Raw genomic sequence first — 115,343 nt, 5'->3', positions numbered from 1 at the left:
GGAGCTTCGTGGAGAGCTATTCCGAATTAGGCGGAATCTCCACCAACAACCCGAGCTATTGTACGATGTTTCCCGTACCTCGAAGCTGGTGGCAGATCTCTTGCGGCGTCAAGCCATTTTAGAGTGCATTTCCATGGAACCCCGGGGCATCACAGTTCTCCCCATCTGGCGATTGACGCCCTCCAGATGGCAGCCCGTTTTGTGACGGAGGTCAATGCCATGATGGCGAACCGGGTGGATCCGTCAGAAGCGGCCGTGCTGGCATTCGGTACACTTCATGCAGGCAGCGCCATCCATGTCATCGCTGTGCACAGCGAGCTTGCGGGAACCCGGATCGAGGGATCGTTCATGCGATTCACCAGCTCCGATTCGATTTGGATGAGGCTGTCCTGGTGCATGGGACTCGAATATGGGTGCGCCTAGCCCTACATGACGTTTACAAATAAGGAGGAAAACCATGACGAAAATCGCTTTTATAGCAGGAAGCCCGACGCAAGTGTCCCGTTTGTTCGGATTAACGCAATATGTAGAGGATCGCCTAATCATTGCCGGCTACGAGATCGAATTCATCTCGGCAGCGGATCTACCGGCTGAGGATTTGCTGCGGGCCGATTTCAACAGTCCGGCCATCAAGCAGGCCATAGCGGCGGTTGAAGGAGCCGCTGCCGTGATCATTGCCAGCCCGGTGTATAAAGCTTCGTATTCAGGGGCGTTGAAAACGATTTTGGATCTTCTTCCCCAAAAAGGTCTGCAAGGCAAAGTCGTGCTCCCGCTATTCATCGGCGGTACCATCGCGCATTTGCTCGCGGTAGATTATGCGCTGAAGCCGGTAATATCCGCACTCGGAGGAACCAATATTCTCAGCGGGGTGTTTGCCGTAGATCAGTGGATCACCCGCCTCGAACTGGGCGGTTACGACATCACGGAGCAGCTGAGAGAACGCCTGGATGACGCGCTGAACGAGCTGCAGGCAGAGCTGGCCCGATATTCGGCTGTGCCGGCAGAGCGGCAGGGGCAGGCGGTCTGAACGCATTGGCCCCCAAGTAAGCGTAATCTTGAAAAGCAGGCAGCCACGATCCGAATCCGTGGATCGTGGTTTTTGCGCTGCCATGACTACCGAGGGTTAAGGGCTCTAATAGAGAATCAAGAAGCGAGGATAGAACTTCCCTGCATGGTCCTGTAGATGGGACAGTTGGATGATAGAGTACACACGGGGCATCGATGATGTGTTTCTGATGGCAAGCGGGCTGGTGACGTTGGTCATCCCTTTAGCTCTTCTCCTTCGGCGAAGACGGCGCGTGGAGGCTGCCGGCAGCTCAGCCATGCCAGAGCCGACGGCTTAGCATGTAACCGAGTTTTGTTTAGAAATTGTATAGTTCGGTCCTATACTCTAGTTCTATAGACTTATACAGCTGGAGTGATAGGATGACAGACGAGTATTTTGACGAAATGCGAAAATACGGCCACGAGGATGAGATGCGCTACCGAATGTTGATGCGAGGGGTAAAGAAATTGCTGGAACAACGGAAGCGTGAAAAGTCCAAGCTGTTCAAAGTACTCCCGCATCGCCAAAGGAAAAAAGACCTACGTGTAGGTAAATGGTCATGATGCATCGATAACAAATCGTTAGTGGATCTGCATGTAAGAAATGGAAAACGAAACCTATGTTTATAGCGTTTATTACAAATACAAAGGCTGCCCTCGTGGTTCTGGGGTGGTCTTCTTTGTGTCCTCTTCATGTCTCTCTGATGTCTCTGTGATATCTCTCTTCATGTCTCACTGCATGAGTCTTTTGTCTCTTCGCGTCCGCCATGGTTGTAGAATGATGAACGAGTTAAAGCCGATACGCTTATTCGATGTCTTCGCCAACCCAGCTACCCCATAACTTGGTTTGCGAAAACCCGTTTTAGATAATAGCTCCATATTGCGCGATAAGCCCATATAAAAATAGGCCGGCTCCTACCGCTTGAATGCGAAAGGGAGTCGGCTTGATTGCAATTGATGCTATACAGGTGCCAGCTCAGGAGCTGGAGTCGGTGTTGTTGGTTGTTTGGGTTCTGCTGGGTCCGGCTTGACGGCTAAAGGCCGGCGTATGCCCTTCCCGCGCGGGACGCACATCGGGGTTCCGTACAGCGGGTCCGGAATAATCTCGCACGGCAGCTGGAACACGGTCTGCATTAGCTCGGAATCGATGATATCTCCCGGTTTGCCCTTTGCCTTGATGCTTCCGTCGCGAATAGCAACGATATGATCGGCATAACGGCAGGCCAGATTGATATCATGCAGCACCATGACGATAGTCCGTTGTTCTTGAACATTTAATTCATACAGCAGATCCAGCACTTCGATCTGATGCGTCAAATCCAGATAGGTGGTCGGTTCATCGAGCAGAATGATCGGCGTTTCTTGTGCCAGCGTCATCGCGATCCAGGCCCGCTGGCGCTGGCCTCCGGATAGCGAGTCAACCGTACGGTCAGCCAGTTCGGTCAAGCCTGTGGATGCCAGCGCCGCCGTGACGGCTTCCTCATCCTCACGTGACCATTGACGAAGCCAGCTCTGGTACGGATAGCGCCCTTGCTTTACCAGCTGCATCACCGTTAATCCTTCCGGGGCGGTAGGCCCTTGAGGCAAAATGGCGAGCTTACGCGCCACGTCCTTGGTGGACAAGCCTGCGATGTCGGCCCCGTTCAGTACAACCGAGCCGCGCTGCGGTTTCAGCAGTCTGGCCATGGAGCGCAACAAAGTGGACTTGCCGCAGCCGTTGCTGCCGATAAACACGGTGATTTTACCTATAGGCACGGTTAAATCCAGATTTTCGAATATAAAGTCTCCCCCATAGGACAGACCCAATCCCTTTGCTTCCAGCGTATTTTTCATGACGCCAGCTCCTTTCGGTTCTAGAATCGATTGCGGTTACGATACAGCAAGTAGAGGAAGAACGGCGCGCCGATCGCGGCGGTGAAGACGCCTGCCGGAACGTCTCGCGGCAGAAATGCCGTCCGAGCTACCAAGTCCGCGACAAGGAGCAGAATCGCACCAATCAGTGCGCTGACCGGCAGGACGCTCCCGAAGGAGGGACCCACTAGCCTGCGGGCCATATGCGGTGCCATCAGACCGATGAAGGCGATGGCGCCGCCGATCGAGATGGCTGCTCCGGCTAGGGCGACGCTGAGTCCGATCAGGATCAGCCGCTGTTTCTGAACCTGGGCCCCCGTGCTGCTGGCAACGTCGTCGCCCAAGGCTTGGATGTTCACATTGCGGGCCTGCAGCCAAGTAAGCGGTAGAAGTACGGCTACCCAAGGCAGCAGGGTCAAAACGTCCTTATCCCAGGACATGCCGTAAATGCTGCCTGCCATGAAGGTAAGAGAGCGGTCGGCTAACTGCAATGGTCCGGATATGATCAGCATATAGGAGATCGATTTGATTGCAGCCGATATCCCGATACCGATTAAGACGAGCCGTAGCGGCGATACGCCATTTTTCCAAGCAAGCACGTACAGCAGTCCGGTAATGAAAAAAGCACCAAGGATGGCGAATAGCGGCATCCAATGGATCGATACGGTGCCTGTGAATATGAAGATGAAGAGAACCGCTCCAAGCGATGCTCCCTCCGTTATGCCGATGACATCGGGGGAGGCCAGGGGGTTGCGGATGACGCCCTGCAGAATAGCCCCTGCCACCGCGAGAGCGGCGCCGATCAGCACGGCGATAATAATTCGGGGCAGCCTTAGCTGCATGACGATGACCTGCTCCATAGGCGGAGCATCGCCGAACAATGCCTTCATGACATGAAGCGGCGAAACAAACTGGCTTCCCGTTCCTGTGCTAATCATCATGGCGGCGATGCAAAGTACGAATAGGATCAGGCATACCCATAGTGTTTTTCTCTCCAGCATAAACGATACTTTAGCGTTCCTGGAGCGGAATATGCGGTGTTTACTCATTGTGCTCGTCTTCCTTTCCTGGCTATGTACACGAAGAACGGCACGCCGATGATTGCGGTCATCACGCCGACGGGGACTTCCTTCGGCATGGCTATATATCGGGAGCCGAGATCGGCCGTCACCAGCAGAAGTGCGCCCAGCACCGCGCTGTAAGGCAGAATCCAGCGATAATCATTTCCTATTAAATGCCGAACGATATGCGGGATGATGATCCCGACGAATGCGATGGGTCCCGCAGCGGCAACGGAACCTCCAGCCAGTAAGATAACGGCTGCTGCCGCTAACAGCTTAATGAGGGCTGTTTTTTGCCCAAGGCTCTGGGCGATGTCGTCACCCATGGAGAGGGCGTTCAGATGACGGCCTAGCAGGAGCGCAGCCAACATGCCAACGGTCATGTATGGCCACACGGCTGCAAGTTGATTCAAATCGCGTCCGGCAACGGAGCCGACCAGCCATACCAGCACTTGATCGAACATTTTGCCGTCGGAGAGCATCAATCCCTGCGTCAGGGAATGGAAGAAGGCGGCAATCGAGGCACCTGCGAGGGTGATTTTTACCGGCGTCATGCCGTCCCTGCCGATGCTGCCTAGGAAAAACACGATACCGCCGCTTACCGCGGCTCCGATCAGCGCCACCCAGGTAAGGGATTGGAGTCCGCTTATGCCCAGCCAACCCGCCGACATAATAATGAAGAAGGCCGCACCTGAGTTTACGCCCAGCGTGCTGGGTGATGCAATCGGATTGCGCGTGATGACCTGCATGAGCGCACCAGCAACAGCCAGGGATGCTCCTACGGCAAGCGCAATGAGCGCCCGCGGCAGTCTTGCCGTAAGAATGATCAGATGCTCGTTGCTCCCGTTGAAGTGAGTGAACGATTCCCATACCTGATGAAGAGGTATGTTTGTTACTCCGAATGCGATGCTGCCCATGACGGCAGCAGCCAGCGCCAATAGCGATATGAATAGTCCGAATACGCGCATATATGCTCACTTTCTTAAGTCCATGAATAATTAAGTTCATATGAATTTTAGGTGAAGGGACCCCATCTGTCAATGAGCTTGATAATCATTCTCATAAATATCTTGATATTTTTTAGGAAACCCTTTATAGTTTTGAATCAGTGATTGATAATGATTTTCAGGTAGAGGGATATGACACAAGGGGGATTTAGATAGGAATGGGAAAAGGAATGGCAAATAAACCAACGAGAGGCCTCAAGTTTAGCTTGCTGGCTCTCATTATGATCGTGATTCTTGCCGGGTGCGGAGCAAGCCCAGCGAAAGAAAATGCAAACAATGCCGGCGGCGACACGACGAATACAACAGATGGCAACAATGGTAGCGCAGCAAGCGAATCCTATGAAGTTACACATGCGATGGGAACGGAAACGATCAAGGGAACCCCTCAAAAAGTGGTGGTTCTCACGAACGAAGGAACCGAGGCGCTTCTCGCATTGGGCGTAAAGCCTGTAGGTGCCGTTAGATCTTGGACAGGCGACCCATGGTATCCGCATATTAAAGACCAGATGGAAGGCGTTACCGTTGTCGGGGAAGAGAGCCAGCCGAACATCGAACTGATCGCCGGCCTGCAGCCGGACCTGATTATCGGCAACAAGATGCGTCAGGAGAAAGTATACGAGCAATTGAAGGCGATCGCGCCGACCGTTTTTGCGGAGGATCTTCGCGGCGAGTGGCAGAACAATTTTGAACTGTATGCCAAGGCACTGAACAAGGTATCCGAAGGCGAGGAGCTTTTGGCAGCATACGACAAGCGGATTCAGGATTTCAAAGAGAAGGCTGGAAGCAAGCTCGACGAAACCGTCTCCGTAGTCCGTTTCATGGCAGGCAAGACACGCGTGTACCATACGAATACGTTCTCGGGCGTCATTTTCGATAAAATCGGCATTGCCCGCAACGATATGACCAAGAACGCCAAGGACGATTTCGTTGACGAGATCACGAAGGAACGTTTGCCTGAGGCAGATGCCGACAGACTGTTCTACTTCACTTATGAAACCGGGGATGGCGGTGCCAACCAAACCGAGCAGGAATGGATCAACGATCCACTATGGAAAAACCTGAATGTTGTTAAGAACGGCCAGGCCCACAAAGTGGATGATGCAATCTGGAATACAGCAGGCGGCATCCTGGCAGCGAATCTGATGATTGACCAGCTTCAGGAGTATTACGGCATTCAGTAATGAATGAAGCACGCTAGTATTATCGTATAGCGGATGGTGCTAGGAAAAAGCAAAAAAGGAGGCATCCCAAAAGATCTTAGATCTTAAGGGATGCCTCCTTTTTTGTAGCATCGCCGTGTGGCCAGTCCCGCCGCATCGGCAGCATCGCGCGTAGGCAGTACCACTACGTCGACAGTCGCAGCATAGCTAACATCGCCGCATTGCAGCGTGGCCAGTATCGCTGCTATGCAGCGCATGCAACGCCGCGTCGCCAGTACAGCTAAACCAACTCTGCTGCTTCGTGCCGCTACCCCTGATCTGTTAACGGACACCAGTTCCCTTATTTTCTTGATTCGGTCCCAATTCTTAAATCTAACGGACACCGGATCTCTTATTACCTCAATAAGGTGCCTATTTGCCATCATATTCTATGAATAGCGTATCTGGTGTCCGTTAGAACTCGAAAATAACCCCCATTCGGCAAAATAACGTATCCTCAGTCCGCTTGCCCTCGAGCAGTCGCACCAAGAACAGCAGTCGCACCAAGAACAGCAGTCGCGCCAAGACCAGTTAGTCGCACCAAGACCAGTTAGTCGCACCAAGATCAGCAGTCGCACCAAGACGAAAGGTAGCACCAAGACGAGCAGCAGCATTAAGACGAACAATAACAACAAAACCAACAGTCGCACCACCTAGACCACCAGTTAGCGGACTCCAGTTCCCTTATTTTGCTGATTGCCACCGATTCTTAGATCTTAACGGACACAGGATCCCTTATTACCGTAATTAATGGCCTATTTGCCATCATATTCTATGAATAGCGTATCTGGTGTCCGTTAGCTCTCGAAAATCACACCTTTTCAACTAAATAACGTATCCTCAGTCCGCTTTCCCTTGAGCAGTCGCACCAAGATCAGTAGTCGCGCCAAGATCAGCAGTCGCACCAAGACCAGTTAGTCGCACCAAGATCAGCAGTCGCACCAAGATTAGTAGTTGCGTCAAGATCAAGCAGTAACACCAATACCTACAGTCGCACCAAGCCCAGTAGTCGCGCCAAGATCAGCAGAAGCATTAATTCCAGCAGTAACACCAATACCAACAGTCGGACCTAGACCACCAGTTAGCGGACTCCAGTTCCCTTATTTTACTGATTACCCCCGATTCTTAGATCTAAACGGACACAGGATCCTTTATTACCGTAATTAACGGCCTATTTGCCATCATATTCTATGAATAGCGTATCTGGTGTCCGTTAGCACTCGAAAATAACACTCATTTGGCTAAATAACGTATCCTCAGTCCGTTAGCCCTTCAGCAGCCCCCGTCATCCCCGTACTTCGAGACCACCCGGTAGTGGAATGGTCTCAGGCGTAGCCGTCCACGAACAGTTAACATTTGACAGCATCCATAAACCTATGTACAGTATTAGACAAAAGAATAGGAAGTCCACTAGGGGAGCCGTTGGCGGCTGAGACAAGAGCGTATCTTGGACCCTTTGAACCTGATCTAGTTCGTACTAGCGTAGGAAAGTGGAGCCTTCGTATATGAGGTCTCGGTGCGCTTTTTTGGCGCACCCGGGCTTGTTGACGAAGCCGCTCCAGTTTTCGGGGGCGGCTTTTTTAGCGTTGTCTGAAAAGTCGTGTCTTACGGACTTCCTGCTCTTCAATATGTTGGAGGTGGGGACAAAAATGAGTTTCACGCAAGAGCTCCGTCAGCAGGCGGGAGGCATTTTTCAAGCAATCTTCGATCATCCCTTTGTAAAAGGCATTGCCGAGGGGAACTTGGCGCGAGAACAGCTGATTCACTATGTGAAGCAGGATTTTGAGTATTTGAATGCCTACATGCGGATTTACGGTATCGCCATATCCAAATCGACCAGCAGGGAAGAGATCGCGACCTTTAACGAACAGATTTCATTTATTCTGCACAGCGAGGTGCATCCGCATCAGAATTTGTGCGCAGCCGCCGGGGTGACCTACGAAGAGCTTCAAGGGTATCCGCTTGCTCCGTCCGCTCATCATTATATCCGTCATATGCTGACAGTGGCGCACGAGGGCACTCTGGGCGAGATTATGGCCGTACTGCTTCCTTGCCCGTGGACGTACCTGGAGGTTGGCCGCAAGCTGCTGGATGAAGTGAAGCCGGATGAATCCCATCCGTTCTATGACTGGATTTATTTCTATGGCAACCGTGGGGAAGACGCGACAGCCAAGTTCTGCAACCGTGTCGATGAATGGGCAGAGCGCGCGACGGCAGCCGAGCGGGAACGGATGAAGGAGTATTTTATGCTGAGCTGCCAACTGGAGTATATGTTCTGGGATATGGCTTATAAGCAGGAGGAATGGCCGGTGCCGCTGCAGGCTGCGGTGCTGTAAGGAGTCATAACAAGCACATAAATTCCAATATAGATAAGAGAGGCGATTCATATGCATGCATGGGAAAAAGAGGTTTCGGCGCTTTTAACGAAGGTACAGCAGACGAGCCCCCTCGTTCACAATATGACAAACGTGGTGGTTACGAATTTTACGGCTAACGGCTTGTACGCGCTGGGCGCGTCGCCGGTCATGGCTTACGCGCCGGAGGAAGTGGCGGATATGGCCGCCATCGCGGGCGCGCTCGTATTGAACATCGGCACGCTGAACCGCGAGTTGGTGGATGCGATGATAGTAGCAGGACAATCAGCAAACGTGCATGGCGTGCCGGTCCTGCTGGACCCGGTCGGTGCGGGGGCGACCCGTTTTCGAACGGAGTCGGCGCTGCGGATCCTAAGTGAGGTGAAGGTATCGCTCGTGCGCGGGAATGCGGCTGAAGTCGCTCACCTTGTCGGGGAGGAGCGCGAGATCAAGGGCGTAGACGCTGGCAACAGCACGGGCAGTGATCATGCTGAGCTGGCCGTGCGGGCTGCACGCGCATTAGGCACGATCGTGGCCATTACCGGTGAAGAGGACGTGATTACCGATGGAACTGGAGTGCGTATCATTACCGGCGGGAATGCTCTGCTCACGAAGGTGACCGGTGCAGGCTGCTTGCTGACTTCCGTGCTGGGTGCTTTTGCTGCGGTGGAACCGAACCTGCTGCTTGCAGGTACGGCGGGTCTGGCCTTCTATGGGGCTGCGGCGGCGAGTGCTGCGGAGCGTACGGCAGACTTGGGGCCGGGGAGCTTCCAGCTCGCTTTCCTGGATGAGCTGGCGAAGCTACGTCCAGGCTCCCTGGAGGGATATGCCGCTATCCGTGAGGCGGAAGCGACCGCTGCCGGAGGCACACGATGAGCAAGTCTCGTGTGCCTCGGGCATTGACGATTGCCGGGTCCGACAGCGGCGGCGGCGCCGGCATCCAGGCCGATCTGAAAACCTTTCAGGAGCTCGGCGTATACGGCATGTCGGCGATTACCGCGATCACCGTGCAGAATACCTTGGGAGTTCGCGGCGTATATCCGCTGCCTCCCGAAGCAGCTGCGGAGCAGATGGAAGCGGTAGGCTCGGACCTCGGAGTAGATGCCTTGAAGACAGGCATGCTGTTTAACGCGGAGATCATTCGCCTGGCTGCTGACCGGATTCGGGCATTCGGCTGGGAGAAGGTCGTTGTCGATCCCGTGATGATTGCCAAGGGCGGAGCGGAGCTGCTGCGAAGCGAAGCGGTGCAGGCTTTAAGAGAACACTTGCTGCCGCTGGCGTTGATTGTCACCCCCAATATACCGGAAGCCGAAGTATTGGCGGGGATGCGTATCCTCACGATGGACGATCGGAAGGAAGCGGCGAGACGTATTCATGATCTGGGGCCCAAGATCGTTGTGATCAAAGGTGGTCATGACGAGGGAATGCCCGCCAGCGGTGAAGTTGCAGATCACGAAAGAGACAGGGGATCAGGTATGGCGGCGGGTACGCAGCAGGAAGAATTGTCTCAGTCCGAAAGTACGTATGGCCAAACAAGAACCGCCAGCTATAACAGGGAGTTTTATGAGGGACGCTCCCCCATGATCAAGAATGACGACAGATTCGGTAATCCCGACAGTCCTCCGGTCATCGACCTCGTATACGATGGTATGGCCTTCACCGAATTATATGACAAACGAATTCATACCGTTCATACGCATGGGACCGGCTGTACTTTCTCTGCCGCCATCACTGCAGGCCTGGCCAAAGGCTTGAGTGCATTCAATGCGATTCAGAGCGGGCGCTTATTCATCCAGGCCGCCATTGAGGACGGCTTGAACCTGGGACAGGGACACGGCCCTACGAATCATTGGGCGTATCGTCGCCGTCAGGAGGTGCTGCGATGACGGGCAGAGTAGCACCCGAGATGATGAGACGGCATCTGCGGATGTACCTCGTGCTCGGCAGCGTGAACTGTATCGTCGAGCCAAGCTTGGTCGTGCAGGAAGCACTGGCTGGAGGCGCAACCATGGTCCAGTACCGTGAGAAGGGACATGGTGCGCTAGTTGGCGAGCAGGCGATCCAGCTGGCTCGCCGGATCCAGGATCAGTGCCGCCAAGCGGGCGTACCCTTCATCGTCAATGACGATGTGGAGCTGGCGCTGAAGCTGAACGCCGATGGTGTTCACATCGGTCAGGACGACGAATCTACGGCTTCCGTCCGCGAGCGGATCGGCAACCGGATTCTGGGCGTCTCGGCCCATACTGTGGAGGAAGCACGGCGCGCCATCCTCCATGGTGCTGATTACCTTGGCATCGGACCGATCTATCCGACCCGCTCGAAGAATGACGCCAAGGCTGCGCAAGGCCCAGCGATTCTGCGTGAACTGCGCGGAGCTGGAATCCATCTGCCGATCGTAGGGATCGGCGGGATCACCGTGGAGCGCGTGGAGGAAGTCATGGGAGCGGGTGCGGATGGTGTCGCCGTGATATCCGCCGTGACGGGAGCGGAGTCGGCGCGGGAGGTAGTGGAGGCTTTTATAGGAAAGATACGCCGTGCAACCGAACGAATTTCTTGAGATGTAAGAGGATTATAATGCGGATCATGAACAAGGGTGCCGACTTCTTAGGCACCCTTGTTTTGTTTGCTTCAGTTTTAAAATCTTGGTAGATGCACAGTTTTCCCACAACATGCCATTCATTTGAACCATTCGAATCTATATATTTTGTGTAACATCCCAGATCAGATTGCCATAGAGACCCAGATATGATATACGTAGGACAATGTACCTGCTCCACGTTTAGAGAGCTCTCCAAATAAGTTGAATAGGAGATCGGAATGAATAATAGGCAAAAAGAGATTGTTCGCAATTTGTTAATGGAACCGAACCGGTTGTGGCTCGTTCAGGATCTGGCGGATCAGACCGAGTGCTCGGAGAAGACGATCCGGAATGATCTGAAGGTAATTGATGAATATATAGTTAAGCACTCCAGTGGTAATCTGGTGAAAAGACCGGGACTCGGCGTTTATCTGGAGATCGGGGAAGCAGATCAGACTGATTTATTCCAACGTTTGTATTCCAACGAGAGTTCCACCGAGCATGTATCCGATGAGGAAAGGGTGCTGCATCTGGCTTACCGGCTCTTGATGAACGCGAAGCCCGTAACCATTCAGAACCTGGCTTCTTTGTTTTATGTGAACAAGACGATTATTCGTCGAGATATGGAGAAGATTGAGGGCTGGCTGCACAGCTTTGATCTGAACTTAGTGACTAAGCAGCGTGTGGGATTAATGATTGAAGGCTCGGAGAAGAACAAACGGATGGCGCTGGCGCGGTTGAACCAGTTGATCAACCGTCCGGAGTTGACGGGACAGATGATGCGTAACCAGTACGAACCGCACGAGATTGCAACCGTATACAATGAGTTGAAGGCGCTGCAAAAGCAACATCAGCTCCACTTCACCGATGAAACCTTTGAAAGCCTGATGCTGCATATTCTGCTCATGGTCAAACGGACCAAGCTGGGACAGCCGATTTCGCTCTCCGGGCAGGACATTGCCTTTTTGGAGAACAAAGCGGAATTTGCATGGGCGTTAGGCTTTTTGAAACAGCTGCAAAAGCTGTTTGCTGTCCCTTTTTCCAAGGAAGAAACCGCTTATCTAACCCTGCATCTGCTTGGCGGGAAGTTCCGATATACGCAGGAGGATGGAGGAGTTGGGCGGAGCGATCTAGCAGACAGCCACCCCCTCTTGCCCCAATTGGTTGAGCAACTGATTCGACGGATGTCGGAGCTGAATATGATCCCTTTCTCCAAGGACCAGGTATTATTGAACGGCTTGAAAGTGCATTTGTACACGACCATGAACCGTCTTCATTATGGTCTGGCTGTGTCCAATCCGATGCTGGCCGAGATCAAAAAGATGTACCCGTACATGTTCGATCGGGTCATTATGGCACTGGAAGAGGTAGGGGGAGCGCTCCGTCTATATTTTCCCGAAGAGGAAGCCGCATATTTGACGCTGCATTTTCAGGCGTCTGTAGAACGGCTTCACCAGAACGAGAGCCACGCCCAGAAGGTGATTATTGTGTGTCACATGGGCGTTGGGATGTCCCAATTGCTTCTCGCGAAGGTGGAACGTAGATTCCCGTCCGTGCATGTGGAGACAACGATGTCGAGAGCAGAAGTACAGGATTATCTGGCTGCTCATGAGGTGGATCTTATCATTACGACCGTTGATCTGCCCGAGGTGAAATCACCTCATATCCTCGTTTCCCCGCTGCTCGAGGCCAGTGACGAGCGGAAGCTGGAGCAAGCGATCCGTCGGCTTGATGAGCCAGACAGGAGGACGGCTGAGGAATCGGTTTTTTTGAAATATACGACACCTTTTCTCGTCTTTCCTCAGCAGGAGGTAGAGCGTCCAGAACAGTTAATCGCCAAGTTTGCGCAAATGCTGGAGGACAAAGGGTATGTCGAGGCAGGGTATACGGAAAGCGTGCTGGATCGTGAGCACATGTCGGCTACGACGATAGGGGGTGGCATTGCCATCCCTCATGGCAGCTCGGAGTGGGTTAAACAGTCCTGCATCGTGATTGTTACTTTGAAGCAGCCGATTACCTGGGGAACCGAGAAAGTAGAGCTTGTGTTCTTGCTTGCAATCCAGCATGATGAGCGGAAAGAGATGCGGCAGCTATTCAGGGAATTGTCACGGATCAGTGAGCAGCCGGCATTGGTCAGTGCGTTGTCTAAGGAGACGGAAGCGATGCGATTGCTTAATGCGTTAAAAGGGTAACATGAATAGTAGAGTCTGTGATGATGAAGCAGGGCGTATACGTCCTGCTTTTTACATTTTTTTGGGGTCCCCGCAAAGTATTAGAATAAGCATCGTAGCCTAGGCTCCGCTTTGTGGGGATATTTTATTGCGAAATAAACCTGTTTTTCCGGAAGTTCCGGTAAAAAGTTCATCCGATAACAGCGTTTTCAGCGTGTACACTATAAATGTAAGCGGGAACATGATAGCAAAGGAGAATGACGAATATGAAAATATTAGCGATTACTTCATGTCCTAACGGAATTGCACATACGTATATGGCCGCTGAGAATCTGCAGAAGGCAGGCGCGAAGCTGGGCGTTGAGTTGAAGATTGAGACCCAAGGCTCCATTGGCGTGGAGAATCAATTCACGGAGCAGGATATTCGTGAAGCCGATGGCATTATTATCGCAGCGGATAAGACGGTGGTGAAGGACCGGTTTGTCGGTAAAAAACTGCTTCTCGTTGGGGTGCAGGATGGTATCCGTCGTCCCGAAGAGCTGATCCAACGGATGATGAAAGGGGATGTGCCCGTCTATCAGGCACAATCCAAGTCAGTCGAAGATACAGGAGAGAACAAACCTAAACAAAATCCGATCTACCGTCACTTGATGAACGGTGTATCCTATATGGTACCGTTTATCGTGATTGGTGGGCTGCTTATCGCAGTCGCACTGACGATGGGCGGTGTGAAAACGCCGGGTGGGCTGGTTATACCGGAAGATTCGATCTGGAAAACGATTGAGAGTATCGGCGGGGCTGCGTTTACCTTTATGGTTCCGATCCTTGCGGGATTTATCGCAATGAGTATTGCAGACAGACCGGGTCTTGCACCAGGTATGGTTGGCGGGTTCATTGCTGCGAACGGCAGCTTTTATGGAAGTGAAGCGGGAGCGGGATTCATCGGCGGGATTATTGCCGGTTTCCTGGCGGGTTATGTTGCACTTGCTATTAAAAAGATCAAGGTTCCCCGGTCGTTGCAGCCGATTATGCCTATTATCGTTATTCCTGTACTGGCTTCTCTAGTTGTAGGGTTAATCTTCGTCTTTGTAGTTGGTGCTCCAGTTGCGAATTTGTTTGAAGCGTTAACGGTCTGGCTCGCGGGCATGCAGGGCACAAGTTCGATTTTGCTCGCGCTTATTCTGGGCGCGATGATATCTTTTGACATGGGTGGTCCCGTGAATAAGGTTGCGTTCCTGTTCGGCTCGGCCATGATCGGTGAGGGAAATTATGTGATCATGGGACAAATTGCCGTTGCCATCTGTGTTCCTCCGATTGCGATGGGACTGGCAGCCATGATGAACAAAAAGAAGTTTACATCTGCGGAACGCGAAGCTGGAAAAGCAACATTTACGATGGGACTGTTCGGGATTACTGAAGGAGCGATTCCATTCGCGGCGCAAGATCCTCTACGCGTCATTCCAAGTATCATGGTCGGCTCGATGACGGGTTCGATGATTGCAATGTTTGGTAATGTCGGTGACAGAGTAGCCCATGGCGGACCGATTGTAGCCGTACTTGGTGCCGTTGATAATGTCTTGATGTTCTTCCTTGCTGTCATAGGCGGCGCAGCCGTATCCATTATCATGGTGAGTCTGCTCAAGAAAGATGTTGCAGGTGTGACTCCGGCAGTTGTTGGAGAAGGAGCGAAAGAAACACCGGCCGGTGCACGTAAAGAGTTGGCAGCAGACACAGCTGCACCCGTGGCTGCGGACTCAGCGGAAGTGACTTCAACCGTGACCAATAACGATACAGCAACCGAAGCACCTGCTATCCGCGTCGAGAAATTGACAGATATTGTAACAATGGATCTTATTAATCTGAATCTGACCGGAACGACACAGGATGCTGTTATTGACGAAATGATTGGTGTACTGGAGCAGAATGGGGCGGTAAGAGCTGATGGAGATTTTAAACAGGCCATATTAGCCAGGGAACAAGAAAGCTCCACAGGCATCGGCATGAATATTGCGATTCCTCACGGTAAATCGGATGCTGTCCTGAAACCAAGCGTGGTCTTTGGTATCCAGCAGGATGGTGTCGACTGGAAGAGTCTGGATGGCAGTGAAGCCAAATTGATTTTTATGATTGCCGTGCCGCGAAATAGTAAACAGAATGCGCATTTGAAAGTGCTGCAAATGTTGTCCCGCAAGCTGATGGATGATGATTTCAGAGAAGCGCTCTTGGCGGTGACAACGAAGGAAGAGGCCTATCAATTGCTCGATCAGGTGCAATAATTCAAGCCGCCGAGTGACTTCACCTAGCCATTGGTTGGGTGGGCAACAGTAGCCAAGGAGCTTGGCATATAGCAGAAGGATAATGGCTGATCTGTTGGAGTTCATCCGGCCATTATCTCATCATAATAGGGTTCTATGGAACCATTCCACTGAAGCCAGCCCTGCACAGAAATGAGCGGGGCTGGCTTCAATTTTGTGCATGCTTGAACCGGAGCAGGCATTTCGCCTTTCCATTATTTCTATGGTCCATATCTGTCATCTGATCTGTTACTGGTATGTTTCGTTGTCATATTTTGCATAATGACAATGATATCCAGAATATGATAAAGTTTGTTCATTCCATGTCCAATGGATTATGTCCGTTTGGAGTGGACAAAAAACGAAAATAAGATCTGTGGGTGATAACAGCATGAACATGAAAAAACTCGGTTTGCTGCCGAAAATCCTTATAGCCATTTTGCTCGGCATTGCAATCGGATCGTTCTCACCGGAATGGCTGGTTGCCGGATTAGCTACCTTTAGCGGGTTGTTTGGAAACTTTCTTGGTTTTGCCATACCTTTAATTATCATCGGATTCATTGCTCCCGGGATCGGGGAGCTCGGAAGAGGGGCCGGTCGCCTGCTGGGCGTGACCACGGGCCTTGCTTATCTCTCCACTGTTATCGCGGGGCTGTTGGCGTTCTTGGCAGCGACGCTATTGTATCCGTATATGTTGGAGGTTGGTGGTCTGGTTAATTCCTACGCCAATCCGGAAGAGGCGCTGTTGGAGCCTTTTTTTAAAGTTGACATGCCGCCTGTATTCGGGGTAATGACTGCTCTACTGCTTGCCTTTACACTTGGGCTGGGAGCGGCTGTAATTAAGGGACAAACCTTGCAGAAGGTTATGGTTGATTTCCGGGAGATTGTGGAGAAGCTGATCGCCTCGATCATCATTCCGCTGCTGCCGTATCATATCCTCTGCGTGTTTGCCAACTTAACCTATGGCGGGCAAGTGACCACGATCCTGTCGGTCTTTGCCAAAGTATTCATTATGATCATTGTCCTGCATGTGCTGTTCCTGATCATACAATACTTGGTTGCGGGTCAAGTCGCGCACAAGAATCCGTTTGCCATGCTGAAGAACATGCTGCCGGCTTATTTTACGGCGATAGGTACGCAGTCTTCTGCCGCTGCCATTCCGGTTACGCTGCGTCAAACCAAGCTGAACGGGGTCAGCGGGAAGGTCGCTGATTTTGTCATCCCTCTGTGCGCAACCATACATCTATCCGGCAGCACGATTACGCTGGTAAGCTGCTCGATGGCCGTGATGCTGCTGACGGGGATGCCGACTTCCCTCGGCATGATGTTCCCATTCATCCTGATGCTGGGCATTACGATGGTTGCCGCTCCCGGAGTTCCGGGTGGCGCCGTCATGGCAGCTTTGGGATTGCTGGAGTCCATGCTGGGCTTTGATACGACGCTGACGTCGCTCATGATCGCCCTCTATATTGCGCAAGACAGCTTCGGAACGGCTTGTAATGTAACCGGAGATGGAGCTATCGCCGTGATCACGGACCGTGTGAGCAAAACTGAGCCTGCGTAAATCATGTAGCGCGAATTACTACTTTGCATGGCGAATGGTCAGAAATCCAGCAGCCTATATGAGTTCAGGTAGAAGCCTGCCCATTTCCCGAAAAGATGGGCAGGTTTATTATTGATTTTTTATGTACGATCGTACTAAAATAAAATCATGAATACTAAAAATAAAACAATTGATCAAAAGGGAATGTCGTTTATTGAGAAAGCCCGCCGTGCGCAGATCGTGGCATGTGCGATCGAAACCATTGCCGAGGTCGGTTATGCCCAAGCTTCGATAGGTCAAATCGCCAAGCGTGCCAACGTTAGCAAAGGGGTGATTTCCTATCATTTTGCGGGCAAGGATGAGCTCCTGGAGCAGGTGGTAACGGAGTATTATATTGCCTATGAGTCCTTTGTGCAGCCAATTCTGCGTGGCGAAGCATCTCCGAAAAACAGGCTCAAGAAGTATATTGAAGCGAATGTGGAGTTTATCGCGGATCATCGGAAGATGGTTTTTGCTGTTGTGGAAATCGTGACGGGCATGAGGACGAAGGATGGGAAGCCTCGGTTTTCGGCGGACACGGATGAAGGTGTGTTTCAACCGATTGAGGCGATTCTGCATGCAGGGGCGAAGGAAGGAAGCTTTCGAGAATTCACCCCGTTATCCTCCCGAGTCATGGCACTCGCTATCCGGCATGCCATCGATGGATTCAGCCTGGAATTGATGAGAAACCCCGATCTTCACGTAAAGGCTTATGTGCAGGAACTGATTACGATCTTTGATCACGCCACGCGCAAATGAGAACGCTCCCAAGGAGGGGAAAGCATGCTGATTTATTATGAGGTGGAATGCTTTTGCTGCAAGAAGATATTTCGGTTGTACGAAGGAAGCGTGGGATATAAAAATTTCAAGGAAAACCGGAAAGGGAACTATTCCTGCGAGTCATGCAATCACAGCATACGGCTGGAGGCGATTTTTAATCTGCTCCGAAAATAAGAAGGAAGAAAAACAGAAGGATACAAGAATAAGCTCGTGATCTGTATTGATGGGAAAAGTTACGCGAACGCCTACAGATTGACGTACATTGCGCAAGACTACCGAGTGTCGGCTGAACCGGCGCTCTTTTTTGCATGCTTTTGCAGATCTATGCATCGCTAGGGAATTTTCGACTGAGCCGTTACTCCACATAAAGAGGACCTTGGAACCTTTTCCAGTTATTTGAAATGAAGTAGAATGACTATCTAACAAATGACGAAGAGGTTGACCTATGTCCAAGATACTTGTACCTCCTGAGGTGCTGCTGGCAGTGTCGGATCAATTCGACAGGGCCTCTGACCAGCTGGAGGCGAACAAAAACACGCTGAACCAACAGATCCAGATGCTGGCGTCGTGTTGGGATGGTACGACATGTTCGAGATTTTATTATGAGTTCAAGCAGGCCTATCGCGACATGAAATTGACGATTGAGCACATGCAGGTGACCAGTCAGGAATTGAAGAGAATCGCATATAAATTCATGCAGGTGGACAATGAACAGGGCCATTTAGACCCCAGGTGTGCGGCTCCACAGATCTTAAACTCTGCAGGGATGAGCAATGTCCACTATGGTAAGGCCATTGAGGTAAAGTCGTTTGGTGACCAACTTAAAGATCTGGGTGATGAAGCCAAAGACTTTGCGAAAGGTGCGAAATCGGGGGCCACCGAGATGTGGGGAGCTGTTGAAGATAAGGCAAACGCCTTGATCGAAGACCCGATCGGAACCGGTAAACAGATGGCTTACGATGTTACAATAGGGACTGCTGAGGAGGTCGTGAATACGACCATATGGGGTGCCAAAATGGCATTTGATGTTGGCGATACCCGCGAGAAATTCGGTGAAAGGATACAGGCCGAGCAAGAGCGAATGAATGAGATGGGGAAGTCGGCCTATCTGGGGCAGCAGGGAGCCATGGCTTTAGGCGCTTTTGCTCTTAACCGGGTCGGGGTGAAAAAGATGCCTAATCTCAAGCATGATTCGGGGGGCGATGGGGGTAAGGGGCCGACAATTGGGGACCCGAAAGCTAAGACAATAAAAGAAGTTGAAATTGTTGACCATACTGGAAAACCAATTGGTGAATTAGATGAAATAGACTTGGATAATGGTATTTTCTATGAGGATAAAGCAGCGAAGGGATTGGATATTATTAATCCAAAAACGGGATTACCTGCTCAAACACCTCAGCAATTTACGGATAAACAAATATTGGGTAAAACAAGAAAAAGAATTGAAAATATTGCAGAAGCTACAGCCACCAGAGCTACTAAAAATGGGGATCCAAACATACCAACACTGGATCAAATAAAAGGTATTCGTAATTTCATCTTTAGACTCGATGGTGATACTCCTGAATTAAGACAAGCTGCAGAGAACAGCTTAAGACAATTAGAAAAAGAGTTTCCAGATTACACGTTTAATGTATTGTTTGGAGGGGAAAAGTGATGTCGATTAGTGTTATGATTCTAGATGCAAAGGATGAGTTCGAAAAGAAGTTTTTTATTCCTATAGCTACTGAGTCTTTTTTTCAAGAATGTTGGGAGCCAGCAATCGAGGAATTAGGACTTAAATGGACTAAGGTATTTCCTGTTGGAATAGATTTAGTTGAAGAAGATTTTCCACTTATTATAGATGAATTATCAAAAATAAAAGATTGGGCGAAGGATAATCTGCCTGAGAACAAGCAATTGAAGATATTTGAGAGAATTGAATTAATTGAGTCTGAAGTTCCCCGTGCATTTACTCATCGGGATGGAATCGTTGTTTTTATTGGGTAGTACGATACACAAACACATTCAAATTCGAATGTGTTTTTATTTTCTGAAAAATGGTTGCAGCTTTGGTTTATTTACATTTTTTTGTGCATTATTTACTGTAGGAGAATATTACCTTAATATTTCCGGTTTACTATAAAATAGAAACTTATATCGTTTTGCGGATCATATTCTGAAAATGATGATAACTAGGAGGAATAATTGTGAAGAAGCTACTAACAAGTATTATGGCAACATCTATTATTTTCAATATAGGTGCTTTTTCAGGATCAGCTCAAGCAAAACTGGATGAACAACTATTTTCCAAAAATCCCGGTCTTACTTTTGATGTCATTAGTGACATTCAAGGGGATTACAATGACTTTCAGCATGTACTTAACGATATGAAACAGGTAAACCCTGCTTCAAAAGCATTAATCGTGAATGGTGATATTACAGACCGAGGGTGGGATTTTGAATATCAAGCCGTACAACAGGTGTTAGATAATAATCCTCATCCAGAACATGTTTGGTACAGCATAGGAAATCATGAGTTTTATAAACCGAAATGGGCAGCCCCGAACAAATTAGCGCAAAACACCTGGCCAAATAATACGCCGGAATCTGAAATGTTCCAAAATTTTTATAACTTTACTGGCGAAGAGAAAGTCTATCATAAAAAAGAGTTAGACGGATATCCGTTCCTTTTCTTAGGAACCGAAAAATATATGCACTACCATGATAAATCTTTGTGGGATGAGGTTTATCTTAGTGATGAGCAGCTTGATTGGTTAAAACAGAATCTTGAAGAATATTCAAAGAACGATCCGAATAAACCCATCTTTCTCTTTAGTCATCATGTGCTGAAGGATAGTATTTCAGGCTCCAATCAATCCCCCTATACAGGTGATTACTTAGACCAAGGGAAATTAGAAGCCATCTTAAAGGATTATCCGCAAGTCATTCTTTTTACAAGCCACAGTCACTGGGATCTTAATCTTCCGGATTGGGCAGGTAAAAAGGTAGTAGAAGGTGGAGATAAGCGTGGTTTTACTGTTGTGAACACAGCCGGTATTCAAATGGGGTGGGCATCAGCAGGTCCAAATGGTGGCGAAGTGCAAACAGGCATTGATTTTAAACAGGGACTTCAGGTTGAAGTGAACGGAAATGATGTAAAAATAAAAGCATATGATTACAAAACAGATAAAGTCATTAAGGAGCTGGGTGTGCATAATGGTACCGTTGCTCAATTGCCACCTAATGTTGAAGCTGATGATGAAAAAAATGAGCTCATTGGTGCTACCCAATACATGGAATACTCTATGAATGGAAATGGGAATAGTCGCTGGGTTGACTATGATCCGAAGAACCCTCCGAAATTTGGAGGAAACCAAAATGTATTCGTTCGCCATAAAGGTGAAATGAACCTGGAAGATGGGTTATCTAAAAAGGTGACTTTTAAAAAATAATTTTTGAATAGAACAGAGCGTTGATACTATCAGCGCTCTGTTTTTTTGCGTACACCAATTAGTTTTAACTCAGGACCTCAAGCCGGGTCGATGTTCTAGAAAATCTGATTCAATATATTAGCGCTTGTTTTGATTAATTATCAATTCGGTAAAGCAATAAAAACTCCCGTATAATCAGGAGTTAGTTATCGTATTGAAATGCTGCCTTAAAAGAATCGAATAAGGAAGAGAGATATCTTTTGCGATGTACATTCTTTATTTCCGATACAACTCTTTAAGGATGTTTAATCCTTTTAATTGGTTTTCTTCATCTTGCTGTAATAGCAGCGAGTTAATTTCTAATATGATCTCATTATCTTTTTTACCTAATGATATAAAGTCAAAGAAGTCGAGATTAAGCGCTGTTGTAATTTTTTCGAGGGTTTGCACGGTGAAATTGCCTTCTCCTCTTTCCAGCCTGCCTATATAGCTAAACGAGGACCCGATTTTTTCGGCAAGCTCCTCTTGAGTTAGCTCCTGACTTTTTCTGATCTCTCGAATGATAATGCCCAATCTCTCTGCAATCGATTTATCCATGTATGATCGACTCCTCTTATATAAGAAGTGTAGACAAAAGATAGTTAATATTGGAGTCACTAAAAGATTCATTATATATCAATTATTGTCCTTATAAGGTTTTTGTTATAAATTGTAAATATATTCTAGTATGGCGTGTGATTACAAAGGTATTCTTTTAGCAAAGTGAGTTATGTGTGCAATACAACTTTAAGCATTAATTGACAGGTGTTAGACTCATTTATACTATTACTATAGAGTCATACTAAATTATGGATGTTCGGTATGCGGATATTCTTATTGGAGGTTGTTTGAATTGATACATACAACCACGATACGATCAGAATTGGATTTTCACCTGAAAAAGACGGGATTAACTATAAATCAATTTGCAGAACTATCAAAAATTAACTCAGGGACGTTAAGCACTATTATTAAGGGGGTACGCCCCATTGCTATGCAGCAATTAGATCGTATGGTATCGGCGATGGGACTTCCCGAAGGCAGCTTTTATGAGCTGTATGCGGATGAATGTTTTGCTTATCCGCTGAATTGGCGAAGACTAAAGCCGTTTTTGTACCGCTGTGCCGAACTGGATAAGTTGGAGTTAATTCAGAAGGTTGTTCGATACATGACGGATAACCTAGCTTATGTGCCGATGCTTTTTGACACAGCCGAGGCTTTGTTTAATCAGGGTAAAATTTTAGCTGCCGCAATTATTTACGAATCAGTAGCCGAGAGTGAGAAATATCAACATTCTGAACGGTTAGCCCTGTGCCATTACCGACTGTTTACAATCTCATTAGGTCATGACCAGGAAAAAAATCTTCGGGCAGCCACCAAATTTGAAGGATTTGTCGAACGTTTAGATGAAGTGGATCAGCTTGATGCACTAAAAGATTTGGCCAATGTATACTGCTCTCTGCGCCATTGGAGTAAGGTTGATATGTTGGCTAAAGAGATGGGACGAAAGGCAAAGATTCAATATGCTTTTAAATATGGGAAGGATGGCATTCGCTATTATCATGATAAAGAGCCCCAAAAGCCCTTGTTTTTATATATCATTTATTCATATTTGATGCGTTCGGCTGTTTGTGATGAGCGTGGTGATTATGAGCAGGCATTACGATATGTGGCGTTGTATTCTGACTTGAGCTGGGTTAAAGAGGACTCGGAAGAAGCGCTTGCAATTAAAGATAATTTTAAAATCTGGGCTATAGCGAATACATATTTATATAAGGTAATGATGGGTGATTTTGAAATTATTGCCGAATATGTAGAATTTATTGAAACGAAAGAAGATGAAATCCTGCCTGCGTTAACCAAGATTGTTCAAGCTGCAAATCGTTTTCATTTCAATATAGATCATGTTTTACTAAAGTTTGAAGATCATATTTTATCATTAAATCAAAAGGACGGCGGTACATATAATTATTTAGTAAGGGCAGAACGATATGTGCGATTTCGGGCTGAACTGTCACGTTATTATTTTATAAAAGGAAGATATGATGAGGGAGCTAAAAGTGCTTTAGATGGGTTGGAATCCGCTATTGAAATCCGCAATGAAAATGCGACACTGAAATGTGTGAAATTATTTGAACAATTCAGACACGCAGTATCTGATGAAGTTCAGCAACGATACAATAATTTATGGGAACAGTTGGAGTATCGTGGTCTTTGCGGTTGGTAATTCCCATGAGGTAATATGTTGGATACAGGAGAGTAACTGAACTAAAAGCACATGAATGATTCAATGGATGATTATAAAACCCAAGTATTAACAGGGATCGCCCTCGTAATGCTTGGATTTTTTTAGCTCATTATATCAGCGGCTTCTCCAACTGTTCTTGCACCCAGATAGGATCATATTCATTGGTCCAACCTTTAAAGAATATGTAAAGTAACGACAGAGAGATTGCAATAATAAATTGTAGTCTCTTTGTTGATCTAAACCGCAATGGAGAGGCTCTCTGCGCTAACGGGCAGTTTTTTATTGGGTTAGTCGGTTTCTATTTCGGATACTTGACAAAAGGTAACTGGTTAGATATTTTAATACATAACCAGTTACCTTTTTTGGAGGTGGAAAAATGAAATTTCCAATCGAAAAAGAAATCACACCTAAAGCATATGTTTATGGATCAATTTTCACATTGTCTAACCGTTTGCAACTTTTAGGCGATAGAAGATATAAGGAGCTTTCATTAAAACAAGCTTTTGTGTTGTGGAATATTTCTCTTTATGACGATTACTCTCTTAACCTAAAAGATATTGCTCAAAATGTCGGTACTTCGAGTCAGAATGTGAAAAAAATAATAAACATTCTTGAGAAAAAAGGTTTTGTGAAAGTAGGAAAAGATGAAACTGACAGAAGGAGTTTGCGTGTTGCTTTAACAGCTAAAGGTAAAGAGTATTACTTGGAAAGAAGTAAGAAGGAAGAACAGTATATGGAGGAGTTATTTACTGATTTTGATGATGAAATGCTTATGGGATTGTATCAAGGTCTATATAAACTTATGGAAAAAACAGCTCAAGAACAAGGGGGAAAATAATATGGCAGTTTATACGAATGAAGTATCTCGCACCTTTGGTGAGTATTTACTAATACCAGGTTACTCATCTGTAGAGTGTATACCGACAAATGTTAGTTTACAAACACCATTAGTAAAATTTAAAAAAGGAAATAAACCTCCTATGTCTTTGAATATTCCTATGACATCTGCAATTATGCAGTCTGTTTCTGATGATACAATGGCAATATCTTTAGCCAAAGAAGGTGGACTTTCTTTTATTTACGGATCACAATCTATTGAAAGTCAGGCACAAATGGTTACTCGTGTTAAAAGTTATAGAGCTGGTTTTGTTGTTAGTGATTCTAACATATCTCCTGAAGGTACTTTAGACGAACTGTTAATGTTAAAGAAGAAGACAAATCATTCAACTGTAGCAGTAACAATTGATGGAAGTTCTAGAGGTAAATTAGTAGGCATTGTAACTAGCAGAGATTATCGAGTTAGTCGGATGACCTTAGACACTAAAATTAAAGATTTTATGACACCATTCGAAGACTTAATCTGTGGGAATAAAGATACCACATTAAAAGAAGCAAATAATATTATATGGGAGCACAAATTAAATTGCCTTCCAATCATTGATGGTGAACAAAGATTGATTTCTATGGTATTTCGAAAAGATTACAATACGAATAAGAAAAATGAGAATGAGTTGGTTGATGAATCAAAAAGATATATGGTTGGTGCAGGCATTAATACTAGAGATTATGCTGAACGAATTCCAGCATTGCTTCAAGCTGGAGTAGATGTTCTTTGTATTGACAGTTCCGAAGGATTTACAGAATGGCAAAAGATTGTTCTTGAATACATCCGGGAGAATTATGGTGATTCCGTAAAAGTTGGGGCAGGAAATATAGTTGATAAAGAAGGTTTCCGTTTCCTTGCCGAAGCTGGTGCCGATTTTGTAAAAGTAGGAATTGGCGGCGGTGCAATTTGTATTACACGAGAACAAAAGGGCATAGGGAGAGGTCAAGCTACCGCAATAATTGAGGTAGCGAAGGCTCGTGATGAATATTTTAATGAGACAGGAATCTATGTACCAATTTGTTCTGATGGAGGTATTGTACACGATTATCACATTACATTGGCACTAGCTATGGGAGCAGATTTTCTAATGTTAGGAAGATATTTTGCCCGATTTGATGAAAGCCCCACTAAAAAAGTGAATATAAACGGTAATTATATGAAGGAGTATTGGGGAGAAGGAAGTACAAGGGCAAAAAATTGGCAGAGATATGATTTAGGCGGTGACGAAAAACTTTCTTTTGAAGAAGGAGTTGATTCGTTTGTACCATATGCAGGACGTTTAGAAGATAATGTTGGACTTTCTTTAAGCAAAGTACGTTCAACAATGTGTAATTGTGGTTACCTGACAATTCCTGAACTACAAAAAAATGCTAAGATAACCTTAGTTTCTTCTACAAGTATTGTTGAGGGTAGTGCACACGATGTTCTACTTAAAGATAGTCGTCAGATATTGTAACAAATCATTGTTAGCGAATCCCTTCACTGGATATATTAGATTATTTATATAAATGAAATGTAGCTTTAGTATGTTAAGGAACTGTGATTACAGTTCCTTTTTCTTTGATGAGGAACAGTCCAGACTTTCAGATTTTGAGAAGGAGAGAAATTAAGTCGGTGAGTTTTATGGAGAAACTGGTTTTTAATAGGCTGCGTTTCCGGAATAGTAGCGGGCTTACTACTGTTTGAGTCTGGTTATTACCTATGGATTTGGTTTAAATGACAGACTCATTCTTTAAAATAGGGCGTAATCCCTCTTGAATATAGGTTCTCCACTAACTTGAAAAATTCTTCTGACGATAAATCCTTTTGACGCTGGAGCCAAAGGCGAAATAAAGAAAGGGAAGTTGTCAGGTAAAACTCAATGAAGTATGGCGTTAAGGAATGGTTTTGCGGAACGTTTAATTCTAATTGATCCAAAGTGATTTCTTTTTTTAAGCGTTTTAAAAAACGGGTACTTCCATAATCACCCAAAAGGGCATTGAGAACCAGGAGATGTTCTCTTTTGTCCAGACAATAGAGCGTATCTTGAACCGTATGCATCGATAGCTCTTTATTCGCCAATTCTTTTTTCATGTCATTCAATAAGTCATTTTCAACAGAGTCTAACAATTCGTAAATGTCAGTAAAGTATTGATAAAAGGTGCTGCGGTTATATCCAGACTTATTCGCAATTTCCTGAACCGAAATTTTCTCAATCGGCTTTTGGCTATATAACTCACAAAAAACTTCTACAAACTTTTGTCTTGTTTTCTCCGTTATTTGGGGTTGCTTTTTCATGTTTCCCTCCTACTATCGAATAAGAATATCATCCGACAAATACTTAAATACTGATGGTTGATCAAGGAATAATAAAGATTTACAATCACATCATACAACATGTTGTCGGATGATCAAAAGAAAATGTTAATAAGTAGGGGTGGTTTTATGTCAGCAAAACAAGATAGAATTTTAATTTTTGGTGCAGGTGTCATCGGGAGCATGTACGCAATTAAGTTTATTGAAGCAGGGTTTGACGTTACCCTGTTTGCACATTCTAATAGATTTAAATCATTAAGAGAACATGGCCTGCAATATAAAGAAAAAGGTACAGTTAGATCGATACAAGTGAATGTCATTGATACGCTCGAAAATGACGATGTATACGATTTTATTTTCGTTACCGTTCGTTATGATCGGTCCGAATCAGCGTTGTTAGCGCTAAAAGATAATCAAAGCAAAAATATAGTTACGATGACTAGTAATTCAATTGGATTTTCTTCGTGGCTGGATATCGTAGGGGATAGACTTTTACCCGCTTTTCCCGGCTTCGGCGGACAGATTAAAGATGGAGTATTGCACGCTCGATTTCTACCAAAGATTATAGCGGCAACTGCATTTGGAGAAATTAATGGTGTAGTGACAGAACGCATAGAAAACCTCGCAAAATTATTTAAAACAGCAAAGCTTCCCTACGTTATTAAAAAGGATATGCAAGCGTATCTAATCACACATTCTGTATCAGACATTGCCATGTTGAGCGTTTTGCAATCTGAGAATAAGATCATTGACAAAAAAACAGTCAGAACCAGAAAGACGGCACGCAAAATAACAGTCACTTTAAAAGCGTATCTAAGGGCAATACAAAAAGCTGGCGTTTCCATTGATCCACCCATGCTTAAAATAGTGCTTAACTTTCCAAACTTATTTTTGGATCTTTTCTTTATGGCATGGCTACGAACTAAAATGGTTAGCGATATGATGTTGCCGGATTATGCGAATAATGCTAACCATGAGATTATGCAGCTGAGTCATGATTTAATGAAATTTTTAAGTCAAAATAATATCAAATCGGGAATACCTGTCCAGTAATTGGGCTGATGCCCGCATAAACGGAGTTACAATCAGCCAACATAAACCGCCTATTTGCAATTGCCAGCGTAGGAATCATTCGATCACTCCCCTCCGCTCAGTGTTTAACTATAGTGTCCCGTTAGTTTAATGATTTCTATTCCAACGATCAACATCTTATGTTGCTACAACCAAGTCTTAACGATTTCGGTAAGCGTAATTTTAGTCGAGCCCTCGTCCGAAGGGTGAATTCCATCCGGAATAAGCCGGTCGAATTCGGCGGGGTTTTCGTCTAACAATCTCCGCCAAACCGGGTAATGGTCTATGAGCAAAAGTCCGCGCTTGCGAGCGGCATCTCTATACACTTGATAATATTGCTCAATCTGAGGACGGATTTCCAGGTGTTCCCGAACCGGTGGATTCATGGTCATTAACAGAATTTCGCAATACTTGTTGGCAGCGTGAACTCGATCGATAAGGGCATTCAGGTTTTCACCGCATTTCGTAACACTCGTCTGATAAGGCAAGTATGAGTCGTTTATGGCGAATTCCAGAAAAACGGCATCGGGAGCGAGAGCGATTACACGTTCCTCCAAATTTTTAAGTCCCCAGCCCGACCATTGTGCAGCTTTGGCGCTGTTGGTCAATTTAACTTGCCCTGGAAACTGGCGATCCAGAATTTCCTTTAATCCGCTGACCCAAGCGCCGCCTTCGGTTAGGCTGGTTCCATAAACGACGATGTGCTGATGTTTGCCGTTTTCCAAGTTGCTGATTGTTGCCGATAGGCTCATACTGCTCATCCTTCCATTTCTGATTTAGATAAAAACAGTTTTTTGCTTATTCTATTCGCCCTTGAGCTACGCAATCCTGCCCATTAGTTAAGTAGAGAAAAGGCTGCCATGCGGCAGCCCTAATGTATTTGATTTATGCGACCCTTTAGCTTTGAAATCATGTTGGCTATTCATAACAGAGGTGATTTTTTGACATAGGTTAGGCAAAGCAAATGGCTGCTTTATTCGATCACCTCAACAAAACACAACCCCAACTCAAAAAAACAAAGAGACTGCACCAGCGTACCTTCTATAATGGAGGTTATTAGACTGTCGGACCGCTGACGGGCGTAAGGAGGGATAAACATGAAGCGGGATGAATACATGGACGGGGCAGGACTGGAGCAGGAAAGGTCGAATGCTCTCATAAGCGATAAGAAGGTAACCGACTATGATCGTGACCGTCGGATAGCCTGGTGGAGGGAAGCACGCTTTGGGCTATTTGTGCATTGGGGGCCTTATTCGATGCTGGGCGGGGTGTGGAACGGTGAACGGGTGGATGCCAATTATGCGGAGCATATCCAGTTAAGGGGAAAGATTCCGGTGGCTGAGTATGCGGAGGCCGCAGCCGGGATGAACCCGGAGGCTTTTGATGCGCATGAATGGGTGGCACTGGCCAAGCGGTCTGGGGCAAAATATGTTATCGTGACGGCCAAGCATCATGATGGGTTTGCGATGTATGATTCCAAGGTCAGCGATTATTCGATTACTCGTCACGCCCATTTTCTAAGTGATCCCATCAAGGAGCTGGCAGAGGCCTGCCAAGCTGAGGGGATTCGCCTTGGGATCTATTACTCCCATGCCATGGACTGGCATCACCCGGATTCGCAGGGGAACACGCTGGATTACCCGGGGAATATTGGCGCGTGGGATCTGTTGGAGGAATGGATCGAATATGATGATAAGCGGGAGCGGTTTGAGCGTTACCTTGACGAGAAAGCTCTTCCTCAAGTAGAGGAGCTCCTGACCGATTATGGTCCAATTGGGTTGATGTGGTTTGATTGCGGTCATAAGATCAGCGACGAGCACGCCGTGTGGTTCCATGATCTGGTACGTCGGCTGCAGCCGGACTGCTTGATTAACAAGCGGCTTCGAGATGACCGATTTGCGGATTACGGCAATCCGCATGATAACCAGCTCCGGTTCCATCCGGTGCAGCAGGACTGGGAGTCGATTCATACGCTGAATGATTCCTGGGGGTTCCGATATGACGATGACCATTGGAAGAGTCCGGATGAATTAATCGAACAGCTCCTGCGCGTGGCAGCCACGAACGGCAATCTGGTGCTGAATGTCGGGCCGCTCGGAAATGGGACGATTGACGATACGTCAAGAAGTCTGCTGGAGACGGTGGGCAGCTTCTTGGAACGGAACGGCGAGGCGATATACGGTACGAGCGGCAGTCCGATCGGTACGCCGCAGTGGGGTTATTGCACATGGAAGCCGGAGGAGAATCTCTTGTACTTACTGGTGAGAGATTGGCCGCAGGATGGTTTATTGGTACTCCCTGGTCTCGCTAGTAAAGTTCAATATGCCAGGCCTATTGGAACGATAGCGAAGGAGGACAATCTGCCGATCCGACAGCTTGGGCCATGGGATTGGCAAATTGATGTGCGTTCGGTGCCTCAGGACGCCTATGCGACGGTGATCCAGCTGAAGCTGGATGGAGCGCTGGAGACGAATCTGGCTCCAAGGTTTATATCTCAAATGCCGAATACGTTCTGGGCATATGATGGTGTTATCGAGGGCGATGGCCTGCGATACGATAACGGAAAACGCGGTCATGACGGCGTTACCGGCTGGACTGCTCCCAATGCGGCTGTGCAATGGACGTTCCGTTCGGAGGAAGAAGTGCCCGTCCAGTGCCGAGTCATCGTTACCTTGTCTGCTGGAGCGGATCAGGCAGGAGGACGTTATGAGCTGGCCCTGGATGGACAGACGATGACTTGTACCGCTTACGATACGGGTGGGGACGGATGCTGGGGAGAATTCGAAATCGGTCAACTGACCATTCTCTCGGCAGGCATACATCGTCTTGAAGTACGGGGACTATCGCTGGTTTCCGATTCTTTAATGAATCTGCGCAAGGTTACGCTACTGCCAATGGAGAGAGAGTGATAATTGATGAAAATCGTATTTGATCCTGCACCGGTTGCAGGAGGCTTTCGAATGCCGGGGTATTGGATATGGTGCGGCAGCGTTATCAAGGGTGAGGACGGCCGGTACCATATGTTTGCTTCGCGCTGGCCTACATCCTTGCCCATGCATCCCGGCTGGCTTGCGGCCTCGGAGATCGTCCGAGCGGTCTCCGACCATCCGGCCGGACCGTACGTATACGAGGAGACGGTACTTGGGGCCAGATCCCCGGCCTATTGGGACGGATGCAGTGTGCACAACCCGCATATCGTGAAGGTTGAGGGCGCGTACGTCCTCTATTATATGGGTACGACGTTTCCGTTTCCGCTGCCTGAAGAAGGGGAGCCGCTGCTTCCGAATGATCCGCTCGTCGTGGTTGCCAGGGCGAACAAACGGGTCGGGGTTGCAACCGCTCCTTCCATAACCGGGCCTTGGACACGGAGGGATCATCCGGTACTGCTGACCCGCCCGAATCATTTTGACAGCTTCTTGGTGTCCAATCCGGCCCCCTGTGTTCATGAGGACGGTTCGGTGAAGCTCATCTATAAATCTCGTCCCTATGAAGGGCATTCCTATGGCAACATGCAGTTGGGCTTAGCCTGCGCTGAATCGGTATACGGCCCTTATGCCCGGAAGCCTGAACCGCTGTTTCCCCCAGCCATTCATATTGAAGATCCCTTCATTTGGCGTACGGCACGCGGATACGAGATGATTGCCAAGGACATGGACGGCTCTATCTGCGGGGAGCGCTATAGTGGAGTCCATGCGTGGTCAGCGAACGGGGAAGAGTGGAAGATGACAACCAAGCCTGGGGAACCCGTGTACTCTCGCAGAGTACGGTGGGATGATGGCACGGAGCGGTTGATGGGTAACCTCGAACGGCCGTTTTTGCTCATGGAGGACGGTCGTCCGGCCTGGATGTTTGCTGCGACTTCGGACGGGAGCCGCGGGTTTTACGATTGTACGGAGACCTGGAACATGGCGATTCCGATTCGGGAGATCACGGAGAACGACTAAGGCGAACCTGTTACCGATGCAAGGGATATGGATGTTATCCTACGAAGCCGCACGGTGCATCGGGAGTAGTAAGCGCGGGGAGTCATTGCAAAGATCGTTCTCCGCGGACACAGTAGGCCTGTGTTCATTTCTCCCATAAGCCCTTTCTGCTTACCATGGCCGGATAGACCATGCTAGCAGAAGGGCTTTTTTCTTTATTCCGCCTCCAATCCCCCATTTTAAAATGCGTGTTCAAAAAGGCCGATTTTCAGCACCGAAGCTTATGCTTCCGATGTGCGTTTTTTCAAAACGCTTCAGTTGGTTGAAGCTAGGGACGTCAGGAGCAGAGCTACACGTTTTCGCAGAAAACGCCTTCGAAAGCATCTGCTGTTTTGGGTACGTGAGCACCTAAGATGTTTCCGCAGGGAAACATGACTTCGAAAGCATCCGCTTAGTCCCGGCTGAATTCAAGATTCGATACCGAGCTGCTTTCTGATTCGCTTCGTGTTAGATTAGATATAGAATTTATGAGTTATCAGTGGAACTGATGAAATTCTATATCGCAAGAAAACCTACCTATACATCGCGGTCGCTCATCCTTGAAGTGGCCTCGATAGAGGTTTTCTTATCAAAAGCGGACTTTTTGAATAACCTCTTATACATATCGTAAAAAAACACATCGACAAACAAATGCCGCCATTGTTGGCGAGGCCCTCCGCTTATACGATGAATACGAAGGAAAACTTACAACGGGAGGTCCTTATGGCGAACATCAACCCAAGCACGCGGCTAACACCGTCAGCGCGGAGCCGGGAATGGTTATCCAGCTTTCGCAAGTACAAGGCGATATACCTCATCTCGATTCCGGGCATCCTCTATTTTCTGGTATTTAAATATGTCCCTTTATTCGGCAGCGCCATGGCTTTTCAGGAGTACAACTTATTCAAAGGCATATGGGAGAGCCCATGGGTGGGGCTGGATCAGTTCTACCGCATGTTTCAGTACGAGGAGTTTCTGCGGATCTTCTGGAACACCCTGCTGATCGGGATGTACAGCATTGTGTTCGCTTTTCCAATTCCGATTATTCTGGCCCTGCTGTTGAACGAGATTCGTCTCGTCCTGTACAAGCGGGTGCTGCAAACGGTCATCTACATGCCTCACTTTCTGTCCTGGGTCATTATCGGGGGGATTGCGGTAGGCATTCTATCTCCGACCACGGGCATCATGAATCAGATTCTGATGTGGGTGGGACTCGAACCGATTTACTTCCTTGGCGAGGAAAGCTATATTCGCAGCATTCTGATCGGCTCCGGCATTTGGAAGGAAGCGGGCTGGGGAACGATTATTTACCTGGCGGCGCTGGCCGGGATCAACCCGGACCTATATGAAGCTGCACGCGTAGACGGCGCAAACCGGTGGCGACAGACTCTGGCGATAACGATTCCGTCGATTCTGCCCACGATCATGATTCTGTTCCTGCTGAACATCGGCAATTTCCTGGATTTCGGGTTCGAGCGGGTGTTTGTGTTCCTGAATGCCTTGAACGAGAATAAGGGCGACATTCTAGATACGTACATTTACCGCGTCGGTTTGCTCGGACAGCAGTACAGCTACACCACAGCCATCGGGCTGTTTAAATCTCTCATCGGGCTGCTACTCATTGTGGGCGGAAACGCCATAAGCCGCAAAACGACCGGAAATTCCTTATACTAGGCAGGTGACCGAAAACATGATAAAAAGATCAAAAGGTGAATCCGTATTCGAAATTTTCAACTTTATCTTCCTGGCCGCTGTGTCGGCCGCCATGATATTCCCGATTCTGCACGTTGCGGCACAATCGCTCAGCAGTGATGTGGCCATTTCACGGGGAGACGTTGGCCTGTGGCCGATTGAGTTTACGCTCTCCAACTATGCAATCGTCTTGAACGATACTTCCGTATGGCGTTCCTTTCTGATCAGCGTATTCGTGACTGTCGTGGGGACCGGGATCAACCTGATTGCAACGGCCTCGCTGGCCTATCCGCTGTCGCGCAATGAATATCGGGGACGAAAAGTCATCCTCATGCTCGTGCTGGTTACTTTTATCTTCAGCGCGCCCCTGATCCCGAATTATCTGCTCATTAAATCGCTGAACATGCTGGATACCGTATGGGCCTTGATTATTCCGGGCGCGATCAGCGCGTACAACCTGTTTATTATGCGCTCCTTCTTCATGAATTTGCCGAACGAAATTATTGATTCGGCCCGGATCGATGGGTGCGGGGAGCTGCGGATCATATCGAGCATTGTGCTGCCTTTGTCCAAGCCGGTTATGGCGACGATGGGGTTGTTCTACGCCGTTGCGCATTGGAATTCATACTCGTCCGCTCTATACTATATCAATAGCCGTCAGCTATTTCCGCTCCAGGTTCGTCTAAGAGAGATCGTCATTACCGATCAGATGGGAGAGATGGACACCACGTTTGAGAATCTGGCGAACATGTCCCCGGAGGGCATCAAGATGGCCACGATTGTGATCGCTACGCTGCCGATCATCCTGGTCTACCCGTTCCTGCAGAAATATTTTATTAAGGGCATGCTCATCGGTTCGATCAAATCCTGATCGTAAAAGAACACAATCCCATAATAAGAACGCCAATACTGCATATGAGGGTTATGAGCTACGATGAAATGGATTTAACGAAAGCGCTTACCTCACGAATGAGCCACTTGTCTACTTTATTGTGAAAAAGGGGAGAGGTTGATGAAAAAAAGTTGGACGGTCTTATTGATCAGCGTCATGATGATGTCACTGCTCGCGGGATGCGGGGGGAAACCGGAAGAAGGAACTGTCAGTCCAAAGCCGGAAGAAACGAAGCAAGGTATAGACCCCAACAAGCTGGCCTTCTCGATTTCTTTCTCCACGGGCGGCAACACCTACATCGAGTCGTCACCCGATATCAATAAGGACAAATGGGTGCTGAAGCTGGAGGAGATGACCAACACGGATCTCGATATCCGCTTGATGTCCCACAAGGAATTTGATCAGAAGATGAGTCTGATGTTTGCAGGCAACGAAATTCCGGACGTTGTGGGAAATATGCGGGGAGGTCCAACAACAGGGTCTATGTCAGGCTCGGTCGAAGCCGGGGTGTTCATGCCACTGGATGATCTCCTCAAGGAGCATGCTCCGAATTTGATGAAAATGGTCACTCCGGCCGCGTGGGAGGAAGTATCCTATAACGGCAAAATCTACGGCATCCCGGCTTGGCTGGAAAATCCGTCGCGCCGCGCCACATTCATTCGCACGGATCTCATGGAGAAGGCCGGGATCAAGGAAGCGCCCAAAACCGTCGAAGAGTACCTGGATATGCTGCGTGCCTTTAAGAAACTGGGTGTAGAGCATCCATACCAGTACCGTGAGGGCTTTAAATATGCGGATACCTTCCTTGGGGCATACGATGTGCTGCCGTTCCAGTTCATGGAGTTGAATGGGGAGGTCGTACCGAAGTTCTTTGATGTCGAGAACATGACCAAGGCGCTCCAGACATATAAGACGATGTACGATGAAGGGCTGATCCCGAAGGATTTCGCTTCCCTGTCCCAGGAGGATTACGGCCGGAACATCAACTCCGGCAAATCCGGGATGTGGGCGTCCAACGGCGAGGGGCTGATCGGGTTCCGCACCAAGCTGAAGGAAGTGGATCCTTCGATGAAGGTGGATATTTACCCATCCCCGACCGGACCGGACGGCAAGGGCGGACTCGGCTTATACAGCTCGGTATCGACTACGTACTATATCAATAGCAAGGTGGGAAAAGAGAAAGCCATCGAAATCATTAAATTACTGGATTGGATGCTGACGGAGGAAGCCGATATGTTCTTCTCCTTCGGGATTGAAGGCGAGAATTACACGATGGAGAACGGGAATGTCAACTATAAGTGGCCTGTGACGAAGCAAGAGGTTGATGAGGCGGGCTTCCGGGCCAACCAGCTGTGGTTCGTGCATGAGCTGACCTACAATAAGAAGCAGACAGCCCTTACCGAGGATGGCCAGGACGTGATCAAGGCTTTCAGCGACGTGCTGAGCAATGAAGGCCGCGGCGGCATTACGTTCATGGCGAATCTGAACAGCTTCTCCAAGTTCCCGGATCTGGCTTCGACTGGAGATACGGGACCTAAATTCATCCTGGACAGCATGGTGAAAATGATCTACGGCAAGCAGCCGATCTCCGATTGGCCGAAGGTGCTGGAGGAATACCGGGCCAAGGGCGGGGATGAGATCATCAAGGAAGCGACGGAGCGCTGGAAGAACAAGGAGAATGTCGTAGACCGTACGAGATAACATCCAAGATAGGAAGTAGGGCATCTCCTGTTTGTTCCTTAAATCATGTACAATAAATCCGATATGTAAGCGTTCAACCCAAATGAGCGAAGAATGAAAAATCAAGGTATCCGCCGGTCTTACCATCACAGGTATCCGCTGCGGATACCTTATTGTTCCATTCGATGTTTGCCTCATCCCTTATTCTTCTACATACAGGAGGCTAAAATGATATGCGGTTGCTTATTGCTGACGACGAACCTGTAATCCGAAGAGGGCTGGTCAAGATGGCGGAGACCTACCGTCTGCAGTTTGATGCCATTGACACGGCCGTGAATGGTGAGCATGCGCTCTCCCTGATCAAGGAATTCGAGCCGGATGTACTGCTGACTGATATCCGCATGCCCCGAATGGGCGGACTGGAGCTGTGTCAGGAGCTCCATGAGCAGTATGGGCATATTCAAATTATCGTCATATCGGGTTATGGCGAATTCCAATATGCGCAGCAATGTCTGGCTTATGGGGTTAAACACTATCTGCTAAAGCCAGTCACCGGCGTGGTGCTGCACCAAACCTTTGACACGATTGTTAAACACCGCAATAAAGGCATTGTCTCGCTGGCTTCCTATGTCGATTGGATTGAACATATCGGGCAGGAGATCTGGATGCTGCAGACCGAACAGCTCGATCGCCTGTTGGTGAATTGGAGAGCGCATCTGCAAACCGCGGGACTCAGTGTTCCACAGCTTCAGCAGCTGCTGGATGATGCGGTGGGCATGATTTTCCGTCGTCTTGTCTCAAAAGGGTATATGGAGGTTTCGGTGATTGAATCGATCGGTCACCACACGGTGCAGGAGCAGCTGTTCAACGAATTTGAGCTGAGGGTTAAGCAGATGACCGCCGATCTGGTGACGCAGCGGTGGGGAAATTTCAAGAACCCGCTGGATGAAGTGAAATCGTATATCGACACGCATCTGTCCGAGGAGATCACCCTTGAGGAAGTGGCGGAGATGGCCGGTTATACGCCGACGTATTTTAGCGCAATGTTTAAGAAAATGACGGGCGATACCTTTGTAAGGTACCGGATTCACCGGCGAATGGAGCGGGCGAAGGAGCTGCTGGCTCTGCCGCATATGCGGATCATCGACGTGGCGGCGAACGTCGGTTACGAGGATTATCCCCATTTTACGAAAATGTTCAAGAAGGTAACGGGACATACACCGACGGAATATCGGACGATGCTGGGCTTTAACGGATGAAAAATAAACTGTACCGCAAGCTGTTTCTGTACTTTGTATCCATCATTGTGCTGACTACCTTGTTGATCGGCATCGTTACCTACGCGCGCTCATCAGCTGAGCTGGACCGCCAGTTGGACCGGCATATGTCGCAAATCGTGCAGAATGCCTTGAACCATACCGATCTGTATATTAAATCCTACGACCGTACGATGATCTCCTTATTGACCAACCGGGAATTGAAGAAATTCGTCGATTTGCCTAACCCGGCGGACCATTATGATTACTATCACATCAGCTCCACGATCAAGGATACGGTATTCCGTCCCCTCATGGAACGGGGTCCCGAACTGCTGACCATGTATCTCTTGTCTTACAACGGACATGCCACGTACAGCTTCGGCTCTGATTTTACCGCTCCGGTATTCAGTGCAGAGGAGAAGGCGAAGCAGCTGACGGATCTCCGTAATACCACAAAAGATGAAAGCGGTCTCATGATTCACACGGAGAGCATTATACCTGGACGCAGCGGCAGCGTGGTACGCATGACGAGACTGATCAAGGGACTATCCTCCACAGCGGAAAAAGGCGTGCTAGCCATGGAAGTGCGTTCCCAGGAATTATCCTCCCTTTGGAAAGGAATTGATCTGGGCGAACGCGGATACTTCTATATCGCGGATGCGAGCGGCCATGTCGTCTATCAGCCTGAGGGACTGGAGCATGACGCCTCGTCTCCGGCCGAGGATCCGAAGCTAACTGCCGCCATCATGGGCGCAGACGAGGAATCCTTCAAATATACGACGGCCGATGGAGAGCAGAGGGTGTTCATGACGCGGATGTCTCCCTATTCCGGCTGGCGTCTGGTGGCTTCGATGCCGCTGGAGGAGTGGCGCAAACCGGTAGCCAGCATTCGGTCCACGGTCTGGACGATCGGCTTGATCAGCCTCATTGCCGCTTGTCTGCTTGCTTACCGCTTCACCCGTTCCATTACCCAGCCCATCCAGACGATTATCCGCGGGATGCGCCAGACGGAGCAGGGGCGGTGGATTCCCTTGGAACTTCCTAAGCGTGAGGACGAGCTGACGGAAATGATGCAGCGGTACAATCTGATGGTGACCCGGCTGTCGGAATTAATCGAGCGGGTATACGAGACCGAGTTGCAGCAGCAGAAGACGATTATCGAACGGCAGAATGCCGAGTTCCAGGCGCTCCAGCTCCAGATCAATCCGCATTTCATGTACAACACGCTGGAGACCATCGTGTGTTATGCCGAGGTTGAAGGCTCTTCGGAGATTACTGAAATGGTGTCCTCCCTGGGCTTTATGATGCGGTACTCCTTGCTGACGTCGCTGGAGGAGATCACGGTCGCGAATGAGCTCAAGCACGTCTTGAACTACATGACGATCATGAAGCATCGGCATGATCTAGAATTTGATCTGCGGGTTGAGGTTCCCCATGAGTTGCTCCTGTACAAAATGGTGCGGTTGACGCTCCAGCCCTTAATTGAAAATGCATTCCAGCATGCCTTTCCGGACGGCATTGAAGCATCGCAGTACATTATGATCACTGCCGGATGCGATGCTGATTCCTTCTGGGTCAGCGTTACGGATAACGGCATCGGCATGACGGATGAACAGCTGTGCGAGGTTTCGGCACGGCTGTCCTACGAGTACGACCATGTGAATCATGTGCCTGAATCCTCCTTGAACCTTAGCGGTACCGGCGGCATCGGCCTGCTGAATGTGCATCGGCGGATTCAGCTGGTATTCGGCGAGAACTACGGACTCCGTGTAATCTCGGCAGGCGAGGGACAAGGAACCATGATCCGCATGGTCATGCCATGTCCGCCGCGTGTTTAGCGTAAGGCCTGCTTCCGGATTGGAGGTCAGGCCTTACGTTTTTAAAGAGATAATGAAGGTTAACCTTCAGAGACTCCCCCTTCTTTTCTCTGAAGAATGATGAACTTTACTTGTTCTCCGATTGCGGCATGAGATGGATGGAAACGCCGCCGTATACCTTGAGACGTATCTTGATGATATCCTTGGAGCAGCAAGTTTCGGTGTGAGCCTCAATGGGAGGAAGAACGCAACGATATCGATATTCGTCCGCTTCCGCCTGTTCCCGATAGATAACCGCTCGGTATGCCGTATTATCTTCAAGGAAATCCAGCGGAATCTGGACGTCTCGTCCTCCGGCGGCACAGATGGAGGCGACAAACCATTCCGTACCCGATCGTCTTGCTATCGTAACGAATCGACCCGGATAACCTTCCAGCAGCCGAGTCTCATCCCAGACGGCTGGAACGGCGGCCAGCAGCGGCTTGCCCGGATGATCGGCGAAGACCGAGATCGCATCGGCATAATGCTGGATGCCGGATTCGAAGAGGATGGCCAGGGCCAGCTGAAGCCCTTGGGTCGTTGTGGTCCGCTTGCTGAACGTGACCGGCGTAAAGTCCATGGACCCGATCACGTTCCGCGTAAACGGCAAGGTACAGAGATGAACCGCGTTAGGCCCTTCACTCTGTGCCCGGTAGTATTCCGCACCGTAAACGCCTTCTCTTGTCATCACGTGAGGCCATGTCCGGTGTTCGCCGCTTGGTTTGGTGGATCCATGAAAATTGACCATCAGCCGATGCCTGGCAGCGGATTCCATAATGGCATCATAGATCTGGAGCGTCTCTTGGTTGTCGCTGTCGAAGAAGTCGACCTTGATGCCAACAGCGCCCCAAGATGCCCACCGGCGTAATTTCTCTTCACGGAGTTTCTCCGTGTTCAGCCCTTTATAATGCGTCCACAGCCAGATGCCGACGCCGCGCGCCTTCGCGTAATGGATGAGCTGAGGCGCATCCAGCACACCCTCCCAGCCGCCGTCCACAACGCTGTATTCCCATCCCATCTCGGCGGCAAAATCCACATGCTGCCGTTGCATATCCATGTCGCCGCAGGAATCGCCTTCCGCGTACCAGGACCAGGCTGCTCGGCCCGGGGAAATCCAAGAGGTGTCTTGCAGCACGGACGGGGAGCATAAGTGAGTCGTTAGCGATGAAGACACCAGATCCCCAAGCGATCCGATGATCATGACACGCCAGGGTGTCGAGAGCGGAAGCTTGGCGACAATCGGCGTTTCCTGATCCGGGGCGAAGGAGGTGCGCAGCTTCCGGCCGTCGTGCTCATGCGCTGCGAGGTGACTTGCGCCATAACTGCCGTCTACAGCTGCTTCAGTCAGCAGCAGCCACTGATCCTCTGCCGATTGGACCAGCAGCGGGAAACCGAAATGTCCTCCCCGAAGATGATCCGGCATGGCATGGTCGTAGGTTCGTTCATAACACCGCATGAACGGCTGAGCCCAGACGTTGAGCATCCGGTCCTCCGGCAGATGGAAGCCGGAGAGCTCGTTCTCGAAACGAATATCTCCTTCTCCTTGCAGCTCATACCGGTATGCGAAGCCGTCATGAAAAGCACGGAAACGGATCCGCACTTGATGATTCTCGACCGAAGTCAGCAGCACCATCTCGCTTGCTTCGTAAGACTGCGACTTTTGCTTGCCAGTCACAAGCTCGTAACGCTCCGTGATCGTGTTGTGTTCAACCCCTTGAATGCGTATGCCTTCCTGAAATTTGTATTTGTCGGTAATCAGTCCGAGCGGCGACCTTTCAAGAACCCGATCCCGCTTGTTCATCACCGTGTAAAAGAGGGAGCCTTTATGCTCCTGTTCCAGCATGATCTGCAGATTCCCGTCAGGTGAATAAAGCTGTGCATGAAACGGCGCTGACGGAGATTGGGATAACTCGTGATCCATAAACGAAACTCCTTCCTTGTCGCTCCAAGAATGACGTATCCATTGCAGCCTCATTGTAACGGACAAAGCGAAGGCTTAGCATACGGCTCCGTTCGCTCCAGGTTGTGTTTTCTTACGTTGTGTTACTCCATAAAAAAACACGGCCATTCCGCAAGTTACGGCATGGTCCGGCGAGCCGCGGCTGTTTTATCATAGAAGCATATCAAGGGGTGTTTGAAAGGAGGGCATCATGTAATCACGGGTGGATCGTAATCACTACATATGACAAAGGAGGGGTGATGATTGATGAGACAGGTGCGCAAGCGTAACAGGCAGGTAAGAAGAGGAGGTATAATACTGCTATTGGGTATTCTGCTGTTTTCGTTCGGCAATCCGCCAATACAGGGGGAAACGGCTGCACCGGATGTGATGGAGCGTGTCAACCTGGCATGGAATAAGCAGGCGACGACCAGTTCCGAGGTCAGCGGGCGTGAAGCCGGGAAGGCCGTTGACGGCAGTCGTGATACCTACTGGCAGCCGGCGAGCACAGACCGTGAGGACATGAGTGTATTTGTACAGGTGGATCTGGGGAGTGAGCAGTCCTTCAATCAGGTTGTCCTGGATTTAAATCGGGGAGATAATCTGGGAAGTATCGAGATAGATTACTCCCGTGACGGTGAGTCTTGGAGCAGAGCTTATACGAAAAACGGGGGTATTCGAGCGGACGGTCAGGAAGTGATGACTTTTGATTTCGTAAGCGCTTCCCAAATTCGGGTAACGCTGCTGCTGAGCCGCAATCTCAATGTTCAGCTTAAGGAGTTGGAGCTTTATATGCAGGATGGAGATCAAGGGATTCCGTCCGATGTAACGGAGCTGGCCTTCGTGAAGTCGGATGGGTCACCTTATAACAACAATGAGGAACTGACCTTGGACATTGGTGGCACATCGGCCGTGGAGGCGCGCGGCAAACGGGTCAGCGGGGAATGGATTTCGCTGCCTCAAGGCCAGGTTCAATATCATGCGGTGGGAACCAGCGCCGCGGTCACTTCCGAAGGTTCGATTATCGGGACCAAGGTAGGCGCCACCCGGTTATATGCGGAAACCAGCATCAACGGTCAAGCAATACGTACGCCGGATTTCTGGATTGTAGTGAAGGATGATCAGGAGTTCCAGGATCCGAAATACATTGCCTTCAGTTCGTTCGCGCATAAGGCGTTGATCCAGAAGATTGGCGAGGCGGCGATCTTGGAGGAAGGCAAGGAGCTGCCAGTCGTAACGATCGTTCCGAATCAGGATGGAACCGTAACTGCCAGATGGTTCAAGGACGATCAATCCAGAGGCTCGCTGGGCACGAAGGCGCTGCAGGCGGGGGTAACGCAATCGATAACGCTTCCGGGTGGGATGAAAGTACCGGGCACGTACGAGGTGCGGATGACTTTCCAAACCACAGACGGGGGAACCTACTTCGACAGCTTGTTTTATACCGTCATGCCCAAGAAAGGAATACCTGAAGGTCAGAGTCAAATTGCCTTTACCGGAAAAGACGGAAGGATGGTGTATGTTCCCGATTATAAGGGGAACCGGATTATCGATTTCTCAAACGTCGGTTATATGGGTGGCGGTGTGAAATTGCCCGACGTTCAGGCGAGAATTGCCGTACAGCCGACCGGCGGGGACGATACGGCGATGCTGCAAGCGGCGATTGATGAGGTGTCCCGGCTGCCGCGTGACGCAGATGGTTTCCGGGGGGCGGTGCTGCTGAAGAAGGGCACGTATCTGGTCGGCGGTTCCCTGAACATTCAGGCCAGCGGGGTCGTGCTGCGGGGTGAAGGCAAGAGTGAGGATGGCACCATCATCCGCGGCACGGGAACAACGGCCAGAAATTTGATTGTTGTCGGTGGAACGAACGGTGCAGCTGTTGTTGACGGGACGGAGACGTACATCCAGGATCTGTACGTTCCGGCAGGCTCCCGATCCTTCCATGTCCAGAATGCCTCCGGCTATCAGGTGGGCGATTCCGTCATTGTTCGAAGAATCGGGAATGACCGCTGGATTCATGAGATCGGCATGGATCATATCTACATGCGGCCAGGGACGGAGGGAACGCAGCAGTGGTCCCCGTTCAATCTGGATTTTGACCGTGTCATTACGGCTATCGACGGCAACCGGATTACGGTGGATGCTCCATTAGCGAATGCCATTGAACGTCAATGGGGTGGAGGCAAGCTGTTCAAGGCGACGGATGAATCTCGAATCGAACAGGTCGGGATTGAGAACATGCGCGCCATCTCCGATTTTGATCCGAGCAAGACCGATACCAAGATGGATAACGATGTTCTGGATACCCCGTATTATTCTGATGAGGCACATGCGGAGCGCTTCATTATGATGAACAGCGTGAAGAATGCCTGGGTGCGCGAGGTGGACGGGTACCATTTCTCCTACGCCTTGGTGCAGGTCGGGCGGCAGGCCAAATGGGTCACCGTGCAGGACAGCGAAACGTACGACATGGTCAGCGTAATTACCGGCGGTCGTCGTTACAGCTTTTTCATCCAGGGGCAATTAAATTTGGTGCAGCGTAATTATACGGAGACTTCACGTCATGCTTATGTTATTGAGAGCCGTGTACAAGGACCGAATGTCATGTACGACAATAAGGCCACACGCGAATACAATACAAGCGAGCCGCACCATCGCTGGTCCACGGGCGGTTTGTACGACAACGTCAGTGCGCGTATCAGCGTTCGCGACCGCGGATGGTTGGGCAGCGGACATGGCTGGGCGGGGGCGAATTACGTCATGTGGAACACCGAAGGCGGGCTTGTTGCGCAGAAGCCCCCAACGGCACAAAACTATGTCATCGGCCATATCCCGACGGAAGACGGTTTGAATGTGAAACCACTCGTTCCGAATGATTATGATTCAAGACCGCGTGAGGACGGTTATTGGGAATACGCCGACCGGCATGTAGCGCTCCAGAGCTTATTCGTCCAGCAGTTGAAGGATCGTCTGGGTCAGCAAGCGGTGGATAATCTGGCCCGTACGCCTGTGGGCGGCGGTGCGATAGATATACCGGAGCAGCCTTAATTATATATAGCGAACAGGGGATTATCAGGGGAGACGCTGATCGTCCCCTTCTTCGCGAAGAAGGGGAGACATATATGAAGATGGAGAAGGTGGAGAGTGAGACAACAGGAAGAGGTGCGGAACGTTCTCATGGCGGGCATCAAACGGAGTCTGAATGTACAAGACAGCACGGCAAGATTGAGGCAGCAGGGCATGAAACTCCATGGCCGGAGCCTGATACATCTGTAAGTCGGCGCTTGCGGTTATGGTACGCTTCCCCGGCGGCCGAGTGGAATGAAGCATTGCCCATCGGGAATGGGCGCTTGGGCGGCATGGTCTTTGGCAAGACCTCGCTTGAACGGGTGCAGCTCAACGAGGATTCCCTCTGGTATGGTGGTCCGGGAAGGGGAGCCAACCCTAACGCCACTGAATATTTGAGCGAGATTAGGCAGATGCTGCGGGATGGACGTCAGGCCGAGGCCGAACATCTGGCCCGGATGGCGATGACTTCATCCCCGAAATACGAGCAGCCCTATCAGCCGCTGGGCGATTTGCTGCTCAAATTTCTGGATGCCGTGGAAGCGGTGGAGCATTACGAGCGAGAGCTGGATTTGGAGCGGTCCATGGTGACCGTATCCTATTCCTCGAGCGGCATAGGCTATCGCAGGCAGTATTATGTCAGTGCGCCGGATAGCGTGATGGTGATTCGCCTAACTGCCGATCAACCCGGGGCACTTACGTTTGCGGCAAACCTGATGCGCCGTCCTTTTGACAGCGGAACGGAGTCGTTAGGGCATGATACCTTGCTGATGAAGGGCGAATGCGGCGCGGACGGCATTTCCTTCTGCACGGCACTGCGTGCTGTCGCTGGGGGAGGAAGCGTACGAACCATCGGTGATTTTCTCTCGGTTGAAGGCGCGGATTCGGTTACGCTGCTGCTGTCAGCCCAGACGACCTTTCGGTGTGAGCAGCCGGGCCAGGTATGTCTGGAGCAGCTGGATCGTGCGGCAGGCATGTCGTTCGAACAGTTGGAAAGCCGTCATCTGGAGGAGTATCGGGAGAAGTTTGAGCGGTTCTCGCTAACTCTCGGTTCCAGCAAGAAGGATGCGAATAGAGCGGACTTAACGGAAAGAGAAGTTGACATTCCGAATGGGATGGATCGTGTTGTCGGTCCAAATCAAGTTGAAATTTCATATCGAGCAGAAAACGATTTGTCATCCCTGCCTACCGATCAGCGGCTGAATCTGCTGCAGGAAAGAGTGGAGATTGAAGGAGCCTCTGCGGAGAACAGCGATCCCGACTTGATCGCGTTATATGTGCAGTACGGGCGGTATTTGCTCATCTCCTGCTCCAGACCCGGATCTCTCGCAGCGAACCTGCAGGGCATATGGAATGAAAGCTTCACCCCGCCCTGGGAGTCGAAGTATACGATCAATGTGAATATTCAGATGAACTACTGGCCGGCAGAGCTGCTGGGCTTGGCGGAATGCCACGAGCCGCTGTTCGACCTGATTCACCGCATGCTCCCGAATGGTCGGGACACGGCTCGCGAGATGTATGGCTGCCGTGGTTTCGCGGCGCATCACAATACCAATCTCTGGGGAGAGACCCGGCCTGAAGGAATATTGATGACCTGTACCGTATGGCCGATGGGAGCTGCCTGGCTGTGCCTTCATCTATGGGAGCATTACCGGTTTGGCGGGGATGCGGTTTTCCTGCGGGAACGAGCGTATCCGGTCATGAAGGAAGCGGCGATATTCCTGCTGGATTATATGACCGTGGATGAGGAAGGGAGACGGATAACCGGACCTTCCGTGTCGCCGGAGAACCGATTTGAGCTGCCGAACGGAGCCATCGGCAGCCTCTGTATGGGACCTGCCATGGATGCGCAGATTGCGACGGCCTTGTTCCGGGCCTGTCTTGCGGCAGGCCATCTTGTCGGAGATGAGGGCTCCTTCCTTGAAGAGCTTCAAACCGCGCTGCAAGAAATTCCGGCACCGCGTATTGGAAGGCAGGGAGGGATCATGGAGTGGCTGGATGATTATGAGGAGGCCGATCCCGGACATCGGCACATCTCGCAGCTGTTCGCCCTATATCCGGGAGAGCAAATTGATCCCGTCCAGTCACCTGAGCTTGCCGAGGCAGCGAACAAGACCTTGGAGCGGCGGCTTGCGCATGGCGGCGGTCATACCGGCTGGAGCAGGGCCTGGATCATCAATTATTACGCCAGGCTGCAGCGCGGCGCGGAAGCGCACGAGCATCTCGTGAATCTGCTGGCTTCCTCAACTTACCCGAATCTGCTGGATTGCCACCCGCCTTTTCAAATCGACGGTAATTTCGGCGGGATTGCCGGCGTTGCCGAAATGCTGCTGCAGTCTCATTCGGGAGAGTTAAGGCTGCTCCCGGCCCTGCCCCCGCAGTGGAGCAGCGGTGAGGTGAAGGGGCTTCGTGCCCGGGGCGGCTGTGTGGTCGACATGTGCTGGGAGGAAGGTGAACTGACCGAGGTGAAGATTAGCGCTGATAGGGCGGGCGAATGCAGGCTATGGTCCCGTTCATCGCTTGTCCTCATAGAGGAGAAACAGCTTGGAGAGGTTACGCTGACGAGTACCACCCTATCCGGAGGAGCATATTGCTACTCGTTCTTGATACAGCAGGGTGCTAGCTGTTACTGGAGAAGGTCTGCCTAGGATACACATAGAGCGGTTGAAGAATACGTCTAAATTGAAAGTAATGGTAAATCCTCAGTGAGGGAACAAATATATTGTTATAACAACGAAAATAACCCACTCCTAAGGTTGGCGCCTAAGTGGGTTATTTTCTCATACGGATCGATTGCACCAAATACTAGTGAAAAGTGTGCCCGGACACTTTTTCGTCGTTTCGGATTACGAACTTTCATCAGGCCAAGCAGGACGGGTGGCGACTTATTTCCTAAAATGACGCATTCCCGTCCGTTCGCCTCTATTCTTACTGGGCCGTTAAAATCAGAGGTCCGTCCGCCGTGATTGCGACCGTATGCTCATATTGCGCCGACAACTTGCCGTCGGCCGTTCTTGCCGTCCACTGATCGTCGTCGATCGTGATATGGAACGTACCTTCGTTGATCATCGGTTCGATGGTAAACACCATGCCTTCCTTTAGCCGAATGCCTTTGCCGGCTACGCCGATATGCATGTAGTTAGGCTCCTCGTGCAAGCTTCGCCCGATCCCGTGCGCCAGCAGATCACGTACGACCGAATACCCATTCGCTTCCGCATGCTGTTGTATCGCCGACGTTATGTCACCGAGCCGGCCCCCCGGGATTGCCCGGGCGATCCCCAGATCCAGGCATTCCTTGGTCACCTTCATTAATTTTTGCGCTTCAGGCCGGATATTGCCCACCGCATAACAATGGCAGGAATCGCCGAACCATCCGCCATATTCCACGACGATGTCGAGCTTCAGCAAGTCGCCGTCCATAAGCACGCGGTTCGAAGGAATGCCGTGGGCCACCACATCGTTGACCGAAATGCAGGTTTCGGCGGGGAAACCGTTGTACCCTTTCGTAAACTGCTTGCCGCCCAGTTTGGTGATGTGTCTGGCAACAAAGTCATTGATCTCCTGGGTGGTGATCCCAGGCTCAATCAGCTTGGTCACCTCGCGGTAGCAGTCCGCAACGATTTGGCTCGCCGGCTTCATCTCTTCGATTTCCTTAGGTGATTTTAAAATGATCATCTCTGTTTATCCGCTCCTTATCCATTCTATAATTTTAAAAAACAGGCGATATCCCCGGCCTCCTCGTGCAGCCTTCCGCGGCGAAGCGAAAGCGAGGCGCAGCCGACCAAGGCGGCCAGCAGCATTTCCGCGCGCTGTAGCTGATACGGCGGCTCCTCCATGTTTCCGTCGGCAGCCCCGTCGGCCGCACGCCCGGTTTCCAGCAGCGCGGCAAACGGCGCGAGCACCTCCCGGCGAAAGGCGGCCGAGAGCGGGGCCGAGCGTGCTTCAGGCAGCGAGGCAAAGCCCTCACCGGCCAGCTTATGCAGCAGGTACAGGGCGTGGTCCTCCGCCCAAAGCTGCAGCAGCCGGACGCCGGCGGCAGCGACGGGGCCAAGCTCTGCGGCAGCGGCCGTTTCGCGGCTTCCGCTTCGGGAATCCGCGGCAGCCAAGTTTCCGGTGTCCGCCGCAGCGGTCAAGCCGAAATGCCCGCCTGCGGGCGCCTCCCCCGAAGCCGAAGCGCGCGGGACTTCCTGCGGGGACTCCGGCGAAGCCTTCAGCGGAACCTTCAGCGGAGCCTCTTGCGGGGCCTTCAGCCATCCCCCGGCCCGCTCCAACGCGTCCCATAGCAGATCGTAGAGCAAATCGCCCTTATTGCTGTAATAATGGTATACCGTGCCATAGCCGAGTCCCGCCTGCGCGGCCACATCGCGGATTTCCAGCAAATTCCCTTTATTCAAAAATACATCGGCAGCGGCTTTCCGGATTTGCGTCAGACGCCGCAGCCGAATCTCTTCATTTTGTTCCTTCGTGCGTGGAGTCATCTCGTCCGTTCACCTCTTTATTTTTGACCTACTCTCATGTCAATATAAACCATCGGCTTGCGAATAACAAGAGATTAGCTGGAGGATTTTCGGCCCAACTTAGAAATCGGTGCTAGACCAACGGGGTAGCCTCGAACGAGCAACCGATGACGGAGTTGAATAACTTCACCTCGTATTTTTCCCCTATACTTATTCTCTCCCATCTACTCCCCTTATGGCTCTTGTACATTATTTCATCGCTGTGCACGTGGGACAAGGGAGGGCTTGCATACATATAGATAAAAACAAAGGAGAGCGTTCAAATGGAAGATAATACACTAGGCTTAATCATCACGCGCCGCCTGCAAGAACACGGGATATCCATGCGGAAGCTGGCTTCCTTGACCCATGTGGACCCCGCGACCATCTCGCGAATCATTAATGGAAAAACGAGACCCAAAGAGCAGCTCCTGGACCAAATCGCCTTCCATTTGGAGCTCGATCCCATCACCTTGTTTGTTGCCGCAGGGTACGGCCAAGATGAGCTTAAGCAATTCTATAAGTCGATTGAGAAGATGGTCCGAGTACTCCTGTCGTCCACGACCATCAATTGGGTGGCCACGACCGAGAAAATCGAAAGCACGCTGGCAGAATACAGGGAGTACGCCAAGACACCGGAGGGCGAGCGGATTATTCAAACGGAGCTGAAGGCCAAGCTGCAGAGGATTAATGGTCAAGGCCCGTTCATTGAGAAAATCGAGCAGATGCATGAGCAGTACCTCAACCAATCCCTGTCGCCTGAAGCTTCCTCCATTATCGGCAGCGCGCTGCTATATTTTATTCTGGAGAAGGACATTATTCCGGATAACCTGTTTCCGCTTGGATTCATTGATGACGCCTTGGCGATTCAGCTGGCCCTGGATCAGGTCATCGCGATGGAATAGCACAGGATCGTGAAATCGAGGCTTCTCAATGCAACAAAAAACATCAAGTTATTGATATTGTTGCACACCCCTGCAACACCTCTCATATAGATACAGGGAATCATAACAATTATGGGAGCGTGGTCGAAACATGACAGCATGGATGATTGTTGCCCTTCTAACATTGTCCTCCAGCATCGATAACTTGGGGGCAGGGCTTGCCTACGGTATTCGGAACATCCGAATTCCGGTCATTACCAATATGGGAATTGCGTTGATCGGATTTATATTCAGCATGGCTGGAATCTATTTTGGATTGTGGTTGTCCTCGGTTCTTCCCGGAGTGCTGCCGGCTGTGTTAGGAGCTGTATTCCTGTTCTTGATCGGCCTGCGTATTGTATTGCTGGCGAAAAGCACGAATGACCCTCATGTCGCTTCAAAGATAGGCATCGGCGAAGCCGTCATGCTCGGTATTGCACTATCGGCAAATGCATTGACCAACGGCGTTGGCGCAGGACTTCTCGGGTTCCCCCCGCTAGGCATTTCACTGCTTGCAGCTGCGGGAAGTTTTATCTGCGTATGGGGAGGGGCCGTTATGGGATTGCGGCTCAAAAATATTCGTATTGGCTCTCACTCCCTCGGCCAGTTCGGAACCGTCATAAGCGGCGTGTTGCTGGTTGTCATCGGAATTTCGATCTTTTTCTAGCTAATCTACTTGGAAAGCCTGATCGCGTTCAGGCTTTCTTTGTCTTTTTTCATCCATCGGGGCTGCCCGGTTGCGCTAAAATCAATATGGGTTGCTCTGCATCAGGTATGGTTGCTCTTCGCCACGTACGGGATGCATCCACTTGTCCATCCCCCCGGAGGGGGATTTCAAGAAAGGGTTAACCCGCTATAATGAGCCTATTGGCCGTGCACAGCCGCGAAATTAATTATTTTAAATTGAATATACATTGCCGAAATATGGGAGATCATGTATTGTTCATGAATATTTCATTTGCTATGATTTTGTATTAGGTATAAAGAATCAGAGAATTGGGGTTGAAAAATCGATGAACCGTAAAATGATAGTAACCACAGCCGCTTCTTTGTTAGTCGGTGTGGTTGCAGGCACAGGCATTATGATGAATGATCAGGCTTATCAATCGGTGAAGCAGGCAGTAGGCGGAAGCGCAACAAATAACTCGATTGGTCAGATTGATTTCTCCAGTATGGATATTGAGACCGCATTGATGACTGTACAGCAGCAGCGGACTCAAATGCTGGATACGCAGCTTAACAACCAGATTCAAGACGTGCAGAAGCGGAACGAGGAAATCGCTAAGAAGAACGATACGATGGCGGGGATTAACGGCGCCTTGGCCGGAGAATCGGCAAATGGCCAGTATTCGATTTCGGATGATCTCGCCGCCAAGCTTGCAGCAGAAGGAATCGCGGATGCATCCAAGAAGGAATACACGGCAGAGGAGCTTAAACAAGCAACCGAGAAGCTTAAGGGGTCCATCGACAATCTTTCGAACTCCCAGCAGATGGACATGCTCCAATTGCAGTCGATGACAAACAAGCGCAACGAAGCCTTTGACGTGATGTCGAATTTCATTAAAAAAATGGAAGATTCACGCAGCAGCATCATCGGAAATATGCGATAATAGAGTCGTTACATAATGAATAGAGAGGAATCTGCCGTCTGGCGGATTCTTTTCGTCTATGGAGAGAATGTAAATGACGATGCTGGCAATTGATTTTTTGCTTAGTCATACGCTGTTTCGGGGTGTGCCGCTGCATGAGCTGGAAGGTGCCGTCCAATCAATGCATGAAGAGCATTTTCATGACGGCGACGACTTGATTGTTGAGGGGAGCTACGGCAATTCCTGTTATTTCATCATGAGCGGACAGGTTCAGATCGTGTCCCGGAATTTGATTGGCCATACGGTGACGCTGGATGTCTTGGGCGAGGGGGCACTGATCGGCGAGGTTTCTCTGTTCCTTGAGGAAAAAAGGACCTCGGGTGCCCAGGCCATCGGTGAAGTGACGGCGCTAAAGCTGGAGCAGAACGCGTTCAGCCGTCTGGCCGCGGCTAGTCCGATGTTCCATGAGAGCTTGTCCTTCTCCGCCCGGATTCGTACGATGCATGCGATGCTGAGCAAAGCGACGATCTGGGCCGCGATCCCGAACGCGGAGCTGCGCGGGCTTGCGGAAGTTACGGTCAGACGGAAAGTGTACAAGGGTGACGTCATTGTAGCGGAAGGCTCCCTGGCGGACCGTTTCTACATGATCGCCGAAGGCCGTTTCGAAGTGCGCAGCGGTCGGCGGAAGAAGGCGATTTATAAGCCCGGGGATTATTTTGGCGAGATGGATCTGCTGAGCGGTGATGCGCATACGGGAACGGTGACGGCCCTGGAGAACGGCGAGCTGATGGTGATGGGCCGGGATGAATTTCATTTTGTTCTGCAGCAGTATGAGCCGGTCCGGCGGCAGTTTCATGAAGTGCTGCGGATTCGCAGGCCCGATCTGCTGTCGGATGAGGTGCTGGCTAAATTGCACCACACGGCAGCGGATACCGTCGCTCCGAATGCTTCGAAAGAAGCAGCGGCTGCGGTGGAGGCCGTGAACCTGGCTCCGCCGAAAAAGGAGCGCTGGATGGATGTGCTGCTGGCGCTTGGCGGTATCTTCGTTGTATTGACTGTGCTTGCCATCTGGCTGAAGCAGCCTCTGTGGATATATGCTGCGATGATCTCCGGCGGATTGGTGGGACCGGTGTCCTTTGTCGCTTATATGAGAAGCTCCCAATTACTCGGCTTCAAGCCGATCAGGCTGGTCTTGGTATTCGTGGCCTCTGGCATCATTGCTGTGCCGATTGCCTGGATGCTGGAACGCTTATGGTCGGTTGGCAGTGGACTGGAGACCACGACGTCGGAGCATATTCAAGCAGCTCTTATGATCGGCGTCATTGAGGAAATTGCGAAGCTGCTGGTGTGTTTCCTGTTCCTCCGCGGCCGCAGACAGCGGTTCCTGATGGATGCTGTGGTATTCGGGGCAGCAGCAGGCATGGGCTTTGCTGCGATAGAGAGCATTCTGTACGGATACATGTACTTGCAGCAGCATGCAACTTCGGGGATGCTGGCTGTTCTGTGGGTCAGAGCCCTGCTGTCCCCATTCGGTCATGGAACCTGGACGGCCATTGCCGCTGCCGGTTTGTGGCATGGGCTGAGAGGGGCATCGAAGCGTTCTGCCCGCGCGAATCGTGCGTTGAAGCCAATCCTGATGATGATACCCTTACTGCTGCTCAGCATCCTGCTGCACGCGGCATGGGATTATCCTTATGCCGCCGGATTATGGAAGATGACCGGCATGGTACTGGTCGGAGGTGTCGGGATCTGGCTGCTCATCATGCTCATTCGCCAAGGCACGAAGGAGGAGCGGGAGATGCACCGTGCCGTCAACCCTGCCCAGCAGGTGGAGGACCGAATCCGGCATGCGGTCGGCCCGAACTCTGCCAGGGCGGGCGTCAAGGCATCCGGCTCCGCGCAGCCGTTGACCTGCGAGGCTTGCGGCACCGTGTCACCTGCGGGGACGAGGTACTGCGGCCGCTGCGGCCAGGCTTTGCAGCTTTAATACATAAAGGGTTAGGCAGAGGGCATGAACGCCCGATCTGCCTAACCCTTTTTTCTTAAACATTAACCATACAAGTACGACTTCACATCGGGCCCGATATAGGCTCTCCATATGATCAGATTGTAAGGATCGTCCCAGTCGATCTGCTGCGGCTCTTCAAACATGCGGTGCAGGCGGTTGTTGTTGAAGATGATGGAGCCGCATTGATCAAAAGCCACTCCGTCTACCCACAGCATTCTGTCGTCGGACAGCAGCTTGTTGAACGAACGCGTGTACGGTGAATAGTAACCGATCCCCTTGCCCTCGAGCATGGTGTAGAATATTTGGCCTTTATTGTCGGCATGCATGCCGTCGGTTGTCGTTCCTTTGCTGCCCAGGGTCTGAACGGAATTCCGGATGATCGAATCGGGAATATTGAAATTCCGCAGCAGTCCTGTATCGATAGCGTATAGATTGCGCCCCGTTACCTGGCAGTAGAATAGAGTTCCACGATCCGCGGATAGTGCTATGCCGTCGGCGCCGATCCGGATCGGCTTGTCGCGGTATACCGGCTCGGTATCAATCTCAAACCGGAATCGGGGCACGTCCTGCGTACTGTAATGACTGTCGAGGACGCGCCGAAATTTCTTCGTTCTCATATTGTAGATGATAATTCCGCCATACAATGGATGGTCCGGCCAGCCGGAGCCCGAATCGGTGATATAGGCATAACCGTTTCGGTTATCCACCACGATGTCGTTCAGGAACGACGTACGGGGCGGGGCGATATCATCCGGAATGACAATGGAATCGAGCAGGCGGTTCGCGCTCAGATCCCAGATGACCAGCTTTTGCGAGCCTTCGGGCGAAGTATCGTATGCGATTTTTCCTTGATCCAGAATCCACATCCGGTTATGTTCATCGATCTCGTAGCCAAGGACGGATTGCAGCATCCGTACATCCCCCGGCATATTCCACTCCCAGCTTGGAAAAGCATCCAGCACCGGCTTGCCGTTCACCATCACGATCGTGTTCAGCGTAGCGGGAATCCCTTCAGCCCAGCGCGGAACCGATACGTAGAAGCGTCCCTGCCGGTCCACTTTGACGCCTGCGGGCATGCAGTGCTTCCAATACTGATGCTCCTCGAATCGCTGCTTCATCGCAGCATTCGGGAAGTTCCAGTTCAGGCGGTTCCAATGGAAGAGCATCTGATACGGACTTGTATAGCTATGGGCTTGCTTATCATGAGGGACGGCAGACTGCTGCCATGGGCCCTCCATGGAATGATACGGTATTCGCATATTTGTAAGACCTCCCCATAATATGCTCGGTTCATCCATTGCGGCAGCGATCATTCATTCTTCGCGCTGATTCCTCTGAGTTAGTTATATGCCCAGAGGGATGGATTGGCACCGAAAATATTTACGAGAGAGGTCTTTTTTCAGAATACCCGTTACACTTGCAGAACCTTAATCAGATTCGTGTTACCGGATTGACCGATCGGCACGCCGGCAGATAATACGATAATGTCGCCTTTTTCGATGTAGCCTGTCTTGATGGCATTGCGGGTTGCGGATTCGAACATTTCGTCCGTCGTTGTGACTTTGTCGCCTTTTACCGGAATGACGCCGGAGAGCAAGCAGATTTTGGCCAGCACTTCCTCATGCTGTGTGACCGCGATAATCGGTGCTTGTGGCCGATATTTCGAAATCATCCGCGCCGTAAATCCGCTCTCGGTTGACGTAATGATTGCTTTGGCATTCAGCACGAGGGAGGAGCTAACCGCACCCTGACTAATAACCTCGGTAATATCGGCTACTTGCTGTCTGGATTTGAAAGCGAATTGGTCTTTATAATCGATCATCGTTTCGGCGCGGCGGGCGACTGCGGCCATCGTGCGCACGGATTCTACCGGATATTTGCCCGCAGCGGATTCGCCCGAGAGCATGACAACGTCAGCTCCCTGGATCACCGCGTTAGCCACGTCGCTCACCTCGGAGCGGGTTGGACGGGGATTGACCTGCATCGATTCCAGCATGTGTGTTGCGACGATTACCGGTTTGCCGGCCAGGTTGCATTTATCGATCATTTCTTTTTGCATCATAGGTACTTCTTCAATTGGCACTTCAACGCCAAGGTCTCCGCGGGCGACCATGATTCCGTCGGATGCTTCAATAATGTCATCCAGGTTCTGCATACCCTCTTCATTTTCGATCTTGGAGATGATCTGTACATGATCCGCGCCGCGTTCCTTCAGAATGCTGCGAATCTCACGGATGTTATCGCCATGACGCACGAAAGAAGCGGCAATGATCTCAATGTCGTTCTCGAGCCCGAAGCCGATATGCATGACGTCACGCTCGGTGACCCCAGGAAGTGTCGTTTTGATTCCGGGGAGGTTGACACCTTTACGAGGTTTAAGCACGCCACCGCTAATGATTTTACAGTGAATGTCCTTCCCGTCAACATGGAGAACGTTCAGGTCTACAAGGCCATCATCAATCAAGATACGGTCACCCGGCTTAACCACGAGATTTAATTCGGCATAATTGACCGAGATGCGGTGTGTATCGCCCAGAATTTCTTCTGTAGTCAGGATCAGCTCCTCACCTGGCTTCAGCAGGCAGGAAGCCTCCTTCAGCTTGCCGATCCGTACTTCGGGACCTTTAATGTCCATCATGATGGGTACATACGTGTTTAATTCGGATGCAGCCTGGCGAATATTCCGGATACGGGCCACGTGATCTTCCGGCTCTCCGTGTGCCATATTCAAACGGGCAACGGTCATTCCCTCCTGAATCATGTTCTTCAACAGCTCAATGGAATCGCACGCGGGTCCCATCGTACAAATGATTTTTGTTTTTAGCATGGCTGTTTGTTCCTCCTTTGTATTTGCACTCGTCAGCTATTTGCAGCAGCATTCGAGCTCATTCTAACTACCCTAATAATCACATTGTAGCCTGTCTTGTCGAATCGTGATATGAACTATAGTACAATGAATGGATTATAGTATCGCAATGGAGGTGAGTTATGATCACTCCGGTAGAAGTCATGCAAATTAGCGGTGTCGATTGGTATGAAGAAGCTGACAATGAGAAGCGAGCATGGCGCTTAAGCCTTGTGACATATGGAAAATGTGTATATTGGGTGAATGGGGATAAGCAGATTATGGAGAAAGGGGAAATGCTGCTTATTCCAGCCGGTGCTCCGTATTATGGCAAAAGCATCCCTACCGTGACACACACGCAAATCGTGATCCAATGGACAGATCAGCTATCGACGGGATTATCGGTGCTTGAACGGGAAGAAGCATTAAAACATAAACCCGGCTGTTATGAGTTGATCCGCGAACGGTTGAAGGTGATCCATCAGCAGTGGCAGGAACGCCCATCTTATTATGTCTTGATGATAGAAGCATTATTGACAGAAGTGTTGATTTATATCAGTCGTGAGCTGGACAAGGGCGTCATCACGCCGGAGAAGCACTTGCATGTGGAACGGATGAAGTCTTATATTGAGCGGCATTACCGTGAGAAAATAACGAAAGAGGAGCTGGGCGATGCCATCGGCAAAACCCCCAATTACGCAGCGGTACTCTTTAAGAGTGTCACGGGGCAGACCATCAGCCAGTACGTGCACGCCCAGCGGATCAAACGGGCCGTGTATTTGTTAACGGAATCGCAACTGACGGTACAGGAGATTGCCGTATTTCTCGGATATCAGGACCTCTCCTACTTCTATAGAATTTATAAACGAGTCACGGGCAGCGCCCCATCGGATTTATTGCATGAGCGTCCACGAACGATCTAGGAAATTTAACGCAAAAAAGAGGGCTGGGCCCTCTTTTTTGGTGATTGCTATTTTATTGAGCAGCGTCATTTTCAAATAACTGCTTCACATACTGCCTCAGTTTCGTTTTATCTACGCCGAGCACTTGTGCTCGTCCGGCCATCTCGTTTGTCAGCAGTGAGAACGGAGGAAGCTGCTGCTGGTCGATTTTATCCATATTCACATCAAAACCGAGAGCCATCAGCTTCAGCATTTCTTTGGGGCTTAGATCGGTTTCGATGTATGGCGCAATTGAATCCAGGATGCCGGGCAGCTTGATTAAAGAGCCTGTGGTCTGCATCTTCTTGGCGACTTCCGTCATGAGAATCCGTTGTCGTTCCGTACGGGCAAAATCGGACTTTGCATCGTGCCGGAACCGGACATATTGGAGGGCCATCTTGCCGTTGAGGTGCTGCAGCCCTTGCTTTAAATCGATGTCGTACATATGCTTGTCCGCTTTGCTTGTGTAATACATGTCCTTCTCCACCTCAATGTCGACTCCGCCTATGGCGTCGACCAGGGCTATGAATCCGACAAAATCGGTGTAAACATATTTATGTATGGGCAGGTCCAACAAATCGCTGATGGTTTGTCTGGTCAACTCGATTCCGCCGTAAGCAAATGCCGAATTCAGTCGTCCTTTGCCATGGCCGGGGATGTCCACATAGGTGTCACGCAAAATCGAGAATAAATGGGCTCTTTTCGTGACAGGATCGATGGAGGCAACCAGCATCGTGTCGGATCTGCCAGCATCGTCTCCCCGGGAATCTCCTCCAATCAGGAGAATATTAATGCGTTCTTTACCCTCCCACTTGGGTATCTCGATGATTTCCTCCGACGCAGCGCCCGAGGTTTCCGCCTGCTCCGCCGAATTCGAAGCGGTCGAAATTTGGTTTGAGAATTGTATAATAGCGTAGGTATAGTACGAGATAATCCCCAAGATTCCAACGGATAGTAAGAGCATGGTGTATTTTAACCATTTCTTTTTCATAGTTCCTATAACATCCTTTCTGTTTTACTAACTGCATAATTGACCATTCTAGCAAAATAATGAACAAAAATCATATTTTCCCGAAAAAAACGATTCGGAAAAGTCGATATAATCCGGTTGGATGAACGGGTTGACTCTCCTCCAAGGGGAGACCTTAGACTGGAAGTCGAAGGAGGGAACCACCGTATGTTATACACGGTAAAAGAGGTTTCGGAGCTGTCCGGGGCGACGATTAAAGCGCTGCATCATTATCATAAAATCGGTTTGCTGCTGCCTGCCGAGATCAGTGAAGCGGGTTATCGCTTGTACGGCACTGCCGAGCTGGAGCGATTGCAGCACATTCTGTTTTACAGGGAAATGGATTTTTCGTTGGACCAAATCAAGGCACTGATGGAGAAGGCCCCTGAACGGCGGAAGATGCTGTTACAACAGGAGAAGCAGCTGATGGATCGCGCCGATCGATTGGATACGATTCTGAAAACCTTAAGAACATCCTTAACCAGTACGGAGGAGGGCAAGCGAATGGAGCCTCAGGAATTATTCAAAGGTTTTGAGAGCGAAGAAGAATGGAAGGAAGTCTTAGCGGAGCAAAATGAGCACCTGAAAGAGCAGTATGATGTGGATTTGCTCGAGGGTGAACCCGTTGATGTGCCAAGCATGAACGAGCAGGCAGGGGAAGCGGCTGCTTTTATGGCAGGCATGGCAAATGCGTTGAAAACGGGGATCAAGCACGATGATGTGCGAGTACGGGATTCGATTCGGGATCATCTGCAGTTTATGAATGAGCAGGGCCACGCCTTTACGGCTGCGGATTTTGCGGGTCAAACGAAGTTTTTTCTGAGTGATGACTTTCATCTCCGGATGCTGGAGGAGCAGCAGACGGGGCTGGCCTATTATCTGCATGCGGCTGCGGACGCGTATGCGCATCTGTAAGGGCGGAGAATCCTGCGGCAATCAAAACAAATAACGATGAAAAGAAATACAATCAAAAAATAGCAAGCTTAAAAAAGCAGCGGTGGTTCCGGTTAAACGGAATCCGTCGCTGCTTTATTTTCGAGTTAACCGCTTGGTCTAATCTCGATTGCCAGATGCTTCTCAAGCTATCTTGAATCAAGTCCACCGCGCCGCCCACAGCTTCATTTCCTTGCAGATGACATGCAGGTCCTTACCTTTCGGCGTTAGGGTGTATTCCACCGTAACCGGAACGGTAGGGAATACTTCTCGTTCAAGCACGCCCTGTTCCTCCAGATGGCGAAGCGTCGTGGTCAGTGCCCGCGGACTGACATTCGGGATTTGCCGCTGCAGCTCGCCAAATCGTTTCGTGCCGCCAAAGAGCTCGCGGATGACGAGAAATGCCCATTTTCCGCCTAAGACCAGCAGCGTTTTTTCGATATTGCATTCGATATGTTCGGGAGTTTTCGGTATGTAACTGCTCGATTTATTTCCCATAACGACAGGCTCCTTCCGGTATTCTATTAACTATACTCAAGTATATCAGCTATCCTTCCTATAATATAGTGAAGAACATTTCACTTCTTCCCTAAGAATAGGGACTACTTTAAAATAGCAAATGTAGCATCCAAGTTATTCTATTGAAGGAGGAGTTACCATGAAATACAGAAGATTAGGACGCACAGGTCTCAAGGTCAGTGAGATCAGCTTGGGAAGCTGGCTTACATACGGCGGTTATGTTGAGCGCGAGAATGCAGTGAACGCCATCAAGACGGCCTATGACCTGGGCATTAACTTTTTTGATACAGCGAACGTCTATGAAAAGGGTGCGGCTGAAGTGTTGGTTGGCGAAACCCTGAAAGCGTATCCGCGCGAGTCTTACGTGCTGGCGACCAAGGCATTCTGGCCGATGGGTGACGGTCCGAACGACCGCGGCTTGTCCCGCAAGCACATTATGGAGCAGGCTCATGCCAGCTTGAAGCGTCTGGGCCATGATTATGTCGATATTTTCTACTGCCACCGTCATGATCCGGAAACGCCCCTTGACGAAACCCTTCGCGCGATTGATGATCTCGTTCGCCAAGGAAAAGTGCTGTATGTCGGTGTCAGTGAATGGCAGGCTTCGCAAATCGCGGAAGCATTGACCGTAGCGGATCGTTATCTGCTGGACCGCATTGTGGTCAACCAACCGATCTACAACATGTTTGAACGTTATATCGAGAAGGAAATCATTCCGCTCAGCGAGCGCTCGGGCATCGGTCAGGTGGTATTCTCCCCACTAGCCCAGGGACTGCTCACAGGGAAATACAGCTCCGCTTCGGATATTCCGGCCGACAGCCGCGCTGCGAAGCTGGATTGGATGCGCAAAGGCATTACCGAGGAAAAAATCGCGAAGGTTCACGAGCTTGAGAAGATTGCGGCAGAGCTTGAGGTGTCCGTAGGCAATCTGGCGCTTGCCTGGATTCTGCGTCAACCAAACGTTGCCAGTGCTCTTGTCGGCGCAAGCCGTCCGGGACAGGTAACCGAGAACGCGAAGGCATCCGGTATTGAGCTCAGCGAAGATGTTCAAACTCGGATTGAGGAGATTTTGAAGTAGGGAAGTAGATCGACTACGACGTTTATCTTAATGATCCTTGGGAATAAGAGAATCCGAGAACAGGTAGAAAGATTTATATTAAGATGGCTTCTGACTTGGTTCAGGAGCCATCTTTTTTGCGTGTCTCTTTAGCTAATGAAGCCTTCCTCTATTAGATGACATTTCTTGTTGAATTATATCGTCTACCATTTATAATACTCTCTAGTAATGTTATACTACTCATTAGTATTATATTACTGAAATAGGACAAATGTATTAGGGGGAGAAGCAGCAATATGCAAAAACGAAGGCGAATAGCATCCGCGAAATGGTTGAAGGTGATGTTGTCCATTCTAATAGGTTTAGAGGTTGCACTGGGTGTGCTCGCGTCTCCGAAGACGGTTAGGGCTAATCTTCTAGACGCTCAATATCTGGGGGAGATCCGTCTATTTCCTTACCAGAACGGTCCCGAAGGGTGGATATACTGTGCAGGGCAAGTGTTAACGCTAAGTCTGGAAAATTCGGCTTTGTATACTCTATTGGGCAACAACTTCGGCGGGGATGGCAGCAAGACGTTTGCATTGCCTGATTTACGGGAGAAAGAACCGGTGCCGGGTATGGGGTACTATATAGCGGCTGAGGGATTATATCCGAGAGGCAGTGACTTGACCTACAATACGATGCTGGGGGAGCTTCGACTTTTTCCCTACAACATGGAGATGAATGATAACTGGGTGACGACTGATGGCACCGTTTTAAGTGATTCTGATCCTCTATACAGTGTGTACGGTACTACATTCGGCCAAGACTGGCAGGGCAGCTTTAAATTACCGGAGATTAACCCTGTGCAACCCCAAATCCAGTATTACGCCGCCAAGGCCGGGATACAGCCAGGCAGCGCTGGTGAGGTGTATGCTGGCGAGACACGCATTTTCCCTTTGGAAATCCTAGAGCTAGCATCCTATAAGGCGGATGGCAAGCTTCTGAATGTTGCAGCGAATGGGGCACTTTATAAGTTAATCGGCAACAAGTTTGGGGGAACTCCGAATCAAACCTTTGGAATTCCTGATCTTAGAGGCAAACCTTTGACGCAGTATTACGTATCCCATTACGGATACATTCCAACCCTGCAGCAAGTTCAGCCTGTAAGTGTTTCCGACCAATATACAACAGCTGTCTCCACACCATTAACGGTACCATCCCCTGGGGTGATGAGTAATGATTCCAATGTTCTGACAGCCAAAATTTTGAATCTTCCTACTCATGGAAAGATCACATTTCATAAGAATGGCTCCTTTACTTATACACCGGATGTCGATTTTGTTCGCACAGATTCTTTTACATATATAGCGAGCAATCATAATAAGAGCAGTGGCCCGGCCATCGTTAACATCAACGTTACGGAGATTGAGCCGACGATAAATGGAGTAACCGATGGAGGACTTTATAATCACGAAGTGACGCCCGTTTATACCAATGGCACGGGAACGCTGGACGGGCAGCCTTTTGCCAGCGGAACGACCATCCGTAAAGATGGCCAGTATAAGCTGGTCGTCGAGTCGCCTCGCGGCAAAACGGTCAAGGCCGATTTTGAGATCGACCAAACCGCACCTCTGGTTACGGGCGTGGCAGATGGAGGCCAGTATGATCGGGAGCGGCAAATCTTCTTTAATGAAGGGAACGCGACGCTCAATCAGCAAGCGTTCCAGAGCGGAGACAAGGTAAACACGGAAGGGGAATTTGATCTCATCGTAACCGACCGTGCAGGGAATGAGACTCAGGTTCATTTCTCGATCTATTTCCCAAAAACCGTGACGTTCGACAGCAACGGGGGTTCGCCCGTGGCGGATGCGATCGTCCCTCATCATACGGCGGCAACTAAGCCCGTTGATCCGGTGAAACCTGGTTATGCCTTTGGGGGATGGTATATGGATCAATCCTTCCAGCTTCCATTTGATTTTGCGGCGCCGATTCTGGCTAACCAGACGCTGTATGCCAAATGGATCGATACGGATTCGCCTGTCGTGGTGGATCGGACGCCTGCGAATCTGGCTGATGACGTGTCGATCGAAACGAAGCTTGAATTCATGTTCAATGAACCCGTAACCGGAGTTAGTGGTAGGCATATATCGATTATGAGTGCGATGGACCATCACAAGATCGAGTCGATTGAAGTAACAGACAGTTCTCGCGTTAGGGTGGTCGATGAGAAGGTTGTGGTAAGTCTGTCTCAACATCTGTCGTACTTTACGCGTTATTATGTAGAGATAGAGGAGGATGCATTTCAAGATGCTGCAGGCAACTTCTATGCAGGCATCAAGGGTCCTCAAGATTGGAGCTTTACAACGGAAGAAGAATCTGTTTCAGCGCCGCCTGCTCCTGCAAGCTTGAGTGCTAGAGCTGGAGATGGTGAAGTGACCTTGCAATGGTCCACCGTAACAGGGGCTACCTATTACGATATTTATTCCGGGACGGAATCTGGCGTATATGGAACAGCACCGATCGCAACGGTCACGGATACTACGTATTCAGCAGGTAATTTGCTGAATGGAACGACTTATTATTTTGCAGTTAAAGCCGGAAATGATGGGGGCTCCAGCGCATTTTCGGAAGAAGTGAGCGCAAGGCCGGCCGGTGCCGAGATTCCCGTTCCGGGCGATGCGGATTTAAGCGGATTAGCATTATCGCATGGAACGCTCGCTCCGGTATTCAACCCTGCGGTCACCAACTACATTAGCCAGGTTGGAAACCGTATAACGGAGATCAACATAACGCCGAGCGTTTCCGATCCTCAGGCAACGGTGACGATGAACGGCAAGGCCGTATCCGCCGGTCAGTCGTCAGATCCGGTCAGCCTAGCAGTAGGAAGTAACAGCATTCATCTCGTGGTTACGGCTCAGAATGGGACGACAAAGAATTACACGGTGGACGTGAACAGAGAGGCAGCGGCTTCTCCTGAGCCTGAACCTGGGAATCCTCCCCATCCCGGTACGCCAGGCGGTGGATCTGGCTCTCCTGGAGGTCAAGGACCAAGCGGTGGCGAGGGTTCCCAAGCAGGCCAAGGGGCAGGTGCGGGGCAGAGCTCCATAGGGAGCAGCCGCGTAACGGCGTATATAAATGATGTATTACAGAACGGCATGATATCATCAACGTTAACGAAAGAGAAGAATGGGCAGACCGTGTTGACCGTCAAGGTGAACGGAGACAGACTGCAATCACTGCTAATCAAAGAGAAGAACCGTCGGCCGATTGTTCGGCTTCACGCCACGGACGATCTCGATCAAGCCGTGCTGGTCCTGGATAACCCGTCCGCAAAAGCGCTTGAAGGAAGCAGCGCAATGATCGAATTCGAGACCTTGGCAGGCAGCGCCCGTGTTCCAGCTCAGGCTATTTCAGAACAGCTCGGCAAAGCTGCGGGATCAAAAGAAGGAACGCTTCATCTCGTACTTACCAAAAGCGAAATGGCGCTCAGCGCAAAGCTGAAGCAAACCGGGAATGCGAATGATCTTGGTACAACATATGGCTTCATTGATGTTAAGATCATAGCGTATGAACAAGGGAAACCGGTGGGCGGAGATTCCTATTCTGCTTACGTGGTGCTTGAGATTCCCCTCCGAGAAGGATCCGCGACAAAAGCCGTGACAACCGCCGTGTTTTTGGATGAAAATGGAAACACCCATCATGCGCCAACCCGATTGGCAGCACGCGAAGGCAAAACGTACGCTATCATCCAAAGTCTGAATAATGGCACGTATGCCTTGATCAGCCATACCGAAGGATTACAAGATATGACAGGCCATTGGGCCGAGGCAGCGGTGAACGAGATGGCCTCACGCCTCATTGTAAGCGGCAGAGATGCTGCTGGGTTCCATCCGGATGCACCGGTCACCCGTGCGGAATTCATCTCGATGATGGTTCGCTCACTCGGTTTAATCGAGCAGGGAAGCACCAGCACATTTCAAGACGTAACTTCCCGGGACTGGTACTTGGGGGCCGTATCGGCGGCAAGCAAGAGTGGACTTATTCACGGCTATGCCAACGGCACCTTCTTGCCGGATAACCTGATATCAAGGCAGGAGGCTGCGGTCATTTTCGCAAGAGCCCTAAAAATCGCAGGGGTTGCCCCGATATCCGGCAGCTTGGATTCAGATGCTGCGCTAGATTCCTTCCAAGACGGTGCCGAATGGGCAGGTTGGGCGAAGGCGGCTGCAGCGGATGTGGTCGGAAGTGGAATCATGAGCGGTTATGATGGCAAGCTGAGGCCACATAGTAATATGACCCGGGCAGAAACGGCAACCATGCTTCTGCGGATGCTTTCCGCATCGGGGATGATTGGAAATGTGCCTGCTCAATAATGGCTTGTCGAATATAGAAAAAAAGAGCTGTGCCAAAGGGCATTTGTCCCTGGCGCAGCTCTTCTATTTGAAATAACGCTGTTTACCCCAGCCGATAAGTGGCGAAGGGCTTGGCATAAACAAAGTCGTCGCTGATTTCATCCAGGCTGGAACCCAGTGCTTCATCGATCTCAATCGCCAGGCTCTTCAGGTTATCGTCCAACTGCTCGGTCTTCGTCGCGCCGACTATGACAGTGGAGACGGCAGGGCGATTCATCAGCCAGGCTAGGGACAGGGCACTTGGGGAATGACCATGCTCTGCAGCCAGCTGACTGACCTGCTGTGCGAGCTTCAGATTACGATCTTCCAGGAAGCGATTGAAGTTAGGGTCCGTTTCCGCACGGGAGCCGGAAGGCGTGCTTGCGCCTTGACCGTATTTGCCGGTGAGTATGCCCCCGGCCAGCGGGAAATACGGGATGATGCCAACGCCTTGATCGAGGCAGAGGGGAACAAGCTCCAGTTCCGGTGTACGGTCGGCCAGGGAATAACTCGTTTGGGTGGATACATACCGTGCGTATCCGCGCAGCTCGCTGATCCCGAGCGCCTTCATGATTTCCCAGGCAGCATAGTTGGAAGCCCCGATATATCGGACCTTTCCCGCCGATACCATGTCATCCAGCGTGCGCAAGGTTTCCTCAAGGGGCGTATTGGGATCAAACGTATGAATTTGATACAGGTCCACATAGTCGGTTTTTAGCCGCTTTAAGCTGTTCTCCAGCTCTTGCTGCAGATGATAGCGGGAGGAGCCGCGTTCGTTCGGCCCTTGGCCGTTCACGAGTCCAGCTTTCGTGGCTAATACGACGTTATGGCGTTTACCGGCAAGCGCCTCCCCGATGATGCGCTCGGATTCCGAGCCCGCATAAATATTGGCGGTATCGATGAAATTGATGCCACGGTCCAGGGCATGGTCCAGGATACGGGTGGATGTCTCTTGATCGGCTCTTTTGCCAAAAGCGTTCGTGCCAAGACCGAGCTCCGAAACTTTCAGTCCGCTGTTGCCAAGACGGCGGTAGTTCATCTTGATCCACTCCTTTATGTATAGATTTCCTATAGTATAAACAAGATTCCGGAGGCGGTTCAAATCGATCGGGCTCGAAAGACCATGAGAGATACTACATAAGAACTACTTCGGATGTTGGAGTACGACTTCTTTTTTCACTAATCGTTGGAGTGTGAATCATGAAGATTTATCTGAAAAATGATGCTGGAGTTACTAAGCAAGTGAAAGTGGGCTTTAGCTGGACCACACTATTCTTCGCTTTTTTCCCGGCTTTGTTCCGCGGCGATCTGAAGTGGGCTGTTATTATGTTTATTATCTCTGCCGTAGTTGGTACATTTACGTTGGGATTCGGTGCTTGGATCAGCGGCATCGTGTTCTCCTTCGTGTATAACAAGATTTATATTAAAGAACTGTTGGAGAAGGGCTATCGTCCTGCTACCGAAGAAGCTAGAGCAGTGCTTGAGAATAACTACATTATTGCGAGAGTGGCATAGTTCGATTTCATACGTAAAGCCTGGAACTTGAGTGAATCTTTCATTCAAAGCTCCAGGCTTTACTAAATTATATCTAATAGCCTATTCGATGAAGCGGTTTGTGCACAATTGCCGGGGTTGTGCGAATGCCTTAGGACTCCTTGCGATAGGCTGGATATTACGATAGGATAGTTACGAACCAATTGGAAGGGGGATTATCTTATGAATGAAGCGATTTTTAATCAATTGGATTTTGCCAGAGGAGGGACCCTGAAGTCGGTAGAACATGTAACGGAGCAAGAGGCCGATATCATCCCGGAAGGATTTGCGAATAACATTCGCTGGCACCTGGGCCATATCTATACCGTGCATGAGCAGTTCGCTTTTGCTACGGCGGGCGAGCAGCCCCGTATTCCGGAAGGATTCGAGGCATGGTTTGCAACTGGAACCAAGCCGGCCGATTGGACGTCGAAGCCGCCTGCGATTTCGGAACTGGTAAAGCTTTTGCAGGAACAAACGACCCGGATCCGTGAAACCTTCTCGAATCGCCTCGACCAGGCTTCGGCTCATCCGCTGACCATCGGCCCCGTGACGTTCCAAACCGTGGGAGAATTTCTTGTATTCAGCTTGTATCATGAAGGAATGCACACGCAGACGATCAAGACTTACAGAAAAATGATAAAGTAATAATATGATGAAGTGATAATATGATGAACACGAAGCGATAGAAGGGTGCCCTTGCGCATCCTTCTATCGTTTTTGTTTGTCGCTGCGGAGATCGATCCTTATAATGGAATCAGCACAGATGGGATCATCGATTGGAGGATATAACAATTATGGCGATTGAAATCGAACGCAAATACCTTTTGGAAGCTTATCCGGAAGGCTTGATTCAGGATGGAACCATCGTGGTCGAGAAGGAGCAGTTCATCGAGCAGACGTATTTGGCGCTGGATGGGGATCAGGAGCTTCGCGTCCGCAAAATAACGGATCTGAAATCGGGTCAGGTTGAATTTACCCATACGTTCAAAAAAGGATGGGGAATTGCCAGGGAGGAAATCGAGTTCGCCATTTCCGAAGGACTCTATGACCAAGTGGTGAAGGCGCATGGCGCGATTCCGCTGACCAAGAGACGGGTGACCGCCCGCTTAGGGAACACGATCATCGAAATCGACGATTATGCGCAGATTCACCTGCTGGTGCTGGAGGTAGAGTTTCCTTCCATGGAAGCCGCAGACGGCTTTGTGCCGCCGGCATGGTTTGGACAGGATATCAGCACGGAGAAACAATACAGCAACAAGAAGGTATGGCGGGAACTGCAGCAGCAAGCTGGCAGGGAATCGTAACGGCGTTAGTCACGAAATGGTTAGCTGAAACATAGGAAACATATGCAGCTAGAATGTGGATACTACCCGTTCTCATATGGTTGCAAAAAGGCTCTTGCAAGCGGTCATACCGGACCGCCGCGAAGAGCCTTTTTTATAGCCTTAAATAGAAATCCTTTCGTGAGGCGGGGAATGGTTGATTGAAGAGTGTTTTGAGAAGCATTCGACTTTTTTAGACAAAAACATTGAAAACGTTTTATTATTATAATATAATATTATCATGATAATTAATTATTATATCCCAAGGAATGATATCCGTAACAAATGATGGCGTAACAGAGAAGGGAGATACTCTTCATGAATGAAAACCAGCAGCTGCTTGAAAGCTATTTTCCGATTGCTTCTTTTATCGCGGCGATCATCGGACCTCAATGCGAGGTTGTTGTGCACGATATCAGCGATCCGGAACGCTCTATCATTTTTATCGAGAATGGCCATATTAGCGGACGCAGGGTCGGCGATGCATCCACAGACCTCGTATTGAAAATTTTGAAGGCGGAGGCCTACAGAGAAGAGCAGTTCATCGCGAACTACAAAGCTTCCAGCGCCCGTGGGCAGACTTTCCGATCCTCAACGTATTTTATTAAAAACGGGAGCGGCGAGTTGGTCGGTCTCATGTGCCTAAACATTGACATTACGCATATGGAGGTTGCGGCCGACTGGATCAATAGCATTTTGCAGGGAGGATCGCTTACGCCGCCGGCAGCTCTAGATGCATCCAAGGAGGAGAAGCCGTCCACCGAATACCTGCAGGGGAATGTGGACGATTTGTTGCAGCATATCATCCAGACCGTTCTTAGCAAAATCAGCATTCCGGCGGACCGTTTATCTTCTAACGAGAAGATCGAGATTGTAAAGGAATTGAATGAGCAGGGCGTATTTCTGCTGAAGGGCGGAGTTTCCAAGGTTGCCACGGCTTTATCGATATCGGAGCCTACCGTGTATCGCTATTTGCAGAAGCTGAAATAAGCGGCTTTCATCCGAATAATAAGGCATTGCATCCTGAGACAATGGAAGGTGACATCATGACATTTAATTTTGACAAGGTGGTCAGCCGGTTTGGCACGAACAGTGCGAAATGGGACGGGATGGCGCAGAGCATGGGGAGCGATATGATCGCTCTCTCCGTGGCGGACATGGATCTGCCAGCACCGCCAATGGTGGTGGATAAGGTCGCGGAGGCCGCACATCACGGCATTTACGGGTACACCGATCCGTTCCCGCCTTACTTCGAAGCTGTCCGCACTTGGCTTGATAAAGCCTATGACTGGCAGGTCGAGCCCGAATGGATCGTATTTTGTCCGCGCATTGTTCAAGCCGTTTCGGTCATTATACAGAAGTTCACGGAGACCGGAGACGGGATTCTTGTCCACACGCCTGTTTATCAGCCTATTGCGAAAGCGGTTACGTTAAACGATCGGGTATTGGTTGAAAGTCCGCTTATGCTTGTGGACGGGCGGTATGAGATCGATTTCGAAGATATGGAGCGGCGGATGCGGGATGGGGTTAAAATGGTTCTGCTCATATCCCCACACAATCCGGTTGGCCGCGTATGGACGAAGGATGAGCTTAAACGGATGGCGGAGCTATGTATCCGGTATGACGCACTGATTGTGTCCGATGATATCCATGCTGATTTCATTCATGAGGGACACGAGCATACCGTCATTGCGAAGCTGTCCGAAGAGGTTGCGAATCGTTCCATTATCTGTACGTCACCGGGCAAAACCTTTAACCTGGCAAGTCTCGAAATCGCTAATATCATCATTCCCAATGATGAGCTGCGAGGGCAGTTTAAGCACGGTCTGCTGCAGGCCGGAATTCATAATCCTACATTCTTCTCCGTGCCTGCGCTGGAAGTCGCATACACAGCATGTGATGAATGGTTAACGGAACTTCGTGCTTATATCAAAGATAACATGGCTTATGCCCAAACATTCATAGCTGATCATATGCCAGAGCTGGCCGTGATCGAACCTGAAGGGACATATTTGCTGTGGATTGACTGTACGGTCGTGAGCTGCCATGAAAAGGATTTGATGGAGTGGATCCAGGAGAAGGCGCGTGTCAGCGTTAGCTTTGGTTCTTCTTTCGGTCCTGGCGGTGAAGGTTTCATTAGGGTCAACGTGGGCACGCCGCGTCGTATATTGCAGGAAGGCCTGGAGCGGATTGCCGCGGCTTATCCGCTACAGCGTTAACAACCAAAGTTTAAGAGATCAGAAGGAATAGCGGTCTGTTTTCTGAGAAGGTACATCGATAGACATTTTCTTATTTACATCCAGGGGGAATCCATGATGGCTAAACCAAAAGAGGAACGAATGATAAAGCAGCCGACCATGTTTCTGGCGTTGCTTCCGATTTTTACGATGGTGATTTTGCTGTGCCTTGGTTACGTATTATTTGAGCTGCCGCCCGAACCGCTGATTATTATATCAGCCATTGTCGCAGGTCTGATTGCAATCAAGCTGGGTTACAGCTACAACGATATTTTGGAGTCCATCTCGCAAAAAATTGCGAAAACCATGCCTGCGATCTTAATCCTGATTGTGGTCGGATTTATGATCGGTGCATGGATGGTCGGTGGAACTATTCCTATGATGATCTACTACGGCCTGAAAATCATTGATCCGCAATTTTTGTTGATCACCGCTTTTCTGGTTACATCTGTAGTATCCGTATGTACGGGAACCTCCTGGGGATCTGCCGGGACCATCGGGGTTGCCTTCATGGGGGTCGGCGCTGGAATGGATGCCAATCTTGCCGCTGTGGCGGGTGCAGTTGTAGCGGGTGCTTACTTCGGGGACAAGCTTTCGCCGCTTTCGGATACAACCAATATTGCTGCCTTGTCCACTGGTGTTAATCTGTACGAACATATCGGCCATTTGCTGTATACGACGCTGCCGTCCTTTTTCGTGGCGGGGATCGTTTACGTGGTCACAGGACTGAACACGCATGTATCCAGCGTTGGGGTTCCTGAGAAGGTCACCGAGATCATGAACACGATGACAACAATATACGATTGGAATTTGCTCTTGATCCTGCCGGTATTAATCGTCCTGTACGGCTCGATCACCAAGAAACCGACGATTCCTGTCATGCTGCTGTCGTCCTTTGTGGCCATGGCGAACGGCATGATATTCCATGGCTTCACTTTGCATGATGTTGTGACTTCGGTTGTAAGCGGATTCGATATCGCGATGGTTCATGTTAGCGGCTTTGATCCCAATACCGTCATTGCCGATATTCCGCGTCTCATTAACCGGGGAGGCATGAGCTCCATGATGGGGACACTGCTCATCTGTTTCAGTGCGATCACGTTTGCCGGCACGATATCGCTGACCAAATCGCTGGAGTTGATTGTGGACAAGCTCTTGAAGCATGTGCGTTCCACCGGCTCGTTGATCCTGGCTACGATTGCAACGGGGCTAACCATGATCGGCGTAACCAGCAACGGACAGGTCTCCATCCTGATGCCAGGCGAGATGCTCCGTGAGGCTTACATCCGGCGCGGTCTCCATCCGAAGAACCTGGGGCGGACGGTGGAGGATTCCGCGGCCATTACCGAACCGATTCTGCCATGGACGGCAGCAGGTGCCTATATGGCCGGTACACTGGGCGTAGCGACATTATCTTATTTACCTTGGGCGGTGTTGTGCTGGACAGGCATTATCTTCGCAACGATCTGGGGTTTTACCGGGTTCGGCATCGCGAAGCTTACGCCCGAGCAGCAGGAGGAAATGTTGAAGGAATACGACAATCCGCATAAAGGAAGTCAGAACAAGCCTCATGCGGATGATGCAGGTGCAGCATCTGTCCATTAATGCAGGATGAATATTTCTTGGATTAAGACAAGAAATCATCAATATAAATGCGTGATCGTATGCGCTAAAGAGGAGAGAACACCATGACACAACAAGAGAGAAAAACCATCGCCACTCAGCAAGCACCTGGAGCCATAGGCCCTTATTCGCAAGCGGTGCAATACGGAAATCTTCTGTTTACATCCGGTCAGCTTGGGATGGATGCGTCGGGGCAGTTTGCCCCGACGGTAGAAGAGCAGGCGAATCGCTCACTGCTTAACGTGAAGGCGATTCTGGAAGCGGCCGGCTTTGGGATGGAGGATATCGTCAAAACTACGGTCTTTTTAAAGGACATGAATGATTTCCAAGCCGTCAACGAAGTATATGCTTCTTTCTTCTCAGAGCCATATCCGGCACGGAGCGCCGTGGAGGTTGCCCGTTTGCCGAAGGATGGACTGGTTGAGATTGAGGTGGTAGCCAGCAAGCCGGAGTAATAAGCGCTCTTCGAGGTATACAGAAAATACGATGATGAACGAGATTGCAGCCAAAAACGGCCGGGCATTATGCCCGGCCGTTTGGTTTAAGCAACTGAAGAGTCCTCGTTTATTTCGTACGCCCATATTGCTTCCCGTAAGACAGCACCTTATAGTACAGGCTTTTGTCTTTCAAGTTTTTGAGCGGATAAATTTGCGGCCTGGTGTTGACCTCGAGAATCCACGGTCTGCCTTTGGAATCGACAGCCACGTCCAGGCCAAGTTCCTTAAATCCTTTGTAATGGCGGTCGAAGTTTTTGCCTACGGCCACGCCGAGACCTTTAAGCTCCGACTCCAGCTGCTGGGTAAAGGCCGAGCCGAAATTGGCGCCGCTCATCGTCTTCTTGAACGTGCCGATGGAGCCGCCTTGATTATAATTGGTGGCAACTTTGTTCGGGTTGCCGACCTTCGTGAATAGGGCGGTACTGACCCAGGCGCCCTCTCGGGTTTTCTGGACCATGACCCGGATATCAAATGGCTTGCCATTGTTTTTGGCCAGACGAATTCCTTTTTGCAGCAGGTAGGGTCTGCTCCCGGCAAAGCGGTTCAGATCACGGTACAATTGAGATGAGCTGGAGTATGACGTTTTCTTGGTATTCAGCTGGCTTTGGTGGCCCCCGTCCGTTTTGCGGATTCGGATGATGTTATTGCCGCCTGAACCATCCGTAGGTTTGAAGAAAACCGTAGTGTAGTCAGCCAGCATAGCGTTCAGGTTTTTTTTACTAAACGGCAATGTGTGCGGTACGTATTGTCTGAAATAAGAATCTTCGTTTAACCATTTCGTTTTCTTCCATTTGCTTTTGATGGTACTGCTTTTATATTTCATTGTTAAGAGGCTCACCTCTCTCTTTTTTGTTCAGCATATGCCAAAAAAGTAGAGCAAGCCTCCACGATGGCCTTAAACCAAGCTATGTACTTGAAAACAATTTTTTATCGAAAAACAATAAGATGATAAATAAAGCTGCCGCGACAAGCAGTATCGACGCCGGTATGATAAAGGCCAGCAGGGTTGCCGTATTCTGCATCTGATAATACATCAGCATGCCCAGCGGCATGATCCCGCCCCCTAGCAAACTCGTCCAGAAGTGCATCACAGCCGTCTTTTTCATGCTGAGCTTGTCCCGAAAGACGTAGTAGAACATGCTATAGGCAAATAAGGTCAGCCAGCCCACCACCAGGATATGAGCGTGCCCTGCAACCATGCTATAGCTGCTTCTGCCTGCCATGTCTGCTCCGATCAAAGCGCCGATGAGCATGTAAATGGCCGCAATCCGCATCAGCCACTTGCTGTATTTCAACATGGATAAATTCCCCCTTGCATCTTGAATCAGTCCCAATATACAAGAGTTGTATGAACGGAGCATGAACAATATATCAACCGGAATTGAACAGGGAAACATCATCCACTATAATCAAATAGATCTGATATAGAAGGAGAGAATTTCCAGGTGCGAAACCCACTCATTGCTTACTGTCTTTCGAAGAAAGCTGCAACCGAGGACTATCCGTTCGGACCGCTTCCGATCGTCATGAAAGTCGGGGGCAAAATGTTTGCCCTGATTACCATAACGGCAGAAGAGAAGGTTAGTCATATTTCCCTGAAATGCGATCCGGTGATTGCAGAGAATTTGCGCCAGCAGCATGACGCAGTGCAGCCCGGATATCATCTCAACAAAAAACATTGGAATACCGTTACCGTGGATGGCTCCTTAACGGAAGCGGATCTCCACGATATGATTGATCATTCCTATGATTTGATACTGAAGAGTTTACCGAAGGCTCAGCGCGATGCGATCTCTCAGCGGCTTGTATGAAGCCTGCTGAATAAATAATCGCCCTATGGCATAGTGGAGGTAGATAAACATCCACTTGCCAGAGGGCGATTATTAGATGGTACCATCAAACCTTATTCCAACCCATCCGCTGGGCGGTTTCGTATTAGAATGGTCTCATGCCCAAAGTATCCACTTTCTCTCCGGTAATATCAACGCCCATACGGCTTGTAATATCGCGGTAGTGACCGGCGCGGCGCTGCACCGGGCTGCCCTCGGTTTCACCGAGGTTGGCTTCCAGGCCGTTCAAGACCATCACGGTCGTACCGAAGCCGGGATCGCCCAGCCCTCTAAACTTCTCAAGTGGGGAAGGCTTCCATCTGCCAACCATCACGTCATGGGCGGAAGGCTTCGGGTCCTGCGGCGTCATCCAGAACAGGATGGCGGTCATGTAACCGATTTTGCCGTCAGCGGCAACGATCTCCGGATTGTCCAGCAGCACGCTTTTGTCTCCATAGATAATGGAACTGAACAGGCCGTAATTAAAGTTCCAGCTGAGCATGATCGGTCCCCGTCCATAATAGCGTTTATCTGGTGTTCCGGGATAGAGCTCAGCGCTGGCAGGATCGACGAAGGCATCCTTGTTGACGCCAGTCCGACCAGCGATGTTCTCGTTCCAGAACAATCCCCAACGGAGCGGTCCTCCTGGAGCGGTAGCCCAGCCTCCCCCCGTTTCGTGGGACAGATTGGCGAGGAAGGCTGCCAGTTCGCGCTTGCGGTCCTTCTTGAACCCTTCCTTCAGGAAAGTGCCGCCGTCAATGATAACGGTTTCAATATCTTTGTTAAGGTTCCCAGCCGAATGGAAGTCAGCTGAACGCACAACGAGCGTTTCAATGCGGGCGTCCTTGTCTAATCGGTAAATCTCCTGCGCGGAAGGGGTACCTTGCCGCGTGTTGATCTTGATCTTCAGATTGGAGACCTCCGCGACCGCGTGGATGAGATTGTCGTATGAGAAATAGTCCGTCTGATCGGCCTTATAGTATTCTTTGCCACTGGCGACTTTAAACCATTCCGCCGAACCTAGCCGGTAAGGGAACAACGCCTCGTAGTCTTCCTCCGAGAGCAGTGCTTTAACGGCGGCGATCGCCTTCTCCGGTGTGTAATCCGGATCGAGGCCATCCCAGTTCTGGTCGATCTCCTTACGGCTGATTAGCCGGTGCTCCCCGATCGCTAGGGAACCGCTTAGATTCTCCGTGATTTGTGCTGGAACTGAGGTGCTGGATTTGGTGCTGGCTGCCGGATGAGCGGAAGATGCTTCGGCTTGGGGAGCTTCATCGGCTGCAAAGGCATGAAGCGGGGTCATGAGGAGCGCAGCGCCAAGGGCTGCAATCATACTTCGCTGGATCATTTTGCGGGATAACGGATATTTCCACACGGTCATACACATTCTCCTCTGTATCATTGGGATTGGATTACACTGCCATCATATATACGGTATGTTTTTTTGTACATAGTCAGGAAATCCCACGATTTAACGCGCAGTTGACATTGAAGGGGAAGCTCTGGGGCTTACCAGGGGGGGAGATGTGACGATAGACAGGGGATTTGCTGTGGAATTACTAAAGATGCCGTCGAAGTTCGAATACCGGCATTCGCAGTGTCCTCCAACTTGATGACTAGTTTTTTAATGTAAAAACATTATAATGTTATTATGTTTTTGATTCTAGCAATCTACTAATCCATGGAGGAATGCTTCACTTCATAATGTTCTGTTCATTTGTTTAATTTCATATAATATTAGAGATTTATCATCTTATAGACGAAGAAGGTTAACTGACATGAGTTTATTTGTTCGCGAAAAAGGGTTCTACAAAAGCTTTTTCTGGCTGACGCTTGTGATCGGGATGCAGAACCTGATATCGGTCGGCGTGAATTTGTCGGACAACGTCATGCTGGGAGGATACAGTGAATCGGCGCTATCGGGTGTTGCCCTCGCGACCCAGATCCAATTCCTGCTGCACATGCTGGTTATGGGCGTATGCGAAGGATTGGTCATCATGTCGTCCAGATTCTGGGGAGCGAAGGATTTAGGCTCCATCAAAAAAGCAGCAAGCATCGGCATGCGCATGGCCATTTTCCTCAGTATTGTGTTATGGATAGTTGTGTTCTTTTTCCCGCATGAGGTACTGTCCTTGTTTACGAAGGAAGAGAATGTTATAGCCGCAGGTGTGGAATATTTACGAATCATCTGTTTCTCTTATATCTTCTTTGCCGTCACCAGTTCCTTGCTGGCTTCACTGCGAAGCGTGGAAACGGTGAAAATCGGCTTTGTGGTATCGTTATCGACCCTGATTATCAACATCTGCCTGAACTATATCCTCATCTATGGGTATTTAGGTTTTCCTGAACTGGGTGTGACCGGATCGGCTATCGCTACCCTGACGGCTAGAATCATTGAATGTGTGATCGTCCTGGTGTACATTAAACTATTTGATCGCAAAATTTTGCTGAAGCTGCAGGATTTCCTGCAGTTCGATATGGAGCTCTTCAAACAGTACATTCGCGTAGGCTCCCCGATTCTGCTGTCGAACACGATATGGGGGCTTGCCATGGCGGCACAAACTGCCATTCTGGGGCATATGGGAGAATCGGCAATCGCGGCCAACAGTATTGCGACTACGATTTTCCAGATGGTGACAGTCATCGTTTACGCTTCGGCCAGCGCAACGGCTGTGCTGATTGGGAAGACCATCGGTGAAGGGTTGATGGACAAAATCATATCCTATGCCAAAACGCTGCAGATTCTGTATATCCTGCTCGGCTTGCTGACGGGCGCTGTACTGTTTGTGATTAAGGATTTTGTGCTGGGCTTCTACTCCATATCCGATGAAGCGAAGACACTCGCGCTGCATTTCATGACAGTGTTGTCAATCACCGTAGTCGGAACGGCTTATCAGATGCCGGCATTGACGGGCATAGTGCGAAGCGGCGGAGACACCCGCTTTGTGCTTTACAATGATTTGATTTTTATGTGGCTGATCGTGCTGCCCTCCTCGGCATTATGCGCGTTCGTGTTCCATTTATCACCACTCGCCATATTCATTTGCTTGAAGTCGGATCAGATACTGAAGTGTTTTGTAGCGATCGTAAAGGTTAACCGATTCAAATGGATACGCTCCTTCAGCTCATGATGGATAGACGGTTGTCTTAAGGAAAATTGATTAAGCAAAAGGAACCCCGGGTCCACGGACCGACCGGAGTTCCTTTTTTGATATTATAGAATGTATAAGTTTTCAGCGAAGCATAAGCCATTCTGTATTCGCATTATATGTTTTGGGGTCCCCGCAAAGTATTTGGAGTAAGGATCGAAGCATAGGCTCCACTTTGTGGGGTATTGTTGTGGGGTATTGTTGTGGGGCTATTTGGGATATAGCATTCAATCCTCTAGCAGGTTCAATGACTGGGCTTTAACCAGAGCCTGCGTGCGGGTAGTCACGCCGAGCTTGCCATACAGTCTGGATAAATATACCCGGACCGTTCCTTCGGACAGGCCAAGTGCAGCAGCCATCTGTTTATTGGCGGCACCTTGCCGGATCAGATGCAGGAGATTCATTTCATTCCGATTCAGCGGCTCCGGGAGAACAGACGGGGATAGCTTGGCGGATGAAGGGTCCGCTTGGGGATAATCCGGAAAATGCTCCAACAGGATGCGTACATATTCAAGCAGCTGATGCTGCTCCGGCTGTAAGCCGCTTTCTTGTCCTTGGTGGTTTCCATACAGCTTTAGCAGCCGGTACATCTCCTCTCCTTCGTCCAGGAAGGAACGGACATAACCGTTCTGTGCTCCAATACGTAATGCGTCGCCAAGGAGATAAAGAGACTGCTTTCGCTGACCACGCTGATATTCCAGCAGCGCTTGCAGACCTGTGATCTCGATGATGCTGGATCGCTGCTGTTCGCGCTCGGCTTGGGGTTTTAACATCTCCAGGAGGTGAAGCGCCTCGGTTTCCCTGCGCTGTTTGCCTAACAGGCGAACGAACGCCAAATATTCGGTTTCCCGGCTATAGGTTGGTCGGTCCTTGACGGAAATCGGGAGGCCGGCCGCTTCCTTCCGGGCTTCGGTTATACGCCCTTCCCGAATATAGAGCATGCATCGTATAGCCTTTAATGGAGCAAGCCATGAGCTCGCTTTCCTGCCGAGGACAGCAGTCCATGCTTCATCCAGAGCATAATGGGCCAGATGAAACTTGCCCTCTGCAGCGTACAGCTTGGCTTCGGTTATATGAAGCGGCACGAACAAACCCATGGTTTCTTTGGCCGGGGGCGCATTTCGAATCTGTACCAGCAGTTGACGGCATTCGGTAAGCTTGTTCCATTCATAATACCCCTCGCACAAGGATTGCTTTACATATAAATTCATGAGCGAATGCGCCCATCCATGAGATTCCAGCACACCGGTAAAAAGATGCGCGATCTTCTCCGTATCAGCGGAGAGAGCTCCCTTCATGCCAAGCGGTGTACGTCTTACGTAAGGTTCCTGCCGGTTGTAATCGAATTGATAGTAGATCGGATTGTCGGGCATAGCGTTGTCGAGGATGCCTTCGCTGAAAGCAAACCATTTGCCGAAGTCCCCGTTCAGAAAAACAAGATTGGAACGCACGAACAGGAGGCTGCTTCGGAGCTGCTCCCTTCGATCTGATGACGGGAGTGCGGCGCACGTTTCTTCAATCCGGGACAGCATGCGCTCAGACCGCTCCAGATCCCCTGCCAGAACCATGATAAAGGCATGCGCTAATGACATTTCAAATGTCATTGAGAATGGGGATGGGATGCGGTCAAACCATTCTAGCAAGGTAGCAATCTCCCCCCGTTCAAGCACGGTTTGCATATGCTGCTCCAGCAAGTTCACGGCTCCCTCAATATCCTGCGCTGCAAACATATGGTCAATGGCCTCATCCATAGAACCGGTAGAAGCGTAATATTGCCCGGCAAGCCGCTGACGCATCGTATACTCCCCGTTATCCTCACGCAGCAGGAGGTCCAGCAGAAACTGCGAGAACAGATGATGATAGCGATAGCAGGTATGATGTTCATCCAGTGGAACCAGAAACAGATTCAGCTTCTGCAGCTCCTCCAGCATCGGGCGGCTGTCGCTGAGATCGGTTACAGCATCGCACACCTGTGGATGAAGCTCCGATAGGACTGCGGTCTGCAACAGAAAAGTGAGCACCTCGGAAGATAGCCTGCCTATCACCTCCTGGAACAGATATTTTGAGATCAGAAGTGGATTCCCCTTCATATCTTCGACGAATGGCCCCAAATCGCTGCCGGTTCGCAGGGAAAGCGAAGCAAGCTGGAGCCCGGTTATCCAGCCTTCCGTTCGATTAAGCAATGCATCCAGTTGCATCGGAGTTAGACGGAGCTGACTGCTATCTGATTCATGCCGGAAAAAGCGCTCGGTTTCGTCAGAGGTGAATTCCAGCTGCTTCATTCCGATATGGTTGACCTCATGGTTAACCATCCCCTTCATCGTGGGGAATGGAAGCTCGGTTCGGGAGGAGATGAATAGATGAATAGGCTCAGGGAGGTAATCAATCAAGTAGGAAATCCCCGCATGGATTGCATGATAGTGAATGCTATGCAAGTCCTCGAGAATGAGATTGAGGGGTTCATGCTCCTCGTATAATTCACTGATCAGCGTATCCAGAAAGCTTTCAATCGAGGCGCTTGGCAGCAGATGCATATGGTTCATAAGCCGATCTCCTTGCTGTTCTGGAAGAACCGAAGCCAAGGCGGCTGTAACGTATCGCCAAAAGCGGACGGGATCGTTATCCCGTTCATCCAACGACACCCAGGCGCATCGCTCGTTGGCTCCATGGGCCCACTGAGCCAGCAGCGTCGATTTGCCGTATCCGGCAGGGGCAATAACGGTAGTCAGTTGTCCATTGTGGCCTGCTGTCATCGCTTGAATAAGCCGATCCCGGTGAATGAGATGCTTTTTTAACCCGGGAAGACTTATTTTCATTTTCAGAATAGGTGAATCGGTCAGTAATTTCATAGGTACCCTCGCTATATACGAACGTTATTTTTACGAAATTTGAGTCAAGATAACTAGATTATATGAAAAAAATGATGAAAAGTTAACGTTTGTCAATCGTTTCCCTTCCATTTATTTGATAGCATCCATGGTACCGCGGTCCCGAACGGGATTGTGGTTTATAAGCGCTGATGAAATGAGGGAGGAGATTTATGTTACGGCGTTCAGGGAAAATCCTGCTATGTATAGCTTTGCTGTTGATGCAGATGAATTGGGTATTCGGATACCGGCAAGCTTTCGCGGCTACCGCGATTGCACCGAAGCTTATGGCCGGTTATTATCATACCGTTTCGCTTACAAGCAGCGGCGAAGTTTACTCATGGGGGTTTGGAGACAGGGGGCAGTTGGGTTCCGGCATATGGAGTGCCCGGGTCACTCCCGTTATGGCGAAGGGTTTGAACCATGTCATAGACATTCATTCCGGCGTCCGCAGCTCGATGGCGCTTCGTCAGGACGGAACGGTGTGGACCTGGGGGGCAAACGAGAACGGCCAGTTGGGAATCGGAACGACAACGAATGTGAACGCTCCCACACAAGTTGCGGGTTTAAGCGGGATCAAGGCCATATCCGGCGGACTAGGCTATCACGGCATGGCGCTTTCCGAGAACGGAAGCGTATGGACTTGGGGGAGAAACGTCAACGGTGAGCTGGGCAATGGAACGACGATACAACAAAACGTCCCGGTTCAGGTGACCGGTTTGAACGATGTGACGGCCATTGCGACAGGGGGTTATTTCAGTCTTGCCTTGAAATCCGACGGCACCGTATGGGCCTGGGGCGTCAACGAAAGCGGGGAGCTTGGCGATGGAACGACGACGGATCGATACATGCCGGTACAGGTTGCCGGGCTGACAGACGTCGTTGCCATTGCCGCCGGGGGGTCTCATAGTTTAGCGGTTAAACAAGACGGCACCGTCTGGGCATGGGGAAAAAACACATACGGCATGCTTGGGGACGGTACAAGAACAAACCGAACGAGACCGGTGCAGGTTCGAAGCCTGGAGCATATTGTTGCGGTTGCAGGCGGAGGGTACCACAGTCTTGCAGTAGACGAAGCAGGAAACGTATGGAGCTGGGGGGATAACAGTCAGAAGCAGCTTGGCCTGCCGAATGCTTACAGCCTCATGCCGGCCCCTGTGCCGGGGATCGAGCATGTACGCGAAATTTCCGCCGGCGGCTTTCATAGCGTGGCGATGAAGAAGGATGGGACCGTCTGGGGATGGGGCTTGAATTCCGGAGGGCAAATCGGAGACGGGACGATAAACACGAGGGAAATACCTACCCTGTCGAAGGCCGTGCTGGATACCACGTCCCCGGATACAGGAAGCGGGGGCTTGAATCCGTACAGCATTACAGCGGACTCGGTTGGATTGGAGTGGCCTAAAGCCCGGGATAATATGACGGAGCAGCACGAACTGCAGTATCTTCTGTATTCGTCTGACAGCCCGAATATCGAGGGTGTAAGTCAAATGGAGAGGTACGGAAAGCCGAACGGAAACTACACAGTGGATCTAACCGCACTTGAGGTAAATGGACTTGCGGAAGGCACGGACTATTATTTTAATGTCATCGCCAAAGATGCCGTCGGCAGAAAAAGCGCATACCGTATGCTGAAAGTGACAACGAAATGGCCGCAAATCTATTCGTTAATCTATGATGGCAACGGAAATGCTACGGGGAATGTTCCGGCAAGCAGCGGTTTGTTTGCCAAAGGCGACGAAACGGTTGTGGCGGGCAATACGGGCCAACTGGGCAAGGATGGATATACCTTCGTCGGCTGGAATACGGAGGCCGATGGAAGCGGGATCGATTATCCGGCTGGAGGCAAGCTTACATTTGGTACGCAGGATGTCACGCTGTATGCCAATTGGAGTGCGAACCCGGCACCAACCGAACTTACGGCGGTATCGTATACGCCGGCTCATCAGTCTGCCGGAGTTGAAAGAGATGCGACCCTGCAGATTGTCTTTAATGAAGAAGTGACGGCTGTGTCCGGTAAATTGATTACGATTAGGCAAGCTTCGGATCAGCGTGTTGTGGAGACCATCGATGCTGCTGATGCAGGTAAAGTCTCGGTTCTCGGGAATACGTTGACCCTGGATCCGTTGACTGCTTTCGACTATGGAGCGACCTATTATGTCGAGATCGAGTCGGGGGCTTTTACCGGTAACCATTCGGGTACCTATTTTGCCGGAATTCAAGGCCGGGATGCCTGGAGCTTTACGGTCAGGGAACCTGCGGCCCCGGCGTATGACGCTACCTTGCAAGCATTGGCGCTGAATTCAGCTGGAGGGGAAGTGGGTCTGAGCCCTGAATTCGATAGATATCACTTCGATTACAAAGCACAGGTAGCCAATGAAACGGATCGCCTTACAGTGACTGCCCAGGTGTATGACGCTCGTGTGCAGGTAACGGTTAGCGTGTACGGGGAAGCCGGGGATTTGGGAGTGGGGCCGATCGATATTTTCTCCGGTCAGGAGAGCCCGGAACTCCCGGTTTTCGTCGGCAACCATGAAATCGAGGTCGTTGTGACAGCGCCGGATGGCCAGCACCAGAAATATCGTGTAATGGTGACAAGAGCGTCGTCAACCGGAGGCGGAGGTGTAACGCCTGAAGAACCGGGAGGAGGTTCGTCTCCTGGAGGTACTGGATCAGGATACGCAAATTCAGGTTCATCAGGCAGTGCCACGCCATCAGAGAATAGAGTGAATGTCAGAGTTACGCTAAACGATGAATCTCAGGAAGGGATGGTTACAGGCTTGTTCCATGAGACAGATGGACGTACCGTCGTTTCGATGAAGCTGGATACGGCAAAGCTGGAAGCCCGTTTAAAGACCGTGGACTACAATCCGGTCATCGTCATTGCGCTTGCACAGCCTGCGGATCATGTCTACCTGGAAATAAGCAGTGCTGCAATTGACCTTCTTGATGCTAAGCAGGGCGCCATTGAAATCCGATCCGTTCTCGGTACCTTCCATGTTCCTGCTGCCGTGATGGCGTCATCGCGCTGGCAGAAGTCGGGAAGTTTGGATAAACCGATAGCGGCGGATCAAATGTTGGTGACTCTGACGATGGCTGCCAGCGATGCAGCTAAGGTAAAGGCTGTTCAGAAGGCGGCGCTGCAATCCGGCATAACCTTAGTCAGTGTGCCTGTCGATTTTGAAATTACAGCTAAAGTTCAGAACATATCCCTGCAATTAGATCCGTTTCCACAGTATGTGGAGCAGCGGATTTCATGGTCACAGGGAGTGTCAGGCCCGATTACTACAGCTGCCCGGGTGGATGAGAATGGAGATTTCCATCATATTCCGACGCGAATAGAGATGAAGAAAGATGGAAGCAGCGAGGCCGTTTTGCATCGCCTCACTGCCGGAACCGTTGCTCTTATATCTCATCAAGCGAGCGTTGCCGATGTTTCGTTTCATTGGTCCAAGGATGCTGTGAACGATCTGGCTTCGCGATTGATCCTCGATGGAATCGGCCGAGTGATGGAGCCCACAAACACGGGCGCGAATCAGACTGAAAGGACCCTTTTCGCTCCGGACGCTCAGGTAAACCGTGCGGAGTTTGCTGCCATGATCGTAAGGGCACTCGGTTTGCACGAAGTGAAGGGCGAAGTTCCTGCTTTTCAGGATGTCAGCGCAGGCGACTGGTATAGCGGCGTCATTGCACAAGCCGTACAGTATGAGCTTCTTCAGGGGTATGAGGACGGCCGTTTTCGGCCAACTCAAGGCATTACGCGCCAGGAAGCCATGGCGGTTATGGGTAGAGTGATGAAGCTGACCGGATTAACGAGTACAGTGAATGAGGTGGAATCAGCGGATATCCTTTCCTCGTTTAAAGACCTCCAAGACCTGTCCGCTTGGGCCAAACCGGCTGCTGCCGCGCTTGTGCAGCAAGGAATAGTCCATGGAGCCGGCGCAGGGCTTAAGCCGCTGCAGAAGCTGTCCCGCGGCGAGGCCGCCGTAATGCTGCAGCGATTACTAAAGGCCGCAGAGCTGATCGATTGATACAGCGGGATTAACATAGATCGGATCTTAGAACCTTTCATATATTTGCAGGGATGCCATTTTGGCATCCTTTTCTGCGTAAATGAAAAGGAAAAGCAGCGTATAAGCTGCCAACAATTTGAAAATAATGCGTTTTCATGCGGATCTCTGTAGAAAACGCTTGCTCAAATGTTGGCAATTTCCGAACATTCTCGACATTTTGATAAGGTAATGTTCTGTGATATCGGCAGTTTTCCGCCAAATTTTTGCTAAAAAACACATTAAACTACATAAAACGCTAAAATTTTTGTTTTGACATCTGCTTGTCTATACCATAGGATAATAGTATAAAAAGTGCTCACTTAGGAGGATAAGGTCAGGAAATGAAAAAGACATGGTCAATTCTATTAACACTCGTATTATCCGTTGGATTGCTTGCAGGTTGCGGCAATAATGATAATTCTACTGACAGCGATGCAGCTAAAGGCGGTTCAGAAGGATCTCAAGATAAGAAACGCATTGCACTTGTTCTCCCTGAGAAGATCGGCGTGAATCCTTTCTTTGCATTGATGGACGAAGGATTGCAGAAGGCTGCTGCCGATTTCAATGTCGAAGTGAAAACAATTGAATCGACAGACCCGGCTTCGATCGAGCAAAACCTGCGTACGGCCGTTGCCGAGAAATATGATCTGATCATTACTTCCACCTTCCAGATGGAAGATGCACTGAAGAAGGTTGCACCGGAGAATCCGGACGTGCCTTTCGCCATTATCGATACAGTGGTAGATTTGCCGAATGTCCGCAGCGTTGTATTCCGTGAACATGAAGCAGCTTATCTGCTGGGTGCAGCAGCTGGACTGGCTACGAAGACAAACAAGGTTGGCAACGTGGTTGCAGACGATATTCCTATTATGCATAAATATATGACCGGCTTTGCCGAAGGTGCAAAATCGGTAAACCCTAACGTTGAAATATTGGTTAACTATGTCGGCGGATTTACAGACCCGGCTAAAGCGAAGGAACTCGCGCTCCTCCAGAATTCCAAGGGTGCCGATTTCGTAGCTGGCCTCTCTGCTGTCGGTGACCTCGGCGTGTTTGAAGCAGCGAAAGAAAAAGGCTTCTACGCTTCCGGACAAGATACGGATAACACGGGCACGGATCCTGAGCACGTTGTGCTTGCTCAATTGAAAGGCACAGACGCTGTTGTATACGAAACGGTTAAAGACTTCTCAGAAGGCAACTACTCTTTCGACATTCGTGACTACGGCCTGAAAGAAGGCGGCGTGGGTCTCACATACGTTACCCATGAGAGCAAAACACCGCTCAATCCATTCATTGGACAAGACATCGTGGATCAGCTTAAGGTGATTTCCGACGATATTATCGCCGGAAAGATTAAAGTAACCAACGCATTGGAACAAAATTAGTTCTCACCTGGACCGGCTGCACATGAGCAGTCGGTCTTTCATTCAGAAGCGAAAGGAAGGCATGACTCGATGCTACTCCAGATGGACAATATTACGAAAAAGTATGGCGAGTTTAGCGCAAACCGCGGCATTGATTTTTCGCTGCGTGCGGGTGAGGTTCATGCGATTGTCGGGGAGAATGGTGCAGGCAAAACAACGCTGATGCGGATATTGTACGGGATGGAGCAGCCAACCTCGGGTACGATTCGGCTGAATGGCAAGGAAGTTTCGTTTGCAAGCCCGCTTGACGCGATTCAGGGCGGCATCGGTATGGTGCACCAGCACTTCATGCTGTTTCCTACGTTTACCATCGCTGAGAATATCGTGATCGGCAATGAGCCGGGATCAGGTGCCAGGTTTGACCGCAAGCAAGCCGTGAAGATTGTTGAGGGGCTTTGTGATCAATACGGCATGAAGGTGGATCCCCGCGCAATCGTAAGCAGCAGCGCGCCTGGCGTGCAGCAGCGGGTTGAAATCTTGAAGGTGCTGTATCAGGGCGCCGAAATCATTATATTGGATGAGCCAACGGGCGTGTTGACGCCGCTCGAGGTGCAGGAGCTTCTGGATGCCATTAAACAGCTCTCCAAACAGGGAAAGAGCTTTATTCTGATAAGTCATAAATTGAACGAGGTCCTTGATGTGGCCGATCGCATCACGGTGCTTCGTGACGGCGCCGTCACAGGCGTTGTGGAGAAGGGGAATACCGATGCCCATCAGCTTTCCCGTCTCATGGTCGGACGCGAGCTCATGGAGCTGGATCGTAAGCCGATCACGCCAGGTGAGAAGGTGCTGGAAGTGTCGGACGTTTCGATCCGCGGAACGAAAGGAAAGCCGGTTCTGGACGAAGTGAATATTGAAGTTCGTGCGGGCGAAGTTGTCGGGATTGCCGGTATTTCCGGCAACGGGCAGTCCGAGCTGCTTCAGGTGATTTCCGGTCTGGCTCAGCCGGACAGCGGGCGGATTGCCGTTTCGGGCAAGGACGTAACCGGCATGTCGACAAGAGAAATAAGGGAGCACGGATTAGCCCATATTCCCGAGGATCGTTATGTGTGGGGGGCGAATCGCATTGCAACCGTCATGGATACCGGGCTTATGGGTCACCATCGCCGCTTGCAGAAGGGCGGCTTCCTCAATCTGAAGGAGATTCGTACGCTGGTTTCTGGATGGGTTCAGAAGTTCTCCATTAAGACGGGTTCCCTGGAGACCAGCACACAGTATTTATCCGGCGGCAATCTGCAGAAGCTGATCGTTGCACGGGAACTGGAGCAGGGAACCCCGTTCCTGATCGCTGCCGAACCGACGCGCGGCGTCGACATCGGGGCGATGGAGACGATCCATGGCGAGCTGCTCAAGCGGCGTGAAGAGGGGACGGGAATTCTGCTGGTATCGTCGGAATTAACGGAAATTTTGAAGCTGTCCGACCGGATTCTGGTTATGTTTGAAGGCCGGATCGCAGGCGAGCTGTCAGCGAAGGAAGCGACAGAAGAGAAATTGGGACTGCTGATGGCGGGAGGAACCTTGTAATGAATAAATGGACAAAATTTACGCTTCCGCTGCTCCAGCCGATTGCGGCCATCATGGTAGGGCTGCTCGCCGGAGCCATTGCCATCATGATTGCCGGCGGCGATATCCTGCAGACTTACGCGGAGATGTGGAAGGGTGCCTTCGGCGGCATGTATTTCTTCACGAATACGTTGTCCCGGGCAACTCCGATTATTCTGATTGGTCTGGGTGCGGCGTTTGCATTCCGTGCAGGGTTCTTTAACCTTGGCGCGGAAGGTCAGATGGTGTTTGGCGCGCTTTCTGCCGCATTGGTCGGATTGTACATGCCGGGCCCGGGCTGGCTGGTGTGTATCGTTGCGATTCTTGCCGGTATTGTTGCAGGTGGATTGTGGTCGGTGATGGCCGGATATCTTGATTCCAGGTTCCGGGTGAACCTGCTGATCTCTACGCTGCTGCTGAATTATGTGGCCGTATTGTTTGCAGGGTATCTGGTCGCCTATCCGCTGAAGGACCGTTCGGGTTCGGCTGCGATGGCGCAATCCGAAATGCTCGATAACAGCGTCTGGCTGCCGAAGCTAATCTCCGGCATGCCGCTGCATGTAGGCTTTGTGCTCGCGGTGCTGGCCGCGTTGATTATATTCGTACTGTTGAAGCGCTCCGTGATCGGTTACGAAGTGCGTATGCTTGGCGGCAATCCGCTGTTTGCTCTGTTTGGCGGCGTGAAGCGCGGGCCGATGATGCTTGGCGCCATGTTCTTCAGCGGCGGCTTGGCCGGTCTTGGTGGCGCTGTTGAAATTCTGGGCTCCCAGTATCGCTATATTGATGGTGCATTATCTACAGCCGACTATGCCTGGACGGGCATTATGGCTGCATTGTTGGCAGGATCGCATCCGATCGGTACGCTGATTGCATCGATCTTTTTGGCCGCGCTGCAGACAGGCGGTATGGGCGTGGAACGGAATACGGAAGTGCCGCTTGAGGTAGGAGCGATTATCCAAGCCGTGCTGATTCTGTTTATCTCCGCCCGATTCACTTACAGCTTTCTGAAGCGCAGAAAGGGGAACAAATCCGATGGAACAGCTGTTTGATCTTGCCTTAATCAACTCGGCCCTCCGGGTGCTCACTCCGATCTTGCTTGCGGCCCTCGGCGGTGCCCTGTGTTCGCGCGTCGGACTGTTCAACGTCGGTTTGGAAGGCTTTATGCTGCTTGGCGCTTTTTCTGCCGTGGTGGGGAACTACTTCTTCGGCAACGTCTTTTATGCGATTTTGTTCGCGATTGCGATCGTTTCGATATTCTCTTTTATATTTGCTTATCTCAGCATCAATCTGCAGGCGAACGTCATTGTAGTCGGTATCGCGATGAATGCGTTGGCGGCTGGTTTGACCACGTTTAGTTTACGGGCTATTTTTGATGTAAAAGGTGCATTTTATGACAATACGATGGTCGGGCTGCCGAAATGGAATATTCCGATTATCGAGGATATTCCGGTGATCGGTCCGATACTGGCTGGTTTGACGCCGCTCGTCTATCTGTCGTTTTTGATTGCGGGCCTCATGTGGTATTATTTCTATCGCACGAAGAACGGCTTCCGGTTCCTGGCAGCCGGGGAGAATCCGCTCGCTGCCAAAAGCGTGGGCATCCGTGTAAGACGGTATCAGTATGGAGCTGTGCTGGCGAGCGGTGTGTTATGTGCGCTTGCCGGTGCGCAGCTGTCGCTGGGACAGGTGACGATGTTTACGGAAGGCATGACGGCTGGACGCGGCTTTATTGCGCTTGTAGCCACGATGCTGGGCCAATCGGGTCCGCTTGGGGTAACGGCGGCAAGCCTGCTGTTTGGCTTTATGGATGCGCTCAGCATAAGGTTCCAGGGACTGGCGCTGCCTACGCATTTCACGCAGATGCTGCCTTATGTTGTCACGATTCTGGCGATGTTCTTCTTTAAGGACAAGAGCTTCCAGCAGGATGCACTAAAGCAGGGCTCAAGCTCCAGATAGGTGCGTATGCTGGCCGTGACAACAAGAGAATTCGTCATCTTAGACGATCAGCGGATGCGAAAGCCGACAAAGCGTAAAGGAGATGAACTTGGTGCACAAAAAAGCAGAGCGATTGAAAAAAATGAAGCCGGTGGCGGTGGGCAACCTGACCGAGGAGCAGCGTGCCAAGCTGCCGCCGGGGCAGACGCTGACTGAGAAATTCCCCATTTTGCACGAAGGGGAGGTACCTCATTACGACATGTCGGAGTGGACGCTCAAGGTATTCGGCGAAGTCGAAGAGGAACGGACATTTTCTTATGAAGATATCATGGCGATGCCAACGGTGACCGTGAACACCGATATTCACTGCGTCACGCGCTGGTCCAAATTCGATACGGTTTGGGAGGGAATCCTGTTCCGGGATTTCCTGGCGGGGCTGAAGATCAAGCCGGATGCCAAATACGTCATGTTTCATGCCGATCCGGATTATGATACGAATGTACCTATCGAGGATCTGCTCAAGGACGATGTGCTGCTGGCCTATCGCTTTAACGGCGAGCCGCTAACGGACAAGCATGGCTGGCCGCTGCGCACGGTTGTGCCGCATCGCTACTTCTGGAAGAGCGCCAAATGGCTGCGCGGCATTGAGTTTATGAAGGAAGACCGCCCCGGCTTCTGGGAACGCAACGGCTTCCACAATGAAGCGGACCCGTTCAAGGAAGAACGGTTTAGCGGCGAGGCACTGGATATACCTGAAGACGAATGGACACATAAGGAGTTTGACTAATATGTTGATGCCTATTTTGCAAGTGAACTCAGAGGATATACCTGAATTTGTAATCGTCTGCGGCGATCCCAAGCGTGCGGAGACCATTTCCCGCAAGCTTACAAACGCGCGCGAACTCGCGTTCAGCCGGGAATACCGCACCTTCGTGGGGACATATGAAGGCGTCGAGCTTGCGGTAACCAGCCACGGGGTTGGTTGTCCGGGAGCTGCGGTTTGCTTCGAGGAGCTGATCCGCGCGGGGGCGAAGACCCTTATTCGCGTCGGCACAGCCGGATCCTATCGGGCGGATACCCCTGCGGGAAGCCTGGTTGTCAGCACGGCTGCGATCCGTACGGATGGCCTGACGAAACAGCTGGTGCCGGACGGTTTTCCAGCGGTTGCGGACAGCCAGGTAGCGGAGGCGCTGTACGAATCCGCCCTTGCGATCGGTGATGGCGTGGTGCGTAAGGGGATTACTGTAACCTTGGACGTGTTCTTTAACGGTGTTGAAGAAGTACCGCACCAGAAGTACAAAGCGGCGGGAGCGCTTGGCGTAGAGATGGAAATTGCGGCGCTGTACGTCGTTGCGTCGATCCGCGGCGTTCGCGCCGGCGCGATTGTCGCAATGGACGGCTTTGCCGACGCCGATCTCGCGGCCGAGTACGACCCGAACACGAATGTGGTCGCCGACGCGGTGGAACGCGAGATTAACACGGCCTTGCAGGCTGTGGTGAAACTGGCGAAGCAGGGTTAGTTAGGGCAAGAAAGCCGGATTTCCTGAGCGTAAGCTGCAGGAAACCCGGCTTTCTATTTTGAGTAAGATGCATCTGGGAAATATGAGGAATTTACGGCTGCAAATCAGCAGTACCTATCGTTACTGCTTTGGCGGCTGGACCGTGAAGAAGGGAACCTTTTCGATTCCGACAGCCCGCACGTAAGTGAATAATTGCCCTTTATGGTGAATTTCGTGGTCGACCATGGTGCCCAGCCACACTTTTCCTGGGACAACGAACCCGTTAAAGTCCAGCGGCTGCTCGAGCTGGTTGTCGGACAATTCGGCAAAAACCGCCGTAGTCGATTCGGTTGAAGCTTGCACGATATTTCTAATGTCATCGATAGTTTCGAACTCGGTGGAAATCGAAGGCGGAGAGAATGAGCCTTTTGCAATGGAGTGCAGAAACATATCCGAGGACGCCGCAATATGAACAGCTAATGCGCCCAAGGTATAGGCGTTCTCCCACGGTTTATAATCCAAATGCTCGCTCTGTACGTCCTGCAGCAGTTGCAACAAGACCGTACGGTGTTTATGCCATCGTTCGAATTGCTGTTGACCTTCATGACTCATGATTCATCCTCCTTGATCGATTGCAGAATAAAGTGTTTGAATATGCGCCCGCTTTATTCACGGTTTATAAAACAGTTCGATAAGTAATAGCGGATTCCTTCCCGATGCGCAAGTTATAGCCAGATGTTGTATTTGATCATTTTGGAAAAAAGCAGTTGCAAAAAGAAAGGAGGCCGTATATACTGAGTTCAATTAGTAATTGGTCAATCAATAATAAAAAAATAAGTGAAAGGAGAGTGGCAGAAATGGCTAGAGCGTCAACCTCTGCGAATCGGCGGAATGATATCGTGGCGGCAGCCATCGAAGTGTTTGCAGAGATCGGATACTATCGTGCGACTACGGCTCAGGTTGCCGAACGGGCAGCGATATCGCAGCCTTACGTCTATCGGTTCTTTACCAAGGAGTCACTGCTCGTGGAATCGCTGGCTGTTTCCTGGGAGCGCATCGTGAAGGCATTTCAAGCGGTGATCGAATCCGCTTCCTCAGAGAATCTGGAGTTGGGTTTGATTCAAGCCTATGAAGGGATTGTGCAGTCGCATCGCAGCGAGATCCTGCTCCAGATGCAGGCGCAGACGATTCAGGAAGCGCCCATCCGCGAAGCGATGCAGCAGGGAATGAATGAGGTGAAGGATCTCGTGGAGAATGCCTTTGTGCGGGCGGGGTTTGAGGATGCCGATAAGAAAACCTCCGATTTTCTGGCCCGGGGCATGCTGTGCAACGTAGCCATGGCGATGGATATGCCGAATATGATGCCCATAAGATAGTGCATGCCTTGGCATGCTTTGAAATGCCACACCGCGTATCTCAAGAGTAGTGCGCGGTGGAAGAAGGGCATTTTTTTAAAGATTATTTGTGATTGGTCAATCAATAACAATATGTGATGAAGGAGAGATTGATGATGAAAAAAGCGATTGTTTTGGGTGCAACAGGTGGGGTAGGAGCTCCATTAACCGTTGAGCTGGTAAAGCGTGGGGTCCAAACGGTGGCCTTCGGCCGCTCCTCGAAGAAGCTGAATGAGCTGGCGGAGCAGCTGGGCCATTCTCCTCTCCTTACGCTGGAAATTGGAGATGCTTTTAAACCGGAGGATATTTTAAGAGCCGGTGCAGGAGCTGACGTTATTTTTCACAGTGCCAACATTCCTTATCACGAGATGGAGTCCAGGCTGCTGCCGCTGGGTGAATCGGTCATGACAGCAGCAGAGGGGCTGGGGGCAAAGGTTGTTGTCGTTGATGGAATCTATCCTTATGGCAGACGCTTAATGGAAAAGGCAACGGAGGATCATCCCAAAAAACCGCATACCCGCAAGGGCAAAGTGAGATTGGCCTACGAGCAATTGATATTCTCGTCGCGTTGGCATAAGGCAAAACCTCTTATTGTACGGCTTCCCGACTATTACGGTCCTTCTGCGCAGGCATCTTACCTATCCGTCACGATGGAAGCTATTGCGGCAGGCAAACCGACCGCTTTTATCGGCAATATGAGCGTTCCCCGCGAGTACGTCTATTTGCCGGATGCCGCGCGGATGATTGTGGAGATTGCAACAAGAGAGGAGTCCTATGGGCAGAACTGGCATATCCCTGGACCCGGCGTGATCTCAGGCCGCGAGTTGGTGCGGATTGCGCAGCAGGCTGCCGGAAAGCGCAAGACCGTGATGCCGCTGGGACGAATCGGGCTATCTTTGATCGGATTATTCAATCCCGTGATGAAAGAGGTGGTTGAGATGCTGTATTTGACCGAGGAGCCTCTGGTGCTGAGCGGCGAAAAATATGAACGCTTGATAGGCCCGATTCAATGGACGCCCCATGAGCAGGCAATTACGGCAACGATGAGGAGTTTAAGGGACAAACAAGTTCGAGAAGCAGAAGACGCAAAGCGTAGTGCAGCCACGATATAACGATATTATGCAGATGTTTTTTTATGAAAAATAGTGATTGATCAATCAATAATATTGATTGTGATTAATTATAAGCAAACACGCTGACGGTGTAGACGGTTGGCGTGTTTTTTTATGGGTACGAAAAAAATTTCTAGAATATCCATCAGTTTCATTTGCCCAAACGTTATATTAACAGAAAAGACAAAATGAAAAGTGAGAGGTTGGCTAATGGAAGTATGTGATCTCTATGAAAATCTGAAGGACGATGTCCGGCGTTATGCCAGATCCATTGCCAAGCATGCTTATGAAGCGGATGATCTGGTCCAGGATGCCTTTATGAAGGCCATCAAGGAGCCAAACCTGGCAGCTCTGCCCCTTCACAAGCAAAAAGCCTGGTTCTTCAGAGTCGTCAAAAATCGCATGATCGATATTAGCCGCCGGGAGAAGCGGCTCGTATCGTGGGAGGATGACCTGGACGTCGCCGAGCTCCCCGTTTCAAGCCGCAATATTGAAATGACGGAATGGCTCGCCCGTTTGCCGCAATCACAGAGCGATATCGTGTTTAAGCGCTTTTGGCTCGGGATGTCCAGCCAGGAAATCGGTGAGCAGCTGGGCATGCCGGCAGCCACGGTTCGTTACAAATTGCAGACCGCCATCAAAAAATTGAGAAAACTATGGGAGGAAGATATGAAATGAGCAGAATCATTGAGAATGTAGGGATGTTGGATCTTACGCAGGCAACGGAGGAAACCGTAACAAGCATCGAACGGATCGGAAACGTGGGCCTCGTGATCTACCGGGCAGAGACGGCACACCTCCTCACGCTGCTGAAAAATGCAGGCAATATCGGCAAGACGATTGAAATTCCCGAGGGACACCGTTATTACAGCGGCACGCTGCGGCTGGACGAGGAATATTTTCAGCTCCTGGAGCAGCCGGACCGCGTATTCGTTAACGGCACGGTCATCATCGATAAAGGAGTATCCCTTGAAGCATTCCAGAACAGCACGCTGCACCTGGTGGTCAACGGCGAGGTCTATGCTCCCCGGCATCTGGCCGCTGCCGTTACCTCAGCCCTCCTTAAAGTGGGAGGTGCCAGCGCGGAGATTCACGCTTACGAATACGAGCCCAGGTTCGAGTCCGGGAAAGTGCAGTTGAACAATGCATACCTGGCCTCGAGCAACGAGCCTATAGAGCTGGTTTTGAGCGGCATGGTTCACCTGGATAAGGAGCTGGATATGGAGCAGTTCACAGCCCGGATTGAGAGAATTCAAGTTAACGGCAAGGCGATTATCCATGAACATCAATCCCCTTATTTCTACGATAAACTGAAAACGATAAACGGCTTGGTCGAGGTAATCCCGGCAGGATTCGAATATGTAACCAAACCGCTACGGCTAAACGCAAGAAGCGTTCGACGCTTTAAAGGCCATAAGCTCTACACGAATAAGCCGTTCATCATCGAGGCGGACGTGACCCGGGAAGCCTTCAGTCAGGCCGTGTCGGAGATACAGTCAACTTCGTTTATCATTTGCGGCGAAGAGATCGAAGATCTGGTCTGGGAGCGCTGCCCCAACCTGAATACGGAAATCGTAAGTTATGAGCGGCTGTTTGTGTTCATCAGCGGCGAGGAGACCTGGTCGAGGGATCAGCTGGCGGCTTTGAGCCAGCCAGCGAACTTCATTGTTGACGGGACGCTGACCTTTGACGATGACGTGACCGAGGAAGATATTAAGGCTTCGGTGTCTTCCCTGGATCTTTTCGGCGAAGTCGTTGTAGGGGAAAAAAGAATTAAAGGCATTTTGTACCCTTACCTTCGAGTAAACAATGGAAGTATTATAGTGAAGGGGACGGAAGAGGCGCTTGCAGGTATTGGTAATGTCGGAATGTTGTCGCTATAAAAAGAAATGAGGAATGAAACCATGAATATCAATAATGAAGATATTGCCAAACAGCATGTTCGCGATCTCCGTCAGGAATTGGAACGATGCAGGATGGCAACGAAATTGCGCTCTAAACGCAATCAAGCGGCAAACACCGCAACGACTGCACGTACAGTCGATGGAAAGTGGAAGTCGCTGCTTAATACCATCATCATGATGGGAAGAAGAATGCTCTAATCGGTTGAGCCGGTTATGGCACCAAACTAATCTATACGAATCGTCGATGCGGTAAGCGTCGGCGATTTTTTATTTGATTTTACCTACCGATAGTTAAAAAATATTGACAGTTCTTATCCTCGAGTTTAAAATTCTACCTATCGGTAGTTAAAAAAAAGGGTGGAATAACACGTTGAAAAAGAAAGACATGACCTCACAGCAGATCGTTGAGGCCGCCATCGGATTGTTTGTGGTTCATGGCATCGAGAAGACCAGCCTTGCGATGATTGCCGGCGAGGTGGGCATTACGAAACCGTCGATCTACTACCATTTTGCATCCAAGGATGAACTGGTGGAGCGTGTCTTTGATTATATGTTCAGCGATTATCATTTCGATCATTATTTCTCCCTGACCGAAATGAACGAGCATAACTTTGCAGAGAAGCTGTACCAAGGGGGATTGCGCATGTTTCCGGAGGAGGAAGAGGCTTTTATGCCGGTCATGCGCCTATTGAATGAGTTCATGCTAACCGCAAACCGGAGTGCCAATTACGGCCAGCGCGTGGTAGCCATGCAGCAATCGTTCCTAGACGGCTTTCGGGAACTGATGCGGTTAGGAGCAGACTTCGGGATCATTGAGCGGCAAGATTCAGATTCCAAGGCGTATGTGCTGGCACTGGTCATTGATAATATCACGAGTTATATCTTGATGGATATTCCGCTGGATTATCAAGCGGTCTGGAGGGAAGCGGTGAACAGCATCCTCAGGAAAGGAGCGGATATACTTGAATCACGGAATGGAATACAGTGACCTTGGATTATCGGCTTCTGACCGGATCCTGATTTGGGCGGTACCGCCGTTATTAGGCGCGGTGGTCGGCTGGTTTATACCTGCAATTGCGGATTGGGCAACGGGCCTGGCCTGGGTGCCTTTTCAAGGACCGCTGGAGTTAATCGCATCCATACAGGGGCCTTGGGTTGTCATCGTAACCGCTGTTGTGGGCTTGCTTGCGGGCATGGTCCTCTCCCACATTGCCATTAAAGAAAGTCTTGGCGTTCGCCTGTCGGATCAAGAGATTAGACTCCGTATTCATGATGCCGAACAAACGTTTACGAGAGACGAGGTTTCTGCGGTCTTTCTGGATGGCAAGCAGCTGGTCCTGCTGGGCACGGAGGGGCAGGAACTCTACCGGGAGAAACCCGAAGCCAAGCGGGATGCCGTGGCCGAAGCCTTCAAGCGGCACGGTTACTCCTGGAGAGACCGAGATCCGTTCGCCGATGATTACGTCCGATGGGTTGCCGATTCGCCAGAACTGACGCCTAGCATGAACGCGCTCTTCCTGGCACGGGAAAAGACGATGGAGAACGAGGATAAAGAGGATGCAGCCGATCTGCGCCGGGAATTATCGAAGCTGGGAATTACGGTGCGGGATGACGGGAAAAAACAGTATTGGCGGCAGCACAGCCAGCGGCCGTAACAGCCTTAGGAAGCAGCCGTAGCTGTTCTGATTATACACTGCACACTTATCACATACACCGCCGATGCTGCGATCATCGGCGGTTTTTTAATGGATCTTCACGTCGCTGTTGTTTTTTTATAACATTTGTCCCCCTTCTTATCGAACAAAATGACACCTCTCTCGCTCAAGCGAGCCTGCGGCAAACAATATCCCTCTTTTGGCAAGACATCCGGCAGTCCTCTCTTCCCATGAGAAGTTTTACAATGAAAGCGATACCTCAGCGAAGGAGATGTCTTATGAATTTTGATCTGAATATCGTACCTTTCAGCCGAAGAGAGTCTTTCTTGGCCATTTCCCTCCTGCCCGCGGCGAAGGACCGCAGACCAGGACTTTACTTGCGAACCGTCCGCGGAGGAGATGACAAGTTTGGCGAGGCGTTTCTGATAGAGCTGCTAAACCGGCAGAGCGAGCCGGTTCCGTTTGAACCTGTTGCATCACCCGACAACATCAGGCTAACGGCCTCCGATTCGGAGGGCCATGCGGATATTTGCATATCGGACTCCCGGACCGTCCGATTCCGCTCGGAAGGCTGCGGCATCCGGCTTACCTTTTTTCCAGCAGCGTATGATTACGCCTATGAGACCCATCCGGACAGCTGGGAGGTGAACAGCTTCACGCATGGCTGCCGCTTCATGCTGACCCGGCTTGCAGGCCAGATGGGCATGAAGGTCGAATGGAACGAGATTAAGAGCTCGCGGGTGACCGCCGACTTCTCCGTGGACGCATTAACCAATATGGCGGAATTTGCGGTAGAGGAGTTCATGACCGTCATGACCCCACGCAAGGAATGGGAGTCCTTCGACGAGGCGGTTCATAGTGTCCGGAAAGATTATGCCGCATGGCTGAACAACACCCTTACCGTCTCTGAGCGGTGGCAGGAAGCGAGGGAGCTCGCGGCCTATATCACCTGGTCCTGCGTAGTTCCGGCCGAAGGCTGTCTGACCCGCCCAGCCATGTATATGTCCAAGAATTGGATGACCAACATCTGGAGCTGGGACAACTGCTTTAACGCGATGGCCCTTGTGCGGCATCAGCCGGAGCTGGCTTGGGATCAGTTCATGATCTTTTTTGACCGGCAGGATGAGAGCGGCCTGATCCCGGACTTCGTGAACGATAAATACGAGCTTTGGAATTGCAACAAACCACCGATTCACGGCTGGACGCTGGCCTGGATGATGCGTCGGACCGATTTCATTAAGGAGACCCAGCTGTGCGAGGTCTATGGCCCACTATCGAAATGGACGGAGTGGTGGTTCACGCATCGAGATCATGACGGCGACGGAATTCCCCAGTATAACCACGGCAACGATTCAGGCTGGGACAACAGCACGGCGTTCAATAACGGCATTCCCGTCGAGAGCCCTGATCTTGCTGCCTATCTCATTATTCAGATGGAGACGCTGGCCGAAATCGCGGGCTTGCTGGGCCTGTCCGAGGAGTCGAGCCAATGGAGACGGAGAGCGGACGATACGCTGGACCGCATGATACGGCACTTCTGGAAGGATGGCCGGTTCACGGCCTGCCGCTCGGGAACGCATGAAGTATCCGAGGGAGACAGCTTGCTGCTGTTCGTTCCCATCCTGCTGGGAAGACGCCTTCCCGAGTTTATTCGCAAGGCTCTACTGGAAGGACTTCGGGATGAAGGCCGATTCCTGACAAGCAACGGCTGGGCTACCGAGAGCGTAAGCAGCTGCTATTATAAGCCGGACGGATATTGGCGCGGGCCGATCTGGGCTCCTTCCACAATGCTGCTGGTCGAAGGGGTGGCGGCTGCCGGCGATATGGAGCTGGCGACGGAGATTGCGCAGCGGTACTGCCGGATGGTTAGTCTCAGTGGCATGGCCGAGAATTTTGATGCCCTGACCGGTGCGGGGCTTCGCGATCGGGCGTTCACCTGGACCTCTAGCGTATTTTTGATTCTTGGACATGAATACACCCTATAAGTGCGTGTTCAAAAAGGTCGATTTTCAGCACCGAGAAGGTTGGATGAAGCTAGGGAATGAGGAGCGGAGCGTACGTTTTGGGTACGTGAGCACCGGAAGTCCCGGCTGAATTCAAGATTCGATGCCGAGCTGCTTCCTGATTCGCTTCGTGTTAGATATAGAATTTATGAGTTATCAGTGGAACTGATGAAATTCTATATCGCAAGAAAACCTACCTATGCATCGCGGTCGCTCATCCTTGAAGTGGCCTCGATAGAGGTTTTCTTATCAAAAGCGGACTTTTTGAACAACCTCTATAACGATGACGGACAAATACTTCTTCCCGGGCTTTTGCCTTGCGGGGGAGGTGCTTTTTCCGTTTCCTCTCCGTTTCCAGTTGCCGCCTAATTACAAGCCCTTTGTTCGGGTTTATAATGAAAGCGGTATCACGGATGGGTTAGCAGTCCTGCCGCATGGCGAACGAGTGGACAAAAAGTTTCACGATACGATACGACAACGGGGAGAGTAACCATGAATCTTCAGGGTATCAAAGATCGAGTGGGCCGGCTGTTCACCGGCACCTATCATAGTATACGAACGAAGCTGCTTACTTGTTTTTTAATTGTCACCCTGATTCCGCTGTTCTCGCTTGGCGGACTTTCCTATTATCAATCCGCTAAAGTGATTAACTCCCAGTTCGGCAAATACGGCGATAATGCCGTAGCGCAGTTGGAGCAGCAGACCAGTTCGGCATTGGGACGGATGAAGCAGACAGCGGAAACGATTTATTCCTATTTACTGGACCCGAGCCATTCGGGAATCGGAGCCGGGACGCCATCCACGTACGGCGACATTATGGAGAAGAACGACTTTGAATCGTTATTGAAGTCTCTTCGAACGCAGCTGACAGCGGGAATTTACATCATTACGACCTCCGGCTATTACTATGGGGAGAACAATCTGGATGTGAATAAACTCGGCAATATCCCGATGTGGAGCACGAGGCCGAAGGCCTATGCCGGGACTTATTGGCTCGGTTTTTACAATCAGGATCATTCCATCAAGAGCAGTGATGGCGATAACGTGCCGGTCATCGGGCTCGCCGTACCGATCCACCACCCGGACAAGGCTCAGGACGGCAGCATCATCCTCATTGAGGAGAGTGCCGAGGAGCTGCTGCGCAGTTATGCCAAGTTCGAGGCCGACACGCACGCCCACCTGCTCATTACATCGCCGGACGGCACGATCGTGTATGAGACGGAAACTCCGTATACGCCCCATGACAACGACGTGACCTGGTCCCGGACGCTTGGCGTCAACCAATGGACCATGGAAGCCAGAGTTCCCGCCAAGGCTTTCTATCAATCCTCGGGCGTTATCCGGGCGAACACGATGGTTGTTGCCATTGTCTCCTGCTTGCTCGCTTTTGGCATTGCTTATCTGTTCTCCTCCCGGTTCACCTCACGAATTCGGACCTTGAAGGACTCGATGCAGAAGGTGAGCTTTGGCAAGCTGGATACCCGTACGCCAATCGAGGGCAGGGATGAACTGGGCAGTCTCGATATGAGTTTTAACCGGATGGTTACGGGCGTGCAGACACTGATTGGCGAAGTGGAGCAGAGCGAGCGGCTGAAAAAAGAAGCGGAGCTGCGCGCATTCCATTATCAGATCAACCCCCATCTGCTGTTCAATACACTTAACTCCATCCAGTGGAAAGCCAGGCTGGAAGGCGCCGAGGATATCCGTCAGATGCTGTATCATCTGACGATGGTGCTGGAGGGGAATTTAGATATCTCGCAGGAGCTCGTCACGCTGAACAGGGAGCTGCGCATGATCGGTCACTTTCTAAAAATCCAGGAGATCAGGTACGGCGAGGTGTTCCGTTATGAACTGGATTGCGATGAGGCGCTTTTGCCTTATTTGATTCCGCGGATGACGCTTCAGCCGCTGTTTGAAAACATTTTTTTCCATGCATTCACCGATGGTCAGGGAGAGATCCATGTCAAGGTCCGGGAGGATCATGACGAGCTGGTGCTCACGCTTCGCGATAACGGGGCCGGCATCAAGGAGGAGAAACTCGCGCAGTTATTCTCGCCGGAGATGAAGCGGAAGGGACGCGGCGGGCTGGGCGTGAGGAACGCCGATCAGAAATTTAAGCTGCATTTTGGCCCGCTATACGGATTGAAGGTACATTCGGTTAAGGGAGAAGGTACAACGATCACCATACGCTGGCCAAAAAAGGAGGAGTCTTTCGATGATGAAAGCAGGGTACATTAAGGTGATAATTGCCGACGATGAGAGCATTGTGCGTAAGGGACTCCGCTCCACGGTGCAGTGGGACCGATTCGGGATGGAGGTTGTGGCGGACAGCCCCAACGGTCAGGCGGCTTGGGAGGCGTTTCTGGAGTTTCGCCCGCAGGTCGTCATTACGGATATCGTCATGCCGGAGATGGATGGAATCGAGCTGTCGCGCAAGGTGAAGGAGGTCGCGCCGGAAACCCGAATCATTCTGCTCAGCTGCCACCGGGATTTCGAGTATGCCCAAGAGGGGATGCGGCTTGGCGCCTCGGGATATCTGTTGAAAACTGCCTTCGAGGACGAAGAGCTCGAATCGATGCTGGGAAAATTCCAGCGTGAGCTGTCCGATACGCCGGCCTACGGGTACGAGTTGGCAGAGCAGGTTTCCGCTCACCTGTTTGCTTGGCTTAACGGCCATAGCGATCGATTCCCGGGAGAACTCCGGCAGCTCTGCAGCCGTGTGGGGCAGGGGGAGGGCAAGCCCATCTCCCTCTATCTGATCAAGACGGCGGGCTGCAGCAGCAATTGGGAGGGGCTGCTGCAGGAGCAGGACTCCGACGAGCCGGGTTTTCGCTGCAGCAAGCTGATTCACTACGGCCCGGACAGCTGCTATTGGGCCGTACCGGAGGAGTTTAAGGGAGCGGCTGACAGCTTGCTGGTGGAGATCAAGAGCCGGTGCGGGAAGCTCACATGGAATTCGCGGGAATGTCTTCACGATTTAATGGATGTGCAGGCAGCTTTTCAATCCTTGCATAAGGAAGCCGAACTGGAACGGGTGTACGGTCTTAGCGGGGAGCAGTGGCCTGAGCCGATTCTGCATGCGGTCCATCTCCTGCATGAACATCCCGCGGACGAGTGGTCGGCAGCGGAGCTGGCCCAAAAGGTGGGGCTGAGCCGCAGCCATTTTTCGATCCTGTTCAAGAAAACGGTCGGCGACAGCTTCATCACATTTCAATATAAACGCAAGCTTCGCCTCGCCTATGGCCTGCTGCGCGAAACCTCCTTAACGATGCAGGAAATCGCCGAGAAGACCGGGCTTGGAGACAGCAAATATTTCAGCAAATGGTTCAAGCGCTGCACAGGTCAGACGCCAAGCCAATACCGTGCCGAACAAAAAGGGGAATCCTTGTAAACAAATGAACACCCAAGGGCGAAAGTTCGAACAAAAATACGATCATCTGCGAATCAGCGCACGTTTTGAACCGCTTTCATCCGAGTTATGATGAAAGCGGTTCAATTCATATCAACTCAATACTTTAGGGGAGCTGACAATATGAAAAAGAAAATGTCATGGATCGCGTTGGTTTCGGTTATGACGTTAATGGCATCCTTGCTGGCCGCATGTGGCGGCAGCGGCGGGACCGGGGCATCGAAGGAGCCGGACGGCAATGCATCAGGCGCCGCGACAACGCTTCGCTTCGCTACCTGGGATACGGGAGATGCGCTGAAGATTGAGCAGGAGATCGCCAAGAAGTTCGAGGAATCGCATCCCGGCACGAAGGTGCAGGTGGAGGCTTATGCCGACGGATTCGATCAGAAGCTGGCCGCCGGTTTTGGCGCAGCCAATCCGCCGGACGTGATGTATATGTGGGATTTTCCGACGTATCACCAGTCCCTGGAGCCGCTGGATTCCTACGCGTCCAAGGACGAGGACTTGAATATCGATGATTTTTACCAAGGATTGTTTAACTACGGCAAGATCGATAATCAGCTGTACGGAATCCCGGCGGGCTTTACGACCCGGGTGGTGTACTACAACAAGAAGATGTTCGACGATGCGGGCATTGCCTACCCGAGCGATGGATGGACATGGACGGAATTCCAGGAGAACGCCCAGAAGCTTACGGATAAATCCAAGAAGCAGTATGGCTTCGGCGTACGAGCCGAGAACGATACGTATGACCTGCAAGGGTTCGTATGGAGCAACGGCGGTTCCTTCATTTCCGAGGATGGCACAACGATTGAAGGCTACATGAACAGCAAGGAAACGGCGGAAGCCATTCAGATGCTGGGCGATATGCTCAAGAACGGCTCAGCCGTCCTGACCGGAGGCAAAGGGCAGCAGAGCGGGGAGGATATTTTCAAAGCCGGCAAAATTGCCATGTGGGAGAGCGGCATCTGGCCGTTGGAATCTTTCAGGGAAGCTGGAATCGATGTGGGTACGGTGGAAATGCCGGCCTTCGAGGGCAAGCCTGTAAAGGGAGTATTGGCCGAATCCGCACTGTCGATAGCGAAGGATTCCAAGAACAAGGATCTGGCGTGGGAGTTCATTAAGTTCTACGTATCGGATGAAGCGATCAAAATGCGCGTGGCCGACCTTCCGGTCCGGATCAGCGTGGTGAACGAGCTGAAGAAGGATCAGGATCCGCTCTACAAGCCGTATTACACGATGCTGGAGCGTTCGGACAATACGCCGGCCTTCCTGCTGAACCCGAAATGGAACGAAGTGAACCGTCAACTGTCGGCAGCTGTGGAATCCGTCATGTTTGGCAGCGATGCCCAGGAGGTTCTGAACCAAGCGGTGAAGGATAGCGAACGCTATTTGAAATAAACGAAGAAAGAAGGTTCGCGAATATGGCCCACACTGAAGTGCCTTACTCACAACAGCAGACAGCGGCCCCGAAGCGACTTGAACGAAAACGTTGGGGTGGGGCCGTGCCCTACCTCTTCATTTTTCCATGGGTATTCGGATTCCTGGTTTTTACGCTGGGTCCGCTGCTGTTTTCCCTCGTCATTTCGTTTTTTGATTGGCCGATCGTAGGCCAAGTGACCTTTGTCGGCATCGACAACTATGTGGAGATGTTCTCGAATGACCCGTTGTTCTGGAAATCGCTGCTGGTTACGTTAAAGTTTGCGGCTTTGTTCGTGCCGCTGAACATCATTGTAGCCTTAGGGCTTGCTATGCTGCTGAATCAAAAGGTGAGAGGGAGCGCATTCTTCCGCACCGCCTTCTACCTGCCGTCGGTCATTTCCGGCGTAGCCCTCGCCATGATCTGGTCGTGGGTGTACAGCGGGGATTACGGGATCCTGAATTTTTTCTTATCGCTTGTTGGCATCGAAGGCCCGGATTGGCTGAACGATACGAAGTGGTCCCTGGTCGCCATGGTTATTGCAAGCCTGTGGGGACAGGGCTCGATGATGCTTATTTTTCTGGCGGGTCTCAAAGGCATTCCGAAGGATCTGTATGAGTCAGCCTCTATAGATGGAGCGGGCAAGATCAGGCAGTTCTTCAATGTGACCATCCCGATGATCACGCCGACCCTGCTGTTTAACCTGATTACGTCCATCATTGCCGCCTTCCAGCAATTGACGCTGGCGCTTCTCCTTACGGGCGGTGGCCCGCTGAAGTCGACGTTTTTCTATGCGATGTACATGTACGAGAATGCGTTCAAGTATTTCAAGATGGGTTATTCTGCAGCCAATGCCTGGTTCATGTTCCTGATCGTGCTGACGCTGACGTTCCTCGTGTTCAAGTCTTCGGAAGCCTGGGTGTTCTATGAGGGCGAGATGAAGAAGGAGAAGGCGAAGCCAAAGCGTAACAAAGCAGGCGTACCTGCCGGCAGAGAGGGGCGTTCCGCATGAAAAAAGTAATCACGTACACACTGCTCATCTTGTGCTCCCTGCTGTTCATTGCGCCGCTCTTCTGGGCGATTACGACAGCGCTGAAGTCACAGCAGGAGCTGTATCTGTTTCCTCCGAAATGGTTGCCTTCCGTGTGGAGATTCAGCAATTTCGCGGAAGCCTGGAGCATTCAGCCGTTTAACCTGTTTTTGAAAAATACGCTGATTGTGACACTGCTGTCGACGCTCGGGCAGCTCATATCGTGCACGCTGGTAGCATACGGGTTCGCCCGGTTTCAGTTCAAAGGACGGGATGCGCTGTTTCTGATCGTGCTTGCTACCATGATGATTCCGTGGGAAGTAACCATGATTCCGCAGTATATGGAATTCAACTACTTGGGCTGGATCAATACGCTCAAACCGCTCATTGTACCGTCCTGGTTTGGTTCCGCTTATTTCATTTTCCTGCTGCGCCAGTTCATCATGACCTTGCCGAAGGAGCTGGATGAAGCGGCAACGATTGACGGGGCGGGCAAAATGACGGTTCTGCTGCGGATCATCGTGCCGCTGATGGGACCATCGCTCATTCTGGTAGCCGTGTTCCATATGATGAGCTGCTGGAACGATTATCTGGGTCCGCTCATCTTCCTGAACGATCAGACGAAATATACGCTAACGCTGGGGTTGTCCCAATTCAAGGGCATGCACGGCGTCGATATGCAATCCATCATGGCCATCACCTGCTTGATCTCGATTCCGCCGCTTGCTGTCTTTTTCTTCGCGCAGCGTTATATCGTTGGCGGCATTGCCACGACGGGGATCAAGGGGTAACCGTGCCGGTGATAAGAGGCATCCACGATGGATATGCAGCATAATGCAGCATCAGAACATAGAAGTGCGTGTTCAAAAACTCATGGAAAGATGACTTTTTGAAGATTATAGAATTTATAAGTTTTCTTGCTGCGCTGAACAATTCTATAATCGCAAGAAAAACTACCTCTAAATGCGGTCTGTCTTCTATGAAAGTACGTCGATAGACGTTTTTCTTAACGACCGCTAGAAGCTTAGACCGCTTGGGAAAGGATGGAGAGACATGATGAAGAACCATCGTATCGGCCGCGACTGGGATGACTTAAGCGTGCTGGAACGAAACCGGGTGAAGAGCCGAGCTTATTTCATTCCGTTCGCGGATATGGAAGGAGCATTAAGCTATGATAGAGGCAGTTCGGCCTGGTATCAATCGCTGAACGGGGTGTGGAAATTCCACTATGCCGAGGAGCCAGAGACTGCTCCTGAAGCATTTTATGAAGAGGATTACGATGTATCGGCCTGGGATGACCTCCCGGTTCCGGGGCACTGGCAGCTGCAGGGCTACGGCCATCCGCATTACACGGATTTGTACTATCCGTTCCCCGTGGATCCGCCGCATGTGCCAAACGCGAATCCGACCGGAAGTTATGTACGCGAGTTCGAGCTTCCGGAGCATTGGGACGGCAGAAAGATTTGCGTCAAATTCGACGGGGTGGACAGTGCGTTTCATGTGTGGCTAAACGGGTCGTTTATCGGCTATAGCCAGGGAAGCCGGCTGACCTCCGAGTTCGATCTGACGCCTTATGTGAAGTCCGGCGTAAACAAGATGTCCGTCCGGGTATACCAATGGTCTGATGGAAGCTATCTGGAAGACCAGGACATGTGGTGGATGAGCGGCATTTTCCGGGATGTGTATCTGGTAGCCGAGCCGTCAGCGCTTCGCATCAACGACTTCCGCGTAACGACCGAACTGGATGAGGAGTATCTGAACGCCAAGCTGCACGTGCGTTTGGAGCTGGACGGAACGGAGTCCGGATCGGTCCAGCTTCGATTGTTGAACGGAGCCGGAGTGGAAGTGGGGTCAGCCGTGAAGGATGTCTCGCACTCCGTCGTGGAGGACTTTGAGATCGAAGTAGCCGGCCCGGATTTATGGAGTGCCGAGTCCCCGGCACTGTATCACCTGGTGATCATCTTGCAGGATGCTCAAGGGGGAACGCTGGAGACGGTGGCGCAGCGCGTCGGCTTCCGCTCCATTGAAGTGAAGGACGGACAGCTCCTGGTAAATGGCAAGACAATCCTGCTTAAAGGCGTCAACCGCCATGACCATCATCCGGATACGGGCCGAACCGTCACCCTGTCCACGATGCTCGAGGACATCCGTATGATGAAGCAGCACAACATCAATGCCGTACGGACCGCTCACTACCCGAACGATCCCCGGTTCTACGAGCTGTGCGACGTGTATGGGCTGTACGTGATGGAAGAGACGGATCTGGAGACCCACGGCTTCGAGCCCCTCGGCAACATTTCCCGCCTGAGCGACGATCCGGAGTGGAAGGAAGCCTACGTGGACCGTGTCCGCCGGATGGTGGAGCGGGACAAAAACCATCCGTCCGTGCTGTTCTGGTCCCTCGGCAACGAATCCGGCTTCGGCTGCAATTTCCGCGCGATGGCGGAATGGTGCCGGGAGAATGATCCGACGAGACTGATCCATTACGAAGAGGACCGTGAAGCCGAGGTGTGCGACGTGGTGAGCACCATGTATTCCTCCGTCGAGAAGATGGAGGGCTTCGGTAAAATGACCGATCATCCCAAGCCGCATATTCTGTGCGAATTCGCGCACGCGATGGGCAACGGGCCCGGAGGCTTGCGTCCCTACTTCGATACCTTTGAAGCCCATCCCCGCCTTGCGGGCGGCTTCGTATGGGAATGGATCGATCATGGGCTGAGCAGAAGGACGCCGGACGGCAGGAGGGATTATGCATACGGCGGCGATTACGGCGATGTGCCGAACAACAGCAATTTTGTCATCGACGGTTTGGTCCGTCCGGACCGGACGCCTTCACCCGGACTTCTGGAATACAAAAAGGTCATTGAGCCTGTTCGCATGTCGATGCCGAGACACGGTGTGCTTCATATCATGAACCGTTATGATTTCATTTCGCTGGATCATCTGCAGGCCCATTACCGTGTGTTGGCCGATGGACAGCTTGTCCATAGCGGAGCGCTGGAGCTTCCCCGCATCGAAGCAGGCACAAGCGCGGAGCTAAGCCTCTTGGAGGTTTTGGAGCAAGCGACAATAGGCGTGAGTCCTTATGCCGAGCTGTGGCTAGAGGTATCCCTCTCACTGGCTGCGGACTGTCGCTGGGCGGAACGGGGACATGAAGTGGCGTGGTCCCAGCTTCTGCTGCGGGAATCGTCCAAGCCTGAATTTGAGCAAACGGCCGCATTGCGGCGGGGACCACTACAGGTCACCGAGGAGAAGCTTAAGCTGAAGGTGGGGAATGGCGGCTTTCAGCTGTCACTCGGTTCGCTTCAATCCGGATTTGAGAGCTTAATCCTGCATGGCAAAAGAATCACGCTTGGCGGACCGGCGCTGAATTTCTGGCGTCCGCCGATTGATAACGATATGTACGTGCTTCCGGATTGGCGTAAGGCCCATCTGGACCGACTCTCCGAGCGGATCGATCATTTCGAATGGAAGCGACTGGACCAAGACAGCGTGGAGGTGCGGCGGATTTCCCGGATTGCGCCGCCGGTATATGATTGGGGCTTCCGCTGCGAAACGATCTATACGATCACTTCCAGCGGCCTGATGATCATGGACGTGAAGGGTGAGCCGATCGGCACGCCGCCCGCCATGCTGCCGAAAATCGGATTGCAAATGCAAGTCGCGGGAGACATGGAACATGTCCGGTGGTACGGCAGAGGACCTGGGGAAAGCTACCCGGACAGCCTGGAAGCAGGACGGTTCGGAGAATACCGCAGCACTGTGGACGGGTTGTTTACGCCTTATATTTATCCGCAGGAGAACGGGAACCGATCGGATGTCCGCTGGATCTCGCTCGCGGATGGCGCTGGATTGGGGCTCCTCGCCGTTGGCGAGCCAGCCCTGAACTTCAGTGCGAGCCGGTACACCGATCAGGATGTGGAGTCCGCCGCGCATGCCAGCGACCTTATTCCGCGCAGCTTCATTACGCTGAATTTGGATTACCGGCAGAACGGGCTAGGCAGCAACAGCTGCGGTCCGGCACAGTCTCCGGAGCATTCGATCAAGCCGGAGCCGTTTTCGTTCCGCATTCTCCTGAAGGCTTACGCTGCCGAGGATACCGATCCGATAAGACTGAGCCGGCGGATGCGCTCGGAAGCGGAATTATACAAGTAACCGACTGATTTCATCTCAGATCGTGATCGGATTTTCTGGAGAAGGGGAATAACATGTCCTTTTACATCAAAGACCTGCTGCAGCTGTCTACGGGGGTGCGCCGCTTCCTTATAAGCGAGGCCTTCTACGGCATTGGAATCGGCCTCTATACGCTCGTCCTGAACCTGCATCTGCTTTTTCGGGGGCTAAGGGAGGACGAGATCGGCGCGTTGGTGTCGATGGGCATTCTGATCATGGGCGTGCTCGCCATTCCGGTATCTCTGCTCGCTAACCGGACCGGAAGGAAAAAACTGCTGGTCACCGGCGTATTCTTTATCGCCGCAGGCAATGTGCTGTTTGCCGTCAGCGATGATTTGCTGTGGTTCTATGCCGCTCAAATATTGGTGTCTACCGGCTTGACGCTTGTGGAGACGACGGAGATTCAGCTTCTCTTCCATTATTGCCGTTCCCGTAAGGAGGAGGCCCGTGCATTTTCCTTGATGTTTGCCGTCTTTACGGCTTTCACGGGTCTCGGAACGCTGGCAGCCGGATATATCTCGAAGGGATTTGAGGGAAGCAGAGGTTATGAAGTGTCGCTTCTGCTGACCGGGCTGGTGCTTGTGCTTCATGGCGTCATCCGGGCGTTCTGGCTGCCTTCTGAGCGCAGGGACTTGGATGAGGAAGCGCCGACGGCTTCATCTTCTAAGGGAATATCCAGGTTAACGGGGCCTCTGTCGTCCGGGACCTTATGGCTGTTCGCCGTGTTTACGGCGCTGCTCGGCGGCTGTATCGCCATGACTGGCTCATTCTTGAACGTCATCGTGAAGTTCCGCCTGGATTGGATGGATGACCAGGTATCTTTAATTCTTGCCATCGGCGCGATCCTTCTGTTCATATGCTCATTGATGACGCCGTACGTCATGGAGCGGTTCGGTTATAACACGGCCATTATTTCGGTATTTATCGTAAATATTTTGCTGTTTGCCGCTCTGTACATGGTTCTCCCCGTATGGCTATTTGTCGGGCTGTTTCTGCTGCGGGGCGGTGGCGTAACCATGCTGTCCAATCTGCTGGACAGTCTGCTGATGTCGGCTTTCAATGAGAAGGAACGTAATCTGTACGCCGGCATGCGGTCGGTATTTCGGAGTTTAGGCTCGTCCGGGGCAACCTTTGTTGCCGGACTGATCCTGGCTCGGCAGGATTATCGGCTTCCCTTTCTAGCCACGGCCGGCGTGCTGCTCATATGCGGCCTGTATTACGTATGGTGGATTCGTCCGGTCTTATCAAAGCGATTAAACAGCGGTATCGAGCCATGAATGTGAAGGGCCGTCTAAAAGGGGTATTCCCTTTTAGGCGGCTTTTTTGCTGATTGCAGCATGCTGTTTTCATATTCATCTTGCGCCGTCGGCTTCACCACTTCAGGCTGAACCTGTATTTCTTCCAGGGAAAGTCTTTAAACATATTGACATCAAAAATTGGTACATGTTTAAATAGAAGAAGTGTTAGCACTCTGCTGTAAAGAGTGCTAAAAGAAACCTCGTTCAGATTGGAAGGGAGATTTTTTCATGGCGAAAAAACAGTTTAAAGCTGAGTCCAAACGGCTGCTCGAGATGATGATCAACTCCATCTATACGCAGCGTGAAATTTTTCTGCGTGAGCTGATTTCAAATGCCAGCGACGCGATCGACAAAATCTACTATAAAGCGCTGACCGACGACAACTTGACCTTTAACAAAGAAGATTACTACGTTAAGATTTCCGCAGATAAAGCAAACCGTACGCTGACCATTACCGACACGGGGATCGGGATGACCAAGGAAGACCTTGAGAACAACCTCGGCATCATCGCGAAGAGTGGTTCCCTTGCATTCAAGAGCGAGAATGAAGCGAAGGACGGCCACAACATTATCGGCCAGTTCGGCGTTGGCTTCTACTCGGCTTTCATGGTGGCCGATGTCGTTACCGTGACGAGCAGAGCCCTCGGCAGTGACGAAGCATTCAAGTGGGAATCCGAAGGCGCGGATGGATATACCATTACGCCGGCCGAGAAGGAGTCTGTCGGAACCGAGATCGTGCTGAAGATCAAAGAGAACACGGAAGACGATCAGTATGACGAGTATTTGGAAGAATATCGTCTAAGAGCGATTATCAAGAAGTACTCCGACTTCATCCGTTATCCGATCAAGATGGATGTGAAAACGCAGCGTCCTAAAGAAGATGCCGAGAACGAATTTGAGGAAGTTCAGGAAGAGCAGACCATCAACAGCATGGTGCCGATCTGGCGCAAGAATAAAAGCGAACTGACCGACGCGGATTACGAGAATTTCTACAATGAGAAGCGGTACGGCTTCGATAAACCGCTCAAGCACATTCATGTCAAAGCGGACGGCGCTGTTGTATACAACGCGATTTTGTTCATTCCCGAGAATACGCCATTCGATTATTACACCAAGGAATATGAGAAAGGGCTTGAACTCTATTCCAACGGCGTCCTGATCATGGACAAATGCGGCGATCTCCTGCCGGACTACTTCAGCTTCGTGAAAGGGATGGTCGATTCCGAGGATCTGTCGCTGAACATCTCCCGCGAGATGCTCCAGCATGACCGTCAGTTGACACTGATCGCGAAGAACATCAAGAGCAAAGTGAAAAGCGCGCTGCAGGGCATGATGAAGGACGAACGAGACAACTATGAGAAGTTCTTTGCATCCTTCGGCAGAGGCCTGAAATTCGGCGTCTACAACGATTACGGCATGAACAAGGAAGATCTTCAGGATCTGCTGCTGTTCACTTCCTCCAAGGAGAAGAAGCTGGTCTCGCTGGATGAGTACGTATCGAGAATGCCGGAGGATCAGAAGTATATTTATTATGCTTCCGGTGATTCCATCGACCGGATCGAGAAGCTCCCGCAGACGGAAATGGTACTTGATAAAGGTTATGAAATTCTGTACTTCACCGACGATGTTGATGAGTTTGCAATCAAGATGCTCATGAAATACAAGGAGAAGGAATTCAAGTCGGTATCCAGCGGGGATCTCGGCATCGATTCCGATTCCGACAAACAGGAGAATGAAGCCGAAGAGAGTGACAACAAGGAGCTCTTTGAAGCCATGGGCAGCTTCTTGGCCGGAAAAGTGAAATCCGTTAAAGCCTCCAAACGACTGAAATCCCATCCGGTATGCCTGTCCACGGAGGGCGATGTCTCGATTGAGATGGAGAAAATCTTGAAGGCAATGCCGAACGGACAGGATATCCAAGCAGACAAGGTGCTGGAAATTAACACGAACCATGAGGTATACAAATCCCTTAAGGCATTGCAAGCGGATCAGGATAAGCTGAAGCTTTACACGAATCTGCTGTACAATCAGGCGCTGCTGATCGAAGGCTTGCCGATTGCCGATCCGGTGGAATTCACGAACGATATTTGCAAAATCATGGTGTAACCGGCGCAGCTGGATTACAAGATAATAACAAACAAACCCGAGACTCTGGTGTAAGGTACCAGGGAATCGGGTTTGTTTTTTGGTACAACTAATCTGAGTGCAGTGTAGATCATTACACCACGCCTGCGGCAAGATCCGATAACAGTCCGTTCTCGGGCGCCAGGCCCAAGAGGTCGTACACCGATATGGGGAACATCGGAAAGCCGACATAGTATGGGGTGATGGCATATAGCGGATAGAAGATGACCAGTGACTTATCCGTCAGATAGAAGTCCTGATTCGGCGAAACGGTAACCGGACTGTTCTCCAGCACGGGAATGCTGCGTTCCCTGATCTGACGGTTCACCTCGGCGGCCAAGACGGCTTGATAGCCGGAGCCTGGGCGGAACAGATCAGATAAGGCATAGGATTTTCCGGTAGCCGTGGTAAAGGTCAGGCCTTTCGTCACCGTATACCCGTGCGCCATATGCTCGGAGTAGGTATAGTTCGTCAGCACGAGGCTAAGAATGCCGCGCTCGTTCGTTTTAATCTCAAAGGTGCCCGTTGTTTGCGGGTTGGTGCCGGTCTGAACCTGCTGCTGTTCTCGCTGCATATCCTGGATTTGAAAAATAATGGCCCGGTTGATGGCTTCTTCCGCACCCGGATTCATGAGGTCGTATACCTGCGGATAATGAATCACGAGACCGGGTGCCGTATGCGTGAGGGTATGGATGCTTACCGGGGGGACATATTGCGCCATGCGTACAATCGCTCCAATCCAACATCAGATACGTTAGCCTATTCGGGAGCGGACGCGGAGGTTACGAAGCTGGCAGGAGCGGAGACTTGAGACTTGGAGCTTTAGTGACTCGGTCACCCCGACTCGGCAGAAGGGTCCCGGGCAGGCAGAACGCTCCAATGCGAAAGAATGCTCCAGTGCGACAGCGGTAGTCCAAGGCCGCGGGCGTGTTGGTTGTAAATCAGCTAGCCTTCACTCTTTATCCGCAACGCCAGACGTAAGCAATCTTCTCACAAAGATCGTGAATATGACTAAGGAAACGACTACCGATGCTGCCGTAACCGTGAACAAATACGTATAGCCGATACGCTCGGAAACCAAGCCGAGTATAATGGCGCCAAGTCCGATGCCGAGATCGAATGCGGTCATGAAGGAGGCGTTGGCCGCGCCTCTCCGGTTCTGCGGAGCAATACGCAGGGTGGCTGCTTGAAGAGCAGGCTGAGCCGAGCCGAAACCAATGCCGTATAGAATGGCGGCGGTAATGAGTCCGGGCAATCCGCTCGACAGGCTTAAGACGATCAGAGCACCGGCCGTGACGATAAGGGACGGAATGATGACAGCCGCTTCACCGAAACGGTCTGACAGCTTCCCGGCAAAGGGCCTGATCAAGGTAAGAGCGACGGCGTACACCAGGAAAAAGGTCCCCGGATTGACCCGGATGGACTCGGCAAACAAAGGGAGGAAGGTCGTGATTCCCCCGTAAGCGACAGCCAGGAAAAAGATTGCGGCTGTGACAGGGAGAACGGATTTCTCGACTAACTGAATCCGCCCTGCCGAGGGTTTGGTTTGATAAGGTGCTCTGGTCATGTAGGCAAGTATGAAGGCAATCAGAGAGAGCCCGGTAGCGACAAGAAACAATGTCCGAAACGAGTACCCGCTGACGATAAAAGTACCCAGCATGGGGCCGATGGCCATCGCAACCGTCATCGCCATACCGTACCAGCCCATGCCTTCCCCGCGGCGGGAGGTTGGGATTAAATCCGTAATGACCGTTCCGATGGAGGTAGTCGAGAAAGCCCAACTCGCGCCATGCAAGATCCGCAGCGCAAGCAGAAGCAGGATGCTGCCAACCCAATCGTAGAGATACATCGAGAGGACAAAGAATAGAAGGCCCCAAACGTAAAAGGCTCTTCTGCCATAGCGATCCACCAATCCCCCGACCATCGGGCGAAAGACGACCGCCGTCAGCGTGAACGCACCGGCCGCCAATCCCACCTGGGATTCTGTTCCTCCCAGATGCTTAATATACAGCGGAAGCGTGGGCAGCAGCAGATAGAAGCCCGTAAACAGAAACAACATCCCGACCGTCATCTGAATAAACGGTTTTGTCCATAAACGTTCCATTTCGTTCCCTCCTTATTTCCAATTTCCCAATGCGAAAACGTCTGAACTCTAGTCTTCTTCGGACTTAACCGCCGATATTTCTTTCCGGATCCACTCGATATTCGCAATTCCTATCTGCTTCCGGTGATCGAGTACACGCAGCAATTGAAGCCGCTGTTTCTCAGGATCAGGTTTATAAAACGTAATCTCCGCTTCAAAGTCCGTCACATGTTTCAGGTTGGTCTCCAGATAAATCAAATACTGCTCAAGACAATCGAGCCGAACCTTCTTCGGAACATACCGGAAATAGACCATTTTAAAATGGAATATCTGCTCCGTATCCATGTTGTATTCCAGGGGGTTCTCCATGAGCTCGAGAAACTTCTTCCGTCCGGAATCGGTAATCCCGTAGATTTTGCGGGGGCGTTTGCCTCCGCTGGATTCGTCCAGACGAAGATGGATCCACTCGTGATCCACCATCCGGGAAAGCAGGGGATATAACGTTCCGGAACTAATCTGACGATAAGGACCACCTGCATTTTTTAATATCTCTTGAAGCATATACCCGTGTTTATCCCCGGTCATCAATTCACCCAACACAAAAATTTCATACATATGAGCGCCTCCAAAAATATGTCGTTACGACATAAATATATATCGTAACGACATAAAAATGCAATACCTGGAAGTTAATTTCTGCAATCGATTTTTTAACTATCGTCAACCGTTGGCAGACATGCGTTTAGATATGCATAGGTGACAAAAAATAGAAAGGAGGGAGTAGCGGCTTAAAACGGAGTCGTTTAAAAAGCTGATCACGATTAGAACTACCAAGATGGAGGGGACCTAACAAATGAAGCCAATCCAATAGGATCGGCTGGAAGCGTGCGCAGGGGGATGGAGGTCAACTGCAAATTGAGGAATATAGCAGACTTGGATCGGTTGTGCGCAACAAGCAGTAAATGCATGCGTTCGTATAGGCGAGCAGTGCCCAGCATGAGCCTTAAGGGTTTTACTTCTTACTTTACAGTCCGCCTGCGTTTTTCCCATGACTTTCACCTTGTTGGCCGTTGTTCTTCTCGACATAATCCAAATGTTGAAACCCCCAGGTGCACATATCGGTCAGAACGCTGCCCAAGCTCTTTCCGTGCTCCGAGATGGAATACTCCACCTTGGGCGGAATCTCCTGATATACCTTGCGTACGACCAGCCCATCCTGCTCCAATTCGCGCAGCTGATTTGTCAGCATGCCTTGGGTCACGCCCGGCAGCAGACGACGGAGCTCCCCGAACCGTTTGGTTCCGTCCTGGAGCA

At 50.7% G+C, this 115,343-nt stretch carries 95 protein-coding genes and 1 riboswitch (2 of these 96 cut by a window edge); of the genes, 71 read left to right on the top strand and 24 right to left on the bottom strand.

Translation table 11 applies throughout. The features are described 5' to 3' along the window. From ABEW73_RS23710 to ABEW73_RS23690, 5 genes are all read left to right on the top strand, one after another. Positions 1 to 205: the 3' portion of a hypothetical protein gene (locus ABEW73_RS23710; RefSeq protein ID WP_430173389.1), read on the top strand. 44 nt of this gene lie to the left of the window's left edge; only the last 205 of its 249 coding nucleotides appear in the window; its start codon lies off the left edge, out of view; the stop codon is at positions 203 to 205. After that, the gene (locus ABEW73_RS23705) at positions 124 to 423 is read left to right on the top strand and encodes a peptidase dimerization domain-containing protein (protein WP_430173370.1); all 300 of its coding nucleotides are present in this window, start codon (positions 124 to 126) and stop codon (positions 421 to 423) included. The genes ABEW73_RS23710 and ABEW73_RS23705 overlap by 82 nt, the downstream gene beginning before the upstream one ends. 34 nt (positions 424 to 457) lie before the next feature. Next, positions 458 to 1,027, top strand: coding sequence for an NADPH-dependent FMN reductase (ssuE, locus tag ABEW73_RS23700; RefSeq protein ID WP_430173369.1), 570 nt, complete (start codon positions 458 to 460; stop codon positions 1,025 to 1,027). Positions 1,028 to 1,196: 169 nt separating this feature from the next. Continuing rightward, positions 1,197 to 1,343 carry an LPXTG cell wall anchor domain-containing protein gene (locus ABEW73_RS23695; RefSeq protein WP_430173367.1) on the top strand — a complete coding sequence of 49 codons (147 nt, stop codon included), beginning with the start codon at positions 1,197 to 1,199 and terminating at the stop codon, positions 1,341 to 1,343. Positions 1,344 to 1,425: 82 nt separating this feature from the next. After that, entirely contained in the window at positions 1,426 to 1,608 is a 183-nt protein-coding gene (locus ABEW73_RS23690) for a hypothetical protein (RefSeq protein ID WP_430173365.1), read from the top strand. Between the two features lie 396 nt (positions 1,609 to 2,004). Here the strand turns inward: ABEW73_RS23690 and ABEW73_RS23685 are convergent, their stop codons facing one another. The 3 genes from ABEW73_RS23685 to ABEW73_RS23675 are packed head-to-tail and all read right to left on the bottom strand — an operon-like array spanning position 2,005 to position 4,924. Next, positions 2,005 to 2,877 carry an ABC transporter ATP-binding protein gene (locus ABEW73_RS23685; protein ID WP_430173363.1) on the bottom strand — a complete coding sequence of 291 codons (873 nt, stop codon included), beginning with the start codon at positions 2,875 to 2,877 and terminating at the stop codon, positions 2,005 to 2,007. 20 nt (positions 2,878 to 2,897) lie between these two features. Next, positions 2,898 to 3,944 (bottom strand): FecCD family ABC transporter permease, encoded by a 1,047-nt coding sequence (locus ABEW73_RS23680; protein ID WP_430173361.1) that lies wholly within the window; start codon positions 3,942 to 3,944, stop codon positions 2,898 to 2,900. Continuing rightward, a complete protein-coding gene (locus tag ABEW73_RS23675; RefSeq protein WP_430173359.1) occupies positions 3,941 to 4,924 on the bottom strand; it encodes a FecCD family ABC transporter permease in 984 nt (327 codons plus the stop codon). The genes ABEW73_RS23680 and ABEW73_RS23675 overlap by 4 nt, the downstream gene beginning before the upstream one ends. A gap of 197 nt (positions 4,925 to 5,121) precedes the next feature. Between ABEW73_RS23675 and ABEW73_RS23670 the strand changes: the two genes are divergently transcribed. Then, positions 5,122 to 6,144, top strand: coding sequence for an ABC transporter substrate-binding protein (locus ABEW73_RS23670; RefSeq protein ID WP_430173358.1), 1,023 nt, complete (start codon positions 5,122 to 5,124; stop codon positions 6,142 to 6,144). A gap of 83 nt (positions 6,145 to 6,227) precedes the next feature. Here the strand turns inward: ABEW73_RS23670 and ABEW73_RS23665 are convergent, their stop codons facing one another. Then, the gene (locus ABEW73_RS23665; RefSeq protein WP_430173356.1) at positions 6,228 to 6,506 is read right to left on the bottom strand and encodes a hypothetical protein; all 279 of its coding nucleotides are present in this window, start codon (positions 6,504 to 6,506) and stop codon (positions 6,228 to 6,230) included. A 1,058-nt stretch (positions 6,507 to 7,564) separates the two neighbouring features. Further along, positions 7,565 to 7,668, top strand: a riboswitch (TPP riboswitch). 143 nt (positions 7,669 to 7,811) lie between these two features. Between ABEW73_RS23665 and tenA the strand changes: the two genes are divergently transcribed. The 12 genes from tenA (at position 7,812) to ABEW73_RS23605 (ending at position 21,355) form a co-directional block, all read left to right on the top strand. Next, positions 7,812 to 8,498: a thiaminase II gene (gene tenA, locus ABEW73_RS23660; RefSeq protein WP_430173354.1), complete on the top strand. Its 687-nt coding sequence runs from the start codon at positions 7,812 to 7,814 to the stop codon at positions 8,496 to 8,498. A 51-nt stretch (positions 8,499 to 8,549) separates the two neighbouring features. After that, positions 8,550 to 9,392 carry a hydroxyethylthiazole kinase gene (gene thiM / locus ABEW73_RS23655; protein WP_430173352.1) on the top strand — a complete coding sequence of 281 codons (843 nt, stop codon included), beginning with the start codon at positions 8,550 to 8,552 and terminating at the stop codon, positions 9,390 to 9,392. Next, positions 9,389 to 10,402 (top strand): bifunctional hydroxymethylpyrimidine kinase/phosphomethylpyrimidine kinase, encoded by a 1,014-nt coding sequence (thiD, locus tag ABEW73_RS23650; RefSeq protein ID WP_430173350.1) that lies wholly within the window; start codon positions 9,389 to 9,391, stop codon positions 10,400 to 10,402. The genes thiM and thiD overlap by 4 nt, the downstream gene beginning before the upstream one ends. Then, positions 10,399 to 11,073, top strand: coding sequence for a thiamine phosphate synthase (thiE, locus tag ABEW73_RS23645; protein ID WP_430173348.1), 675 nt, complete (start codon positions 10,399 to 10,401; stop codon positions 11,071 to 11,073). The genes thiD and thiE overlap by 4 nt, the downstream gene beginning before the upstream one ends. A gap of 260 nt (positions 11,074 to 11,333) precedes the next feature. Then, complete coding sequence (locus ABEW73_RS23640) at positions 11,334 to 13,286, top strand: BglG family transcription antiterminator (RefSeq protein WP_430173346.1); 1,953 nt, start codon at positions 11,334 to 11,336, stop codon at positions 13,284 to 13,286. A 245-nt stretch (positions 13,287 to 13,531) separates the two neighbouring features. Continuing rightward, positions 13,532 to 15,541, top strand: coding sequence for a fructose-specific PTS transporter subunit EIIC (locus ABEW73_RS23635; protein ID WP_430173344.1), 2,010 nt, complete (start codon positions 13,532 to 13,534; stop codon positions 15,539 to 15,541). A 415-nt stretch (positions 15,542 to 15,956) separates the two neighbouring features. After that, the gene (locus tag ABEW73_RS23630) at positions 15,957 to 17,123 is read left to right on the top strand and encodes a dicarboxylate/amino acid:cation symporter (protein WP_430173387.1); all 1,167 of its coding nucleotides are present in this window, start codon (positions 15,957 to 15,959) and stop codon (positions 17,121 to 17,123) included. A gap of 147 nt (positions 17,124 to 17,270) precedes the next feature. Then, positions 17,271 to 17,900: a TetR/AcrR family transcriptional regulator gene (locus tag ABEW73_RS23625; protein ID WP_430173342.1), complete on the top strand. Its 630-nt coding sequence runs from the start codon at positions 17,271 to 17,273 to the stop codon at positions 17,898 to 17,900. Positions 17,901 to 17,924: 24 nt separating this feature from the next. Further along, the gene (locus ABEW73_RS23620; protein ID WP_430173340.1) at positions 17,925 to 18,095 is read left to right on the top strand and encodes a DUF2197 domain-containing protein; all 171 of its coding nucleotides are present in this window, start codon (positions 17,925 to 17,927) and stop codon (positions 18,093 to 18,095) included. Positions 18,096 to 18,366: 271 nt separating this feature from the next. Continuing rightward, on the top strand, positions 18,367 to 19,578 hold the full coding sequence (locus ABEW73_RS23615; RefSeq protein ID WP_430173338.1) for a WXG100 family type VII secretion target: 1,212 nt from the start codon (positions 18,367 to 18,369) through the stop codon (positions 19,576 to 19,578). Further along, positions 19,578 to 19,910 carry a hypothetical protein gene (locus ABEW73_RS23610; protein ID WP_430173336.1) on the top strand — a complete coding sequence of 111 codons (333 nt, stop codon included), beginning with the start codon at positions 19,578 to 19,580 and terminating at the stop codon, positions 19,908 to 19,910. Before ABEW73_RS23615 ends, ABEW73_RS23610 begins: the two co-directional genes overlap by 1 nt. A 200-nt stretch (positions 19,911 to 20,110) precedes the next feature. Continuing rightward, a complete protein-coding gene (locus tag ABEW73_RS23605) occupies positions 20,111 to 21,355 on the top strand; it encodes a DUF4073 domain-containing protein (protein ID WP_430173334.1) in 1,245 nt (414 codons plus the stop codon). A 255-nt stretch (positions 21,356 to 21,610) separates the two neighbouring features. On the opposite strand, the gene ABEW73_RS23600 is transcribed toward ABEW73_RS23605, so the two are convergent. Beyond that, on the bottom strand, positions 21,611 to 21,931 hold the full coding sequence (locus ABEW73_RS23600) for a helix-turn-helix domain-containing protein (RefSeq protein WP_430173332.1): 321 nt from the start codon (positions 21,929 to 21,931) through the stop codon (positions 21,611 to 21,613). A 295-nt stretch (positions 21,932 to 22,226) separates the two neighbouring features. Between ABEW73_RS23600 and ABEW73_RS23595 the strand changes: the two genes are divergently transcribed. The 3 genes from ABEW73_RS23595 to ABEW73_RS23585 all read left to right on the top strand — a co-directional run bounded on the left by ABEW73_RS23595 (position 22,227) and on the right by ABEW73_RS23585 (position 25,963). Continuing rightward, entirely contained in the window at positions 22,227 to 23,600 is a 1,374-nt protein-coding gene (locus ABEW73_RS23595) for a helix-turn-helix domain-containing protein (protein ID WP_430173330.1), read from the top strand. 397 nt (positions 23,601 to 23,997) lie between these two features. Beyond that, positions 23,998 to 24,459: a MarR family winged helix-turn-helix transcriptional regulator gene (locus ABEW73_RS23590; RefSeq protein WP_430173328.1), complete on the top strand. Its 462-nt coding sequence runs from the start codon at positions 23,998 to 24,000 to the stop codon at positions 24,457 to 24,459. Between the two features lies 1 nt (position 24,460). After that, positions 24,461 to 25,963: an IMP dehydrogenase gene (locus ABEW73_RS23585; RefSeq protein WP_430173326.1), complete on the top strand. Its 1,503-nt coding sequence runs from the start codon at positions 24,461 to 24,463 to the stop codon at positions 25,961 to 25,963. Positions 25,964 to 26,232: 269 nt separating this feature from the next. On the opposite strand, the gene ABEW73_RS23580 is transcribed toward ABEW73_RS23585, so the two are convergent. Then, complete coding sequence (locus ABEW73_RS23580) at positions 26,233 to 26,784, bottom strand: TetR/AcrR family transcriptional regulator (RefSeq protein WP_430173324.1); 552 nt, start codon at positions 26,782 to 26,784, stop codon at positions 26,233 to 26,235. Positions 26,785 to 26,931: 147 nt separating this feature from the next. Between ABEW73_RS23580 and ABEW73_RS23575 the strand changes: the two genes are divergently transcribed. Continuing rightward, a complete protein-coding gene (locus tag ABEW73_RS23575) occupies positions 26,932 to 27,855 on the top strand; it encodes a ketopantoate reductase family protein (protein ID WP_430173322.1) in 924 nt (307 codons plus the stop codon). Between the two features lie 164 nt (positions 27,856 to 28,019). Here the strand turns inward: ABEW73_RS23575 and ABEW73_RS23570 are convergent, their stop codons facing one another. After that, positions 28,020 to 28,625, bottom strand: a complete 606-nt coding sequence (locus ABEW73_RS23570; protein WP_430173320.1) for an SGNH/GDSL hydrolase family protein — start codon at positions 28,623 to 28,625, stop codon at positions 28,020 to 28,022. A gap of 345 nt (positions 28,626 to 28,970) precedes the next feature. Between ABEW73_RS23570 and ABEW73_RS23565 the strand changes: the two genes are divergently transcribed. From ABEW73_RS23565 to ABEW73_RS23535, 7 genes are all read left to right on the top strand, one after another. Further along, positions 28,971 to 30,782, top strand: coding sequence for an alpha-L-fucosidase (locus ABEW73_RS23565; protein ID WP_430173318.1), 1,812 nt, complete (start codon positions 28,971 to 28,973; stop codon positions 30,780 to 30,782). Positions 30,783 to 30,833: 51 nt separating this feature from the next. Beyond that, positions 30,834 to 31,817, top strand: coding sequence for a glycoside hydrolase family protein (locus ABEW73_RS23560; protein ID WP_430173316.1), 984 nt, complete (start codon positions 30,834 to 30,836; stop codon positions 31,815 to 31,817). A gap of 741 nt (positions 31,818 to 32,558) precedes the next feature. After that, positions 32,559 to 33,509, top strand: a complete 951-nt coding sequence (locus tag ABEW73_RS23555) for an ABC transporter permease (protein WP_098742239.1) — start codon at positions 32,559 to 32,561, stop codon at positions 33,507 to 33,509. A 16-nt stretch (positions 33,510 to 33,525) separates the two neighbouring features. Beyond that, on the top strand, positions 33,526 to 34,398 hold the full coding sequence (locus ABEW73_RS23550) for a carbohydrate ABC transporter permease (RefSeq protein ID WP_430168265.1): 873 nt from the start codon (positions 33,526 to 33,528) through the stop codon (positions 34,396 to 34,398). 141 nt (positions 34,399 to 34,539) lie between these two features. After that, on the top strand, positions 34,540 to 36,120 hold the full coding sequence (locus tag ABEW73_RS23545; protein WP_430168268.1) for an extracellular solute-binding protein: 1,581 nt from the start codon (positions 34,540 to 34,542) through the stop codon (positions 36,118 to 36,120). Between the two features lie 212 nt (positions 36,121 to 36,332). Further along, positions 36,333 to 37,358 carry a response regulator transcription factor gene (locus ABEW73_RS23540; RefSeq protein WP_430168269.1) on the top strand — a complete coding sequence of 342 codons (1,026 nt, stop codon included), beginning with the start codon at positions 36,333 to 36,335 and terminating at the stop codon, positions 37,356 to 37,358. Beyond that, positions 37,355 to 39,196 (top strand): cache domain-containing sensor histidine kinase, encoded by a 1,842-nt coding sequence (locus ABEW73_RS23535; RefSeq protein ID WP_430168271.1) that lies wholly within the window; start codon positions 37,355 to 37,357, stop codon positions 39,194 to 39,196. Before ABEW73_RS23540 ends, ABEW73_RS23535 begins: the two co-directional genes overlap by 4 nt. Before the next feature lie 106 nt (positions 39,197 to 39,302). On the opposite strand, the gene ABEW73_RS23530 is transcribed toward ABEW73_RS23535, so the two are convergent. Continuing rightward, entirely contained in the window at positions 39,303 to 41,135 is a 1,833-nt protein-coding gene (locus ABEW73_RS23530) for a glycoside hydrolase family 97 catalytic domain-containing protein (protein ID WP_430168273.1), read from the bottom strand. 285 nt (positions 41,136 to 41,420) lie between these two features. Between ABEW73_RS23530 and ABEW73_RS23525 the strand changes: the two genes are divergently transcribed. Continuing rightward, positions 41,421 to 44,201: a discoidin domain-containing protein gene (locus tag ABEW73_RS23525; protein WP_430168463.1), complete on the top strand. Its 2,781-nt coding sequence runs from the start codon at positions 41,421 to 41,423 to the stop codon at positions 44,199 to 44,201. A gap of 74 nt (positions 44,202 to 44,275) precedes the next feature. Beyond that, positions 44,276 to 46,867 carry a glycoside hydrolase family 95 protein gene (locus tag ABEW73_RS23520; protein WP_430168276.1) on the top strand — a complete coding sequence of 864 codons (2,592 nt, stop codon included), beginning with the start codon at positions 44,276 to 44,278 and terminating at the stop codon, positions 46,865 to 46,867. A 280-nt stretch (positions 46,868 to 47,147) separates the two neighbouring features. Here ABEW73_RS23520 and map read toward each other — a convergent pair whose 3' ends face one another. Beyond that, entirely contained in the window at positions 47,148 to 47,894 is a 747-nt protein-coding gene (gene map, locus ABEW73_RS23515; RefSeq protein ID WP_430168278.1) for a type I methionyl aminopeptidase, read from the bottom strand. Positions 47,895 to 47,920: 26 nt separating this feature from the next. Then, on the bottom strand, positions 47,921 to 48,697 hold the full coding sequence (locus tag ABEW73_RS23510; RefSeq protein WP_430168281.1) for a TetR/AcrR family transcriptional regulator: 777 nt from the start codon (positions 48,695 to 48,697) through the stop codon (positions 47,921 to 47,923). Between the two features lie 302 nt (positions 48,698 to 48,999). On the opposite strand from ABEW73_RS23510, the gene ABEW73_RS23505 reads away from it, so the two are divergent. The 4 genes from ABEW73_RS23505 to ABEW73_RS23490 all read left to right on the top strand — a co-directional run bounded on the left by ABEW73_RS23505 (position 49,000) and on the right by ABEW73_RS23490 (position 53,214). Next, positions 49,000 to 49,620, top strand: coding sequence for a DUF1232 domain-containing protein (locus ABEW73_RS23505; protein ID WP_430168283.1), 621 nt, complete (start codon positions 49,000 to 49,002; stop codon positions 49,618 to 49,620). 130 nt (positions 49,621 to 49,750) lie between these two features. Continuing rightward, positions 49,751 to 50,305, top strand: a complete 555-nt coding sequence (locus tag ABEW73_RS23500; RefSeq protein WP_430168285.1) for a manganese efflux pump — start codon at positions 49,751 to 49,753, stop codon at positions 50,303 to 50,305. A 346-nt stretch (positions 50,306 to 50,651) separates the two neighbouring features. After that, positions 50,652 to 51,248: a hypothetical protein gene (locus tag ABEW73_RS23495; protein WP_430168288.1), complete on the top strand. Its 597-nt coding sequence runs from the start codon at positions 50,652 to 50,654 to the stop codon at positions 51,246 to 51,248. A gap of 73 nt (positions 51,249 to 51,321) precedes the next feature. After that, complete coding sequence (locus ABEW73_RS23490) at positions 51,322 to 53,214, top strand: cyclic nucleotide-binding domain-containing protein (RefSeq protein WP_430168290.1); 1,893 nt, start codon at positions 51,322 to 51,324, stop codon at positions 53,212 to 53,214. A 62-nt stretch (positions 53,215 to 53,276) separates the two neighbouring features. Here ABEW73_RS23490 and ABEW73_RS23485 read toward each other — a convergent pair whose 3' ends face one another. Together ABEW73_RS23485 and pyk are read right to left on the bottom strand one after the other, a co-directional pair. Further along, a complete protein-coding gene (locus tag ABEW73_RS23485; protein WP_430168292.1) occupies positions 53,277 to 54,494 on the bottom strand; it encodes an L-dopachrome tautomerase-related protein in 1,218 nt (405 codons plus the stop codon). A gap of 152 nt (positions 54,495 to 54,646) precedes the next feature. Then, positions 54,647 to 56,062 (bottom strand): pyruvate kinase, encoded by a 1,416-nt coding sequence (gene pyk / locus ABEW73_RS23480; RefSeq protein WP_430168294.1) that lies wholly within the window; start codon positions 56,060 to 56,062, stop codon positions 54,647 to 54,649. Positions 56,063 to 56,223: 161 nt separating this feature from the next. Here pyk and ABEW73_RS23475 point away from each other — a divergent pair, with 161 nt between their 5' ends. Continuing rightward, a complete protein-coding gene (locus ABEW73_RS23475; RefSeq protein ID WP_430168295.1) occupies positions 56,224 to 57,003 on the top strand; it encodes a helix-turn-helix transcriptional regulator in 780 nt (259 codons plus the stop codon). Between the two features lie 52 nt (positions 57,004 to 57,055). On the opposite strand, the gene ABEW73_RS23470 is transcribed toward ABEW73_RS23475, so the two are convergent. Continuing rightward, positions 57,056 to 58,012 (bottom strand): LCP family protein, encoded by a 957-nt coding sequence (locus ABEW73_RS23470; RefSeq protein ID WP_430168297.1) that lies wholly within the window; start codon positions 58,010 to 58,012, stop codon positions 57,056 to 57,058. A gap of 186 nt (positions 58,013 to 58,198) precedes the next feature. On the opposite strand from ABEW73_RS23470, the gene ABEW73_RS23465 reads away from it, so the two are divergent. Continuing rightward, complete coding sequence (locus tag ABEW73_RS23465) at positions 58,199 to 58,945, top strand: MerR family transcriptional regulator (RefSeq protein ID WP_430168299.1); 747 nt, start codon at positions 58,199 to 58,201, stop codon at positions 58,943 to 58,945. 177 nt (positions 58,946 to 59,122) lie between these two features. Here ABEW73_RS23465 and ABEW73_RS23460 read toward each other — a convergent pair whose 3' ends face one another. Further along, a complete protein-coding gene (locus ABEW73_RS23460) occupies positions 59,123 to 59,461 on the bottom strand; it encodes a winged helix-turn-helix transcriptional regulator (RefSeq protein WP_430168302.1) in 339 nt (112 codons plus the stop codon). Between the two features lie 160 nt (positions 59,462 to 59,621). On the opposite strand from ABEW73_RS23460, the gene ABEW73_RS23455 reads away from it, so the two are divergent. Continuing rightward, the gene (locus ABEW73_RS23455) at positions 59,622 to 60,560 is read left to right on the top strand and encodes an aldo/keto reductase family protein (RefSeq protein WP_430168305.1); all 939 of its coding nucleotides are present in this window, start codon (positions 59,622 to 59,624) and stop codon (positions 60,558 to 60,560) included. Positions 60,561 to 60,835: 275 nt separating this feature from the next. Further along, positions 60,836 to 64,894 carry a tail fiber protein gene (locus tag ABEW73_RS23450; protein ID WP_430168308.1) on the top strand — a complete coding sequence of 1,353 codons (4,059 nt, stop codon included), beginning with the start codon at positions 60,836 to 60,838 and terminating at the stop codon, positions 64,892 to 64,894. Between the two features lie 82 nt (positions 64,895 to 64,976). Here ABEW73_RS23450 and ABEW73_RS23445 read toward each other — a convergent pair whose 3' ends face one another. Next, on the bottom strand, positions 64,977 to 65,951 hold the full coding sequence (locus tag ABEW73_RS23445) for an aldo/keto reductase (RefSeq protein ID WP_430168310.1): 975 nt from the start codon (positions 65,949 to 65,951) through the stop codon (positions 64,977 to 64,979). Between the two features lie 161 nt (positions 65,952 to 66,112). On the opposite strand from ABEW73_RS23445, the gene ABEW73_RS23440 reads away from it, so the two are divergent. The 7 genes from ABEW73_RS23440 to ABEW73_RS23410 all read left to right on the top strand — a co-directional run bounded on the left by ABEW73_RS23440 (position 66,113) and on the right by ABEW73_RS23410 (position 72,085). Continuing rightward, positions 66,113 to 66,427, top strand: coding sequence for a DUF2628 domain-containing protein (locus ABEW73_RS23440; RefSeq protein ID WP_430168313.1), 315 nt, complete (start codon positions 66,113 to 66,115; stop codon positions 66,425 to 66,427). Positions 66,428 to 66,628: 201 nt separating this feature from the next. Next, a complete protein-coding gene (locus tag ABEW73_RS23435) occupies positions 66,629 to 67,093 on the top strand; it encodes a DinB family protein (RefSeq protein ID WP_430168316.1) in 465 nt (154 codons plus the stop codon). A 149-nt stretch (positions 67,094 to 67,242) separates the two neighbouring features. Then, the gene (locus tag ABEW73_RS23430; protein ID WP_430168318.1) at positions 67,243 to 67,752 is read left to right on the top strand and encodes a CYTH domain-containing protein; all 510 of its coding nucleotides are present in this window, start codon (positions 67,243 to 67,245) and stop codon (positions 67,750 to 67,752) included. Positions 67,753 to 68,088: 336 nt separating this feature from the next. Continuing rightward, positions 68,089 to 68,760 carry a helix-turn-helix transcriptional regulator gene (locus tag ABEW73_RS23425; protein ID WP_215163763.1) on the top strand — a complete coding sequence of 224 codons (672 nt, stop codon included), beginning with the start codon at positions 68,089 to 68,091 and terminating at the stop codon, positions 68,758 to 68,760. 56 nt (positions 68,761 to 68,816) lie between these two features. After that, positions 68,817 to 69,989, top strand: a complete 1,173-nt coding sequence (locus tag ABEW73_RS23420; protein WP_430168321.1) for a MalY/PatB family protein — start codon at positions 68,817 to 68,819, stop codon at positions 69,987 to 69,989. A 96-nt stretch (positions 69,990 to 70,085) separates the two neighbouring features. Then, positions 70,086 to 71,612, top strand: coding sequence for a Na+/H+ antiporter NhaC (gene nhaC, locus ABEW73_RS23415; RefSeq protein ID WP_430168323.1), 1,527 nt, complete (start codon positions 70,086 to 70,088; stop codon positions 71,610 to 71,612). 83 nt (positions 71,613 to 71,695) lie between these two features. Continuing rightward, positions 71,696 to 72,085 carry a RidA family protein gene (locus tag ABEW73_RS23410; RefSeq protein ID WP_430168326.1) on the top strand — a complete coding sequence of 130 codons (390 nt, stop codon included), beginning with the start codon at positions 71,696 to 71,698 and terminating at the stop codon, positions 72,083 to 72,085. Between the two features lie 109 nt (positions 72,086 to 72,194). Here ABEW73_RS23410 and ABEW73_RS23405 read toward each other — a convergent pair whose 3' ends face one another. Continuing rightward, a complete protein-coding gene (locus ABEW73_RS23405; RefSeq protein ID WP_430168329.1) occupies positions 72,195 to 72,950 on the bottom strand; it encodes a YheC/YheD family protein in 756 nt (251 codons plus the stop codon). 82 nt (positions 72,951 to 73,032) lie between these two features. After that, positions 73,033 to 73,425, bottom strand: a complete 393-nt coding sequence (locus ABEW73_RS23400) for a hypothetical protein (RefSeq protein ID WP_430168332.1) — start codon at positions 73,423 to 73,425, stop codon at positions 73,033 to 73,035. A 147-nt stretch (positions 73,426 to 73,572) separates the two neighbouring features. Between ABEW73_RS23400 and ABEW73_RS23395 the strand changes: the two genes are divergently transcribed. Next, positions 73,573 to 73,938 (top strand): MmcQ/YjbR family DNA-binding protein, encoded by a 366-nt coding sequence (locus tag ABEW73_RS23395; protein WP_430168335.1) that lies wholly within the window; start codon positions 73,573 to 73,575, stop codon positions 73,936 to 73,938. Between the two features lie 124 nt (positions 73,939 to 74,062). Here ABEW73_RS23395 and ABEW73_RS23390 read toward each other — a convergent pair whose 3' ends face one another. Continuing rightward, positions 74,063 to 75,337: a chitinase gene (locus ABEW73_RS23390; RefSeq protein ID WP_430168338.1), complete on the bottom strand. Its 1,275-nt coding sequence runs from the start codon at positions 75,335 to 75,337 to the stop codon at positions 74,063 to 74,065. A gap of 397 nt (positions 75,338 to 75,734) precedes the next feature. On the opposite strand from ABEW73_RS23390, the gene ABEW73_RS23385 reads away from it, so the two are divergent. Next, positions 75,735 to 77,087 (top strand): MATE family efflux transporter, encoded by a 1,353-nt coding sequence (locus ABEW73_RS23385; protein ID WP_430168340.1) that lies wholly within the window; start codon positions 75,735 to 75,737, stop codon positions 77,085 to 77,087. A 245-nt stretch (positions 77,088 to 77,332) separates the two neighbouring features. On the opposite strand, the gene ABEW73_RS23380 is transcribed toward ABEW73_RS23385, so the two are convergent. Then, positions 77,333 to 79,954 carry a LuxR C-terminal-related transcriptional regulator gene (locus tag ABEW73_RS23380; RefSeq protein WP_430168343.1) on the bottom strand — a complete coding sequence of 874 codons (2,622 nt, stop codon included), beginning with the start codon at positions 79,952 to 79,954 and terminating at the stop codon, positions 77,333 to 77,335. 191 nt (positions 79,955 to 80,145) lie between these two features. Between ABEW73_RS23380 and ABEW73_RS23375 the strand changes: the two genes are divergently transcribed. The 7 genes from ABEW73_RS23375 to ABEW73_RS23345 all read left to right on the top strand — a co-directional run bounded on the left by ABEW73_RS23375 (position 80,146) and on the right by ABEW73_RS23345 (position 90,445). Continuing rightward, positions 80,146 to 84,003 carry an S-layer homology domain-containing protein gene (locus ABEW73_RS23375; protein ID WP_430168345.1) on the top strand — a complete coding sequence of 1,286 codons (3,858 nt, stop codon included), beginning with the start codon at positions 80,146 to 80,148 and terminating at the stop codon, positions 84,001 to 84,003. A gap of 362 nt (positions 84,004 to 84,365) precedes the next feature. Next, positions 84,366 to 85,409: a BMP family lipoprotein gene (locus ABEW73_RS23370; protein ID WP_430168348.1), complete on the top strand. Its 1,044-nt coding sequence runs from the start codon at positions 84,366 to 84,368 to the stop codon at positions 85,407 to 85,409. 69 nt (positions 85,410 to 85,478) lie between these two features. Next, the gene (locus ABEW73_RS23365; RefSeq protein ID WP_430168351.1) at positions 85,479 to 86,972 is read left to right on the top strand and encodes an ABC transporter ATP-binding protein; all 1,494 of its coding nucleotides are present in this window, start codon (positions 85,479 to 85,481) and stop codon (positions 86,970 to 86,972) included. Beyond that, positions 86,972 to 88,039, top strand: a complete 1,068-nt coding sequence (locus tag ABEW73_RS23360) for an ABC transporter permease (RefSeq protein WP_430168354.1) — start codon at positions 86,972 to 86,974, stop codon at positions 88,037 to 88,039. Before ABEW73_RS23365 ends, ABEW73_RS23360 begins: the two co-directional genes overlap by 1 nt. After that, positions 88,023 to 88,946 carry an ABC transporter permease gene (locus ABEW73_RS23355; RefSeq protein ID WP_430168357.1) on the top strand — a complete coding sequence of 308 codons (924 nt, stop codon included), beginning with the start codon at positions 88,023 to 88,025 and terminating at the stop codon, positions 88,944 to 88,946. The genes ABEW73_RS23360 and ABEW73_RS23355 overlap by 17 nt, the downstream gene beginning before the upstream one ends. Before the next feature lie 91 nt (positions 88,947 to 89,037). Then, positions 89,038 to 89,712 carry a sulfite oxidase-like oxidoreductase gene (locus ABEW73_RS23350; protein WP_430168360.1) on the top strand — a complete coding sequence of 225 codons (675 nt, stop codon included), beginning with the start codon at positions 89,038 to 89,040 and terminating at the stop codon, positions 89,710 to 89,712. A gap of 1 nt (position 89,713) precedes the next feature. Beyond that, the gene (locus tag ABEW73_RS23345; protein WP_430168466.1) at positions 89,714 to 90,445 is read left to right on the top strand and encodes a nucleoside phosphorylase; all 732 of its coding nucleotides are present in this window, start codon (positions 89,714 to 89,716) and stop codon (positions 90,443 to 90,445) included. Positions 90,446 to 90,565: 120 nt separating this feature from the next. Here ABEW73_RS23345 and ABEW73_RS23340 read toward each other — a convergent pair whose 3' ends face one another. After that, positions 90,566 to 91,036 (bottom strand): DinB family protein, encoded by a 471-nt coding sequence (locus ABEW73_RS23340; RefSeq protein ID WP_430168362.1) that lies wholly within the window; start codon positions 91,034 to 91,036, stop codon positions 90,566 to 90,568. Between the two features lie 245 nt (positions 91,037 to 91,281). Between ABEW73_RS23340 and ABEW73_RS23335 the strand changes: the two genes are divergently transcribed. From ABEW73_RS23335 to htpG, 16 genes are all read left to right on the top strand, one after another. Next, complete coding sequence (locus ABEW73_RS23335) at positions 91,282 to 91,800, top strand: TetR/AcrR family transcriptional regulator (protein WP_071221261.1); 519 nt, start codon at positions 91,282 to 91,284, stop codon at positions 91,798 to 91,800. Between the two features lie 134 nt (positions 91,801 to 91,934). After that, complete coding sequence (locus ABEW73_RS23330) at positions 91,935 to 92,930, top strand: NAD-dependent epimerase/dehydratase family protein (RefSeq protein ID WP_430168365.1); 996 nt, start codon at positions 91,935 to 91,937, stop codon at positions 92,928 to 92,930. A gap of 210 nt (positions 92,931 to 93,140) precedes the next feature. Beyond that, positions 93,141 to 93,608 carry an RNA polymerase sigma factor gene (locus ABEW73_RS23325; protein WP_076322832.1) on the top strand — a complete coding sequence of 156 codons (468 nt, stop codon included), beginning with the start codon at positions 93,141 to 93,143 and terminating at the stop codon, positions 93,606 to 93,608. Then, the gene (locus tag ABEW73_RS23320; protein WP_430168369.1) at positions 93,605 to 94,813 is read left to right on the top strand and encodes a hypothetical protein; all 1,209 of its coding nucleotides are present in this window, start codon (positions 93,605 to 93,607) and stop codon (positions 94,811 to 94,813) included. The genes ABEW73_RS23325 and ABEW73_RS23320 overlap by 4 nt, the downstream gene beginning before the upstream one ends. Before the next feature lie 21 nt (positions 94,814 to 94,834). Further along, positions 94,835 to 95,032: a hypothetical protein gene (locus ABEW73_RS23315; RefSeq protein WP_076322834.1), complete on the top strand. Its 198-nt coding sequence runs from the start codon at positions 94,835 to 94,837 to the stop codon at positions 95,030 to 95,032. Between the two features lie 172 nt (positions 95,033 to 95,204). Next, positions 95,205 to 95,822, top strand: coding sequence for a TetR/AcrR family transcriptional regulator (locus tag ABEW73_RS23310; RefSeq protein ID WP_430168372.1), 618 nt, complete (start codon positions 95,205 to 95,207; stop codon positions 95,820 to 95,822). Further along, positions 95,797 to 96,489: a YqeB family protein gene (locus tag ABEW73_RS23305; protein ID WP_430168375.1), complete on the top strand. Its 693-nt coding sequence runs from the start codon at positions 95,797 to 95,799 to the stop codon at positions 96,487 to 96,489. The genes ABEW73_RS23310 and ABEW73_RS23305 overlap by 26 nt, the downstream gene beginning before the upstream one ends. A gap of 278 nt (positions 96,490 to 96,767) precedes the next feature. Then, positions 96,768 to 98,474, top strand: a complete 1,707-nt coding sequence (locus ABEW73_RS23300; protein WP_430168377.1) for an amylo-alpha-1,6-glucosidase — start codon at positions 96,768 to 96,770, stop codon at positions 98,472 to 98,474. A gap of 510 nt (positions 98,475 to 98,984) precedes the next feature. Beyond that, entirely contained in the window at positions 98,985 to 100,730 is a 1,746-nt protein-coding gene (locus tag ABEW73_RS23295; protein ID WP_430168380.1) for a cache domain-containing sensor histidine kinase, read from the top strand. Beyond that, a complete protein-coding gene (locus tag ABEW73_RS23290) occupies positions 100,708 to 101,883 on the top strand; it encodes a response regulator (protein ID WP_430168383.1) in 1,176 nt (391 codons plus the stop codon). The genes ABEW73_RS23295 and ABEW73_RS23290 overlap by 23 nt, the downstream gene beginning before the upstream one ends. Before the next feature lie 141 nt (positions 101,884 to 102,024). After that, positions 102,025 to 103,302, top strand: coding sequence for an ABC transporter substrate-binding protein (locus ABEW73_RS23285; RefSeq protein ID WP_430168386.1), 1,278 nt, complete (start codon positions 102,025 to 102,027; stop codon positions 103,300 to 103,302). Between the two features lie 23 nt (positions 103,303 to 103,325). Beyond that, positions 103,326 to 104,333, top strand: coding sequence for a carbohydrate ABC transporter permease (locus ABEW73_RS23280; RefSeq protein ID WP_430168388.1), 1,008 nt, complete (start codon positions 103,326 to 103,328; stop codon positions 104,331 to 104,333). Further along, complete coding sequence (locus ABEW73_RS23275; RefSeq protein ID WP_053489640.1) at positions 104,330 to 105,142, top strand: carbohydrate ABC transporter permease; 813 nt, start codon at positions 104,330 to 104,332, stop codon at positions 105,140 to 105,142. Before ABEW73_RS23280 ends, ABEW73_RS23275 begins: the two co-directional genes overlap by 4 nt. A 265-nt stretch (positions 105,143 to 105,407) precedes the next feature. Next, positions 105,408 to 108,506, top strand: a complete 3,099-nt coding sequence (locus ABEW73_RS23270; RefSeq protein ID WP_430168467.1) for a glycoside hydrolase family 2 TIM barrel-domain containing protein — start codon at positions 105,408 to 105,410, stop codon at positions 108,504 to 108,506. Positions 108,507 to 108,559: 53 nt separating this feature from the next. Beyond that, the gene (locus tag ABEW73_RS23265) at positions 108,560 to 109,801 is read left to right on the top strand and encodes an MFS transporter (RefSeq protein WP_430168391.1); all 1,242 of its coding nucleotides are present in this window, start codon (positions 108,560 to 108,562) and stop codon (positions 109,799 to 109,801) included. A gap of 249 nt (positions 109,802 to 110,050) precedes the next feature. Further along, complete coding sequence (gene htpG, locus ABEW73_RS23260) at positions 110,051 to 111,928, top strand: molecular chaperone HtpG (protein WP_430168393.1); 1,878 nt, start codon at positions 110,051 to 110,053, stop codon at positions 111,926 to 111,928. 112 nt (positions 111,929 to 112,040) lie between these two features. Here htpG and ABEW73_RS23255 read toward each other — a convergent pair whose 3' ends face one another. The 4 genes from ABEW73_RS23255 to ABEW73_RS23240 form a co-directional block, all read right to left on the bottom strand. Further along, positions 112,041 to 112,667 carry a DUF3298 domain-containing protein gene (locus ABEW73_RS23255; RefSeq protein WP_430168395.1) on the bottom strand — a complete coding sequence of 209 codons (627 nt, stop codon included), beginning with the start codon at positions 112,665 to 112,667 and terminating at the stop codon, positions 112,041 to 112,043. Positions 112,668 to 112,898: 231 nt separating this feature from the next. After that, a complete protein-coding gene (locus tag ABEW73_RS23250; protein ID WP_430168398.1) occupies positions 112,899 to 114,050 on the bottom strand; it encodes an MFS transporter in 1,152 nt (383 codons plus the stop codon). A 48-nt stretch (positions 114,051 to 114,098) separates the two neighbouring features. Next, positions 114,099 to 114,644, bottom strand: a complete 546-nt coding sequence (locus ABEW73_RS23245; RefSeq protein WP_430168401.1) for a PadR family transcriptional regulator — start codon at positions 114,642 to 114,644, stop codon at positions 114,099 to 114,101. A 409-nt stretch (positions 114,645 to 115,053) separates the two neighbouring features. Next, on the bottom strand, positions 115,054 to 115,343 hold the 3' portion of the coding sequence (locus ABEW73_RS23240) for a winged helix-turn-helix transcriptional regulator (RefSeq protein WP_430168404.1). Its footprint extends 97 nt past the window's final position; 290 of the gene's 387 nt are visible here — the last part of the coding sequence; its start codon lies off the right edge, out of view; its stop codon occupies positions 115,054 to 115,056.

Origin of the sequence: Paenibacillus lautus, from assembly GCF_050482385.1 — a bacterium.
GTDB classification, from domain to species: domain Bacteria; phylum Bacillota; class Bacilli; order Paenibacillales; family Paenibacillaceae; genus Paenibacillus_AQ; species Paenibacillus_AQ lautus_B.
The sequence above is the reverse complement of the archived record's forward strand: the minus strand, read 5'-3'. Positions and strand labels throughout refer to the sequence as shown.

What these genes read in the sequence shown, in the direction of transcription:
- ssuE (WP_430173369.1), top strand. Translation starts at nt 458, where the DNA reads ATGACGAAAATCGCTTTTATAGCAGGAAGCCCGACGCAAGTGTCCCGT.
- ABEW73_RS23255 (WP_430168395.1), bottom strand. Translation starts at nt 112,667, where the DNA reads ATGGCGCAATATGTCCCCCCGGTAAGCATCCATACCCTCACGCATACG.
- ABEW73_RS23365 (WP_430168351.1), top strand. Translation starts at nt 85,479, where the DNA reads ATGCTACTCCAGATGGACAATATTACGAAAAAGTATGGCGAGTTTAGC.
- pyk (WP_430168294.1), bottom strand. Translation starts at nt 56,062, where the DNA reads ATGCTAAAAACAAAAATCATTTGTACGATGGGACCCGCGTGCGATTCC.
- ABEW73_RS23640 (WP_430173346.1), top strand. Translation starts at nt 11,334, where the DNA reads ATGAATAATAGGCAAAAAGAGATTGTTCGCAATTTGTTAATGGAACCG.
- ABEW73_RS23265 (WP_430168391.1), top strand. Translation starts at nt 108,560, where the DNA reads ATGTCCTTTTACATCAAAGACCTGCTGCAGCTGTCTACGGGGGTGCGC.
- ABEW73_RS23550 (WP_430168265.1), top strand. Translation starts at nt 33,526, where the DNA reads ATGATAAAAAGATCAAAAGGTGAATCCGTATTCGAAATTTTCAACTTT.
- ABEW73_RS23615 (WP_430173338.1), top strand. Translation starts at nt 18,367, where the DNA reads ATGTCCAAGATACTTGTACCTCCTGAGGTGCTGCTGGCAGTGTCGGAT.
- ABEW73_RS23530 (WP_430168273.1), bottom strand. Translation starts at nt 41,135, where the DNA reads ATGGATCACGAGTTATCCCAATCTCCGTCAGCGCCGTTTCATGCACAG.
- ABEW73_RS23345 (WP_430168466.1), top strand. Translation starts at nt 89,714, where the DNA reads ATGTTGATGCCTATTTTGCAAGTGAACTCAGAGGATATACCTGAATTT.
- ABEW73_RS23420 (WP_430168321.1), top strand. Translation starts at nt 68,817, where the DNA reads ATGACATTTAATTTTGACAAGGTGGTCAGCCGGTTTGGCACGAACAGT.
- ABEW73_RS23470 (WP_430168297.1), bottom strand. Translation starts at nt 58,012, where the DNA reads ATGAAAAAGAAATGGTTAAAATACACCATGCTCTTACTATCCGTTGGA.
- ABEW73_RS23450 (WP_430168308.1), top strand. Translation starts at nt 60,836, where the DNA reads ATGCAAAAACGAAGGCGAATAGCATCCGCGAAATGGTTGAAGGTGATG.
- ABEW73_RS23475 (WP_430168295.1), top strand. Translation starts at nt 56,224, where the DNA reads ATGATCACTCCGGTAGAAGTCATGCAAATTAGCGGTGTCGATTGGTAT.
- ABEW73_RS23385 (WP_430168340.1), top strand. Translation starts at nt 75,735, where the DNA reads ATGAGTTTATTTGTTCGCGAAAAAGGGTTCTACAAAAGCTTTTTCTGG.
- ABEW73_RS23525 (WP_430168463.1), top strand. Translation starts at nt 41,421, where the DNA reads ATGAGACAGGTGCGCAAGCGTAACAGGCAGGTAAGAAGAGGAGGTATA.
- htpG (WP_430168393.1), top strand. Translation starts at nt 110,051, where the DNA reads ATGGCGAAAAAACAGTTTAAAGCTGAGTCCAAACGGCTGCTCGAGATG.
- ABEW73_RS23675 (WP_430173359.1), bottom strand. Translation starts at nt 4,924, where the DNA reads ATGCGCGTATTCGGACTATTCATATCGCTATTGGCGCTGGCTGCTGCC.
- ABEW73_RS23505 (WP_430168283.1), top strand. Translation starts at nt 49,000, where the DNA reads ATGGAAGATAATACACTAGGCTTAATCATCACGCGCCGCCTGCAAGAA.
- ABEW73_RS23410 (WP_430168326.1), top strand. Translation starts at nt 71,696, where the DNA reads ATGACACAACAAGAGAGAAAAACCATCGCCACTCAGCAAGCACCTGGA.
- ABEW73_RS23335 (WP_071221261.1), top strand. Translation starts at nt 91,282, where the DNA reads ATGGCTAGAGCGTCAACCTCTGCGAATCGGCGGAATGATATCGTGGCG.
- ABEW73_RS23590 (WP_430173328.1), top strand. Translation starts at nt 23,998, where the DNA reads ATGAAATTTCCAATCGAAAAAGAAATCACACCTAAAGCATATGTTTAT.
- ABEW73_RS23495 (WP_430168288.1), top strand. Translation starts at nt 50,652, where the DNA reads ATGAACCGTAAAATGATAGTAACCACAGCCGCTTCTTTGTTAGTCGGT.
- ABEW73_RS23380 (WP_430168343.1), bottom strand. Translation starts at nt 79,954, where the DNA reads ATGAAATTACTGACCGATTCACCTATTCTGAAAATGAAAATAAGTCTT.
- map (WP_430168278.1), bottom strand. Translation starts at nt 47,894, where the DNA reads ATGATCATTTTAAAATCACCTAAGGAAATCGAAGAGATGAAGCCGGCG.
- ABEW73_RS23535 (WP_430168271.1), top strand. Translation starts at nt 37,355, where the DNA reads ATGAAAAATAAACTGTACCGCAAGCTGTTTCTGTACTTTGTATCCATC.
- ABEW73_RS23325 (WP_076322832.1), top strand. Translation starts at nt 93,141, where the DNA reads ATGGAAGTATGTGATCTCTATGAAAATCTGAAGGACGATGTCCGGCGT.
- ABEW73_RS23695 (WP_430173367.1), top strand. Translation starts at nt 1,197, where the DNA reads ATGATAGAGTACACACGGGGCATCGATGATGTGTTTCTGATGGCAAGC.
- thiM (WP_430173352.1), top strand. Translation starts at nt 8,550, where the DNA reads ATGCATGCATGGGAAAAAGAGGTTTCGGCGCTTTTAACGAAGGTACAG.
- ABEW73_RS23625 (WP_430173342.1), top strand. Translation starts at nt 17,271, where the DNA reads ATGAATACTAAAAATAAAACAATTGATCAAAAGGGAATGTCGTTTATT.
- ABEW73_RS23435 (WP_430168316.1), top strand. Translation starts at nt 66,629, where the DNA reads ATGAATGAAGCGATTTTTAATCAATTGGATTTTGCCAGAGGAGGGACC.
- ABEW73_RS23400 (WP_430168332.1), bottom strand. Translation starts at nt 73,425, where the DNA reads ATGTTGAAATACAGCAAGTGGCTGATGCGGATTGCGGCCATTTACATG.
- ABEW73_RS23570 (WP_430173320.1), bottom strand. Translation starts at nt 28,625, where the DNA reads ATGAGCCTATCGGCAACAATCAGCAACTTGGAAAACGGCAAACATCAG.
- ABEW73_RS23315 (WP_076322834.1), top strand. Translation starts at nt 94,835, where the DNA reads ATGAATATCAATAATGAAGATATTGCCAAACAGCATGTTCGCGATCTC.
- ABEW73_RS23430 (WP_430168318.1), top strand. Translation starts at nt 67,243, where the DNA reads ATGGCGATTGAAATCGAACGCAAATACCTTTTGGAAGCTTATCCGGAA.
- ABEW73_RS23440 (WP_430168313.1), top strand. Translation starts at nt 66,113, where the DNA reads ATGAAGATTTATCTGAAAAATGATGCTGGAGTTACTAAGCAAGTGAAA.
- ABEW73_RS23630 (WP_430173387.1), top strand. Translation starts at nt 15,957, where the DNA reads ATGAAAAAACTCGGTTTGCTGCCGAAAATCCTTATAGCCATTTTGCTC.
- ABEW73_RS23680 (WP_430173361.1), bottom strand. Translation starts at nt 3,944, where the DNA reads ATGAGTAAACACCGCATATTCCGCTCCAGGAACGCTAAAGTATCGTTT.
- ABEW73_RS23565 (WP_430173318.1), top strand. Translation starts at nt 28,971, where the DNA reads ATGAAGCGGGATGAATACATGGACGGGGCAGGACTGGAGCAGGAAAGG.
- ABEW73_RS23560 (WP_430173316.1), top strand. Translation starts at nt 30,834, where the DNA reads ATGCCGGGGTATTGGATATGGTGCGGCAGCGTTATCAAGGGTGAGGAC.
- ABEW73_RS23290 (WP_430168383.1), top strand. Translation starts at nt 100,708, where the DNA reads ATGATGAAAGCAGGGTACATTAAGGTGATAATTGCCGACGATGAGAGC.
- ABEW73_RS23390 (WP_430168338.1), bottom strand. Translation starts at nt 75,337, where the DNA reads ATGACCGTGTGGAAATATCCGTTATCCCGCAAAATGATCCAGCGAAGT.
- ABEW73_RS23635 (WP_430173344.1), top strand. Translation starts at nt 13,532, where the DNA reads ATGAAAATATTAGCGATTACTTCATGTCCTAACGGAATTGCACATACG.
- ABEW73_RS23620 (WP_430173340.1), top strand. Translation starts at nt 17,925, where the DNA reads ATGCTGATTTATTATGAGGTGGAATGCTTTTGCTGCAAGAAGATATTT.
- ABEW73_RS23360 (WP_430168354.1), top strand. Translation starts at nt 86,972, where the DNA reads ATGAATAAATGGACAAAATTTACGCTTCCGCTGCTCCAGCCGATTGCG.
- ABEW73_RS23425 (WP_215163763.1), top strand. Translation starts at nt 68,089, where the DNA reads ATGAATGAAAACCAGCAGCTGCTTGAAAGCTATTTTCCGATTGCTTCT.
- ABEW73_RS23500 (WP_430168285.1), top strand. Translation starts at nt 49,751, where the DNA reads ATGACAGCATGGATGATTGTTGCCCTTCTAACATTGTCCTCCAGCATC.
- ABEW73_RS23555 (WP_098742239.1), top strand. Translation starts at nt 32,559, where the DNA reads ATGGCGAACATCAACCCAAGCACGCGGCTAACACCGTCAGCGCGGAGC.
- ABEW73_RS23300 (WP_430168377.1), top strand. Translation starts at nt 96,768, where the DNA reads ATGAATTTTGATCTGAATATCGTACCTTTCAGCCGAAGAGAGTCTTTC.
- ABEW73_RS23670 (WP_430173358.1), top strand. Translation starts at nt 5,122, where the DNA reads ATGGGAAAAGGAATGGCAAATAAACCAACGAGAGGCCTCAAGTTTAGC.
- ABEW73_RS23375 (WP_430168345.1), top strand. Translation starts at nt 80,146, where the DNA reads ATGTTACGGCGTTCAGGGAAAATCCTGCTATGTATAGCTTTGCTGTTG.
- ABEW73_RS23585 (WP_430173326.1), top strand. Translation starts at nt 24,461, where the DNA reads ATGGCAGTTTATACGAATGAAGTATCTCGCACCTTTGGTGAGTATTTA.
- ABEW73_RS23330 (WP_430168365.1), top strand. Translation starts at nt 91,935, where the DNA reads ATGAAAAAAGCGATTGTTTTGGGTGCAACAGGTGGGGTAGGAGCTCCA.
- ABEW73_RS23295 (WP_430168380.1), top strand. Translation starts at nt 98,985, where the DNA reads ATGAATCTTCAGGGTATCAAAGATCGAGTGGGCCGGCTGTTCACCGGC.
- ABEW73_RS23370 (WP_430168348.1), top strand. Translation starts at nt 84,366, where the DNA reads ATGAAAAAGACATGGTCAATTCTATTAACACTCGTATTATCCGTTGGA.
- ABEW73_RS23540 (WP_430168269.1), top strand. Translation starts at nt 36,333, where the DNA reads ATGCGGTTGCTTATTGCTGACGACGAACCTGTAATCCGAAGAGGGCTG.
- ABEW73_RS23465 (WP_430168299.1), top strand. Translation starts at nt 58,199, where the DNA reads ATGTTATACACGGTAAAAGAGGTTTCGGAGCTGTCCGGGGCGACGATT.
- ABEW73_RS23485 (WP_430168292.1), bottom strand. Translation starts at nt 54,494, where the DNA reads ATGCGAATACCGTATCATTCCATGGAGGGCCCATGGCAGCAGTCTGCC.
- ABEW73_RS23285 (WP_430168386.1), top strand. Translation starts at nt 102,025, where the DNA reads ATGAAAAAGAAAATGTCATGGATCGCGTTGGTTTCGGTTATGACGTTA.
- ABEW73_RS23490 (WP_430168290.1), top strand. Translation starts at nt 51,322, where the DNA reads ATGACGATGCTGGCAATTGATTTTTTGCTTAGTCATACGCTGTTTCGG.
- ABEW73_RS23610 (WP_430173336.1), top strand. Translation starts at nt 19,578, where the DNA reads ATGTCGATTAGTGTTATGATTCTAGATGCAAAGGATGAGTTCGAAAAG.
- ABEW73_RS23275 (WP_053489640.1), top strand. Translation starts at nt 104,330, where the DNA reads ATGAAAAAAGTAATCACGTACACACTGCTCATCTTGTGCTCCCTGCTG.
- ABEW73_RS23600 (WP_430173332.1), bottom strand. Translation starts at nt 21,931, where the DNA reads ATGGATAAATCGATTGCAGAGAGATTGGGCATTATCATTCGAGAGATC.
- ABEW73_RS23280 (WP_430168388.1), top strand. Translation starts at nt 103,326, where the DNA reads ATGGCCCACACTGAAGTGCCTTACTCACAACAGCAGACAGCGGCCCCG.
- ABEW73_RS23460 (WP_430168302.1), bottom strand. Translation starts at nt 59,461, where the DNA reads ATGGGAAATAAATCGAGCAGTTACATACCGAAAACTCCCGAACATATC.
- ABEW73_RS23510 (WP_430168281.1), bottom strand. Translation starts at nt 48,697, where the DNA reads ATGACTCCACGCACGAAGGAACAAAATGAAGAGATTCGGCTGCGGCGT.
- ABEW73_RS23320 (WP_430168369.1), top strand. Translation starts at nt 93,605, where the DNA reads ATGAGCAGAATCATTGAGAATGTAGGGATGTTGGATCTTACGCAGGCA.
- ABEW73_RS23445 (WP_430168310.1), bottom strand. Translation starts at nt 65,951, where the DNA reads ATGAACTACCGCCGTCTTGGCAACAGCGGACTGAAAGTTTCGGAGCTC.
- ABEW73_RS23580 (WP_430173324.1), bottom strand. Translation starts at nt 26,784, where the DNA reads ATGAAAAAGCAACCCCAAATAACGGAGAAAACAAGACAAAAGTTTGTA.
- ABEW73_RS23685 (WP_430173363.1), bottom strand. Translation starts at nt 2,877, where the DNA reads ATGAAAAATACGCTGGAAGCAAAGGGATTGGGTCTGTCCTATGGGGGA.
- ABEW73_RS23520 (WP_430168276.1), top strand. Translation starts at nt 44,276, where the DNA reads ATGAAGATGGAGAAGGTGGAGAGTGAGACAACAGGAAGAGGTGCGGAA.
- ABEW73_RS23690 (WP_430173365.1), top strand. Translation starts at nt 1,426, where the DNA reads ATGACAGACGAGTATTTTGACGAAATGCGAAAATACGGCCACGAGGAT.
- ABEW73_RS23355 (WP_430168357.1), top strand. Translation starts at nt 88,023, where the DNA reads ATGGAACAGCTGTTTGATCTTGCCTTAATCAACTCGGCCCTCCGGGTG.
- ABEW73_RS23270 (WP_430168467.1), top strand. Translation starts at nt 105,408, where the DNA reads ATGAAGAACCATCGTATCGGCCGCGACTGGGATGACTTAAGCGTGCTG.
- ABEW73_RS23340 (WP_430168362.1), bottom strand. Translation starts at nt 91,036, where the DNA reads ATGAGTCATGAAGGTCAACAGCAATTCGAACGATGGCATAAACACCGT.
- ABEW73_RS23405 (WP_430168329.1), bottom strand. Translation starts at nt 72,950, where the DNA reads ATGAAATATAAAAGCAGTACCATCAAAAGCAAATGGAAGAAAACGAAA.
- ABEW73_RS23250 (WP_430168398.1), bottom strand. Translation starts at nt 114,050, where the DNA reads ATGGAACGTTTATGGACAAAACCGTTTATTCAGATGACGGTCGGGATG.
- thiE (WP_430173348.1), top strand. Translation starts at nt 10,399, where the DNA reads ATGACGGGCAGAGTAGCACCCGAGATGATGAGACGGCATCTGCGGATG.
- ABEW73_RS23245 (WP_430168401.1), bottom strand. Translation starts at nt 114,644, where the DNA reads ATGTATGAAATTTTTGTGTTGGGTGAATTGATGACCGGGGATAAACAC.
- ABEW73_RS23575 (WP_430173322.1), top strand. Translation starts at nt 26,932, where the DNA reads ATGTCAGCAAAACAAGATAGAATTTTAATTTTTGGTGCAGGTGTCATC.
- nhaC (WP_430168323.1), top strand. Translation starts at nt 70,086, where the DNA reads ATGGCTAAACCAAAAGAGGAACGAATGATAAAGCAGCCGACCATGTTT.
- thiD (WP_430173350.1), top strand. Translation starts at nt 9,389, where the DNA reads ATGAGCAAGTCTCGTGTGCCTCGGGCATTGACGATTGCCGGGTCCGAC.
- ABEW73_RS23455 (WP_430168305.1), top strand. Translation starts at nt 59,622, where the DNA reads ATGAAATACAGAAGATTAGGACGCACAGGTCTCAAGGTCAGTGAGATC.
- tenA (WP_430173354.1), top strand. Translation starts at nt 7,812, where the DNA reads ATGAGTTTCACGCAAGAGCTCCGTCAGCAGGCGGGAGGCATTTTTCAA.
- ABEW73_RS23545 (WP_430168268.1), top strand. Translation starts at nt 34,540, where the DNA reads ATGAAAAAAAGTTGGACGGTCTTATTGATCAGCGTCATGATGATGTCA.